At 70.9% G+C, this 113,642-nt stretch carries 100 protein-coding genes and 10 pseudogenes (1 of these 110 running past the window's edge); 71 read left to right on the top strand and 39 right to left on the bottom strand.

The genetic code is table 11. The annotated features are described in order from the left end of the window. From ACGFZN_RS34190 to ACGFZN_RS34175, 4 genes are all read right to left on the bottom strand, one after another. Nucleotides 1-181 carry the beginning of an MOSC domain-containing protein gene (locus ACGFZN_RS34190; protein WP_393862345.1) on the bottom strand. The gene continues 362 nt to the left of window position 1, outside the view, so only the first 181 of its 543 coding nucleotides appear in the window; its start codon is at nt 179-181; the stop codon falls past the left edge of the window. Between the two features lie 433 nt (nt 182-614). Continuing rightward, nucleotides 615-2,078: a catalase gene (locus ACGFZN_RS34185; RefSeq protein ID WP_393862344.1), complete on the bottom strand. Its 1,464-nt coding sequence runs from the start codon at nt 2,076-2,078 to the stop codon at nt 615-617. 202 nt (nt 2,079-2,280) lie between these two features. Next, nucleotides 2,281-3,171, bottom strand: coding sequence for a 2-hydroxy-3-oxopropionate reductase (locus ACGFZN_RS34180; RefSeq protein ID WP_393862343.1), 891 nt, complete (start codon nt 3,169-3,171; stop codon nt 2,281-2,283). A 67-nt stretch (nt 3,172-3,238) separates the two neighbouring features. Beyond that, entirely contained in the window at nt 3,239-4,078 is an 840-nt protein-coding gene (locus ACGFZN_RS34175) for a TIM barrel protein (RefSeq protein WP_393862342.1), read from the bottom strand. A 154-nt stretch (nt 4,079-4,232) separates the two neighbouring features. Here ACGFZN_RS34175 and ACGFZN_RS34170 point away from each other — a divergent pair, with 154 nt between their 5' ends. From ACGFZN_RS34170 to ACGFZN_RS34130, 9 genes are all read left to right on the top strand, one after another. Further along, a complete protein-coding gene (locus tag ACGFZN_RS34170; RefSeq protein WP_201813992.1) occupies nt 4,233-4,481 on the top strand; it encodes a hypothetical protein in 249 nt (82 codons plus the stop codon). Further along, nucleotides 4,478-4,846, top strand: coding sequence for a helix-turn-helix domain-containing protein (locus tag ACGFZN_RS34165; RefSeq protein ID WP_393862341.1), 369 nt, complete (start codon nt 4,478-4,480; stop codon nt 4,844-4,846). The genes ACGFZN_RS34170 and ACGFZN_RS34165 overlap by 4 nt, the downstream gene beginning before the upstream one ends. Before the next feature lie 200 nt (nt 4,847-5,046). Continuing rightward, nucleotides 5,047-5,556 (top strand): 2-oxo-4-hydroxy-4-carboxy-5-ureidoimidazoline decarboxylase, encoded by a 510-nt coding sequence (gene uraD, locus ACGFZN_RS34160; RefSeq protein WP_393862340.1) that lies wholly within the window; start codon nt 5,047-5,049, stop codon nt 5,554-5,556. 8 nt (nt 5,557-5,564) lie between these two features. Continuing rightward, nucleotides 5,565-5,966 carry a hydroxyisourate hydrolase gene (gene uraH / locus ACGFZN_RS34155; protein ID WP_393862339.1) on the top strand — a complete coding sequence of 134 codons (402 nt, stop codon included), beginning with the start codon at nt 5,565-5,567 and terminating at the stop codon, nt 5,964-5,966. A gap of 8 nt (nt 5,967-5,974) precedes the next feature. Continuing rightward, a complete protein-coding gene (pucL, locus tag ACGFZN_RS34150) occupies nt 5,975-6,910 on the top strand; it encodes a factor-independent urate hydroxylase (protein ID WP_393862338.1) in 936 nt (311 codons plus the stop codon). 59 nt (nt 6,911-6,969) lie between these two features. Next, complete coding sequence (locus tag ACGFZN_RS34145) at nt 6,970-8,382, top strand: nucleobase:cation symporter-2 family protein (protein WP_393862337.1); 1,413 nt, start codon at nt 6,970-6,972, stop codon at nt 8,380-8,382. A 136-nt stretch (nt 8,383-8,518) separates the two neighbouring features. After that, the gene (locus ACGFZN_RS34140) at nt 8,519-9,904 is read left to right on the top strand and encodes an 8-oxoguanine deaminase (protein WP_393862336.1); all 1,386 of its coding nucleotides are present in this window, start codon (nt 8,519-8,521) and stop codon (nt 9,902-9,904) included. A gap of 266 nt (nt 9,905-10,170) precedes the next feature. After that, complete coding sequence (locus ACGFZN_RS34135) at nt 10,171-11,538, top strand: nucleobase:cation symporter-2 family protein (RefSeq protein WP_393862335.1); 1,368 nt, start codon at nt 10,171-10,173, stop codon at nt 11,536-11,538. Nucleotides 11,539-11,621: 83 nt separating this feature from the next. Then, nucleotides 11,622-12,248 carry a TMEM175 family protein gene (locus tag ACGFZN_RS34130; protein ID WP_393862334.1) on the top strand — a complete coding sequence of 209 codons (627 nt, stop codon included), beginning with the start codon at nt 11,622-11,624 and terminating at the stop codon, nt 12,246-12,248. 65 nt (nt 12,249-12,313) lie between these two features. Here the strand turns inward: ACGFZN_RS34130 and ACGFZN_RS34125 are convergent, their stop codons facing one another. From ACGFZN_RS34125 to ACGFZN_RS34100, 6 genes are all read right to left on the bottom strand, one after another. Further along, on the bottom strand, nt 12,314-12,736 hold the full coding sequence (locus ACGFZN_RS34125; protein WP_393862333.1) for an acyl-CoA thioesterase: 423 nt from the start codon (nt 12,734-12,736) through the stop codon (nt 12,314-12,316). Nucleotides 12,737-12,788: 52 nt separating this feature from the next. After that, nucleotides 12,789-13,415 (bottom strand): hypothetical protein, encoded by a 627-nt coding sequence (locus ACGFZN_RS34120; protein WP_393862332.1) that lies wholly within the window; start codon nt 13,413-13,415, stop codon nt 12,789-12,791. 543 nt (nt 13,416-13,958) lie between these two features. Next, entirely contained in the window at nt 13,959-14,561 is a 603-nt protein-coding gene (locus ACGFZN_RS34115) for a histidine phosphatase family protein (RefSeq protein ID WP_393862331.1), read from the bottom strand. A 36-nt stretch (nt 14,562-14,597) separates the two neighbouring features. Then, nucleotides 14,598-15,758 (bottom strand): serine hydrolase domain-containing protein, encoded by a 1,161-nt coding sequence (locus ACGFZN_RS34110; protein WP_393862330.1) that lies wholly within the window; start codon nt 15,756-15,758, stop codon nt 14,598-14,600. A gap of 90 nt (nt 15,759-15,848) precedes the next feature. Beyond that, nucleotides 15,849-17,486: a trypsin-like serine peptidase gene (locus ACGFZN_RS34105; RefSeq protein ID WP_393862329.1), complete on the bottom strand. Its 1,638-nt coding sequence runs from the start codon at nt 17,484-17,486 to the stop codon at nt 15,849-15,851. A gap of 284 nt (nt 17,487-17,770) precedes the next feature. Next, complete coding sequence (locus ACGFZN_RS34100) at nt 17,771-18,979, bottom strand: pyridoxal phosphate-dependent aminotransferase (RefSeq protein WP_393862328.1); 1,209 nt, start codon at nt 18,977-18,979, stop codon at nt 17,771-17,773. 81 nt (nt 18,980-19,060) lie between these two features. Between ACGFZN_RS34100 and ACGFZN_RS34095 the strand changes: the two genes are divergently transcribed. Then, on the top strand, nt 19,061-19,687 hold the full coding sequence (locus ACGFZN_RS34095) for a winged helix-turn-helix transcriptional regulator (RefSeq protein WP_393862327.1): 627 nt from the start codon (nt 19,061-19,063) through the stop codon (nt 19,685-19,687). 127 nt (nt 19,688-19,814) lie between these two features. Here the strand turns inward: ACGFZN_RS34095 and ACGFZN_RS34090 are convergent, their stop codons facing one another. From ACGFZN_RS34090 to ACGFZN_RS34080, 3 genes are read right to left on the bottom strand one after another with little or no spacing between them, the layout of a single operon-like run. Then, nucleotides 19,815-20,618: a hypothetical protein gene (locus tag ACGFZN_RS34090; RefSeq protein WP_393862326.1), complete on the bottom strand. Its 804-nt coding sequence runs from the start codon at nt 20,616-20,618 to the stop codon at nt 19,815-19,817. Next, a complete protein-coding gene (locus tag ACGFZN_RS34085) occupies nt 20,618-21,880 on the bottom strand; it encodes a VWA domain-containing protein (RefSeq protein ID WP_393862325.1) in 1,263 nt (420 codons plus the stop codon). The genes ACGFZN_RS34090 and ACGFZN_RS34085 overlap by 1 nt, the downstream gene beginning before the upstream one ends. Before the next feature lie 9 nt (nt 21,881-21,889). Beyond that, a complete protein-coding gene (locus tag ACGFZN_RS34080) occupies nt 21,890-23,404 on the bottom strand; it encodes an IucA/IucC family protein (RefSeq protein WP_393862324.1) in 1,515 nt (504 codons plus the stop codon). Between the two features lie 84 nt (nt 23,405-23,488). Between ACGFZN_RS34080 and ACGFZN_RS34075 the strand changes: the two genes are divergently transcribed. Beyond that, complete coding sequence (locus ACGFZN_RS34075; RefSeq protein WP_393862323.1) at nt 23,489-25,003, top strand: IucA/IucC family protein; 1,515 nt, start codon at nt 23,489-23,491, stop codon at nt 25,001-25,003. A 7-nt stretch (nt 25,004-25,010) separates the two neighbouring features. Here ACGFZN_RS34075 and ACGFZN_RS34070 read toward each other — a convergent pair whose 3' ends face one another. Beyond that, on the bottom strand, nt 25,011-25,754 hold the full coding sequence (locus ACGFZN_RS34070) for a CAP domain-containing protein (protein ID WP_393862322.1): 744 nt from the start codon (nt 25,752-25,754) through the stop codon (nt 25,011-25,013). Between the two features lie 445 nt (nt 25,755-26,199). Here ACGFZN_RS34070 and ACGFZN_RS34065 point away from each other — a divergent pair, with 445 nt between their 5' ends. Next, entirely contained in the window at nt 26,200-26,400 is a 201-nt protein-coding gene (locus ACGFZN_RS34065) for a cold-shock protein (protein WP_393862321.1), read from the top strand. Nucleotides 26,401-26,486: 86 nt separating this feature from the next. Here the strand turns inward: ACGFZN_RS34065 and ACGFZN_RS34060 are convergent. Further along, nucleotides 26,487-26,864 (bottom strand): annotated as a pseudogene (locus tag ACGFZN_RS34060) (TCP-1/cpn60 chaperonin family protein); the annotation flags it as partial. Between the two features lie 8 nt (nt 26,865-26,872). After that, nucleotides 26,873-27,247, bottom strand: a complete 375-nt coding sequence (locus ACGFZN_RS34055) for a J domain-containing protein (protein WP_393862320.1) — start codon at nt 27,245-27,247, stop codon at nt 26,873-26,875. 186 nt (nt 27,248-27,433) lie between these two features. On the opposite strand from ACGFZN_RS34055, the gene ACGFZN_RS34050 reads away from it, so the two are divergent. From ACGFZN_RS34050 to ACGFZN_RS34020, 7 genes are all read left to right on the top strand, one after another. Continuing rightward, nucleotides 27,434-27,814, top strand: a complete 381-nt coding sequence (locus ACGFZN_RS34050) for a hypothetical protein (protein ID WP_393862319.1) — start codon at nt 27,434-27,436, stop codon at nt 27,812-27,814. A 170-nt stretch (nt 27,815-27,984) separates the two neighbouring features. Then, nucleotides 27,985-28,119, top strand: coding sequence for a hypothetical protein (locus tag ACGFZN_RS34045; protein ID WP_393862318.1), 135 nt, complete (start codon nt 27,985-27,987; stop codon nt 28,117-28,119). 238 nt (nt 28,120-28,357) lie between these two features. Beyond that, nucleotides 28,358-29,248, top strand: a complete 891-nt coding sequence (locus ACGFZN_RS34040) for a hypothetical protein (protein WP_393862317.1) — start codon at nt 28,358-28,360, stop codon at nt 29,246-29,248. Between the two features lie 107 nt (nt 29,249-29,355). Then, nucleotides 29,356-29,640, top strand: coding sequence for a hypothetical protein (locus tag ACGFZN_RS34035; protein WP_393862316.1), 285 nt, complete (start codon nt 29,356-29,358; stop codon nt 29,638-29,640). Nucleotides 29,641-29,791: 151 nt separating this feature from the next. After that, nucleotides 29,792-30,073 carry a hypothetical protein gene (locus tag ACGFZN_RS34030; protein WP_393862315.1) on the top strand — a complete coding sequence of 94 codons (282 nt, stop codon included), beginning with the start codon at nt 29,792-29,794 and terminating at the stop codon, nt 30,071-30,073. Nucleotides 30,074-30,445: 372 nt separating this feature from the next. Next, nucleotides 30,446-31,360, top strand: a complete 915-nt coding sequence (locus ACGFZN_RS34025; RefSeq protein WP_393862314.1) for a HipA family kinase — start codon at nt 30,446-30,448, stop codon at nt 31,358-31,360. 10 nt (nt 31,361-31,370) lie between these two features. Beyond that, the gene (locus ACGFZN_RS34020) at nt 31,371-31,646 is read left to right on the top strand and encodes a SelT/SelW/SelH family protein (protein WP_393862313.1); all 276 of its coding nucleotides are present in this window, start codon (nt 31,371-31,373) and stop codon (nt 31,644-31,646) included. A gap of 3 nt (nt 31,647-31,649) precedes the next feature. Here ACGFZN_RS34020 and aceB read toward each other — a convergent pair whose 3' ends face one another. Next, nucleotides 31,650-33,275 carry a malate synthase A gene (gene aceB, locus ACGFZN_RS34015; protein ID WP_393862312.1) on the bottom strand — a complete coding sequence of 542 codons (1,626 nt, stop codon included), beginning with the start codon at nt 33,273-33,275 and terminating at the stop codon, nt 31,650-31,652. 184 nt (nt 33,276-33,459) lie between these two features. Continuing rightward, nucleotides 33,460-34,062: an NTP transferase domain-containing protein gene (locus ACGFZN_RS34010; RefSeq protein WP_393862311.1), complete on the bottom strand. Its 603-nt coding sequence runs from the start codon at nt 34,060-34,062 to the stop codon at nt 33,460-33,462. 129 nt (nt 34,063-34,191) lie between these two features. On the opposite strand from ACGFZN_RS34010, the gene ACGFZN_RS34005 reads away from it, so the two are divergent. Next, nucleotides 34,192-34,509: a DUF5955 family protein gene (locus ACGFZN_RS34005; protein ID WP_393862310.1), complete on the top strand. Its 318-nt coding sequence runs from the start codon at nt 34,192-34,194 to the stop codon at nt 34,507-34,509. Between the two features lie 24 nt (nt 34,510-34,533). On the opposite strand, the gene ACGFZN_RS34000 is transcribed toward ACGFZN_RS34005, so the two are convergent. Then, nucleotides 34,534-35,328 carry an IclR family transcriptional regulator gene (locus ACGFZN_RS34000; protein WP_393862309.1) on the bottom strand — a complete coding sequence of 265 codons (795 nt, stop codon included), beginning with the start codon at nt 35,326-35,328 and terminating at the stop codon, nt 34,534-34,536. Nucleotides 35,329-35,601: 273 nt separating this feature from the next. On the opposite strand from ACGFZN_RS34000, the gene allB reads away from it, so the two are divergent. From allB to ACGFZN_RS33985, 3 genes are all read left to right on the top strand, one after another. Further along, nucleotides 35,602-36,942 carry an allantoinase AllB gene (allB, locus tag ACGFZN_RS33995; protein ID WP_393862308.1) on the top strand — a complete coding sequence of 447 codons (1,341 nt, stop codon included), beginning with the start codon at nt 35,602-35,604 and terminating at the stop codon, nt 36,940-36,942. A gap of 42 nt (nt 36,943-36,984) precedes the next feature. Further along, on the top strand, nt 36,985-38,124 hold the full coding sequence (alc, locus tag ACGFZN_RS33990) for an allantoicase (protein ID WP_393862374.1): 1,140 nt from the start codon (nt 36,985-36,987) through the stop codon (nt 38,122-38,124). A gap of 123 nt (nt 38,125-38,247) precedes the next feature. Beyond that, nucleotides 38,248-39,063 (top strand): AIM24 family protein, encoded by an 816-nt coding sequence (locus ACGFZN_RS33985; protein WP_393862307.1) that lies wholly within the window; start codon nt 38,248-38,250, stop codon nt 39,061-39,063. Between the two features lie 118 nt (nt 39,064-39,181). Here ACGFZN_RS33985 and ACGFZN_RS33980 read toward each other — a convergent pair whose 3' ends face one another. Continuing rightward, entirely contained in the window at nt 39,182-39,517 is a 336-nt protein-coding gene (locus ACGFZN_RS33980; RefSeq protein WP_393862306.1) for a cupin domain-containing protein, read from the bottom strand. Nucleotides 39,518-39,770: 253 nt separating this feature from the next. Between ACGFZN_RS33980 and ACGFZN_RS33975 the strand changes: the two genes are divergently transcribed. Then, a complete protein-coding gene (locus ACGFZN_RS33975) occupies nt 39,771-42,155 on the top strand; it encodes a phosphoketolase (protein WP_393862305.1) in 2,385 nt (794 codons plus the stop codon). 91 nt (nt 42,156-42,246) lie between these two features. Here ACGFZN_RS33975 and ACGFZN_RS33970 read toward each other — a convergent pair whose 3' ends face one another. Beyond that, nucleotides 42,247-42,633 carry a ribonuclease domain-containing protein gene (locus tag ACGFZN_RS33970; protein ID WP_393862304.1) on the bottom strand — a complete coding sequence of 129 codons (387 nt, stop codon included), beginning with the start codon at nt 42,631-42,633 and terminating at the stop codon, nt 42,247-42,249. Between the two features lie 227 nt (nt 42,634-42,860). Between ACGFZN_RS33970 and ACGFZN_RS33965 the strand changes: the two genes are divergently transcribed. Beyond that, nucleotides 42,861-44,045 (top strand): cytochrome P450, encoded by a 1,185-nt coding sequence (locus ACGFZN_RS33965; RefSeq protein ID WP_393862303.1) that lies wholly within the window; start codon nt 42,861-42,863, stop codon nt 44,043-44,045. A 63-nt stretch (nt 44,046-44,108) separates the two neighbouring features. Here ACGFZN_RS33965 and ACGFZN_RS33960 read toward each other — a convergent pair whose 3' ends face one another. Beyond that, nucleotides 44,109-45,131, bottom strand: a complete 1,023-nt coding sequence (locus ACGFZN_RS33960) for a Gfo/Idh/MocA family oxidoreductase (protein WP_393862302.1) — start codon at nt 45,129-45,131, stop codon at nt 44,109-44,111. Nucleotides 45,132-45,261: 130 nt separating this feature from the next. Here ACGFZN_RS33960 and ACGFZN_RS33955 point away from each other — a divergent pair, with 130 nt between their 5' ends. The 8 genes from ACGFZN_RS33955 (at nt 45,262) to ACGFZN_RS33920 (ending at nt 55,982) form a co-directional block, all read left to right on the top strand. Beyond that, the gene (locus ACGFZN_RS33955) at nt 45,262-45,999 is read left to right on the top strand and encodes a GntR family transcriptional regulator (protein WP_393862373.1); all 738 of its coding nucleotides are present in this window, start codon (nt 45,262-45,264) and stop codon (nt 45,997-45,999) included. A gap of 176 nt (nt 46,000-46,175) precedes the next feature. Continuing rightward, nucleotides 46,176-47,180 carry a sugar ABC transporter substrate-binding protein gene (locus ACGFZN_RS33950; protein WP_393862301.1) on the top strand — a complete coding sequence of 335 codons (1,005 nt, stop codon included), beginning with the start codon at nt 46,176-46,178 and terminating at the stop codon, nt 47,178-47,180. Further along, complete coding sequence (locus ACGFZN_RS33945; protein ID WP_393862300.1) at nt 47,177-48,238, top strand: ABC transporter permease; 1,062 nt, start codon at nt 47,177-47,179, stop codon at nt 48,236-48,238. Before ACGFZN_RS33950 ends, ACGFZN_RS33945 begins: the two co-directional genes overlap by 4 nt. Continuing rightward, the gene (locus tag ACGFZN_RS33940) at nt 48,235-49,005 is read left to right on the top strand and encodes an ATP-binding cassette domain-containing protein (RefSeq protein WP_393862299.1); all 771 of its coding nucleotides are present in this window, start codon (nt 48,235-48,237) and stop codon (nt 49,003-49,005) included. The genes ACGFZN_RS33945 and ACGFZN_RS33940 overlap by 4 nt, the downstream gene beginning before the upstream one ends. A 141-nt stretch (nt 49,006-49,146) precedes the next feature. Next, nucleotides 49,147-50,292 (top strand): ROK family glucokinase, encoded by a 1,146-nt coding sequence (locus ACGFZN_RS33935; RefSeq protein WP_360147270.1) that lies wholly within the window; start codon nt 49,147-49,149, stop codon nt 50,290-50,292. Next, nucleotides 50,289-50,870: a sugar kinase gene (locus ACGFZN_RS33930; protein WP_393862298.1), complete on the top strand. Its 582-nt coding sequence runs from the start codon at nt 50,289-50,291 to the stop codon at nt 50,868-50,870. The genes ACGFZN_RS33935 and ACGFZN_RS33930 overlap by 4 nt, the downstream gene beginning before the upstream one ends. Nucleotides 50,871-50,967: 97 nt before the next feature. Continuing rightward, nucleotides 50,968-53,811 (top strand): DEAD/DEAH box helicase, encoded by a 2,844-nt coding sequence (locus tag ACGFZN_RS33925; protein WP_393862297.1) that lies wholly within the window; start codon nt 50,968-50,970, stop codon nt 53,809-53,811. Then, on the top strand, nt 53,808-55,982 hold the full coding sequence (locus ACGFZN_RS33920; protein WP_393862296.1) for an SWIM zinc finger family protein: 2,175 nt from the start codon (nt 53,808-53,810) through the stop codon (nt 55,980-55,982). Before ACGFZN_RS33925 ends, ACGFZN_RS33920 begins: the two co-directional genes overlap by 4 nt. 78 nt (nt 55,983-56,060) lie before the next feature. On the opposite strand, the gene ACGFZN_RS33915 is transcribed toward ACGFZN_RS33920, so the two are convergent. Further along, entirely contained in the window at nt 56,061-56,576 is a 516-nt protein-coding gene (locus ACGFZN_RS33915; protein WP_393862295.1) for a transglycosylase SLT domain-containing protein, read from the bottom strand. A gap of 532 nt (nt 56,577-57,108) precedes the next feature. On the opposite strand from ACGFZN_RS33915, the gene ACGFZN_RS33910 reads away from it, so the two are divergent. The 3 genes from ACGFZN_RS33910 (at nt 57,109) to ACGFZN_RS33900 (ending at nt 61,475) form a co-directional block, all read left to right on the top strand. After that, nucleotides 57,109-59,763 carry a DHA2 family efflux MFS transporter permease subunit gene (locus ACGFZN_RS33910; protein WP_393862294.1) on the top strand — a complete coding sequence of 885 codons (2,655 nt, stop codon included), beginning with the start codon at nt 57,109-57,111 and terminating at the stop codon, nt 59,761-59,763. A gap of 285 nt (nt 59,764-60,048) precedes the next feature. Next, nucleotides 60,049-60,483 carry a hypothetical protein gene (locus tag ACGFZN_RS33905; protein WP_393862293.1) on the top strand — a complete coding sequence of 145 codons (435 nt, stop codon included), beginning with the start codon at nt 60,049-60,051 and terminating at the stop codon, nt 60,481-60,483. A gap of 308 nt (nt 60,484-60,791) precedes the next feature. Next, nucleotides 60,792-61,475 (top strand): hypothetical protein, encoded by a 684-nt coding sequence (locus ACGFZN_RS33900; RefSeq protein WP_393862292.1) that lies wholly within the window; start codon nt 60,792-60,794, stop codon nt 61,473-61,475. Between the two features lie 57 nt (nt 61,476-61,532). Here the strand turns inward: ACGFZN_RS33900 and ACGFZN_RS33895 are convergent, their stop codons facing one another. From ACGFZN_RS33895 to ACGFZN_RS33885, 3 genes are all read right to left on the bottom strand, one after another. Continuing rightward, nucleotides 61,533-62,867 (bottom strand): enolase C-terminal domain-like protein, encoded by a 1,335-nt coding sequence (locus ACGFZN_RS33895; protein ID WP_393862291.1) that lies wholly within the window; start codon nt 62,865-62,867, stop codon nt 61,533-61,535. 55 nt (nt 62,868-62,922) lie between these two features. After that, nucleotides 62,923-64,563, bottom strand: coding sequence for a gluconate:H+ symporter (locus tag ACGFZN_RS33890; protein WP_393862290.1), 1,641 nt, complete (start codon nt 64,561-64,563; stop codon nt 62,923-62,925). 151 nt (nt 64,564-64,714) lie between these two features. Further along, nucleotides 64,715-65,590: a LysR substrate-binding domain-containing protein gene (locus ACGFZN_RS33885; protein ID WP_393862289.1), complete on the bottom strand. Its 876-nt coding sequence runs from the start codon at nt 65,588-65,590 to the stop codon at nt 64,715-64,717. Between the two features lie 156 nt (nt 65,591-65,746). On the opposite strand from ACGFZN_RS33885, the gene ACGFZN_RS33880 reads away from it, so the two are divergent. The 4 genes and pseudogenes from ACGFZN_RS33880 to ACGFZN_RS33865 all read left to right on the top strand — a co-directional run. Further along, on the top strand, nt 65,747-66,934 hold the full coding sequence (locus ACGFZN_RS33880; protein WP_393862288.1) for a mandelate racemase/muconate lactonizing enzyme family protein: 1,188 nt from the start codon (nt 65,747-65,749) through the stop codon (nt 66,932-66,934). Between the two features lie 154 nt (nt 66,935-67,088). Further along, the gene (gene kdgD / locus ACGFZN_RS33875) at nt 67,089-68,009 is read left to right on the top strand and encodes a 5-dehydro-4-deoxyglucarate dehydratase (protein WP_393862287.1); all 921 of its coding nucleotides are present in this window, start codon (nt 67,089-67,091) and stop codon (nt 68,007-68,009) included. 53 nt (nt 68,010-68,062) lie between these two features. Further along, nucleotides 68,063-68,203, top strand: a complete 141-nt coding sequence (locus ACGFZN_RS33870) for a hypothetical protein (RefSeq protein ID WP_393862286.1) — start codon at nt 68,063-68,065, stop codon at nt 68,201-68,203. 25 nt (nt 68,204-68,228) lie between these two features. Continuing rightward, nucleotides 68,229-68,405: pseudogene (locus ACGFZN_RS33865) on the top strand ((2Fe-2S) ferredoxin domain-containing protein); the annotation flags it as partial. A gap of 129 nt (nt 68,406-68,534) precedes the next feature. On the opposite strand, the gene ACGFZN_RS33860 reads toward ACGFZN_RS33865, so the two are convergent. Next, nucleotides 68,535-69,113, bottom strand: coding sequence for a TetR/AcrR family transcriptional regulator (locus ACGFZN_RS33860; protein ID WP_393862285.1), 579 nt, complete (start codon nt 69,111-69,113; stop codon nt 68,535-68,537). 126 nt (nt 69,114-69,239) lie between these two features. Between ACGFZN_RS33860 and ACGFZN_RS33855 the strand changes: the two genes are divergently transcribed. The 4 genes from ACGFZN_RS33855 (at nt 69,240) to ACGFZN_RS33840 (ending at nt 72,992) form a co-directional block, all read left to right on the top strand. After that, nucleotides 69,240-69,863: a class I SAM-dependent methyltransferase gene (locus ACGFZN_RS33855; protein ID WP_393862284.1), complete on the top strand. Its 624-nt coding sequence runs from the start codon at nt 69,240-69,242 to the stop codon at nt 69,861-69,863. 90 nt (nt 69,864-69,953) lie between these two features. Next, nucleotides 69,954-70,631, top strand: coding sequence for a DUF2218 domain-containing protein (locus ACGFZN_RS33850; protein ID WP_393862283.1), 678 nt, complete (start codon nt 69,954-69,956; stop codon nt 70,629-70,631). A 496-nt stretch (nt 70,632-71,127) separates the two neighbouring features. Continuing rightward, a complete protein-coding gene (locus ACGFZN_RS33845) occupies nt 71,128-72,543 on the top strand; it encodes a DEAD/DEAH box helicase (protein WP_393862282.1) in 1,416 nt (471 codons plus the stop codon). Between the two features lie 206 nt (nt 72,544-72,749). Beyond that, entirely contained in the window at nt 72,750-72,992 is a 243-nt protein-coding gene (locus ACGFZN_RS33840; RefSeq protein ID WP_393862281.1) for a DUF5302 domain-containing protein, read from the top strand. A 210-nt stretch (nt 72,993-73,202) separates the two neighbouring features. Here ACGFZN_RS33840 and ACGFZN_RS33835 read toward each other — a convergent pair whose 3' ends face one another. Together ACGFZN_RS33835 and ACGFZN_RS33830 are read right to left on the bottom strand one after the other, a co-directional pair. After that, the gene (locus ACGFZN_RS33835; RefSeq protein ID WP_393862280.1) at nt 73,203-74,084 is read right to left on the bottom strand and encodes an NADP-dependent oxidoreductase; all 882 of its coding nucleotides are present in this window, start codon (nt 74,082-74,084) and stop codon (nt 73,203-73,205) included. 148 nt (nt 74,085-74,232) lie between these two features. Further along, nucleotides 74,233-74,628 carry a MerR family transcriptional regulator gene (locus ACGFZN_RS33830; RefSeq protein WP_393862279.1) on the bottom strand — a complete coding sequence of 132 codons (396 nt, stop codon included), beginning with the start codon at nt 74,626-74,628 and terminating at the stop codon, nt 74,233-74,235. A gap of 374 nt (nt 74,629-75,002) precedes the next feature. Here ACGFZN_RS33830 and ACGFZN_RS33825 point away from each other — a divergent pair, with 374 nt between their 5' ends. From ACGFZN_RS33825 to ACGFZN_RS33815, 3 genes and pseudogenes are all read left to right on the top strand, one after another. Beyond that, nucleotides 75,003-75,206 (top strand): cold-shock protein, encoded by a 204-nt coding sequence (locus ACGFZN_RS33825; protein ID WP_266963435.1) that lies wholly within the window; start codon nt 75,003-75,005, stop codon nt 75,204-75,206. Nucleotides 75,207-75,386: 180 nt separating this feature from the next. Beyond that, nucleotides 75,387-75,656: pseudogene (locus tag ACGFZN_RS33820) on the top strand (transposase); the annotation flags it as partial. A 903-nt stretch (nt 75,657-76,559) separates the two neighbouring features. Then, entirely contained in the window at nt 76,560-76,931 is a 372-nt protein-coding gene (locus ACGFZN_RS33815) for a TetR family transcriptional regulator C-terminal domain-containing protein (RefSeq protein WP_393862278.1), read from the top strand. Between the two features lie 120 nt (nt 76,932-77,051). Here ACGFZN_RS33815 and ACGFZN_RS33810 read toward each other — a convergent pair whose 3' ends face one another. After that, entirely contained in the window at nt 77,052-79,403 is a 2,352-nt protein-coding gene (locus ACGFZN_RS33810; protein WP_393862277.1) for a SpoIIE family protein phosphatase, read from the bottom strand. 397 nt (nt 79,404-79,800) lie between these two features. On the opposite strand from ACGFZN_RS33810, the gene ACGFZN_RS33805 reads away from it, so the two are divergent. Further along, nucleotides 79,801-80,520 (top strand): hypothetical protein, encoded by a 720-nt coding sequence (locus tag ACGFZN_RS33805; protein ID WP_393862276.1) that lies wholly within the window; start codon nt 79,801-79,803, stop codon nt 80,518-80,520. A 103-nt stretch (nt 80,521-80,623) separates the two neighbouring features. Next, nucleotides 80,624-81,550 carry an AIPR family protein gene (locus tag ACGFZN_RS33800; RefSeq protein ID WP_393862275.1) on the top strand — a complete coding sequence of 309 codons (927 nt, stop codon included), beginning with the start codon at nt 80,624-80,626 and terminating at the stop codon, nt 81,548-81,550. A gap of 432 nt (nt 81,551-81,982) precedes the next feature. Here ACGFZN_RS33800 and ACGFZN_RS33795 read toward each other — a convergent pair whose 3' ends face one another. Then, entirely contained in the window at nt 81,983-82,606 is a 624-nt protein-coding gene (locus tag ACGFZN_RS33795) for a DJ-1/PfpI family protein (protein WP_393862274.1), read from the bottom strand. Between the two features lie 89 nt (nt 82,607-82,695). On the opposite strand from ACGFZN_RS33795, the gene ACGFZN_RS33790 reads away from it, so the two are divergent. After that, complete coding sequence (locus tag ACGFZN_RS33790; RefSeq protein WP_393862273.1) at nt 82,696-84,033, top strand: PLP-dependent aminotransferase family protein; 1,338 nt, start codon at nt 82,696-82,698, stop codon at nt 84,031-84,033. Between the two features lie 275 nt (nt 84,034-84,308). Here ACGFZN_RS33790 and ACGFZN_RS33785 read toward each other — a convergent pair whose 3' ends face one another. Continuing rightward, the gene (locus ACGFZN_RS33785; RefSeq protein WP_393862377.1) at nt 84,309-84,458 is read right to left on the bottom strand and encodes a hypothetical protein; all 150 of its coding nucleotides are present in this window, start codon (nt 84,456-84,458) and stop codon (nt 84,309-84,311) included. Here ACGFZN_RS33785 and ACGFZN_RS33780 point away from each other — a divergent pair. The 15 genes and pseudogenes from ACGFZN_RS33780 to ACGFZN_RS33710 all read left to right on the top strand — a co-directional run. Continuing rightward, nucleotides 84,420-84,536 (top strand): annotated as a pseudogene (locus ACGFZN_RS33780) (AMP-binding protein); the annotation flags it as partial. The gene ACGFZN_RS33785 and the pseudogene ACGFZN_RS33780 overlap by 39 nt on opposite strands. A 97-nt stretch (nt 84,537-84,633) precedes the next feature. After that, complete coding sequence (locus tag ACGFZN_RS33775) at nt 84,634-85,191, top strand: AMP-binding protein (protein ID WP_393862372.1); 558 nt, start codon at nt 84,634-84,636, stop codon at nt 85,189-85,191. Between the two features lies 1 nt (nt 85,192). Then, nucleotides 85,193-85,309, top strand: a complete 117-nt coding sequence (locus tag ACGFZN_RS33770; RefSeq protein WP_393862272.1) for a hypothetical protein — start codon at nt 85,193-85,195, stop codon at nt 85,307-85,309. A 49-nt stretch (nt 85,310-85,358) separates the two neighbouring features. Beyond that, a pseudogene (locus ACGFZN_RS33765) lies at nt 85,359-85,505 on the top strand (hypothetical protein); the annotation flags it as partial. A 578-nt stretch (nt 85,506-86,083) separates the two neighbouring features. Next, nucleotides 86,084-87,310: an acyl-CoA dehydrogenase family protein gene (locus ACGFZN_RS33760; RefSeq protein WP_393862271.1), complete on the top strand. Its 1,227-nt coding sequence runs from the start codon at nt 86,084-86,086 to the stop codon at nt 87,308-87,310. A gap of 5 nt (nt 87,311-87,315) precedes the next feature. Beyond that, entirely contained in the window at nt 87,316-88,545 is a 1,230-nt protein-coding gene (locus ACGFZN_RS33755) for a CaiB/BaiF CoA transferase family protein (protein WP_393862270.1), read from the top strand. Next, nucleotides 88,545-89,327 (top strand): crotonase/enoyl-CoA hydratase family protein, encoded by a 783-nt coding sequence (locus ACGFZN_RS33750; protein WP_393862269.1) that lies wholly within the window; start codon nt 88,545-88,547, stop codon nt 89,325-89,327. The genes ACGFZN_RS33755 and ACGFZN_RS33750 overlap by 1 nt, the downstream gene beginning before the upstream one ends. A 65-nt stretch (nt 89,328-89,392) precedes the next feature. Further along, nucleotides 89,393-90,382, top strand: coding sequence for a 3-hydroxyacyl-CoA dehydrogenase NAD-binding domain-containing protein (locus ACGFZN_RS33745; RefSeq protein WP_393862268.1), 990 nt, complete (start codon nt 89,393-89,395; stop codon nt 90,380-90,382). Beyond that, on the top strand, nt 90,379-91,296 hold the full coding sequence (locus ACGFZN_RS33740; RefSeq protein ID WP_393862267.1) for a 3-hydroxyacyl-CoA dehydrogenase: 918 nt from the start codon (nt 90,379-90,381) through the stop codon (nt 91,294-91,296). The genes ACGFZN_RS33745 and ACGFZN_RS33740 overlap by 4 nt, the downstream gene beginning before the upstream one ends. A 480-nt stretch (nt 91,297-91,776) precedes the next feature. After that, a pseudogene (locus ACGFZN_RS33735) lies at nt 91,777-92,061 on the top strand (TetR/AcrR family transcriptional regulator); the annotation flags it as partial. Between the two features lie 198 nt (nt 92,062-92,259). Beyond that, nucleotides 92,260-92,931, top strand: a complete 672-nt coding sequence (locus tag ACGFZN_RS33730) for an enoyl-CoA hydratase-related protein (protein WP_393862371.1) — start codon at nt 92,260-92,262, stop codon at nt 92,929-92,931. 692 nt (nt 92,932-93,623) lie between these two features. Then, nucleotides 93,624-94,685, top strand: a complete 1,062-nt coding sequence (locus ACGFZN_RS33725) for a hypothetical protein (protein WP_393862266.1) — start codon at nt 93,624-93,626, stop codon at nt 94,683-94,685. Nucleotides 94,686-94,820: 135 nt separating this feature from the next. Continuing rightward, nucleotides 94,821-95,129: pseudogene (locus tag ACGFZN_RS33720) on the top strand (transposase); the annotation flags it as partial. A 495-nt stretch (nt 95,130-95,624) separates the two neighbouring features. Continuing rightward, a pseudogene (locus ACGFZN_RS33715) lies at nt 95,625-95,979 on the top strand (winged helix-turn-helix domain-containing protein). A 322-nt stretch (nt 95,980-96,301) separates the two neighbouring features. Further along, nucleotides 96,302-97,096: an IS5 family transposase gene (locus tag ACGFZN_RS33710; protein WP_393862265.1), complete on the top strand. Its 795-nt coding sequence runs from the start codon at nt 96,302-96,304 to the stop codon at nt 97,094-97,096. Here ACGFZN_RS33710 and ACGFZN_RS33705 read toward each other — a convergent pair. After that, a complete protein-coding gene (locus tag ACGFZN_RS33705; RefSeq protein ID WP_393862264.1) occupies nt 97,044-97,571 on the bottom strand; it encodes a hypothetical protein in 528 nt (175 codons plus the stop codon). The two genes, ACGFZN_RS33710 and ACGFZN_RS33705, sit on opposite strands and share 53 nt — an antisense overlap. A gap of 932 nt (nt 97,572-98,503) precedes the next feature. Between ACGFZN_RS33705 and ACGFZN_RS33700 the strand changes: the two genes are divergently transcribed. Beyond that, a complete protein-coding gene (locus ACGFZN_RS33700; protein ID WP_393862263.1) occupies nt 98,504-100,621 on the top strand; it encodes an FUSC family protein in 2,118 nt (705 codons plus the stop codon). A gap of 154 nt (nt 100,622-100,775) precedes the next feature. Here the strand turns inward: ACGFZN_RS33700 and ACGFZN_RS33695 are convergent, their stop codons facing one another. After that, nucleotides 100,776-102,734: a glycoside hydrolase family 15 protein gene (locus tag ACGFZN_RS33695; protein ID WP_393862262.1), complete on the bottom strand. Its 1,959-nt coding sequence runs from the start codon at nt 102,732-102,734 to the stop codon at nt 100,776-100,778. Between the two features lie 402 nt (nt 102,735-103,136). Between ACGFZN_RS33695 and ACGFZN_RS33690 the strand changes: the two genes are divergently transcribed. The 4 genes from ACGFZN_RS33690 (at nt 103,137) to ACGFZN_RS33675 (ending at nt 107,441) form a co-directional block, all read left to right on the top strand. After that, nucleotides 103,137-103,364, top strand: coding sequence for a ferredoxin (locus tag ACGFZN_RS33690; RefSeq protein WP_393862261.1), 228 nt, complete (start codon nt 103,137-103,139; stop codon nt 103,362-103,364). After that, nucleotides 103,354-104,748 (top strand): NAD(P)/FAD-dependent oxidoreductase, encoded by a 1,395-nt coding sequence (locus ACGFZN_RS33685; RefSeq protein ID WP_393862260.1) that lies wholly within the window; start codon nt 103,354-103,356, stop codon nt 104,746-104,748. The genes ACGFZN_RS33690 and ACGFZN_RS33685 overlap by 11 nt, the downstream gene beginning before the upstream one ends. Before the next feature lie 35 nt (nt 104,749-104,783). After that, on the top strand, nt 104,784-106,010 hold the full coding sequence (locus ACGFZN_RS33680; protein WP_393862259.1) for a cytochrome P450: 1,227 nt from the start codon (nt 104,784-104,786) through the stop codon (nt 106,008-106,010). 603 nt (nt 106,011-106,613) lie between these two features. Next, nucleotides 106,614-107,441, top strand: coding sequence for an alpha/beta fold hydrolase (locus ACGFZN_RS33675; protein WP_393862258.1), 828 nt, complete (start codon nt 106,614-106,616; stop codon nt 107,439-107,441). A 302-nt stretch (nt 107,442-107,743) separates the two neighbouring features. Here ACGFZN_RS33675 and ACGFZN_RS33670 read toward each other — a convergent pair whose 3' ends face one another. Together ACGFZN_RS33670 and ACGFZN_RS33665 are read right to left on the bottom strand one after the other, a co-directional pair. Then, a complete protein-coding gene (locus ACGFZN_RS33670) occupies nt 107,744-108,892 on the bottom strand; it encodes a serine hydrolase domain-containing protein (RefSeq protein ID WP_393862257.1) in 1,149 nt (382 codons plus the stop codon). A 97-nt stretch (nt 108,893-108,989) separates the two neighbouring features. After that, nucleotides 108,990-109,103 (bottom strand): annotated as a pseudogene (locus tag ACGFZN_RS33665) (IS5/IS1182 family transposase); the annotation flags it as partial. Between the two features lie 505 nt (nt 109,104-109,608). Between ACGFZN_RS33665 and ACGFZN_RS33660 the strand changes: the two are divergent. Next, nucleotides 109,609-110,706 carry an IS110 family transposase gene (locus tag ACGFZN_RS33660; protein ID WP_393862256.1) on the top strand — a complete coding sequence of 366 codons (1,098 nt, stop codon included), beginning with the start codon at nt 109,609-109,611 and terminating at the stop codon, nt 110,704-110,706. A 1,013-nt stretch (nt 110,707-111,719) separates the two neighbouring features. Here ACGFZN_RS33660 and ACGFZN_RS33655 read toward each other — a convergent pair. The 3 genes and pseudogenes from ACGFZN_RS33655 to ACGFZN_RS33645 all read right to left on the bottom strand — a co-directional run bounded on the left by ACGFZN_RS33655 (nt 111,720) and on the right by ACGFZN_RS33645 (nt 113,469). Beyond that, nucleotides 111,720-112,517 carry a hypothetical protein gene (locus ACGFZN_RS33655; protein ID WP_393862255.1) on the bottom strand — a complete coding sequence of 266 codons (798 nt, stop codon included), beginning with the start codon at nt 112,515-112,517 and terminating at the stop codon, nt 111,720-111,722. 375 nt (nt 112,518-112,892) lie between these two features. After that, nucleotides 112,893-113,303: pseudogene (locus ACGFZN_RS33650) on the bottom strand (transposase family protein); the annotation flags it as partial. A 61-nt stretch (nt 113,304-113,364) separates the two neighbouring features. Continuing rightward, the gene (locus ACGFZN_RS33645) at nt 113,365-113,469 is read right to left on the bottom strand and encodes a hypothetical protein (RefSeq protein ID WP_393862254.1); all 105 of its coding nucleotides are present in this window, start codon (nt 113,467-113,469) and stop codon (nt 113,365-113,367) included. Nucleotides 113,470-113,642: the final 173 nt, after the last annotated feature.

The raw sequence follows: 113,642 nt of genomic DNA, 5'->3' as shown, positions 1-113,642 counted from the left end.
GGACCTGGCGCAGGTTCGGCTGGGTGGGGTCCTGGGCGACGCGCGAGCGGTGCTTGACCGTCACACCGGCGTGCACGTCCCCCTCCACGCCGAGCCCGGCGAGCAGGGTGATGCTGTCCCGGTTCGGCTTGGTGAACGAGTACTCCCCGTTGCTGCTGACCGCCGTCACCGTCCCGCTCATACCGCGGAGCCCCCCTCTGTCCGTCGTCATGACCAGCCACGATCCTAGCCGGGAACCGCCCGGCAACGCCGAACGCTCCCTCGCCGGCGGGATAGAACCGGCGAGGGAGCGTTCGGCGTGGTGACCGTCCGACGGCGCGAGGCTGGGCGCGACAGGTCGTTCGCGCCGCCGGACGGAGCGGGTGGCCCCCTCCTCGAAGGGGGCTGGGTGGGACCGCGGTGGCTGCGACGGAGCCGGGGTGCCCCTTCCCTCTGGTCGAGAAGGGGGCCCGGTCCTTCACCACCGCACTGGCTCGCAGGCCACCGCGGTCCTCGCCCTGCCCGCGCCCGCCGCCGTACGACCACCCCTCATCCGGGCCGTACGGCGGACCGCGCGGGCCGCGTAGCGGAGCCGTGACCTCCCGTCAGGTTCCGTACGCCGCTTGCGGGTCGGGTCAGTCCTCGCGCAGGGCGCGGACCGCCTCCGCCACGCGCTCGCCGTACTCGGGGTCGGCGGCGTGGAAGTGCGCCAGGTTCTTCTCGATCACGTCGTTGCGGGAGACCTGCGACAGACCGCCGGCGATGTTCGCGACCAGGCGGGACCTCTCCTCCTGCGACATCAGCCGGTACAGCTCGCCGGCCTGGACGAAGTCGTCGTCCTTGGTGTGCAGCGGGGCCGCGTGGTTGCCGGTGTACCCGGACACCGGCAGCGGCGCCGACAGCGGGCGGCCGGTCTCGGCCGGGCCGTCGTAGGAGTTCGGCTCGTAGTTCTTGGCGTGGCGGCCCTGCGGGTTGAGCGCCATGAAGCCGTCGCGGCCGTAGTTGTCGGCACCGCCCGGGACCGCCTTCGGCGCGTTGACCGGCAGCAGGGTGTGGTTGACGCCCAGGCGGTAGCGGTGGGCGTCCGCGTAGGCGAACAGCCGGCCCTGGAGCATCTTGTCCGGGGACGGGCCGATGCCGGGGACGAAGTTGTTCGGGGAGAACGCGGCCTGCTCGACCTCGGCGAAGACGTTGTCCGGGTTGCGGTCGAGCACCAGGCGGCCCACGCGCTTGAGCGGGTAGTCCCGGTGCGGCCACACCTTGGTCAGGTCGAACGGGTTGAAGCGGTAGTTCGCCGCCTCGGCCGCCGGCATGAGCTGGACGTACAGCGTCCAGGACGGGTGCACCCCGCGCTCGATGGCCTGCAGCAGGTCCGTCTGGTGGGAGTTGGGGTCGCTGCCCGCGATCTGCGCGGCCTGCTCGCTGGTCAGGCAGCGGATGCCCTGGTCCGTCTTGAAGTGGTACTTGACGAAGAAGGCCTCGCCCGCCTCGTTCGTCCACTGGTAGGTGTGCGAGCCGAAACCGTCCATGTGGCGGTACGACGCCGGGATGCCGCGGTCGCCCATCAGCCAGGTGATCTGGTGCGTGGCCTCGGGGGAGTGCGCCCAGAAGTCCCAGACGTTGTCCGGCTCCTGACGGCCCGTGAACGGGTCCCGCTTCTGGGAGTGGATGAAGTCGGGGAACTTGATCGGGTCCTTGATGAAGAACACCGGGGTGTTGTTGCCGACGAGGTCGTAGTTGCCCTCCTCGGTGTAGAACTTCACGGCGAAGCCGCGCGGGTCGCGGACGGCGTCCGCGCCGCCGAGCGAGTCGGCGACCGTGGAGAAGCGCACGAACACCTCGGTGCGCCTGCCGATCTCGCCGAGGAAGTGGGCGTGGGTGAAGCCGGTGACGTCGTCGGTCACCTCGAAGCGGCCGTAGGCGCCGGAGCCGCGGGCGTGCACCACACGCTCCGGGATGCGCTCGCGGTTGAAGCGCGCGAGCTTCTCCAGGAGCTGCTGGTCCTGGATCAGGAGCGGCCCGCCGACGCCGGCGGAGGCGGAGTTCTGGTTGTCGGCGACGGGGGCGCCGGACTCGGTGGTGAGCACGCGCTGCGACATCGTGGACCTTCCGTGCGGTGGCAGCGGAAAACTGTTTCCGCTTTGTGGAGCCTAGAAGTCTTCGTGGAGCCTAGAAGTGTGCAATCCGTACGTCAACATTTTGTTGAAGCTGATTGCAGGGGTGATTCCGGGCGGCGCCGCCGCCTGGGCGCGACAGGACAGGTGTCAGCGGCGGCGCCGCCCGGAAGTCCGGGGGCCCGGGTCAGACCTGGGCGCCGGAGAGGCGCTCCACGGCCCGCAGCAGGGCGGAGTGGTCCAGGCCGCCGTCGCCCTGGGCGCGCAGCGAGGCGACCAGCTGGGCGACCACGGCGCCGACCGGCAGGGCCGCGCCGACGTTGCGGGCGGCGTCGGTGACGATGCCCATGTCCTTGTGGTGCAGGTCGATGCGGAAGCCGGGCTTGAAGTCGCGGTTCAGGAAGTTGTCCTTCTTCCGCGTCAGCACGGTCGAGCCGGCCAGGCCGCCGTTGAGGACGTCGAGCGCGGCCTTCAGGTCCACGCCGGACTTCTCCAGGAACACCACGGCCTCGGCGCACGCCTGGATGTTCACGGCGACGATCAGCTGGTTGGCGGCCTTCACGGTCTGGCCGGAGCCGTGCGGGCCGCACAGCACGATGGTCTTGCCGAGCGCCTCGAAGATCGGCTTGGCCTCGTCGAAGTCGGCCTGCTCGCCGCCGACCATGATCGACAGTACGGCCTCGACGGCGCCGGCCTCGCCGCCGGAGACCGGGGCGTCCAGCACGCGGATGCCCTTGTCCTGGGCGGCCTTGGCCAGGTCCACGGAGGTCTGCGGGGTGATCGAGGACATGTCGATCAGCAGCGCGCCGGACCTGGCGTTCTCCAGGATGCCGTCGGGGCCGTAGGCGATGGCCTCGACCTGCGGGGAGGCGGGCACCATCGTGATGACCACGTCGGCGTCGCGCACGGCCTCGGCGATCGAGCCGGCCGCGGTGCCGCCGGCGGCGGCCAGGCGGTCGAGCTTCTCCCGCTCGAGGGTGAAGCCGGTGACCTGGTAACCGGCCTTGATCAGGTTCTCGGACATGGGGGAGCCCATGATGCCGAGGCCGATCCAGGCGATCTTGGGAAGGTTGCTCATGACGGGGGTGCCTCTCTCACTGCTGTTCTGCGTCTGCGGGGTGGCGCCGGCCGGCGGCGCCCGGGGTTCAGCGGACGGCGCGGGCCTCACGGGGCAGCCACGCGAAGGCCTCGGCGCTGGGCTTGCCGCCCGGCTTGTACTCCAGGCCGACCCAGCCGTCGTAACCGGCCTTCCGCAGCTGGTCGAGGAGGTCCTCGAGCGGCAGCGAGCCGGTGCCGGGGGCGCCGCGGCCCGGGTTGTCGGCGATCTGCACGTGGCCGGTCTTCGCCGCGTACTGCTCGATGACGGACGGCAGGTCCTCGCCGTTCATGGACAGGTGGTACAGGTCCATGAGGAACTTGGCGTTGCCGAGGCCGGTCGCCTCGTTCACCTTGTCGACGATCTCGATCGCCTTGGGCGCGCTCACGATGGGGCACTTCGGCGACTCGGGCCGGTTGAGGGCCTCGATCAGGATCGTCCCGCCGACCCGGCCGACGGCCTGGGCCGCCAGCGTCAGGTTCTCCAGGGCGAGCGCGTCCTGCTCGGCCGGGTCCACGCCGTCGACGCGGTTGCCGTACAGGGCGTTGAACGTCGTGCAGCCCAGGGACTGCGCGAAGGCGATCGCCACGTCGATGTTGGCGCGGAACCTCTCCGACTCCGCGCCCGGGACCGACAAGGCGCCGCGGTCCGGGCCGGGCAGCTGCCCGGCGTAGAAGTTCAGGCCCGTGAGCTGCACGCCCGCGTCCTCGATCGCCTTCTTCAGGGCGTCGAGCTCGGACTGCTCGGGGGTGGGGGTCTCGATCCAGGGCCACCACAGCTCGACCGCCGTGAAGCCGGCCGCGGCGGCGGCCGCGGGACGCTCCAGGAGCGGGAGTTCCGTGAAGAGGATCGACAGGTTGACGTTGAAGCGCTGGTCTGCGAATCCCATCGGGGGCCGCGCTCCCTTCCGTGGTCGAGCGAGTTTCCGTATGACGGAAGTTCGTTTCTGCGTAATGGAAGATTGCCGTCGTGTGTCGGTGCTTGTCAAGAGGGGCCCAACCGGTGAACGCCCCAAAACGCCTGCCGGGCGTTAGGTTGTGCGCGTGCGATTGAGAGTGGAGTTCACGACCGAGCCCTTCGACCTCGACGAGGCGCCGCCGCACGCCGTGGTCGCCCGCGAGGTCGTCGAGGCGGCCGAACTGGACGCCGTAGACGTCGGGCCGTTCGGCAACACGGCCGAGGGCGGTGCCGACGCCGTGCTCACCGCGGTCGACGCGCTGCTGCGCAAGTCGCTCGCGGCGGGAGCCACCCGGATCTCGCTCCAGGTGAACGTGATCGGGGAGGGCGAGTGACCGGCACCGGGGACGAGCCCTTCATCGCGGCCGTGAAGCCGCTGGTCGACGCGATCGGCGGCGAGATGGTGCCGCCGGACGAGGCCCGTCCCGACGACGTGGTCCTGGCCTGGCAGGGCCAGGACGTCGTCGCCGTACGGCTGCCACAGCTGGCCGACTCCCTCGACCACATCCTCGCCGCGATGGAGCGCCGCAAGGGCATGCCCCTGGCCGACCTGGACCGCAAGGCGAAACAGGAGATCGTGCGCATACTGGAAGCGCGCGGCGCCTTCTCGGTCCGCCACGGGGTGGAGACGGTCGCCGGCGCCCTCGGCGTCAGCCGCTTCACCGTCTACAACTACCTCAACCGGCAGAAAGAGGCCTGATCGCAGGCCTTGGCCGGGGTGCCACGAGCCGTCGTCCGGGGGACCGGGCGGCGGCTCGCGCCGTTCACGGCGGCCCCGCCGGGAACGCTCTCGCGGGCCCTCGTATTTGTTACCCCGAATTTTCAACAAACTGTTGACGCGATGTTTCGGAGGGCGTTAGCTATCGGCAGCCCGTTCAGCACAAGGCCACGGAGGCACCCGTGACTTCGACTTCCACGCCGCCGGGCCTGGCCCGCTTCAACGCCCTGGAGGAGGACGCGGCACTCGCCGCGCTCCACGAGGCGTGCAGCTCCACGGCATGGGCCCGGCGGCTGCTCGCCGCCCGCCCCTACGCCGGACCCGAGGACCTCTACGCAGCCAGCGACGCCGCCATGGCGGAGCTGACCGCCGAGGACCTCGAGGAGGCCATGGCCGGGCACCCGCCGATCGGCCGCCCCAAGCCGGGGGATCCCACCTCGGCGCGGGAACAGCGTGGCATGGCCGGCGCCTCCGAGGAGCTCAGGGCGGAGATGCTCGAACTCAACCTGGCGTACCAGGAGAAGTTCGGCCATGTCTTTCTGATCTGCGCCACCGGCCGGACCGGTGAGCAGATGCGGGACGCCGTCAAGGAGCGGATTGGCAACTCGCCGGAGCAGGAGCAGGAGATCGTCCGCACCGAGCTGGGCAAGATAAACCGCATCCGACTGGCACGACTCGTCGAAGAGGACTGACAGCAGCCATGAGCACCAGCACCACCGCCTCGGTGTCCACGCACATCCTGGACACCTCCGCAGGCCGGCCCGCCGAGGCCGTCGCCGTCCGCCTCTCGGCCCGCTCCGGGCCCGACGCGGACTGGCGGCCGCTCGGCGGCTCGGCCACCGACGCGGACGGGCGGTGCAAGGACCTCCCGGCCCTGCCGGAGGGGACCACCCACGTACGCCTCGACTTCGACACCGAGACGTACTTCGCCAAGAAACAAGCCGCGGCCCAGCAGGACGCCCCCGCGCTCCGGGACAGCGAGAACGGCCGGCCCGTGTTCTTCCCCGAGGTCACCATCGCCTTCGCGGTGGTGCCCGGCGAGCACTACCACGTTCCGCTGCTGCTCAACCCGTTCGGCTACTCCGTTTACCGAGGGAGCTGACCGACACCATGACCCGATTCGTCCTGGGACAGAACCAGTACGGCAAGGCAGAGAACCGCGTCGTAAAGATCACGCGTGACGGCGACACGCACCACATCAAGGACCTGAACGTCTCCGTCGCCCTCTCCGGCGACATGGAGGAGGTCCACCGCAGCGGTTCCAACGCCAACGTCCTGCCGACCGACACCACCAAGAACACGGTGTTCGCCTTCGCCAAGGAGCACGGGATCGAGAGCGCCGAGGACTTCGGCGTCAAGCTCGCCCGCCACTTCGTGGACGACACCGAGCCGATCCACCGGGCCCGCATCCGCATCGAGGAGTACGCCTGGGAGCGGATCGAGACCTCGAAGGGCGGCGCCCGCTTCGTCGGCGCCGACGAGATCGCCCACTCCTTCGTCCGCAAGGGCCAGGAGACCCGCGTCGCGCAGATCACCTACGACGGCCACGGCATCCAGGTGCTCTCCGGGTTCAAGGACCTGACCGTCCTGAACACGACCAACTCCGAGTTCTGGGGCTTCCTGAAGGACAAGTACACCACCCTCCAGGAGGATTACGACCGCATCCTCGCCACCACCGTCTCCACCTGGTGGCGGCACAACTGGGACGGCATCGACTCCCACGCCCCCGACTGGGACCGCTCCTACAACGGGGTGCGCAAGCACGCGCTGCAGGCGTTCGCCGAGACCTACTCGTACTCGCTCCAGCAGACCCTCTTCGAGATGGGCGTGCGGGTGCTGAACTCGCGTGACGAGGTCGACGAGATCCGCTTCTCCATGCCGAACAAGCACCACTTCCGCTCGGACCTGTCGCCCTTCGGGATCGACAACGAGGCCAAGGACGGCGCCGTGTACTACGCCGCCGACCGCCCGTACGGCCTGATCGAGGCGACCATCCTGCGGGACGGCGCCGAGCAGCTCATCCCGGTCGACATGACCAACCTCTGACGCGGGACGCGTGTCCCCGGCCCCGCCGGCCGGGGACACGCCACACCGGAGGGAACACCATGGCACAGCCTGCAAAGGGGCCGGCGAAAGCCCCCTGTTCCACCCCGCCGGCGCACACCGAGGACACCGTCACGTCCGTGCACCCGGTGGACGAAAAGCTCCGCCCGTCGCGGCTCGTCCCCGCCGCGCTCCAGCACATCGCCGCCATGTACGCAGGCGTCGTAACACCTCCGCTCATCATCGGCCAGGCCTGCGGACTCGACATCGCGGCCCGCACCCGGCTGATCGCCGCGTCCCTGCTCATCGCCGGCGTCGCGACCATCCTGCAGACCATCGGCGTCAAGGGCTTCGCCGGCAACCGGCTGCCTTTCGTCAACGCCGCCTCCTCCGCCGGCATCGCGCCCATCCTCGCGATCGCCGAGACCAACGGCAAAGGACACCAGCTCCCCGCGATCTACGGCGCGGTGATGTGCGCCGGCGTCTTCTGCCTCGCCGTCGGGCCGTTCTTCGGGCGCCTGCTGCGCTTCTTCCCGCCGCTGGTCACCGGCGTCGTCATCACCCTGATCGGCGTCACGCTGATGCCGGTCCCGGTGGGCTGGGCCCAGGGCGGCGACAAGACCGCCGCCGACTTCGGCTCCATGAAGCACCTCGCGCTCGCCGGGTTCACCCTCGCCGTGATCCTTCTGATCCAGCGCTTCGGCCGCGGCTTCGTCAAGCAGGTGGCCCTGCTGTTCGGGCTGCTCATCGGCACCCTGGCCGCCGTACCGTTCGGCATGGCCGATTTCACGGCCCTGAAGTCCGCGCCCGTCGCGGCGCTGCCCGCGCCCTTCGCCTTCGGCCCGCCCGCCTTCCAGCCCGCGGCGATCCTGTCGCTGTGCATCGTGATGCTGGTCCTGATGACCGAGTCCAGCGCCGGCATGCTCGCCCTCGGCGAGATCTGCGACCGCCGCACCGACGCGCGCACCATCACCCGAGGCCTGCGCACCGACGGCATCGCCACCCTGCTCGGCCCCGTCTTCGGCGGCTTCCCCACCTCCGCCTTCGCCCAGAACGTAGGCGTCGTCTCCCTCACCCGGGTACGCAGCCGCTACGTCGTCGCCCTCGCCGGAGGCGCCCTGCTCGTCCTCGGCGCCTTCCCGGTCCTCGGCGCGGTGGTCTCCCTGGTCCCCATGCCGGTCCTCGGCGGCGCGGGCATCGTCCTGTTCGGCTCCATCGCCGTCAGCGGCATCCGCACGCTGTCCGAGGCGGGCCTGGACGACAGCTCCAACATCATCCTGGTCGCCGTGGCCCTCGGCGCCGGCATCATCCCGCTGGCCGCCCCCACCTTCTACGCCGGCTTCCCGGCCTGGGCGCAGACCGTGCTCGGCTCCGGCATCAGCGCCGGAGCGCTCGTCGCCGTCCTGCTCAACCTGTTCTTCCACCATCTCGGCGCCCGGCGCGGCAGCCCGGCTCCGGCCCTCGAATCCTCCTAGGGCCCCGCCACCCCGCACCGCGGACCCCAGCCCACCGACGCCACCGAGCTCCGCGGACCACGCCCCGCCCCGGACCGCCACCGAGGTCCGCGGCCCACGCCCGCACCCGGACCGCCCCCGAAAGACGAGGAAGCACATGGCACCACCGGCAGCCCAGCGCATCGTCATCGAGAACTGCGCGATCGCCACCGTGGACGCGACCGACACCGAGTACGCCCGCGGCCACCTCGTCCTCGCCGGAAACCGCATCGAGTCGGTCGGCGCGGGCCCGGCGCCCGAAGGCCTCGAGAACGTGACGCGCCGGATCGACGGGAGCGGCCACCTGGCCACGCCCGGCCTGGTCAACACCCACCACCACTTCTACCAGTGGCTCACCCGGGGCCTGGCCACCGACCACAACCTGTTCGACTGGCTCGTCGCGCTGTACCCGACCTGGGCGCGCATCGACGAGCGGATGACCTACACGGCCGCGCAGGGCTCCCTCGCGATGATGGCCCGCGGCGGTGTCACCACCGCCATGGACCACCACTACGTCCACCCGCGAGGAGCCGGCGACCTGTCCGGCGCGATCATCCGGGCCGCGGCCGAGACGGGCGTCCGCTTCACGCTGGCCCGCGGCTCCATGGACCGCAGCGAGAAGGACGGCGGCCTGCCGCCCGACTTCGCCGTCGAGACGCTGGACGGCGCGCTCGCCGCCACCGAGGAGACCGTCAGGCAGCACCACGACGCCTCCTTCGACGCCATGACCCAGGTGGCCGTGGCCCCCTGCTCCCCGTTCTCCGTCTCGACCGAACTCATGCGGGAGGGCGCCGAGCTGGCCCGACGTCTCGGCGTACGGCTGCACACCCACGGCTCGGAGACCGTGGAGGAGGAGAAGTTCTGCCACGAGCAGTTCGGCATGGGCCCGACCGACTACTTCGAGTCCACGGGCTGGCTCGGCGAGGACGTGTGGATGGCGCACTGCGTCCACATGAACGACTCCGACATCGCCGCGTTCGCCCGCACCGGGACCGGCGTCGCCCACTGCCCGTCCTCCAACGCCCGGCTGGCGGCCGGCATCGCGCGGGTCCCCGACCTGCTGGCGGCCGGCGTCCCCGTCGGCCTCGGCGTCGACGGCACCGCCTCCAACGAGTCCGGCGAACTCCACACCGAGCTGCGCAACGCCCTGCTGATCAACCGGCTCGGGGCCCACCGCGAAGCCGCGCTGACGACCCGTCAGGCGCTCAGGCTCGGCACCCACGGCGGCGCCCGGGTGCTCGGCCGGGCCGACCAGATCGGCTCGCTGGAGCCGGGCAAGCTGGCCGACGTGGTGCTGTGGAGGATGGACACCCTGGCCCACGCCTCCGTCGCCGACCCGGTCGCCGCGCTGGTCCTCGGCGCGGCGGCCCCGGTCACCGCGTCCTTCGTGGGCGGCCGGCAGATCGTGGAGAACGGCCGGCTGCTCACCGTCGACGAGGACGCCGTCGCCCGCGCCACCCGCGAGGAGGCCCGGCGCCTCGCCAGGATCACGGCCGAGGCCTGATCCCCCGCACACCTCGGTGGACGGCGCCGCCTCACGGCCGCCCACCGGATGAGACTCCGGCCGGGAGGGACGGCTCCCGGCCGGGGCCCGTGGACCCGAGCGGGGTCCACGGCAGCCGTCCGGGGCGCGCGTACGACACACGCGCCCCGGACGGTCAACCGCTCCAACCGCTCGCGCACCCCCGTCCCCGGTCCCGCACGACCACACGCCCCACCTCCATGAAACCCACGTCGACGACGACGTGTTAACCGCCCGGAGGACCCGCCGTGGCCGCCCATCCTGTTGACGAGAAACTCCCCGCCCTCAAAATGGCGACCAGCGGCCTGCAGCACGTGGCCGCCATGTACGCCGGAGTGGTCGCCCCGCCCCTGATCGTCGGAGCGGCCGTGGGCCTGTCCGGCAAAGACCTCACCTTCCTCACCGGAGCCTGTCTGTTCACCGCCGGGCTCGCCACCTTCCTGCAGACCCTCGGTTTCTGGAAGATCGGCGCCCGGCTGCCCTTCGTGAACGGCGTGACCTTCGCCGGCGTCGCCCCCATGACGGCGATCGTCGCCTCCGCGAAGGACAAGTCCGACGCCCTGCCGATGATCTTCGGCGCGGTGATCGTCGCCGGTCTCCTCGGCTTCCTCGCCGCGCCCTTCTTCAGCAAGGCGATCCGCTTCTTCCCGCCCGTCGTCACCGGCTCGGTCATCACCCTGATCGGCGTCTCCCTGCTGCCCGTCGCCTTCGGCTGGGCCCAGGGACCGAACCCCGCCGCGCACGACTACGGCTCGACGACCTACCTCACGCTGGCCGGCATCACCCTCGTGATCGTGCTGCTGCTGCGCCGCTTCACCCGCGGCTTCGTCAAGCAGATCGCGGTCCTGCTCGGCCTGATCATCGGCACGCTCGTCGCGATACCCTTCGGCGTCACCGACTTCGGCCCCGTCGCGCACTCCGCCGTCGTCGGCTTCCCCGCCCCGTTCCACTTCGGCGCCCCGACGTTCCACATCGCCGCGATCCTGTCCATGTGCGTGGTGATGGTCGTCTCCATGACGGAGTCCACCGCCGACATGCTGGCGCTCGGCGAGATCGTCGAACGCCCCGCGGACGAGAGGACCATCGCGGCCGGCCTGCGCGCCGACACCCTCGGCTCCGCGCTGAGCCCGCTGTTCAACGGCTTCATGTGCAGCGCGTTCGCCCAGAACATCGGCCTGGTCGCCATGACCCGGATCCGCAGCCGCTTCGTCGTCGCCGTCGGCGGCGGCTTCCTGGTCCTGATGGGCCTGTGCCCGATGGCCGCCTCGCTCATCGCGGTCGTCCCCCGCCCCGTCCTCGGCGGCGCCGGCGTCGTCCTGTTCGGCTCGGTCGCGGCCAGCGGCATCCAGACCCTGGTGCGGGCCGGACTGGAGAAGGACAACAACGTCCTGATCGTGGCCGTGTCCCTCGCGGTCGGCATCGTGCCGATCACCGCGCCGGACTTCTACCACGCCTTCCCCGAGACCGCGAAGATCGTCCTGGACTCGGGCATCTCCACCGGCTGCGTCACCGCCGTCCTGCTCAACCTGGTCTTCAACCACATCGGCAGGGGCAAGGAGGCGGAGGACGTCACACACCCGATGGAGTCGGGGCAGGAACTGACGGCAGCCCACTGACGGCAGCCCGAACTCCCGCGCGGGGCACGGCGATCCACGGCGATCACCGTGCCCCGCGCCCGCGCGTACGGCAGTCTTGGCGCATGCCCATGAACGAGTCCGGCCGCGTCGAGGCCTTCAGCGACGGGGTGTTCGCCATCGCCATCACCCTGCTCGTGCTGGACATCAAGGTGCCCGGCACGGGGGACCACGGCGGCCTGTGGCACGCGATCGGCGAGCAGTGGCCGTCGTACGCCGCCTACGGGGTGAGCTTCCTGGTGATCGGCATCATGTGGGTCAACCACCACCAGCTGTTCAGCTACGTCACCCGGGTCGACCGGCCGCTGATGTTCCTGAACCTGCTGGTGCTGATGGTCGTGGCCGTGGTGCCCTGGCCGACCGCCATGCTCGCCGCGTACCTGTGCGAGGACGCCGCCTCGCACGCGGCGGCCGCGGTCTACAGCCTGGTCATGGTCGCCATGGCGCTCACCTTCCAGGCCCTGTGGTGGCACCTGACCCGAACCGGCCACCTCTTCGACGAACGCGTCGACACCGCCGCCGCCCGCGCCACCCGCGCCCGGTTCGCCCTCGGCTCCCTCGGCTATCCCCTCACGGTGGGCCTCGCCTTCGTCTCCGCGCCTCTCACGCTGGCCGCGCACGGCCTGCTCGCCCTCTACTACGGCTTCAACCAGGTGCCGGTGCCGCTGCGCCGGGACCCGGCCACGCCCTGAGGCGGAGCGCGCGGCCATGGCGCCGGGCACCGGTCCGAGCCGCCCGGCGGGCAGGCCGCCGCCGGCTACAGGCCGAACAGGGTGAGGTCCGTCGTCAGCTCCTTGAAGACCTCCCGGGGATCGGCGACCAGCCGGCGCTCCTTCAGGTCCATCAGGCCGCCGACCGCGTCGACCTCGGCCGCCAGGGTGCCGTCGGTTTTGCGTATCTCCTGCACGATCCGGAACGTCTTGCCGCCGCCCCACTCGAACGCGCAGGTCACGTCGACCTCGTCACCGGCGAGCAGTTCGCGCCGGAAGCGGAGCGTGGTCTCCAGCGCCACCGGACCCACGCCCCGGCCCACCAGCCGGGCCTGGCTGATCCCGGCCGCCTGGAGCAGCGACCAGCGGGCGTGCTCCGCGTAGTTGAGGTACACGGACTGGTTGAGGTGCCCCTGGGTGTCGGTCTCGTAGCCCCGTACGGTCACCCGGACGGAAAACGGTTCGGCCACTGCTAGCCCTTCTCGCGTTCGATTCTCCGGTCGGTCGATCCTGGCACGCCGCTCAGACCCGCCGCGGCGAGGCCAGCAGATAGCGCACCCGCGTGCGCGGCTCGGTGTACTCGCCGGGCTGCCAGCCCGCCCGCTCCAGCGTGGCCGCGCAGGCCGCCAGGCTCTCCGCGTCCGGCGCGTACACCGCGACCGCCTCCGGCTGCGCGGTGGCCCGCACCCGGTAGCCGTCGGCGTCCCCGCTCGCGGGACGGTGCCCGGCCGCCTCCAGGGCCAGCGCGGCGGCCCGCACGAGATGCGTGCGCTCCCAGCCGCAGGGCCGGTCCGCCGCGCCGTCCGGGTTGGTCATCCGGCGCAGCTCCAGCAGCCCCTGCCAGGCGCCGCGCACCTCGCGCAGCCGCGCCGCACCGTCCCCGGGCGGCTCCTCCTCGCCTCCGGCCCGCGCCGCGAACACTCCCGCGTCCGACGCGCTCTCCCCGGCCGTCGGCTCCGAGGGCGCCGCCTCGCGTATCCGGTGGCCCGCCGGCGTCAGGAAGTGGTCGTGCGGCGGCCTCGGATGCCGGAAGGCCAGGCCCCGCTTCACCAGCGTCGCCAGCTGCGCCGGCGTGCCGCGCAGCCGCCCGGTCACCGGATCGGCGGCCTCGATCAGCCGCCGCTGCGCGGCGGTCGGCGGTCGGCTCACGGCGCACCCCTTCCCCTCCCGTGCCCTGCCACGGGCAGCCCGTCGGACGGCCCCTCCGCAGAGTACGGCGCGGCTCTGACAACGAAGACGGCCGGAGACGACCGCCCGCTGCCGGTCTCGTTGCTTCCGCGGTCGGCGTCCCTTGCTGCCGCTGCCGGTCTGGTTGCTTCCGCAGCGGGCGTCCCTGCTGCCGCTGCCGGTCTGGTTGCTTCCGCAGCGGGCGTCCCTGCTGCCGCTGCCGGTCTCGTTTCGTGCGCGGCTGGCGTCTCCTGCTGCCGCTGCCGGTCTCGTTCCTTCCGCGGTCGGCGTCCCTGCTGCCGCTGCCGCCCTCATCCCTCCCGCGGTCGGCGTCCCTTGCTGCCGCTGCCGGTCTCGTTGCTTCCGCAGCGGGCGTCCCTGCTGCCGCTGCCGGTCTGGTTGCTTCCGCGGTCGGCGTGCCCTGCTGCCGCTGCCGGTCTCGTTGCTTCCGTGGTCGGCGTGCCCTGCTGCCGCTGCCGGTCTCGTTGCTTCCGTGGTCGGCGTCCCTTGCTGCCGCTGCCGCCCTCATCCCTCCCGTGGCCGGATGTTCCAGCCCGCCACCACCGGTCGCCCGTGCTCGGTGCCGAGCCGGCCCAGTGCCCCCGTGCCCAGCAGGAACAGGGCGCCGTGCCGGGCCGGCAGGCCGAGGCGGCGGGCGGTGAGGACGCGCAGGAAGTGGCCGTGGGCGACGAGGACGACGGCGCCGTCCGTGCCCTCGAGGGCGGCGTCGGCCTTGGCCAGCATCCGGTCGGCGCGCTCGCCGACCTGCTCCGGGGTCTCGCCCGGACGGTCCGGCGGGCCCGGCGCGACCCCGTCCGTGAACAGGAACCAGCCGGGCCGGCTCCGCTGGATCTCCGCGGTGGTCACGCCCTCGTACCCGCCGTAGTCCCATTCCTGCAGGTCGGCGTCGACCAGGGCGTCCGGGAGGCCGAGGAGTCCGGCGGTCTCCCGGGCCCGCTGCAGGGGACTGACGAACGCGGCGCCGATGCGGTGGGAGCGGATCAGCGGCGCGAGCCGGCGCGCCTGCTCCCGCCCGTGCTCGGTGAGGGGCACGTCGGTCCGCCCCGTGTGCCGCCCGGACCGCGACCACTCGGTCTCACCGTGCCGGACGAGAAAGAGGTCGCCCACGTCCGCGTCCTTCCCGCTCGTGTCGTCAGTACCGTGTCACAGGGCACCGGCCGCCTGCAGGACGGACTCGGCCAGACGGCCGTTCTCCAGGGCGGCGCCCACCCCGGAGGGGAAGGAGAACCGGCGCCGGGTGTAGGCGTAGGCGATGCCGTGCGCCGGGTCGGCGAAGCCGAGCGAGCCGGTCGCGCCGCTGTGCCCGAAGGTCCCGGCGTCCAGGAACGGGTAGAGCCCCGGGGTGTGCTCGAAGCCGCGCGCGAAGTGGTTCTCGCTGCCGACGACCAGGTCGGGCCCGCCCGGGGTGCGCAGCTCGGCGAACAGGGCCGCGGTCTCGGGGGTGAGCAGCGGCGGCCTGCCGTCGACGGTGCTGATGGCGGCCGCGAACATCCCGGCGACCCCGCGCGCGTTGCCGACGCCGCCCGAGGACGTCGGCCCGAGCGCCTTCACCCGGGGGTGGTTGCCGAAGGCCACCATGTCGATCGGCTCGGGTCCGTGCGCGCCGAACGCGATGCCCCGGATGCTGTCCGGAGCCGCCGCCCGTTCCTTCAGCAGCGCGGCCTCCTCCGGGGTCGGCACCAGCGGCTGCACGTCCACCCAGCGCGGCTCCGCCTCCTTCGGCAGACCCAGGTAGTAGTCGAGGCCGTACGGCGCCCGGATCCGCTCCTCGTACAGCTCCTGGATCGACCGGCCGGTCACCCGCCGCACCACCTCGCCGGTGAGGGCGCCGATGACGAAGGCGTGGTAGCCCCAGGCGGTCCCCGGCTCCCACAGCGGCGCGCGTCCCGCCAGCCGGGCCGCGATCAGCCGGTCGTCGGCCAGCTCCTCGATCGTGAAGGCCTGTTCCGCGTCACCGACCAGACCCGCCCGGTGCTCCAGCAGCTCGCCCAGCGTCAGCCGGTCCTTGCCGTGGGTGCCGAACTCCGGCCAGTAGGAGGCTACTTCGCGGTCGAGGTCGAGCACCCCGTCCTGCACCAGCAGCGCGACGACGAGATGGGCGGCGCCCTTGGCGATGGAGTACAGGGTCGTCAGCGAGTCCCCGTCGATACCGTCGCCGCCGCACAGGTCCACCACGCGCCGCCCGTGCCGGTACACCACCAGCTGGGCGCCCGGATCGTCCCGCTCCCCGGCGAGCACGGCCGCGAACTCCTCGCGCACGCCCTCGAATCCGTCCGCCACCGTCCCGTGCACGTCGATCGTCATGTGCCGTTCCCCCCTGTCCGTCCGTTCGCCGGCAACGGGGATCGTCAACACGCTGGTACGGCCGGGCATTCCCGTGAGCCGTGCCGCCGCTCAGGTGCCCGGCGGGACCAGGGTGTTCTCGGTGCCGAGGGCCTTGGCGCCGGTGTCGGCGTACAGCGAGGTCTCGCCGTCGGACCAGCGCACCACCAGGTCGTTGCGGACGTGGTCGGCGGTGAGGTCGCCGGTGGTCATGACCTGGGCGTGCTGCCAGGTGCCGTTCGGGCCGCGCAGCTGCGACCGGGTGCCGGGCCCGGAGGCCGAGACGCCGGTGCGGGTGTCGAGCGAGCCGTCGGCCCAGCGCACGAGCAGGTCCGCGCCGGCCGTGCCCTTGAGGGCGCCGCCGCTGAGCAGCGCGGCCTTGGTCCAGGTGCCGTTCGGCCCGAGGAGCCGCCTGCCGGTGCCGAAGGAGCCGGAGCGGATCTGTGTGTAGAGCACCAGGCCGCCGTCGGTGCGGCGCGCGAGCAGGTCGGTCGTGCCCCTGGCCCCGTGGAACTGCCCGGCGGTGAGCTGGACGACGTTCTTCCAGTCGGAGCCCGGCTTCGCCATCTGCACCTCCCGGCCCACCCCGGAGGGGCCGGGGGCCGGGTAGAGGGTGACCTCGCCGTCGGACCAGCGCACCAGCAGGCCGGGCCGGCCGCCGCCGAAGGTGCCGCCGGCCACGCTGCGGGCGTGTGTCCAGGTGGAGTTGGCCTTCAGCAGCCGCTGCTCGGCCCCGAACCCGCCCCGCCCGTCCCCGGGGTGCAGGGTGACCCCGCCGTCCGACCAGACGACGAGCAGGTCGTCGAGGCCGTCCCCGGTGTAGTCGGCGCAGGCCATCAGCGCGGCGTTCTTCCAGCGGCGCGCGCCGCCGGGCAACTGCAGCCCCTGGTAAGGCGGCAGGCCGGTGGGCGGGTCCTGCCCGGCCACCGCGTCCGCGAGCAGGTTCGCGGCGTCGGCGCCGAACGCGGGGGCGTAGCTGATGTAGTCGACGTTCGCGTCGTTGCCGCCGCCGTTGTAGCCGCCGAGGTTCCCTATGACGTGCCCGGTGCGGGCGCCGTCCTGGTAGTCGGTGATCCAGGGGCTGCCGGACGTGCCGCCGTAGTAGCCGCCGCAGGTCATGGACATCTGCCGGTAGCCGGGCAACTGCGCGGTCGGCACGGTGCACTTGACGGCCTGTCCGGCGCTGTTGTGCGCGTAGGAGGGGTAGCCGACGACGGTGACGCTCTGCGCGTAGGCGCCGGGCCGGGTGAAGGTCAGGCCGCCGCCCACCGCGTCCTGGAGGCTCTGCCCGCTCTGGTTGGGCGCGACCCGGGCGAACGCCGTGTCCAGGTCGGACGAGGGTCCCTTGGTGGTCGACGCGCCCTGGTCGGGCGTGTAGCGCGGGTCGGTGTAGACGTGCTGGACGGGGAAGATGCCGTACGGCTGCTGGTCGGGCCCCGCGCCCCGCGCGAACTGCGGGACGAAGACGTAGTCGCCCTTCATGTTCAGCGCGCAGTGGGCGGCGGTGAGGACGACGTCGCGTACGGCGGTGTCGATGACGCTGCCCGTGCAGTGCCAGGTGGTGCCGCTCGGCCCGTCGGACCCGAAGAACGTCCCCACCAGCGGCGTCCCGTTGAACAGGGTGCCCTGCGGCCGCCCGGACCCCGCGACCCCCGGCCCGCTCCCGCCCGGCGCGGCCCGCATGCCGTCCAGCGGCCCGGCCTGCGCCATTCTCCGCGCGGTCCAGAACCGCGCTGCCTCCCGGGCCTGCCGTCCCGCGGCCGGCCCCGGTCCAGGCGACGGGGACGCCGTCGCCCGCCCGCCCGGCACCGCGAGCCCGGCAGCCGCCCCGCACACCATGGCCACGGCCACGGCGGTCCCACGTATTCGGTACGACAGCAACACCCGTTCCCCCTGGTCCGGTCCCTGATCATGAGGGGCGATCCTCGCACAGGCGCCGCCGGGGTGCTCACCGGGGTCGCGGCAGGCCGGGATCCGCGCACCCCGGCCGGACGTCACTGCCGGTATCCGCCGAGGAACCGCCCGATGCGGCCGATCGCCGCCTCCAGGTCCTCCGCGTGCGGGAGGGTGAGGATGCGGAAGTGGTCGGGGGAGGGCCAGTTGAAGCCGGTGCCCTGCACCACCTGGATCTTCTCGCGGAGCAGGAGGTCCAGCACGAACTTCTCGTCGTCCTGGATCCGGTGCACCTGGGGGTCCAGGCGCGGGAACGCGTACAGGGCGCCCTTGGGCTTCACGCAGGACACGCCGGGGATCTCGTTCAGCTTCTCCCAGGCCACGTTGCGCTGCTCGTACAGCCGGCCGCCGGGGCGGGTGAGTTCGCGGACGGACTGGCGGCCGCCGAGCGCGGCCTGGATGGCGTACTGGGCGGGCGCGTTGGCACACAGGCGCATGGAGGCCAGCATGGTCAGGCCCTCCAGATAGTCCTTCGCGTGCTGCCTGGGGCCGGTGACCACCAGCCACCCGGAGCGGAAGCCCGCCACCCGGTAGGTCTTCGACAGGCCGCAGAAGGTGAGGACGACCAGGTCGGGGGCGAGGGCGGCGGCCGAGTGGTGCACGGCGTCGTCGTAGAGGATCTGGTCGTAGATCTCGTCGGCGAACACCATCAGGCCGTGCCGGCGGGCCAGGTCGAGGATGCCCTCCACGACCTCCTTCGGGTAGACGGCGCCCGTCGGGTTGTTGGGGTTGATGATGACCACGGCCTTCGTCCGGTCCGTGATCTTCGACGCCATGTCGGCCAGGTCGGGGTTCCAGTCGGCCTGTTCGTCGCACAGGTAGTGGACGGCCTTGCCGCCGGCGAGGGTGGTGGCGGCCGTCCACAGCGGGAAGTCCGGGGCTGGGATGAGGATTTCGTCGCCGTCCTCGACCAGGGCGGTGACGGCCATGGAGACCAGCTCGGAGACGCCGTTGCCGAGGAAGACGTCGTCCACGCCGACGTCCAGGCCCAGGGTCTGGTAGCGCTGGGCGACCGCCCGGCGGGCCGAGAGGATGCCGCGCGAGTCGGTGTAGCCGTGCGCCTGCGGCAGCATGCGGATCATGTCCTGGAGGATCTCCTCCGGCGCCTCGAACCCGAAGGCCGCGGGGTTGCCGGTGTTCAGGCGCAGCACGCTGTGGCCCGCCTCCTCCAGCGCGTTGGCGTGCTCGATCACCGGGCCGCGGATCTCGTAACAGACCTCGCTGAGCTTGTTCGACTGCCGGAACTCCATGCGCCCCTCCGGAAACTCGTGTCGCTTGGTTTTACCAAGTACGCGCTTGGAAAGTCCAACGCATTGTCTAGACTGCGTCGCATGTCACCTCGCCGAAGCTACGACCAGTACTGCTCCGCCGCCCGCGCCCTCGACCTCGTCGGCGACCGTTGGACTCTGCTGATCGTCCGGGAGTTGCTGGCCGGCCCCCGCCGCTACACGGACCTGCACGCGGACCTGCCCGGCGTGAGCACGGACGTACTCGCCTCCCGGCTGAAGGACATGGAGCGCGACGGCCTGGCCACCCGCCGCCGGCTGCCCCCGCCCGGCGCGGCCTCCGTGTACGAACTCACCGGCCGGGGGCGCGCGTTGCTGCCGGTGCTCCAGGCCCTCGGCCGGTGGGGCGAGGCAGAGCTGGGGGAGCGGCGCCCGACGGACGCGGTCCGCGCGCACTGGTTCGCCCTGCCGCTGCTGCGGGGACTCAAGGGCGAGGGGCTGGTCGAAGTCCGGCTGGAGGAGGGGGACTTCCATCTGCGCGTCGGCGCCGAGGAGGGCCCGGTGTACGGCGACGGACCCGCGCCGGCCGAGCCCGACGCCCGCCTCACCCTGGACGCGGTCACGTGCGAGGCGGTCGCCCGGGGCGAGCTGGACCTGACCGACGCGGTGCGGGACGGCCGGGTGACGGTGACGGGGGACGGCGCCGTGGCCAAGGCGCTGCGCGAGGCCTGACACCCGCCGAAGCCCGCGCGGTCGCAGAGGACTCGCAAGTAAGTACGGGGCATCACAAGCACAGATGGCTGGCGAGAGGCCCCGCAAGCAAGAAGGCCCGCCTCGGGGAGGCGGGCCTTCAGGCGGGTCACGCGCCGGGTGGTATGCGGGACGGCCGTCCCGATCCCCGCGTCAGCGCGTAGCCGCCGATGCCGGCGAGAGCCGCGAGGACGCCGCCGATCGCGGTCCACACCCATCGGTCGGTCCACCAGCCGGAGGACCAGCCGTCGTCGGAGCCGAAGCTCGACAGCACGGCCGTCTTGGAACCGCCGTCAGTCGCCTCGGAGTTGACGGCGATTCCGGGAACCAGCGGCTTGCCCAGCGAGCCGTCCACCGCCGCCGCGCCCCCGATGTCCTTGGAGTCGGCGCGGACGTCGGCGCTCACCGGCTTGCCGAGGTCGGCGGCGCCGAGGTCCACCGCGGTCAGCCGGATGTAGTACGTGCCCGGCAGCGGGTCGTCGGCCCACGGCTCCGACCAGCCGCGCACGGTCCGCAGCACACAGGCCAGGTCCACGGAGGACGCCCCCGGCTGCGCCGTACGGCTCGCCGCCCCGTACTGGCAGGCCTGGCGGCGCCGCAGCCCGTCGTACACATCGATCTGCCAGGTCTCGGCCCCGTGCGCGGCGGGCAGTCTCACCGTCGCCTTCACGGTGGGGCGCTGCCCGGTGTCCGCCGGGAACGACCAGTAGAGGTAGTCGCCGGTGGAGCCTGACGCGGTGGCCTGCTGCCCCTGCCGGATCTCCGTCGCCGTACGGAAGGAGGTGCCCGCCTGGGTGGGCGCACCGCCGTCGCCGGAGGCGCTCGGGGACGGGCTGGGGGAGTCGGCCGCGGCCGGTCCGGCCGCGATCCCCAGTGCCAGCAGCGCGGCACCCAACAGCCGTGTGATCCGCATCAGTTCGTCCTCCAGACCGCGACCCGCCAGCGAGACAGCCAGCCCCACACCAGACCCGCGAGGAAGCCGGCCAGCACCAGCGCCCCCAGCAGCCACCAGCCGCGTCCGAGGCCGAAGGAGGCCACGTCGTGGTGGCCGGACGGCCCGTCCACGACGTCGACCGTCAGCTCCAGCGGCAGACCCGGCGTCGTCTTCACGCCCGGCGCGGCCGAGAAGGAGTGGGCGACCTCCAGGCACACCGTCTCCGCCGTCGCCGTGTCGTCGTCGCTCGCGGGCTTCGGATAGCGAAGTCCCGTGGAGACGGCGTCCGTCCGGCCCGTGCCTGCGGCCTCGCCGCGCACGATCTCCCGCCCGTGCACGGTCACCGCCCGCAGCAGCACCCCGTAGTCGGGGTTCACGGCACGGTCGTCGGCCACGCTCACCGAGGCGCGCAGCTCCTTGCCGGGGTCGACGTCGACCTTGTACCAGCGCTGCTGCCCGAACTCCGCGCGGTCCGTGTAGAGCCCGGACTTCAGCGTCGGCGCCGTCGCGCACTGCGCGGCGCCCTGCGTGGCCACAGGCGTCACCACCGGATCGGCCGCCCGGTCCACCAACTGTCCGACCCGGCCGGACAGTTGCTCCTTGTGCCGTACGTCGGTGTAGGTGCCGCCGGTGGCGTCCGCGATGCAGCTGAGCTGGTCGCGGGTCTTGGCGTCCGGCACCAGGCCGAGGGTGTCGATGGTCAGGCCGATGCCCTTGGCCGCTATCTCGCGGGCCACCTCGCACGGGTCGAGCGGCTGGCAGGTGTCCTCGCCGTCGCTGATCAGGACGATGCGGCGGGTGCCGTCACCGCCGTTGAGGTCGTCCGCCGCCTTCAGCAGCGCGGGCCCGATCGGCGTCCAGCCGGTCGGCTGGAGCGTGGCGACCGCCGTCTTCGCGTCGGTCCGGTTCAGCGGGCCGACCGGGTAGAGCTGCGCGGTGTCCTTGCAGCCCTCCTTGCGGTCGTCGCCACGGTAGTCGGCGCCCAGGGTGCGGATGCCGAGCTGCACCTCCTGCGGGGTGGCGTCCAGCACCTCGTCGAACGCCTGCTTGGCGGCGGCCATCCGCGAGCCGCCGTCGATGTCCCGCGTCCTCATCGAACCGCTGACGTCCAGCACGAGTTCGACCTTGGGGGCGGCCGCCCGCGTCTCGTCGGCGACGGCCCCGCCGGGGAAGGCGATCCCGGCCGCCAGGGCGGCGAGCAGAGCACAGACGCCCGCCGCCAGCCGTTGTCTTGTGATCATCGCCGGATCTTATTGATCAGACCGGCATGCCTCCAAAACGAGCGGGTTCGGCAGCGACGTCCACTGGTCGCCGGGGGTCCGCGGCGACAGCCGCATCAGCGTCAGCGCCTTGGCGGGCAGCGGCCCGTGCAGCAGTGCGCGCAGGCCGGGAGTGCCGGGCAGGTCCGGTACGGCGGCCGACAGCGCCGCTCCCAGCGCCGGTCCCGAACCCGCCGTGGCCGCCAGGGCGCCCGCCACCAGGGAGCCGAACAGCTTGCGGCACAGGGCCGGTTCGTCGTCGGTGACCAGGCGGCCGGTGAGCGCGGGCGGCGCGATGCCGTGCCGGGCCAGCCGGGCCGGACTGATCCGGATGTCGGCCAGGTCGCGGTAGACCAGCCGCAGCGGGGTGCCGTCGGCCGCCAGGACCACCAGCAGGTTCTGGCCGTGCGCCTCCAGGGCCACCCCGAGGTCGAGCAGGTGCAGGCCCACCGTCAGCGCCAGCCGGGCGAACGCCGCCAGCCAGCCGGGGGACTCGGGCAGCGCGGTGGTGGCCAGCGCGGCCACCGGCACGACGCGTTCCCCCGGCGCCGCGTACACCTCGGGCGACTCCCGCAGCAGGGCGGCCAGATCGGGGGAGCCGGCCGAGACCGCGCCGAGCGTGCGGGTGACGTGCAGCAGGCCGTCGGTGCGGGCGGCCAGCTCCTCGCCGAGCGCGGACAGGGGGGCCGCGGCCTCGACGGAGTACGGGGAGATGTCCCGCACCGACGACGTCAGCCGGGCACTGAGCGCGGTCTTCACATGCGGTCCGTCCGGCAGCGCGAGGGTGCGCAGGGACAGCAGCGGACGCGCCGGGCGCCAGGGGTCGTACGACCGTTTCAGCACGCGATCGGCCTGCCACGGGTGCACCGGCAGCAGCAGCCGTTTGCCGTCCCGCAGCTCGGCCGGCCAGTCCCCGGCCACCAGGCACCCGTCCGCCGGCACCGGCACCGTCCCCAGCTTCACCACGGGCCCGTGCTCGGGGCCGTACGCCAGCTGGTCCGCCACCGAGAAACCGGGCCGGGACCGGCAGTTCGGGTGGTACGGATGCCCGTCGGTCACCCGCCGCTCCCATTCCCAGTCGTGCTCCGGCCACTCCCGCGGGTGACCGGCGGCGGCCCGTGACAGCGCCAACGAGGCGACGCTGTCGGCCAGTTCGGCGGCGAAGCAGGCACCGTCCGGCACGCCGAGGGCGGTCATCAGCGCGGCCGGATCCACCTCGCGCGCCCGGTCCAGGCGGACTTCGGTGACGTACGCGCTCGTGGCGTACGGGTCGGCGTGCGGGCCGTACAGCGTGCGGCCGTCGGCGAGCCGCAGCGCCAGGCTGTGCGCGCCGCGCACCCGGCCGGTGATCCACGGCAGCGGCTCATGGGCGAACGCCCGCCACAGCCGGGTCAGCACCGCGGCACGCGCGCCGGGCAGCTCCGCGGTGAACCGCGGCAGCAGCGCGGGCCGGACGGCGGCCAGTTCCTCGGCCATCCGGGCCTCGGCGGTGGGGGGACGGTGCACGGTCGGCTCCTCGGGTACGCGGGCGCGCAGGACGATTGTCGGCGACGACAGACATACTGATCGTGACCACTCCGGACGAAACGAATGGATCGCGTGGATTCCTCACCCCCCATCGGAGCACCCCGGACCGGAGCCGCCCGCGGCAGTGCCGACGCCTACGCGGTCGCGCCCCTGCTCAACTGCCTGCTGCGCGAGGTGGCCGTACCGCTCGACGGCCCCGGTGACCGCCGGGTCCACCGGCTGCCCAGCGGGCGGCTGCTGCGGGTGCGCGGCGGCCGGCGCCCCGCCGACCCCGAGGTGCGCGCGGCCGGCACCTGGCGCCGCGTCGGCCACACCGAACTGGTCAAACTGGTCGCCGAGGAACTGCGCCGGCACACCGGGCTGCCCGGCGGCGACCTGCCCGCCGAGATGATCGACAGCCGGGACGCGGTCGCCGCCCTGCTCGCCGCCCGGGCCCGGGCGACGCCGCCCGCCGACCCCTACCTGCGCTCCGAGCAGTCCCTGATCACCGGCCACCCCTACCACCCGGCGCCCAAGGCGCGCGGCGGCGGCCCGGTCGCCTCCTGGCTGCCGTACGCCCCCGAGGCGCACGCCCGTTTCCCGCTCACGCTCCTCGGCGTCCGCGAGGACCAGGTGGCCGAGGAGGGCGACACCCGGGCCCTGGACGCGCTCGGCACGGCCCCGCCCGGCTACCGGCTGCTGCCGGCCCACCCCTGGCAGCTGGAGCTGGTCGGCCGCGACCTCGCCCCGGCCTTCGCCGACGGCCGCCTGCTCCGCCTCGGCGCCACGGACTTCGCCGCCTGGCCGACGGCGGCGGTCCGCACGGTGTACGAGCCGGGACGCGACCTGTTCCTGAAGTTCAGCCTGGACGTCCGCATCACCAACGACATCCGCCGCCTGTGGCGCCACGACCTGCGCGCACTGCGCCGCACGGACGCGGCGGCCCGGCACGCCTTCGCGGCGCTGGGGCCGCCCGCGGCCTGGCTCGGCGACCGCGGCTATCGCACGGCCGCCTTCGCCTTCGAGGAGCTGGCCGTCCTCGTCAGGGACGGCCTGCGCGGCCATCTGCTGCCCGGCGCCACGCCCCTGCTCGCCGCCGGCCTCGCCGAGGGTTTCGACGGCAGCCCGCTGGCCGCCGCGGCCGACCCGGCGGCCTGGTGGGAGGCCTATCTGCGCCAGGTCGTGCCGCCCGCGCTCGCCGCGTTCGACGACCACGGGGTCGTCCTCGAGGCCCATCTGCAGAACACCCTCGTCGCCGTGGACGGCTCCGGGACGCCCGTGCAGGCCCTGTTCCGGGACGCCGAGGGCGCCAGGCTGCTGCCCGACGTGACCCGGGCGGCGGGCTGGGAGCGGCTGGTGTACTGCCTGGTCGTCAACCACCTCGCCGAGATCGCCGCCGCCCTGGCCGACCACCACCCGGGATTCGACCCCTGGCCCGCGGCGCGCCGGGAACTGGCCCGGCACGCCGTGCCCGAGATCCCCGCCCTGCTCGCTTCGCCCACCCTGCCGGGCAAGACCAACCTGCTGCTGCGCTGGACGGGAGCGGACGGCGCGGACGCCCGCTATCTGCCCCTGCCGAACCCGCTGGCGGGCCGCTGACCCCCGGTCACCGGGACGTGCCGAAGTCCTGCGTCCAGTAGCTGCCCGGCTGGGCGAGGCCGACGCCGATCTCCTTGAACGAGCAGTTGAGGATGTTCGCCCGGTGGCCGGGGCTGTTCATCCAGCCCGTCATGACCTGTTCCGGAGTGGCGTAGCCGTAGGCGACGTTCTCGCCGTAGGCGCTCCAGGTGTAGCCGGCCCTGGTGATGCGGTCGCCGGGGTCGGACCCGTCGGAGCCGGTGTGCGACATGTTCCGGTGCTCCGCCATGTCGGCGCTGTGCGCCTGCGCGGCCTGGGTCAGCTTCGCGTTCACGGTCAGCGGGTGGCAGCCGACCTTGGCGCGCTCGGCGTTGACCAGCTGGACGACGCGCGCGGTGGCCGAGGACGCGGTGGCGGAGGCCGAGGGCGTGGGCTTGGGGGTGGCCGGGGCGGCCGTGGTCGCCCGCGGCGCGGGCGCCGTGGTCCTGGCGGCGGTGCTCGGGTGGGTCGTGGGCCGCTGCGTGGGGGACGCGGAGGGCCGCTGCGTGGGGGACGCGGAGGACGGCGCGGGCGCGGCGTTGCGGTGGTGATGGTGCCGGTGGCCGTGGTGGTGCGGCCGGGCAGTGGTCGTCGCGGCGGCCTCGGGCCGGTCCGTGCCGCCGTACGGCCAGTCGGTGCAGGCCAGGGCGACGGACGGCACGCCCACGGCTCCGATGGCGACGGCGGCGACGACTATGCGCCGGTAGGGCTTCGTCTTGCGGTGCTGGGCCATTCGTCAACCTCGTTCGGTGATCGCGGGGCGCTCATTTTCGGGAGGGCTTCACAAGGAGCGCAAAGGGGCGTCACTACGAGGGGAGGTAGTAGGGCAGGACGCCTCTTGTCAGGCGGCCACAGAGGTGCCGGGTTCGCGTCCGCGATGTTTGCACCTGCATGACGGGCCGTCAGGACGGGGCCGCCGGTGGCGGATACGGGAACGAGCCGGGCGGAGGCGGTTTCCCGGCCCGGCGGACGGCCGGCGGCGACGGCAAGCCGGACAAGTCCCCTATGTCGGCGGAGCCGCGCCTACTAAGCCGGACACCTAGGTGCCGAGCGCGCTGTGAGGGATGTCACCCTGTCCAGGGCTCGGCGTGCGTCCGGCCAGGCGTGTCGCCCGCCGTCCGGGAGGAATCCGGCGAGAATGTCGCCGCTGACACCGGTACGACACAGCAGGAGTGACCGTGGCGCAGGGCACCGTCAAGTGGTTCAACGCCGAGAAGGGCTTCGGTTTCATCGAGCAGGACAGCGGTCCCGACCTCTTCGTGCACTACTCCGAGATCCAGGCCGCCGGCTTCCGGAGCCTGGAGGAGGGCCAGCGGGTCGAGTACGAGGTCACCCAGGGCAACAAGGGCCCCCAGGCCACTGCCGTCACCGTCCTCTGACCCGATCCGCGCCGCGGGGCGGGCGTCCGCGGTGCTGTGCCGAGACCGCCGGACACCCGCCCCGGGCCGTCACCGGACCGCGACGGTCACAGATCGGCGCCGGCGCCTGCGGCGGCCGTCTCCTTCCCCTCGGGCTCGTCGGCGATGACGGCCTCGGTGGTCAGGAACAGCGCGGCGATGGACGCGGCGTTCCGCAGCGCCGAACTGGTCACCTTCGCCGGGTCGACGATGCCGGCCGCCGGCATGTGCACGTACGCGCCGGTCGCGGCGTTCGGACCGTGGCCGACGGGCAGCGCACGGACCTTCTCCGCCACGACACCGCCCTCCGGGCCGGCGCTGCGGGCGATCTGCCGCAACGGGACGGTCAGCGCGCGGCGGACCATCTCCACACCGGCTTCGTCAGCACTCCGGGATGCCCGGCGGCAAGGGAACCCGGCCCGCGCCACGCCGCGCGGTACGGCGGCGGTGTGGGTCAGCGCGGCGGTTCCCACCGGACGGGGCCCGCGCGCAGGGGCGGCTCGGGGCGGACGGTCCCGAGCACCACGAGGTACGGCCGCGCGTCCCGGGGCGGCCGCGTGGCGCCGGGACCGCGTCCGGGGGCCGGCCCAGGCTGCCCGGCCGTTCGCTCGTACGTCTGGTCGTAGGCCGCGCGCAGGACCGGATCGCGGAGCGTGTCGTACGCCGCCCGGACCTCGCCGAACCGTTCGGCGGTGGCCGGGTCGACGCGGGTGTCCGGGCGCAGCTCCCGTACCCGGGCGCGGAAGGCGGAGGTGATCACCTCGGACGTCGCCGAGGGCTCCACCCCCAGCACCGCGTACAGGTCCGCTCCCTGATCCCGCGCCTGCATCCCGGCCACCTCCTTGCCTACCGCGAGCTGCGGTTTCGCCCTTGGTTGCCTATAGCCAGGAAATAAACCTGAGCCGGTTCTTGTCAAGATCCGGGCCGGGGAGGTATAGGGATTGCCAGAGGGTCCGAGGGGCTGTTCGTACGCCTCGGAGACCGCACTCGCCGACCGGACAGGAGGTGCCGGGCCGTGATCACCGAACTTGCCGTCGAACGTGTCGAGTTCACCTGTGGCTCGTGCTGGCACCGCTGGAGCGTCGACTACGACGTGCAGCGCTACCGGGACGCCCTCGACGCCGAGTGGGAGGTCTTCTACCGCGACAACGCGGCCGTCGCCTCCCCGTACACCCCGCAGGGCGCGCCGCCGTGCGAACACTGCGGCCGGCGCTGGGTCGGCCGCCTCGTGGCCCGCCGCCCCGTGCCCCTGCCCGGCGACGCCGCCACGCCCCGCAGCCGCGTCCCGGCCGAGGGCGCCGACCGTCCGGAGCGGCACGCCGCACCGATGCTGCACGCCGCAGGCCACCCCCAGCCGCAGGCCCGAGCCGGACAGCCGTCCACGCACCGGTCCTGAGCGACCCGCCCTTCCGCCTCCGCGCGGCGCGCACCGCACGGGGGCGGGGCGTCATGGTCGCATGTGCGAAGTATGTGAGCTGCGGCATTGCCGGGGGCGGCGGCGAGCCCGCACGATGAGGCGGACCGCTCGCCTCGACGAAAGCAGCTCTCATGGGTGATCATGTGCATGTGCGACTCAGCCAGGGGCTGAGCGTGTCGGAGGACGGCGAACTGGTCGAGCACTCGCGCTGCCGTTGCGGCGCCACCTTCACCAAGGTGTTCGACGCCGACGGCGGGGAGCGGGAGCGCCCGAGCCGGTCCTGAAACTCCCCGAGCAGCCCCCTCACCCGGATGGCCGAACGCGGCAGTCCGTTTCCGGGGACCGTGAGGACGCGGCGCGGGCCGGGCACCCGCAGGTCATCGTCCCCGGTCGAGGGTGCTCCCGACGGGTGATCTTGGCGCGGGACGCGCAGGATGATGCCGGCTGCCCAGCCGCAGGGGGACGGCCGGCCGGGCGGCCGCTGAACGACGCCCGATCCCCGCACGCAGGGAGCAGCCCGCCATGGCGATGACCTTGATACCGGCGCTCGAGGATGCCCACCATGCCCATGCCGCAGCGCGTGACCGGCTGCGGCAGGACGCGGCCTTCGCGCCGCCCGGCCCGCACCGGCAGCTGCTCGAACGCCGCGCCGACGACATGCAGGAGAACGCGCACCGCATCGACCGCCACGTCCGCGGACTGCGGCCGCGCGGACTGCTCGGCGGCGCGACCGACGTGACGCGGTTCGCCGCGCGGCTCACCTGGAGAACGGCCACGCTGCCGCTGACCCTCGGACAGAAGACGGTGACCGTGGTGATGCGCGGGCGCGGGCCGGCCGACGAGCGGCAGGTGCTGAAGAACACCGAGGACGAGTACGCCGCCGCGGCGCGGGCCCTGGCCGCAGCCCGGGTCGGGGAGGTCCTCGCCGGTCAGGCCCAGGACCGCGTCGCCCTCGACCTGCTGCGGGAGATAAGCCACCAGGACGAGGAACTGCTGGCCGCGCTCGAGGACAGCCTCGACCGGCAGGCCCGCACCGTGGCCGCCGCGGGCGACGGCTTCCGCGTGGAACAGCCGGCGGACGGCGGCCTCGCCCACACGGCCACCCGCCCGCTGCGGGCCGTCGCCGAGCGGCTGCGCCGGATGACCCACCCCGGACGGCATCCCGGTGCCGACGAGGAGCGGCTGACGGAGACCGAGGTGGGCGCCGCGGCCGAGCAGATCCAGGGAGCGGTCAGCACCGAGGACAGCCTGCCGATCATCGGCTTCAGCCAGCTCAGCGTCGAGGAGATCCAACGGCGCCTTCCCGGGCTGTCCGAGTCCGACCTGCACGTCCTCGAGGGCTACGAGCGCACCCACGCCCACCGCAAGGGCGTCCTGGAGGCCATCGAACGGCTCAGCTCCGGCCCGCGCTGACCGGCCGCTCCCGATCCTTGCCGCGTCGTACACGAGAGAGCGTCCACCGGCGCACACCCACTCCAGCCGAACCATCCGACACCCCGATCCGGGAAGGGCAACCTGTCGTGATATCCGCTGTCGTGGTCCCCCTGGTCCTGCTCCTCGCCGTCCTCGCGCCCGGCGTGTACCGCGAGTGGAGGGCGTATCTCCGGCAGACCCGTCTGCCGCTGCCGCCGTCCCGGAGCAGGCTGGTCACCGGCCGGCTGAGAGCTGGGACGGCGCTGCTGCGGCGTCGCGTGATGCGCCACGCCCGCTCCGGCGGAGCGCCGGGCACCCGGCCTTCGCATGCCGGGCACGGCGTGGACAGGCCCGCTGCGCGGACCGCGGTGTTCACCTCACGCGGCGAATAGGTGTGCCGACGGGACCTTGGCCTGTTCGGGTGGTGTTGCGCATCGTGCGCGCGGGCGGCTCGTTGGCGGGTTGTCGCGGTAGAGCCGCCCTCGACTCGGCGCCACGGGCGCCGGTTGCGATGTCGCCGGGCCACTGCAGAAGGCATCAGCTATGGACATCCAGCAGATCCGCACCCTCAAGAGCAGCGGACAGAGCTTCGCCGCGGCGCTGACCGCCGCGGTTCTGGCCTCCTGCGGCGCCGCCGGGACGGAGGACCCGGACGCCGCCCCGGGCACACCCGCACCGGATCCGGTGCCGGACGGGCAGACCGCGGAGCCGGCCCCGCCGGTGCCGGCTACCGGTCCTGTCACGCCGGGCCCTCGCCCCCAGGGCCACACCGACGGCCTCGCCCTCCTCCTGCTCCACACCGTGGACACGCCCGCCAGGCAGTGACCGGACCCGGCACCGCACGGTGCTGCCCGGCTGCCTTGTGCGCCCGGCACCGCGGCAGACGCGCCCCCGCCGGACGTGCCGGCCGGGGCGCGCGGGCGTCAACTCACGCGGCTCTCCCTCGACGCCTCCGCGGCCGGTACGCCCCCCCGGCTCAGGAACGTCACCGCCGCCGTCCGGGCCGGCGACCGCCTCGTGCTGCTCAGCGAGGGCGAGACCGCGGCGGCGGCCTGCCGCCTCACCCCGCCCCAGCCTCCACCCCCCAGGGCGCTCCACCACCAGCAGCGGCTCTCACGCCTGGTTACTATGCTCCGATTGCAGCCCCTGGGAGGTGGCCGTGGAATGCACGGGCAATGAGCGGTGGAGCCTTCGAACATGCTGAGGGAGGTCACCGCGACCCGCTATGTCGCACCCCTGCGTTCCGGCGGCTCCGTACCCGGAGTCGTGGAGGCCGACGACCTCGGCACGTACGTCGTGAAGTTCACCGGATCGGCGCAGGGCCACAAGGCGCTGGTCGCCGAGGTGATCGTCGGTGAGCTGGCCCGCGCGCTCGGCCTGCGCTTCCCCGAGCTGGTCCTCGTCCACTTCGACCCCGCCATCGCCGCGGGCGAGCCGCACCAGGAGGTGCGCGAGCTGCACGGCGCGAGTGCCGGCGTCAATCTCGGCATGGACTTTCTGCCGGGCGCGCGGGACTTCACCCCGGAGATCGCCACGGTGTTCCCCGTGGACCCGCTGGAGGCCGGCCGGATCGTCTGGCTGGACGCGCTGACCGTGAACGTGGACCGCACGGTGCACAGCTCCAACCTCATGGTCTGGCCCACCCTCGGCACCGCACCGCCGCGCCTGTGGCTCATCGACCACGGCGCCGCCCTCGTCTTCCACCACCGCTGGGACACCACGGACCCGGGCAAGAGGTACGACTTCCGGCACCACGCCCTCGGCCAGTACGGCCCCGACGTCCGTGCCGCCGACGCCGAACTCGCCCCGAAGGTGACGCGGGAACTGCTGCGCGGGCTGCTCGCCGAGGTCCCGGACGCCTGGCTCGCCGAGGACGCCGGCTTCGCCGCCCCGGACGACGTCCGCGCCGCCTACGTCGACTACCTCCTGGCCCGTGTGCGCCTGTCGCACGAGTGGCTGCCCACCGACTTCCCGAGCCGCGATCAGCTCGCGGCGGAGGAGGCCGCCCGCGCGGCGAGGACGCAGGCGGGCCGCCCGGACTGGCTCAAGCGCGTCCCCGACCTGCACGGCAAGCCGGCGGCGGAACAGGACTGGTCGGCACACCTGGGATGAGGGACACCCGATGACCCATGTCGTACAGATCGAGTACTGCACCCAGTGCCGCTGGCTGCCCCGCGCGGCCTGGCTGGCACAGGAGCTGCTCACCACGTTCGAGGGCGAGCTGACCGAGCTGGCGCTGAGGCCGGGCACAGGAGGCGTCTTCGTGGTCCGCGTCGACGGCGAGGTGGTGTGGGACCGCAAGGAGCAGGGCTTCCCGGAGCCCACCGCGGTCAAGCGCCTCGTACGCGACCGAGTGGCCCCGGGCAGGGCCCTGGGCCACTCGGACCGCACGTCGTGAGGCTCAGCTCCCCAGCTGCTCGTACGCCGGCAGGGTGAGGAAGTCGGCGTAGTCCTCGTCCAGGGAGACCCGCAGCAGCAGGTCGTGGGCCTCCTGCCAGCGGCCGGCGGCGAAGGCATCCTCACCGATCTCCTGGCGGATGGCGGACAGTTCCTCTGCGGCGACCTTCCGGGCCAGCTCGGGCGTGGCCTTGTCGCCGTTCTCGAACTCGACGCCCGCGTTGATCCACTGCCAGATCTGGGAGCGGGAGATCTCGGCGGTGGCCGCGTCCTCCATCAGGTTGAAGATGGCGACCGCGCCGAGCCCGCGCAGCCAGGCCTCGATGTAACGGATGCCGACCTGCACGGCGTTGACGAGACCCGCGTACGTCGGCTTCGCGTCCAGCGAGTCGATCGCGATCAGGTCGGCCGCCGCCACGTGCACGTCCTCGCGCAGCCGGTCCTTCTGGTTCGGCTTGTCGCCGAGCACCTTGTCGAAGGACTCCATGGCGATCGGGACCAGGTCGGGGTGGGCGACCCAGGAGCCGTCGAAGCCGTCGTTCGCCTCGCGGTCCTTGTCGGCGCGGACCTTCTCGAAGGCCACCTTGTTGACCTCGGGGTCCTTGCGGGACGGGATGAACGCGGCCATGCCGCCGATCGCGTGCGCGCCGCGCTTGTGGCAGGTGCGGACCAGCAGTTCGGTGTACGCCCGCATGAACGGGGCCGTCATCGTCACCGCGTTGCGGTCCGGCAGGACGAACTTCGCACCGCCGTCACGGAAGTTCTTGACGATGGAGAACAGGTAGTCCCAGCGGCCGGCGTTCAGCCCCGAGGCGTGGTCGCGCAGTTCGTAGAGGATCTCCTCCATCTCGTAGGCGGCCGTGATCGTCTCGATGAGGACGGTGGCGCGGATCGTGCCCTGCGGGATGCCGACGTAGTCCTGCGCGAAGACGAACACGTCGTTCCACAGGCGGGCCTCGAGGTGCGACTCGGTCTTCGGCAGGTAGAAGTACGGGCCCTTGCCGAGGTCCAGCAGCCGCTGGGCGTTGTGGAAGAAGTACAGGCCGAAGTCGACGAAGGCGCCGGGGACCTGGCGGCCGTCGGCGTCGACGAGGTGACGCTCGTTCAGGTGCCAGCCGCGCGGGCGCATGACGACGGTCGCCAGCTCCCCGGCGGGGCGCAGGGCGTACGACTTGCCGGTGCGCTCGTCGGTGAAGTCGATGTTCCGGGTGTAGGCGTCGATCAGGTTGAGCTGGCCCAGGACGACGTTCTCCCAGGTGGGCGCGGAGGCGTCCTCGAAGTCGGCGAGCCAGACCTTCGCGCCGGAGTTGAGCGCGTTGATGGTCATCTTGCGGTCGGTGGGGCCGGTGATCTCGACGCGCCGGTCGTTCAGCGCGCCCGGGGCCGGGGCGACCTTCCAGGAGTCGTCCGCGCGGATCGCGGCGGTCTCGGGCAGGAAGTCGAGCGTGGAGGTGCGGGCGATCTCGGCGCGGCGCTCGGCCCGGCGGGCGAGGAGTTCGTCACGGCGCGGGGTGAACCGCCGGTGCAGCTCCGCCACGAAGGCGAGCGCCGCGTCCGTGAGGACCTCTTCCTGCCGGGGCAGGGGCTCGGCGTCGACGATGGCCAGCGGGGACGGCGCTGGTGCGGACATGAGCTGTCACTTCCTTCAGCGGTGGCACCGGGTGCCTAGTGGCACGTATAGGGCAAAGAGCGCCGGCTGTGCGGACAGGCGCTTCTGAACAGTGGATAGTAGTTTCCTCATCGTGGAACTTCAATGGTTTGTTGATGTCGAGATTCTCTGGGTCGAGGCAAGGTGGCGCGCAGTGCCACCCCGTTCACTCAAGGTGGCGCAGGTCGGCCTCGGTGTCGATGTCGTACGGCTCGGCCACGTCGGCGCACTCCACGAGGCGGATCCGCGCCGCGTGTTCCCGCAGATAGGCGCGTGCTCCCTGGTCCCCGGTGGCGGTGGCGGCGATGCCCGGCCAGTGGGCCGAGCCGAACAGCACCGGATGTCCGCGCACGCCGTCGTAGGCGGCCGAGACCAGCGACGTCTCGTCCACGTAGGCGTCCAGTACGCGCGCCACGGCCGCCGTCCCGATGCCCGGCTGGTCGACGAGGCTCACCAGGGCCGCCCGCGCTCCCGTGCCGGCGAGCGAGGCGAGCCCGGCCCGCAGCGAGGAGCCCATGCCCTCGGCCCAGCCGGGGTTGTCCACGAGTACGCAGCCCGCCAGGTCGGTGCGCTCCCGTACGTCCGCGGCGCGGGCGCCCAGCACGACGTGCACCCGCGCGCACCCGGCGGCGCGCAGCACTCGCGCCGCGTGCTCCACCAGTGGCCGGCCCCGGTGCTCCAGCAGCGCCTTGGGCCGCCCGCCGAGCCGCCGGCCCCCGCCGGCGGCGAGCAGCAGCCCGGCGACCTCCCCGTCAGGGTTCCGCGTCATGGCTCCTGCATACCCGACGGAGCGGGAAGGGGCCGCTTTCCTTGGGCTGAATTTCGGTCCGCGCTGTGGCGTTCCCGGACGCGGTGGCGTTTACTGGCCCGCGCACGACGGAGTGTGAGGGGGAGGGCTGTGTTGCGGAGCTTGGGGCAGAGGCCAGTGACCGGCAGCGGCGAGGACCCGAGAGTGGCGGAACTGCGGACCGCGGTGGCCCGCCTGCGCCGTGAACTCGCCGCGCTGCCGGCCGACTTCCCCGACCGCGCCATCGCCGAGGACGAACTCGCGGCGCTCGCCGCCATGGCCACCGGCGGCGCACCGGAGATTCCCCGCCTGCGCAGCTCCCTGTTGCTGATCGCGGGGGCCATCGGCTCGGTCAGCGCCCTGGCCGGAGGGCTCAGGGAGGTCCGGCAGGCGGTGGAGCTGTTCGGGGAGCCGACGCAGCGGGGCTGACCGCGCTCCCCGGGAGGCGGACGGTCAGGCGCCCGAACTGGCCAGCGCCTGGGACAGTTCGAGGGCGATCTGCTGCAGCACCGGCACGATCTTCTCGGTCGCCTCTTCGGTGACCCGCCCGGCCGGCCCCGAGATGGAGATCGCCGCGGCCGTCGGGGAGTCCGGCACGGACACCGCCAGGCAGCGGACCCCTATCTCCTGCTCGTTGTCGTCGACGGCGTACCCCAGCTGCCGCACTTCCTCCAGCGCCGCCAGAAAGCCGTCCGGCGTGGTGATCGTCTTCTCCGTCGCGGCCGGCATCCCGGTACGGGCCAGCAGCGCCCGCACCTCCTCGTCCGGCACCCCGGCCAGCAGTGCCTTGCCCACACCGGTCGAGTGCGGCAGCACCCGGCGCCCGACCTCGGTGAACATGCGCATCGAGTGCTTCGACGGCACCTGGGCGACGTACACGATCTCGTCGCCGTCCAGCAGCGCCATGTTCGCGGTCTCGCCGGTCTCCTCGACCAGCCGGGCGAGATACGGCCGCGCCCAGGTGCCCAGCAGCCGGGATGCCGACTCGCCGAGCCGGATCAGCCGCGGGCCGAGCGCGTACCGCCGGTTCGGCTGCTGGCGGACATACCCGCAGGCGACCAGGGTGCGCATCAGCCGGTGGATGGTCGGCAGCGGCAGCCCGCTGGTCGCGGACAGCTCGCTCAGGCCGACCTCGCCGCCCGCGTCCGCCATCCGCTCGAGCAGGTCGAAGGCGCGCTCGAGGGACTGGACCCCGCCCGCGGCGGCGGGCTTGGCGGAGTCGGTGGTGCTGGCGCTGGACGTCGGCACGGCGCGTTCCTTTCGGGACTGGCGGGAGGTGAGAAGCCTACCCGGCGGCCGGTTGACTCCCTGCTTGTACATAGCTACGTTCTGCTTGCTGGAATTCTAATTCCGCTTTGTGGAAACGTCCAGACTGACACCGACGGGCGCCCCGTCCAGCAGTGTGCCCCTTGACGGTGGACGGGCGGGAGTGAAGACTCCTTCAACAGAACGTTGAAATCCGTTACGTGGGTGTACATCCCGTTTCCTGGGCGTAAAACGGCAGTACAGAGAGGGGTTCGGGTGTCCGACGCTGAACTGGTCCTGCGCTCGACGCGCGTCATCACTCCGGAAGGGACGCGGGCCGCCACGGTCACCGTGTCCGCCGGCACGATCACGGCCGTCCTGCCGTACGACGCACCGGTCCCGGCCGGCGCCCGGCTGGAGGACCTCGGCGACCACGTCCTGCTGCCCGGCCTGGTCGACACCCACGTGCACGTCAACGACCCGGGCCGCACCGAGTGGGAGGGCTTCTGGACCGCCACCCGCGCGGCGGCGGCCGGCGGCATCACCACCCTGATCGACATGCCGCTCAACTCCCTCCCGCCGACCACGACCGTCGAGAACCTGCGGGTCAAGCAGGACGTCGCCCGCGACAAGGCGCACATCGACGTCGGCTTCTGGGGCGGCGCCCTGCCCGGCAACGTCAAGGACCTGCGCCCGCTGCACGACGCCGGCGTCTTCGGGTTCAAGGCGTTCCTGTCGCCGTCCGGCGTGGAGGAGTTCCCGCACCTCGACCAGGACCAGCTGGCCCAGTCCATGGCGGAGATCGCCGGCTTCGACGGCCTGCTGATCGTGCACGCCGAGGACCCGCACCACCTCGCCGCCGCCCCCCAGCACGGCGGCCCGAAGTACGCCGACTACCTCGCCTCCCGGCCGCGCGACGCCGAGGACACCGCCATCGCGAACCTCATCGCGCAGGCCCGCCGCCTGAACGCGCGCGTGCACGTGCTGCACCTGTCCTCCAGCGACGCGCTGCCGCTGATCCGCGCCGCCCGCGCCGAGGGCGTGCGTGTCACGGTCGAGACCTGCCCGCACTACCTCACCCTCACCGCCGAGGAAGTCCCGGACGGCGCCAGCGAGTTCAAGTGCTGCCCGCCCATCCGCGAGGCCGCCAACCAGGACCTGCTCTGGGAGGCGCTGGCCGACGGCACCATCGACTGCGTCGTCACCGACCACTCGCCCTCCACCGCCGACCTGAAGACCGACGACTTCGCCACCGCCTGGGGCGGCATCTCCGGCCTCCAGCTGAGCCTGTCCGCCGTCTGGACCGAGGCACGCGTGCGCGGGTACGGCCTGGAGGACGTCGTGCGCTGGATGTCCGCGAAGACCGCCGCCCTGGCCGGCCTCGGCGCCCGCAAGGGCGCCATCGCCCCCGGCCGCGACGCCGACTTCGCCGTCCTCGCGCCCGACGAGACCTTCACCGTCGACCCGGCCGGCCTCCAGCACCGCAACCGGGTCACCGCCTACGCCGGCAAGACCCTGTTCGGCGTCGTGAAGTCCACCTGGCTGCGCGGCGAACGCATCGTCGACGGCGGCGAGTTCACCGAGCCGAAGGGCACCCTGCTCACCCGCCCACAGTAAGCCACCCCGCCCCCGCAACCGGCCGACTCCCGAAAGGACCCCCTGATCACCGTGACGGCGCTGGATCACTCTTCTTTGGCTCGTTTCACCGGCGACGCGAACCCCTACGGAGGCGGCGACCCGTACGCGGACTACCGCATCGCCGACTTCCCCTTCACCCAGTACGCCAACCTCGCCGACCGGCAGCTCGGCGCCGGTGTCGTCGCCGCCAACGACGAGTTCTTCGCCCAGCGCGAGAACCTGCTGGTGCCCGAGCGGGCCGAGTTCGACCCCGAGCACTTCGGGCACAAGGGCAAGATCATGGACGGCTGGGAGACCCGTCGCCGGCGCGGAGCCTCCGCCGAGCACCCCTGGCCGACCGCCGAGGACCACGACTGGGCGCTGGTCCGGCTCGGCGCGCCCGGCGTGATCCGGGGGATCGTCGTCGACACCGCCCACTTCCGCGGCAACTACCCGCAGGCGGTCTCGGTCGAGGCGACGTCCGTACCCGGCGCACCGTCCCCGGAGGAGCTGCTCGGCGACGACGTCAAGTGGACGACGATCGTCCCGCGCACCGCCGTCGGCGGCCACGCGGCCAACGGCTTCGAGGTCGGCGTCGAACAGCGCTTCACGCACCTGCGCGTCAACCAGCACCCCGACGGGGGCATCGCACGCCTGCGCGTGTACGGCGAGGTCGTCCCGGACCCCGCGTGGCTTTCGGTGCTCGGCACCTTCGACGTGGTCGCCCTCGAGAACGGCGGCCGGGTCGAGGACGCCTCCAACCTCTTCTACTCCCCGGCCACCAACACCATCCAGCCGGGCCGCTCCCGCAAGATGGACGACGGCTGGGAGACCCGCCGCCGCCGCGACCAGGGCAACGACTGGATCCGCTACCAGCTGGTCGCCCAGTCCCAGATCCGCGCCATCGAGATCGACACGGCCTACCTGAAGGGCAACAGCGCCGGCTGGGCGTCGGTGTCCGTGAAGGACGGCGAGAACGGCGAGTGGAGCGAGATCCTTCCCCGCACCCGCCTCCAGCCCGACACCAACCACCGCTTCGTGCTCCCCGAACCCGCCGTCGGCACGCACGCGCGGATCGACATCTTCCCCGACGGCGGCATCTCCCGCCTGCGCCTGTACGGCTCCCTGACCGAGCAGGGGGCGGCCCACCTCGCCGCCCGCCACCAGGAACTGGGCGGCTGACCCACCCCCGACGCGCGCGGGGCGTCCCGGCCCGGACAGCACCGGGGCGCCCCGCGTGTCACCCACACGGACCCGTTTCCGGATGCCTGGAACTTACGGGTCCGTCTCTCGCGTTCCTATCGCGTGACCCTTCAGCAAGAGATCGTCGGCAACGCCATGCAGATGGCGGTCGTCAACCTGCAGCCCGGCCAGACCGTGTACTGCGAGGCCGGAAAGTTCCTGTTCAAGACCACGAACGTCACCATGGAGACCCGGCTGTCCGGCCCGTCGGGCAACGGCGGACAGCAGCAGGGCGGCTCCGGCGGCGGCATGGGCGGCCTGCTGCGCCAGGCCATGGGCACGGCCATGCAGGTCGGCCAGCGCATGCTCGCGGGCGAGTCGCTGGCGTTCCAGTACTTCACCTCCCAGGGCGGTGAGGGCACGGTCGGCTTCGCCGGCGTCCTCCCGGGCGAGATGCGCGCCCTGGAGCTCGACGGCAGGCGCGCGTGGTTCGCCGAGAAGGACGCCTTCGTGGCCGCCGAGTCCACCGTCGACTTCGGCATCGCCTTCGCCGGCGGCCGCACCGGCATGAGCGGCGGCGAGGGATTCATCCTGGAGAAGTTCACCGGATACGGCACGGTGATCATCGCCGGCGCGGGCAACTTCATCGACCTCAACCCGGCCGACTTCGGCGGCCGCATCGAGGTGGACACCGGCTGTGTGGTCGCCTTCGAGGAGGGCATCCAGTACGGCGTCCAGCGCGTCGGCGGCCTCAACCGCCAGGGGATCATGAACGCCGTGTTCGGCGGCGAGGGCCTGTCCCTGGCCACCCTGGAGGGCAACGGCCGGGTGATCCTGCAGTCCCTCACCATCGAGAGCCTCGCCAACGCGCTGAAGAAGGCCCAGGGCGGCGACAAGCAGGGCCCGACCGGCGGACTGTTCTCCACCCACGCCGGCTGAGCCGATGCGTCACGGCCGGGCGCGGGGTCCGAGGCGGTGACTGCGGACCCCGCACCCGGACGAAGGCGCCCGCCGGCCGGCCCGGAGGATCCCGCGGGCTGACGGGCGTCCGGGCAGGTCAGCGCGGCTTGGCGACCGTCAGCAGGACGGCGGAGTCCTCCAGGGCCTCCAAGCTGTGCCGCGCGGGCGGCACGAGGAGCAGGTCGCCGGCCATGCCCTCCCACTTCTCGTCGCCGCTGCGCAGCCGTACCCGGCCGCGCAGCACCTGCACCGTGGCCTCGCCGGGGTTCTCGTGTTCCGACAGGTCGGTGCCGGCGCGCAGCGCGATGAGGGTCTGCCGCAGCACGTGCTCGTGGCCGCCGTAGACGGTCTCGGCGCTGCGGCCGGGTGAGGACGCGGCGGCGGCCCGTTCCAGGTGCTCGCGGACGAGGGCGTCGAGGGAGAACTTCTGCATGGGACGAGTGTGCCCCTTCTGCGTCCCCAGCCCCGCGCGCCGCCGCGCCGGAGCCGCACGGCACCCCGGAGACCGCCGGCCCGGCGCCGGAGCCGCGCGGCCGGGCACCCGATCCGGACCGGACGGCACCGGACGCCGTCGGCGGGTGTGACCCGAACGGCCCTGTCGGGCACCCGGCGCCGCGGCGGAGGGTGGAGACCGCAGCCCCGTCGCACGACACCCGACCGCTGCCCCGACACGGAAAGGAACCCCGATGTCCGTCGACACGCAGCAGGTGCCCGCACGGCTGGAGGAGGACGAGCTGAGGGCGCTGGACGCCCACTGGCGCGCGGCGAACTACCTGTCCGTCGGCCAGATCTACCTGATGGCCAACCCCTTGCTGACCGAGCCGCTGCGGCCCGAGCACGTCAAGCCGCGTCTGCTGGGTCACTGGGGCACCTCTCCGGGCCTGAACCTCGTGCACACCCACCTCAACCGGGTGATCAAGGCCCGCGGCCTGGACGCGCTGTGCGTGTGGGGACCCGGCCACGGAGGCCCGGCCGTGCTGGCCAACTCCTGGCTGGAGGGCTCGTACACCGAGACGTACCCCGACATCACCCGCGACGCCGTCGGCATGGCCCGGCTCTTCAAGCAGTTCTCGTTCCCCGGCGGGGTGCCCAGCCATGTCGCACCGGAGACGCCGGGCTCGATCCACGAGGGCGGCGAGCTGGGCTACGCGCTCTCCCACGCGTACGGCGCCGCCCTGGACAACCCCGGCCTGCTGGTGGCCTGCGTGATCGGCGACGGGGAGGCCGAGACCGGTCCGCTGGCCGCCTCCTGGCACTCGAACAAGTTCCTCGACCCGGTCCGCGACGGCGCGGTGCTGCCGATCCTGCACCTGAACGGCTACAAGATCGCCAACCCCACCGTGCTGGCCCGGATCCCGCAGAGCGAGCTCGACGAACTGCTGCGCGGTTACGGCCACGACCCGCTCCACGTCACCGGCGACGACCCCGCGGCCGTGCACCGGGCGATGGCGGAGGCGATGGACACCGCGCTGGACCGCATCGCGGCGATCCAGCGCAGCGCCCGCGAGGACGGCGCGACCGAGCGGCCGCGCTGGCCGGTGATCGTGCTGCGCACCCCGAAGGGCTGGACCGGACCCGCGGAGGTCGACGGCCTGCCCGTGGAGGGCACCTGGCGCGCCCACCAGGTCCCGCTGGCCGCCGTCCGCGACAACCCCGAGCACCTGCGGCAGCTGGAGCGGTGGCTGCGCTCGTACCGGCCCGAGGAGCTGTTCGACGAGCACGGCGCCCCCCGCCCGGAGGTGCTGGCCTGCGTTCCCGGGGGCAGGAGCCGGCTCGGCGCCACACCGCACGCCAACGGCGGCCTGCTGCTGCGTGAACTGCCCCTGCCGCCGCTGGAGAAGTACGCCGTCGAGGTCGACAAGCCCGGCGCCGCCCTGCACGAACCGACCCGCGTCCTCGGCGACATGCTCCAGGACGTCATGGCCGCCACCGCCGACCGGCGCGACTTCCGGCTCGTCGGCCCGGACGAGACGGCCTCCAACCGGCTCCAGGCCGTCTACGCGGCCAGCGGCAAGGCCTGGCAGGCGGGCACGCTGGACGTGGACGAGCACCTCGACCGGCACGGCCGGGTGATGGAGATCCTGTCCGAACACACCTGCCAGGGCTGGCTGGAGGGCTACCTCCTCACCGGCCGGCACGGGCTGTTCTCCTGCTACGAGGCGTTCGTGCACATCGTCGACTCGATGGTCAACCAGCACATCAAGTGGCTGCGCACCACCCGGCGGCTGCCCTGGCGCGCCCCCGTCGCCTCGCTCAACTACCTGCTGACCTCGCACGTGTGGCGCCAGGACCACAACGGCTTCTCCCACCAGGACCCCGGCTTCGTCGACCACATCCTCAACAAGAGCCCCGAGGCCGTGCGGGTCTACTTCCCGCCGGACGCCAACACCCTGCTGTCCGTGGCCGACCACGCCCTGCGCAGCAGGGACTACGTCAACGTGATCGTCGCCGGCAAGCAGCCCTGCTTCGACTGGCTGTCCATGGAGGAGGCGAAGGTCCACTGCGCGCGCGGGGCGGGCATCTGGGAGTGGGCCGGCACCGAGGACGGCACCCGGGAACCGGACGCCGTCCTGGCCTGCGCGGGCGACGTGCCCACCCAGGAGGTGCTGGCCGCCGCCCAGCTGCTGCGCCGGCACCTGCCCGAGCTGGTGGTGCGCGTGGTGAACGTCGTCGACATCGCCCGGCTGCTGCCCGGTGAGGAACACCCGCACGGGATGAGCGACTTCGAGTACGACGGCCTGTTCACCGCCGACAGGCCCGTGATCTTCGCCTACCACGGCTACCCGTGGCTGATCCACCGCCTGGCCTACCGCCGCAGCGGCCACAGGCACCTGCACGTGCGCGGCTACAAGGAGATCGGCACCACGACCACGCCGTTCGACATGGTGGTCCGCAACGACCTCGACCGCTACCGCCTGGTCATGGACGTCATCGACCGCGTCCCCGGCCTCCAGGTCCGCGCCGCCGCCGTGCGCCAGCGGATGGAGGACGCCCGCCAGCGGCACCACGTCTGGATCCGCGAGCACGGCATGGACCTGCCCGAGGTCGCCGACTGGACCTGGGACGGCTGAGCGCCGGAGAACCGGCCGGCCGCCCGAACGCCGTGTGCGCGTGCCCTGCCGGGGCACGCGCACACGGGGCCGTCCTTCGGGATGCCCGGCCTCAGCAACCGAAGTCGATGAGATCGAACGTGGCGTAGTGGTCGGAGGTGTAGTAGTCCTCCTGGTACTGCTCACCGGTGACGATACGGCGCGCGCCGCGGGTGGAGGAGCCGGGCGTGATCACCGTGTACTCGTGGTAGTACCCGCTGGGCTCGCTGGGCAGGACGCCTTCGCGGTTGGAGAAGACGGTGCCGTCCTGCGAGTAGGGGAAGGGGCCGCCCTGGTCGATCAGGTCCAGGGTGTCGTACGCCTGCGAGGGCAGGTCGCTGTAGCAGATGCTGCCGACCGCGGCGGACGCCGGGGTGGCGCTGACGGTGCCGCCGACGAGGAGGGCGGACAGGACGGCGGCTGCGGCGCCGATGCGCGTGAGGTGTGGGGGAAATCTCATGACCCCATGATGACGCGCGTAGAAGGTGGCATGTCAATGACAAACATGTGGAGTTCTCCGGCAAGTCCCGGGAGTTCCCGGGGAGTTAACCGGGCACACGCCGTCTGCACGTTCGTGAGCGTGGACCGCGTTTCCCGCCCGCGGCGGGCACCAAGCCCGGGCGCCGTCCGTTGAGCCGGTACCGGGAGGAGCCCGGTGGGCCTCGGGGGGCGTCCGGAAGGGGAGCGATGGACGGGCAACACGTGGTCGGACTGGGGGAGTTCGAGGAGGCGCTGCGCGAGGATCCGCATCCGGTGTACGCCCGGCTCCGCGAGCGGGGTCCCGTGCACCGGGTCCGGCTGCCGGGCTGGGAGGACGCGTCCTGGCTGATCGTGGGGTACGCGGAGGCGCGGGCGGCCCTCGCCGACACCCGGCTGGCCAAGGACGCGAGCAAGATCGGCGTGACCGTGCCGGACCAGGAGATGATCGGCCGGCATCTGCTGGCCACCGATCCGCCCCAGCACACCCGGCTGCGGGCTCTGGTCGCGCGGGCGTTCACAATGCGCCGGGTGGAGCGACTGCGCCCGCGCGTCCAGCAGATCACCGACGAACTGCTGGACGAGATGCTCCCGGCCGGCCGCGCCGACCTCATCGCCTCCCTCGCCTACCCGCTGCCCATCACCGTCATCTGCGAACTCCTCGGCGTCCCCGGCATGGACCGCGAGGAGTTCCGCAGGACCTCCACGGAGGTGGTCGCCCCGACCACCGGGCAGACGGGGTACGAGGCGGTCGTCCGCCTCGGCGCGTACCTCACCGAACTGATCGAGGACAAGCGCGCCTCCGGCCCCACCGACGACCTGCTCAGCGATCTGATCCGCACCACCGCCGAGGACGGCGACCGGCTCTCCGCGCAGGAGCTGCGCGGCATGGCCTTCCTGCTGCTGATCGCGGGCCACGAGACCACCGTCAACCTCATCGGCAACGGCGTCCGCGCCCTGCTGACCCACCCCGGTCAACTCGCCGCGCTGTGCGCCGACATGAGCCTCCTGGACGGCGCCGTCGAGGAGATGCTGCGCTACGAGGGCCCGGTGCACAGCGCCACCTACCGGTTCGCCGTGGAGCCGCTGGAGATCGGCGGCGCGGAGATCGCGCGGGGCGACCATGTGGTGATCGGCCTCGCCGCCGCCGGTCGCGACGGCGCGCGCTACGCCGAACCCGACCGCTTCGACATCCGCCGCGACACCCGCGGCCATCTCGGCTTCGGCCACGGCATCCACTACTGCCTGGGCGCACCCCTGGCCCGCCTGGAGGGCCGCACGGCCATCGGCAGCCTCCTGCACCGCGCCCCCGCCCTCGCCCTGGACGGCCCACCCGGCGAGTGGCTCCCCGGCCTGCTGATGAGAGGCGTCCGCACCCTGCCGGTGCGCTGGTAGACCGAGGACCCGGGCGCCCGGTGCCGGCGTACCGCCTGGTCAGCCCTGGGGCGCCCCACTGCGTCAGCCGCCGGCCGTCCGTGTCCCGTCCGGGATCTCCGCCAGGGCCACCGGCCGCCGCTCGCGGCGGGAGAGCTCGCAGGCCTCCGCCACCCGGAGCGCCTGGAGGGCCTCGTGGCCGTCGCACGGGTTGGGGCGCTCGCCGCGGATCACGTCCACGAAGGCGTTCAGTTCGGCCTCGTACGCGGGGCCGAACCGCTCCAGGAAGCCCGGCCACGGCTTGTCCGCGGGCGGTGGCCCGGTCGGCTCGGTGGACGCCAGCGGCGTACGGTCGTCCAGGCCCACCACGACCGTGTCCCGCTCCCCGGCCAGCTCCATGCGCACGTCGTACCCGGCGCCGTTCAGCCGGGTCGCGGTGGCCGTGGCGAGCGCGCCGTCGTCCAGCGTGAGCAGTGCCGCGCCCGTGCCGACGTCCCCGGCCTCGCGGAACATCGCGGGCCCGGAGTCCGACCCGGTGGCGTACACGTCGGTCACCTCGCGGCCCGTCACCCAGCGCAGCACGTCGAAGTCGTGGATCAGCGTGTCCCGGAACAGCCCGCCGGACAGCGGCAGCCACTCGGGCGGGGGAGGGGACTGGTCGCAGGTCAGCGCGCGCACGGTGTGCAGCCGGCCCAGCCGGCCGGAGCGGACGGCCTCGCGGGCGCCGGCGTATCCCGCGTCGAAACGCCGCTGGAACCCCATCTGCAGGATCGTTCCCGCCGCCTCGACCTCGGCGATCGCCTGCAGCGTGCCCGGCAGGTCGAGCGCGATCGGCTTCTCGCAGAACACCGGCAGGCCCGAGCGCGCCGCCCGGCCGATGAGTTCCGCGTGGGCCGGCGTCGCCGTCGTGATGACCACGGCGTCCACGCCCCAGGTGAAGATCTCGTCCACTCCCGGCGCCGCCGTCTCGCCCAGCCGGTGCGCCAGGCCCTGCGCCCGTGCGGGATCCGCGTCCGTCAGGATCAGCGATCCCACGTCGCGGTGCCGGCTGAGCGTTCTCGCGTGAAGGGTGCCGATGCGGCCCGTACCGATGACCCCGATGCGCATGGGAACAAAGTGCGGTCGGACCCCGTACCCTGTCAACGCGTATGTCCGGACAATCGGACTTCACAACTTCCCGTCAACCGGCCACGGGGCTACGCTCGGGCCCGTGCCGAAACCAGATGTGGACCCCACCGTGTCGCTCGACCTCCATGTCGACCGCAGCTCCCCGGTGCCGTTGTACTTCCAGCTCTCCCAGCAGCTGGAGGCGGCCATCGAGCACGGCAGCCTCACCCCGGGCAGTCTGCTCGGCAACGAGATCGAGCTGGCCGCGCGGCTCGGCCTGTCCCGGCCGACCGTCCGCCAGGCCATCCAGTCCCTGGTCGACAAGGGTCTCCTGGTGCGCCGCCGGGGCGTGGGCACGCAGGTGGTGCACAGCCAGGTCAAGCGCCCGCTGGAGCTGAGCAGCCTCTACGACGACCTGGAGGCGGCCGGCCAGCGCCCCGCGACCAAGGTGCTGGTCAACACCCTGGTGCCGGCCTCCGCCGCGGTCGCCGCCGCGCTCGGCGTGCCCGAGGGCGGCGAGGTGCACCGTGTCGAGCGGCTGCGCCTCGCGCACGGCGAGCCCATGGCGTACCTGATCAACCATCTCCCGACCGGCCTGCTCGACCTGGAGACCGACCAGCTGGAGGCCACCGGCCTGTACCGGCTGATGCGCTCCGCCGGGATCACCCTGCACAGCGCGCGCCAGTCCATCGGCGCCCGGGGCGCCACCGCCGCCGAGGCCGAGCGGCTCGCCGAGGCCGAGGGCGCCCCGCTGCTCACCATGCAGCGCACCACCTTCGACGACACCGGCCGGGCCGTCGAGTTCGGCGACCACGTCTACCGCCCCACGCGCTACTCCTTCGAGTTCCAGCTGCTCGTACGGTCCTGATCGCGGCCCCGCGTTCGTCGCAATGTCCGGACATTCGAACGGGCGACCGCTCCCCGCCGTGTCATGAGTGTTACCGGTGTTCGATACTGAAGCATTTGGGGCCGCCGAGCTGATCGCCGGCCCTTGCGCACGTACGTACACGGCAAGACGGACACAGCAAGAAGGGGCATCGCCTCGTGGCACGGTTTCGGACCTGGGCAGTCATCGCGCTGACCGGGGCACTTTCGCTGTCTCTGGCAGCGTGCAGCAGCACCGGGGGCAAGCGGGCCGAGGACGCCCGCAAGGCCGCTGCGGCCCAGGGAAGGGCGGCGGTGAACACCCCGCGCTGGACCTTCGCGATGATCACCCACTCGGGAGACGGCGACACCTTCTGGGACATCGTGCAGAACGGCGCCCGGCAGGCCGCCGTGAAGGACAACATCGACTTCCTGTACTCGCACGACGACCAGGCCCAGCAGCAGGCCCAGCTGGTGGACGCGGCGGTGGACAAGAAGGTCGACGGCATCATCGTCACCCTGGCCAAGCCCGACGCCATGAAGGCCGCCGTGGCCCGTGCCGAGAAGGCCGGCATCCCGGTCGTCACGGTGAACTCCGGCTCCGAGGAGTCCAAGGCCTTCGGCGCCCTCACCCACATCGGGCAGGACGAGACGATCGCCGGAGAGGCCGTCGGCGAGGAGCTGAACAAGCGCGGGAGGAAGAAGGCCCTGTGCGTGCTGCACGAGCAGGGCAACGTCGGTCACGAGCAGCGCTGCGACGGCGTCGCCAAGACCTTCCACGGCACGCTCCAGAAGCTCTACGTCAACGGCACGAACATGCCCGACGTCCAGTCCGCCGTCGAGGCCAAGCTCCAGGCCGACCACTCCGTCGACGCCGTCGTCACCCTCGGCGCTCCCTATGCCGACACCGCCGTGAAGGCGAAGGACGACGCGGACAGCAAGGCCGAGATCGACACCTTCGACCTCAACGCCCAGGTCGCCGCCGAGCTGAAGAACGGCACCCTCGGCTTCGCCGTGGACCAGCAGCCGTACCTCCAGGGCTACGAGGCGGTCGACCTGCTGTGGGCCTACAAGTACAACGGGGACGTCCTCGGCGGCGGCAAGCCGGTGCTGACCGGCCCGCAGATCGTCACCAAGGACCAGGCCGCCGCGCTGGCCGCGTACACCGAGCGGGGCACCCGATGAGCGCGACCGCCGAGAAGACGTCCGCGGAACCCCCGAAGACCGCTGACGAAAGGATTCTGCAGAGTTCGCCGCTGAAGAAGCTGCTCTCCCGGCCCGAACTGGGCTCGGTCGTCGGCGCGCTCGCCGTCTTCCTCTTCTTCGCCTGTGCCGCCGACGGCTTCCTCAACGCCTCCAGCCTCAGCACGGTCCTGTACGCCTCCTCGACCATCGGCATCATGGCCGTACCGGTGGCGCTGCTGATGATCGGCGGCGAGTTCGACCTGTCGGCGGGCGTCCTGGTGACCTGCTCCGCGCTGGTCTCCTCGATGTTCAGCTACCAGATGACGGCGAACACCTGGGTCGGCGTGGGCGTCTCGCTCCTGGTCACCCTGGCCGTCGGCGCCTTCAACGGCTTCATGCTGACCCGCACGGGGCTGCCCAGCTTCATCATCACGCTCGGCACCTTCCTGATGCTGACCGGCATGAACCTCGGCTTCACCAAGCTGATCGACGGCACGGTGTCCACGAAGACCATCGGCGACATGGAGGGCTTCCCCTCCGCCCACGCCGTCTTCGCCTCGACGCTCACCGTCGGCGGCGTCGACGTCAAGGTCACCATCCTGTGGTGGCTGGGCCTGGTCGCCCTCGCCTCCTGGATCCTGCTGCGCACCCGCGCCGGCAACTGGATCTTCGCCGTCGGCGGCAACCAGGACGCGGCCCGCGCGGTCGGCGTCCCGGTGGCCAAGACCAAGATCGGCCTCTACATGGGCGTGGCCTTCGGCGCCTGGGTGTCCGGGCAGCACCTGCTGTTCTCCTTCGACGCCGTCCAGTCCGGCGAGGGCGTCGGCAACGAGCTGATCTACATCATCGCCGCCGTCATCGGCGGCTGCCTGATCACCGGCGGCTACGGCAGCGCCATCGGCTCCGCCGTGGGCGCCCTCCTCTTCGGCATGACGAGCAAGGGCATCGTCTTCGCCGAGTGGAACCCCGACTGGTTCAAGTTCTTCCTCGGAGCGATGCTGCTCCTCGCGACCCTGCTCAACGCATGGGTCAAGAAGCGCGCGGAGGCCGACGCATGACGCTCGTCCAGCTGACCGACGTCAGCAAGCACTACGGCACCGTCCGCGCCCTGGAGGGCGTCTCGCTGGAGGTCCACGCGGGCCAGATCACCTGCGTCCTCGGTGACAACGGAGCCGGCAAGTCCACCCTGATCAAGATCGTCGCGGGCCTGCACCGGCACGACGGCGGAACCCTGCGCATCGAGGGGGAGGAGACCACCCTCACCTCCCCGCGCGACGCCCTGGACCGCGGCATCGCCACGGTCTACCAGGACCTGGCCGTGGTCCCCCTCATGCCGGTCTGGCGCAACTTCTTCCTCGGCTCCGAGCCCCGCAAGGGCGCCGGCCCCTTCAAGCGCCTCGACACCGACCTCATGCGCCGTACGACCCGCGAGGCGCTGCTGCGCATGGGCATCGACCTCCGCGACGTCGACCAGCCCATCGGAACCCTCTCCGGCGGCGAACGCCAGTGCGTGGCGATCGCCCGCGCGGTCCACTTCGGCGCGAAGGTCCTGGTCCTGGACGAACCGACGGCGGCACTGGGCGTGAAGCAGTCCGGTGTGGTCCTGAAATATGTGGCCGCGGCACGGGACGAGGGCCTGGGCGTCGTGTTGATCACCCACAACCCGCACCACGCGTGGCTGGTCGGGGACAGGTTCGTGCTGTTGCGCAGGGGCACGATGGTGGGGAATCACACACGGGACGAGATCACGCTGGACGAGCTGACCAGGCAGATGGCGGGTGGAGCCGACCTCGAGGCCCTACGCCACGAACTGCAGCGAAGCTGACGGGCGCGGGGCCGCGTCGGTCAGCCGCCGCGCCGCGGGGCGCGACAGGCCACGACGCACCCGCACCCGGCAACGATCGTGCAGCCCGTCCCCCCTGCCCGTACCTCACCCATACCAGCGGTGAGGCACAATCGACCAACGATGAGCACCTACCGCGACCTCACCGCCCCCATCGGCTCCCGCCGCGCCCCGGTCCTGCGCACCGTCGGCACACGCGAGCGCCGCTCCCACCTGACCGCGCCCCGCGTGCCGACGGTGGGGATCGACATCGGCGGCACCAAGGTCATGGCGGGCGTCGTGGACGCCGACGGCAACATCCTGGAGAAGCTCCGCACGGAGACCCCGGACAAGTCCAAGAGCCCCAAGGTCGTCGAGGACACCATCGTCGAACTGGTCCTGGACCTGTCCGACCGGCACGACGTGCACGCCGTCGGCATCGGCGCGGCCGGCTGGGTCGACGCCGACCGCAACCGCGTCCTGTTCGCACCCCACCTGTCCTGGCGCAACGAACCGCTGCGCGACCGCATCGCCGGCCGCCTCGCGGTCCCGGTGCTGGTCGACAACGACGCCAACACCGCCGCCTGGGCGGAGTGGCGCTTCGGCGCGGGCCGCGGCGAGGACCACCTCGTCATGATCACGCTCGGCACCGGCATCGGCGGCGCCATCCTGGAGGACGGCCAGGTCAAGCGGGGCAAGTACGGCGTCGCGGGCGAGTTCGGGCACATGCAGGTCGTGCCCGGCGGGCACCGCTGCCCGTGCGGCAACCGCGGCTGCTGGGAGCAGTACAGCTCCGGCAACGCGCTCGTCCGCGAGGCCAAGGAGCTGGCCGCCGCCGACTCGCCGGTGGCCTACGGGATCATCGAGCACGTCAAGGGCAACATCCACGAGATCACCGGCCCGATGATCACCGAACTGGCCCGCGAGGGCGACGCCATGTGCGTCGAACTGCTGCAGGACATCGGCCAGTGGCTCGGCGTCGGCATCGCCAACCTCGCCGCCGCCCTCGACCCGTCCTGCTTCGTCATCGGCGGCGGGGTCTCGGCCGCCGACGACCTGCTCATCGGCCCGGCCCGGGACGCCTTCAAGCGCCACCTCACCGGCCGCGGCTACCGCCCCGAGGCCCGCATCACCCGCGCCCAGCTCGGCCCCGAGGCCGGCATGGTCGGCGCCGCCGACCTCGCCCGGCTGGTCGCCCGCCGGTTCCGCCGGGCCAAGCGCCGCCGGGTGGAGCGCTACGAACGCTACGAGCGGTACGCCCAGGCGCGCCGCGACCGGGACACCGCATGACCGCCTCCCTGCCCCGCCAGGCCGCCGCGCCGGAAGAACCGCGCCGCCCCGCCGAGAACCCCGGGCACAAGGCCAGACGCCGCGCGCTCACCCTGCTGATCATCGTCCTGCTGATCGGCGTCCCGGCCGGCTACCTGGTGATCTCCGCGAACCAGAGCCGCAACAGCGGCAAGGACAAGGAGGCCAAGTACTCGGCGACCGGCCTGACCGCGGGCTGGCCGTCGAAGGTGCAGCGCCGCCTCTACCAGGTGAACGTCCCGCACCCGGCCGACTACATCGCCTACTACGAGACCAACAACTGGAAGACCAGCCGCCTGTACGTGCAGTTCCGCACCAACGACGCCGGCCTGGACGCCTTCCTGCAGACCATCGGCACGCGCCGGGAGCAGCTGAGGAAGGGCGACATCGCCATCGGCGCCCGCGACCAGAAGGTCAGCGGCTGGCGCTTCACCGGCACCGGCCCCTGGTGGGGCCTGACCCACGCGCAGAAGAACCCGGCGCCCACCCAGGACGTGGTCGTGAACATGTCCGACCCGAACTACCCGATGGTCTACGTCGTCTCCCGCACGGTCCCGTGACGGGCGGGCCCCGGCCGCTGCCGGGACCGATTGTCAGACCCCGCCCGTAGAGTCGAAGACGTCTGATCCGGCACAGGGGCGGGAGGTGGCAGGACGTATGAGCACAGGCGGCACGGCGGCGCCGGCCGAGCGCACGGCGGGCTCCGGGCGGACCGGGGATCCGGTCCCGGCGCGCCTCGCGTCCGTCTACCTCCCTGCGCCCCTCCCGCGCGAGGGCCGCATCGCCTTCTGGGACCCCGGCGCAGGGCCCGTCGAGGGCGCCACCGACGAGATCACGGTCGTACGGCGGCACGGCGCCGGAGTGCGCCGCCGGCAGGTGCCCGCGCTGACCCTGCCGCTCGCCGAGGCCCTGCCCCTGCTGGTCCGGGCCCGCCGCGACCCGGCCGCCCATCCGGCCACGGCCTGCTGGGGCGCCGCCGCGCTGCACGCGCTGCGGCTGGCCGCCCGCGGCCGCCTGCTGCCGGGCCTCACCCCGGCCGGCCACGACGCCTGGCGGGCCGGCCCACTGGAGCCGGAGGACATCGCCCACCTGCGCGCGATCGCCGCGGCCCTGCCCCCGGAGGGCCACGCCGTGCCGCTCACGGCCCCCGGACCGCTCCGGCTGCCCGAGCCGGAGGCCCTGATCCGCTCCTTCCTCGACGCGGTCGCCGACACCCTGCCCCGCACCCCGGCCGCCCCGCACACCGCCGGCCGCCCGTTCGCCGCCCGGGAGCCCGTCGCCCTGCCGCAGGCCCACGACTGGGCGGCCGAGGTCGCCGCCGGCATGGACGCGGGCGTGCGGATCTCCCTGCGCCTCGACCTGTCCGCGTACGACGTCTTCGACGCGGGCGCGAGCGACGGCGCCCGGGCCGCCGGAGCCGCGATCGTGCAGGTGCACAGCCTCGCCGACCCCACCCTGGTGACCGACGCGGCCGCCCTGTGGGCGGGCGAGGCCGACACGGCGTTCGGGCCCCGCGCCCGTGTGGACGCCGCCCTCGCGGTGCGGCGCGCGGCCCGGGTGTGGCCGCCCCTGGAGCGGCTCGCCGAACAGGACGTGCCGGACGTCCTCGCCCTGTCCGAGGAGGAGCTGGGGGAACTGCTCGGCGCAGGCGCCGCCCGCCTGGCCGCCGCCGGCGTCGCCGTGCACTGGCCACGTGACCTCGCCCGGGACCTCACGGCCGCCGCCGTGGTCCGTCCGGCGCCCGGCTCGGCGACCGACGGCACCGGCTTCTTCGAGAGCGAGGACCTGCTCCAGTTCCGCTGGCAGCTGGCGCTCGGCGGCGACCCCCTCGGCGAAACCGAGATGGACGCCCTCGCCGAGGCCCACCGCCCGGTCGTACGGCTCCGCGACCGCTGGGTGCTGGTCGACCCGGCCCTCGTCCGCAAGGCCCGCAAACGGGAACTGGGCCTGCTCGACCCGGTCGACGCGCTGTCCGTCGCGCTCACCGGCACCGCCGAGGTCGACGGCGAGAGAGTCGAGGCCGTCCCCGTCGGCGCCCTGGCCGCCCTCCGCGACCGGCTCACCGCGGGACTGCGCCCGGCGGACCCGCCCCCGGGCCTGCACGCCACCCTCCGCGACTACCAGCTGCGCGGTCTGGCCTGGCTGGACCTCATGACCTCTCTCGGCCTCGGCGGCTGTCTCGCCGACGACATGGGCCTCGGCAAGACCGTCACCCTCATCGCCCTGCACCTCAAGCGCGCCCGCACCGAGCCGACCCTCGTGGTCTGCCCGGCCTCCCTGCTCGGCAACTGGCAGCGGGAGATCACCCGGTTCGCCCCCGGCGTCCCCGTCCGCCGCTTCCACGGCCCGGACCGCACCCTGGAGGGCGTCGACGGCGGCTTCGTCCTCACCACCTACGGCACCATGCGGTCGGCGGCCGCCCAGCTCGCCGACCGCCCCTGGGGCATGGTCGTCGCCGACGAGGCCCAGCACGTGAAGAACCCGTACTCCGCCACGGCCAAGGCGCTGCGCACCATTCCCGCCCCCGCGCGCGTGGCGCTCACCGGCACCCCGGTGGAGAACAACCTCTCCGAACTGTGGGCCCTGCTCGACTGGACCACCCCCGGGCTCCTCGGCCCCCTCAAGTCCTTCCGCGCCCGGCACGCGCGAGCGGTGGAGAACGGCGAGGACACGGAGGCGGTCGAGCGCCTGGCCCGCCTGGTCCGTCCCTTCCTGCTGCGCCGCAAGAAGTCCGACCCCGGCATCGTCCCCGAGCTGCCCCCGAAGACCGAGACGGACCACCCCGTCCCCCTCACCCGCGAGCAGGCCGCGCTGTACGAGGCGGTGGTGCGCGAGTCGATGCTGGCCATCGAGACCGCCGAGGGCATGGCGCGGCGCGGCCTGGTCCTGAAGCTGCTGGGCGCGCTGAAGCAGATCTGCGACCATCCCGCGCTGTATCTGAAGGAGGACGCGCACCCGGACCGCCTGGTCCACCGCTCCGGCAAACTCGCCCTGCTCGACGAGCTGCTGGACACCCTGCTCGCCGAGGACGGCTCGGCGCTCGTCTTCACCCAGTACGTCGGCATGGCCCGGCTCATCACCGCCCACCTGTCCGCCCGCGCGGTCCCGGTCGACCTGCTGCACGGCGGCACACCGGTGCCGGAGCGCGAGCGCATGGTCGACCGCTTCCAGAGCGGTGAGACCCCGGTCCTCGTCCTCTCCCTCAAGGCGGCGGGCACCGGCCTGAACCTCACCCGCGCGGGCCATGTCGTCCACTTCGACCGCTGGTGGAACCCGGCGGTGGAGGAGCAGGCCACCGACCGGGCGTACCGCATCGGCCAGACCCAGCCCGTCCAGGTCCACCGCCTGGTCACCGAGGGCACGGTGGAGGACCGCATCGCCGAGATGCTCACCGCCAAGCGCGCCCTGGCCGACGCCGTCCTCGGCTCCGGCGAGGCGGCCCTCACCGAACTCACCGACCGCGAGCTGTCCGACCTCGTCTCACTCAGGAGGCCGTCGTGACCCCCGAGGACGAAAGCCCCGCGGCCGCCGCCCGCCGCGCCTTGCGCGCCGCCCGAGAACGGACCCGGGCCGAGCGGGAGGGCGCGGAGGGAGCGCCGGCCGAGCGCGCGGAGGGGGAGCGAGGGGAAGGCGCGGCGGTTGTCCGTCCGGCCGCCCCCGGCGCGAACGGCACCTTCGAGAAGGACACACCCCGGACCGGCCCGGCGGAGGAGCAGGACGCAGCGGAGAAGGACGCAGCGCAGAAGGAGGGGGCCGAGACCGGTGCAGTGGGGGCGGGCGGCACACCCGGGACCCGCGCAGCCGGGACGGGGACGCCCGGGACCGGAGCGGCGAGGCCGCAGGCCCGGCCTGCCGACGTCGCCCGGGAAGCGCTGCGTGCGGCCCGGCGGCAGGCGGCGAGCGCTGGGGGAGAGGACGCCGCTCGTGAGCGGACGGGGGCGGCGGAGCCGCGCGCACGGCGCGGGCCGGGCTCCGAACCGGGCTCCGCGCGTGCCGCCCGGCTCAAGGCGATCCAGGACATGCGGCGCTACCTGGAGACCGCCTTCCGGATGCCGGCATGGTCCGACACGGAGGAGGAACAGCACCCGGAGACCGCTGGCACCACCGACACCGCCGACACCCGCGACCCCGTACCTGCGGAGGCGTCCCCCCAGACCCCCCAGACCCCCCAGACCCCCCAGACCCCCCAGACCCCCCAGACCCCCCGTACCGTCTCCGCCCGGCCCGACCGCACACCCGTCGAACGGACGTCCCCGCGCACCGATCCGGACCCCACCACCTCGCACACCACGAACCCGGACTCGGCCTCGGCGCCCCGTCCAGAGCCGGCCCCCCACCCCGCCACCCCCCTCCACAACCCGGCCCCCGCCCCCGCCGCATCATCCCCGCACCTGCCCACCACCATGGCCACTCCGCACCGTGACGGGGAACTGCGCCGTACCTTCCCGGAGTTCGGGCCGCGGGAGGCCACCGCCGAGGGTGCGCCGTTCGCGGCGACGTGGTGGGGGAACGCCTGGGTGGACGCGTTGGAGCAGGGGGCGCTGGATCCCAAGAGGCTGGCGCGGGGCCGGGGTTACGCCGACCAGGGGCACGTCGACGCGATCACGGTGACTCCGGGGCTCGTGCTGGCGTACGTCCGCGGGAGCCGTCCGCGCCCCTACCGCGTACAGGTGCGGGTCCGCACGCTGGACGACGAGGACTGGGCGCGCTTCCTGGACGCGGCCGCCGACCGGCCGGGCCACATCGCCGCGCTGCTCGACAAGGAGCTGCCCCAGTCCCTCGCCGAGTGCGGTGTGCCGCTGCTGCCGGGCCCCGGCGATCTCGTACCGCGGTGCAGCTGCCCCGACTCCGGGCACCCCTGCAAGCACGCGGCCGCGCTCTGCTACCAGACGGCGCGGCTGCTCGACGCCGACCCGTTCGTGCTCCTCCTGCTGCGCGGCCGGGGTGAGCGGAGCCTGCTCGACGCGCTGTCCCGGCGCAGCGCCGCCCGCGCGGCCCGCGCCGCCCGGGACCGGCAGCCGGAGACGCTGCCCGGCGTACGCGCCACCGACGCCCTCGGCCCGCGTGAACGGCCGCCGCTGCCGCCGCCGTTGCCGGTGCCGCCGCACCCCGAGCAGCCGCCGGTGTATCCGGCGGCGCCCGGCGGCCCGGACCCCTTCGCGCTGGACCAGCTGGCGACCGACGCCGCCGCCCGCGCCCACGCGCTGCTCACCACCGGACGGGACCCGGTGGGGGAGCTGACCCTGTGGCAGGACGCGGTGCGCCTGGCCGCGGCCCGCCCCGGCTCCGGGCTCACCGCCGCCACCCGCGCGCTCTACGCCGCGCTGGCCGCGGCCGTCGGCCGTACTCCGGCGGACCTCGCGCGGGCCGTCGCGGCCTGGCGGCAGGGCGGCCCCGACGGGCTGGCCGTCCTGGAGGAGCCGTGGGATCCGCCGGCCGGCCGCTTCGACCGGGCGCGCCCGCTGCTGCTCGCCGCCGACCTCCCGGCGTTCCGCCCCTGGCGCAACCGCCTGACCCATCCGCGCGGCCACGTCCAGCTCCGCCTGGGCCGTGACGGCCTGTGGTACGCCTACGAGTCGGAGCCCGGCCGGGACGACTGGTGGCCCCGCGGCACCCCGGACCTGGACCCGGTGGGCGCGCTCACCGGCCTCGGCACGCCGGACGACGTGTGACGGCCCGTGGCACGACAAGGCCGGTGCCGGCAGCGGTGGTCGCTGCCGGCACCGGCTTGCGGTGCTGGGATGCCCGGCTCAGTAGGCGGAGTTGACGTTGTCGATGGAGCCGTAGCGGTGGGCGGCGTAGTTGGCCGCGGCGGTGATGTTGGCCACCGGGTCGGTGATGCTGTTGGCGGTGCCGGCCACGTGGTAGGTGTGGAAGGTCGGGTCGATGACCTGCAGCAGGCCCTTGGAGGGGGTGCCCTGCTTGGCGTTGACGTCCCAGTTGTTCTGGGCGCCGGGGTTGCCGCCGGACTCGCGCATGATGTTGCGCTTCAGGCCCTCGTAGCTGCCGGGGATGCCCTTGGCCTTCATGATGCTCAGCGACTGCTTGATCCAGCTGTCGAGGCTGCCGGCGCTGCGCGAGGTGCTCTTCGCGGTGGTGCCGGCGTCGCGCGAGGAGGCCGTGACCACCGTGTGGGCGGGCACCTTGGTCGCTTCGGCGGCCTGTGCGGTGGCGGGCATCAGGGTCAGGGCGGCGGCCGCCGCGCCGGTGGTGGTGATGCCGGTCAGAGCGAGGCGGGCGATGCGGGTGCGGGTGGTCTTGGCCATGCGGAAGTAACCCTCCAGGGGGAGACATCAGGGTGGTTGCCGTCGTGAGCGGGGCGGATCCGGCGGAGTGCCGTTCGGTCCGGTCCCTCGCTCCCGGCGACGAGAGCAATAGTTAGCGGCGGGTCGGCCGCCGCGCAATGATGTGACGTACTACGCAATTACGGAGTAATGTCCGAAATAAGAGGTTATACAGCTATCTGCGCAGCTCAGCACAGTGCCCCTGCTACGACCCTCCTTAGGATGTGATCCGCCTCCTATGGGTGGCATCACACGCACACCCCCGTTTTCCGGGGTTCCGCACCGCCTGACGCGGGGAGAACGGCGGCTTTCTGTTCGACCGGCGTGGGCAGGGCGCGGGCGGCCCGTTCCGGCATCTACACTCAGTTGGTAGCCGCAAGCAACGGAACCTGAGTGATGACCGTCCCACTCGTCCGCTGAAGCACCTCGACGGCGACCTGGTCGCCCGCACGTACACCAGCCTCGGAGCCGGGCCGCGCCCGGCCGGCGAGGCGAGGCAAGGAGATCCGCACGCATGACCACGTCCGCATCCCCGGCCCGTGGGGGAACCGAAGCGATATCCGCACCGGCGCCGGCCGGGAGACTGACGCATCGTCAGATCATGACGATTCTCAGCGGCCTGATGCTGGGCATGTTCCTCGCCGCGCTCGACCAGACCATCGTCAGCACCTCGATCCGGACCATCGCCGACGATCTGCACGGCCTCAGCTCCCAGGCGTGGGTCACCACCGCCTACCTGATCACCTCGACGATCAGCACGCCGCTGTACGGCAAGCTCTCCGACCTCTACGGCCGCAAGCCCTTCTTCCTGGCGGCCATCACGATCTTCATCGCGGGCTCGGCGGCCTGTTCGTTCGCCACCTCGATGACGGAGCTGTCCGCCTTCCGGGCCTTCCAGGGCATCGGCGCGGGCGGCCTGATGTCACTGGCGCTGGCGATCATCGGTGACATCGTGCCGCCCCGCGAGCGCGCCCGGTACCAGGGCTACATGCTGGCGATGTTCGGCTCCTCCAGCGTGCTCGGCCCGCTGATCGGCGGTTTCCTCGCGGGCCGCAGCAGCATCCTGACCATCGCCGGCTGGCGCTGGGTGTTCCTGGTCAACGTGCCGGTCGGCATCATCGCGCTCTTCGTCGTCGCCAAGGTGCTGAACCTCCCGCACACCCGGCGCGAGCACCGCATCGACTGGTGGGGCGCGCTCACCATCGCCGTCGGCGTGGTGCCGCTGCTGCTCGTGGCCGAGCAGGGCCAGGACTGGGGCTGGACCTCCACCAGGGCCTACGTCTGCTACGGCGTCGGCGTGCTCGGCCTGCTGGTGTGGGTCCTCGTCGAGCGGGCGATGGGCGAGGAGGCCCTGATCCCGATGCGGCTGTTCCGCAGCGCGGTGTTCAGCAAGATGAGCCTGCTGTCCGTCCTCATCGGCATGGGCATGTTCGGCGGGATGATGATGGTCCCGCTGTACCTGCAGATCGTGAAGGGCGTCAGCCCCACCAAGTCCGGCCTGCTGATGCTGCCGCTCATGGTCGGCATGATCGCCGGCACCATCGTGGTCGGCCGGATCATCCAGAAGACCGGCAAGTACAAGGTCTTCCCGGTCATCGGCACCCTGCTGATCATCGCCGCCATGCTGCTGTTCCACTACCGCGTGCAGTGGGACACCGCCCTTCCGGAGACCATGGCCTACATGGCGCTCTTCGGCGTCGGCCTGAGCGGATGCATGCAGATCCTCACCCTGGCCGTGCAGAACGCCGTCGAGCCCAAGGACATGGGCGTGGCGACCGCGTCGGCCACCTTCTTCCGGCAGATGGGCGGCACCGCCGGTACGGCCGTCTTCCTCTCCGTGCTGTTCAGCACCGTCGGCGACAAGATCGGCTCGGCGTTCCGGGCCGCGTACCGGACGCCCGCGTTCCAGGCCGCGCTGCACGACCCGGCCGTACGGGCCAACCCGGCGAACAAGCCGGTGCTGGAGATGTTCCAGCACCCCGGCGCGGGCGGCGGCAGCGGCTCGGGCGTGCTCGACGACTCCTCGTTCATCCAGCGGCTCGACCCGCGCCTGGCCGAGCCGTTCAAGGTCGGCTTCACCGACTCCATGCAGCTGGTGTTCATCATCGCGGCGGCCGTGATGGCGCTGGGCTTCCTGGTCGCCGTGTGGACCAAGGAGGTGCCGCTGCGCAAGGTCTCCGGACTGGAGGCGCGCGCCGCGGAGGAGGAGTCCACCGGCCCGGCCCCCGAGCCGACCGCGACCACTCCCGCCGCACCCGCCGCGACCACGCCCGACGAGCCTGCCGCGACCACGCTCGCCGAGCCCGCCGCCGCGGACCGCACCGCCGACGGCCCGGCCGCCGGTGACGCCCGGCCCGCCGAGCCGGCCGGCGACCGCTTCGCGCCCGTCCGGGGCCCCGGGCGCCACCGCGTCCACGGCCGCGTGCTGGACGGCACCGGCGCCCCCGTGCCGCAGGCCGTGATCACGCTGATCGACGTCGGTGGACGGCAGCTCGGCCGCGCGGTCAGCGGCGCGGACGGGGCCTACGCCCTGGACGCCACCGCACCGGGCACCTATGTACTGATCGGCGCCGCGGGCTCCCGTCAGCCGCAGGCCGTGACGGTCCTCGTCGGCGACGAGCCGGTCGCGTGCGACCTCGCGCTGAGCGGCACCGTCGCCCTCACCGGCACGGTCCGCGACGCCGCCGAGGGGCGCCCGCTGGCCGGCGCCCTGCTGGTCGCCACCGACGTGCGCGGCGAGGTGGTGTCCTCCGGCACCTCGGCCGCCGACGGCGCCTTCGTCCTGGCCGACCTGGTCCCCGGCGGCTACACCCTCGTGGTGAACGCGCCCGGACACCGCCCGGCCGCCCTCCCGGTCGAGGTCACCCCGGGAGCCACGGACCCGTACGAGGTCCGTCTGGAGCCCGGCGCCCGCATCAACGGCGTCGTCAGCACCCCCGCCGGCGGGCCCCTCCACGACGCCAAGGTCACCCTGCTGGACTCGGCGGGCAACGTGGTCGGCTCCACCGTCACCGGCCCCGACGGCGCGTACGGGTTCACCGACCTGGACAACGGCGAGTACACCGTCATCGCCGGCGGCTACGCCCCGGTCGCCGCGTCGCTGCACCTGGACGGCAGCGCGGTCACCGACTTCGACCTGGAGCTGTCCCACGAGGAGCAGTCCCGCTAGGGGCGACCGCGCCCCCAGCCCCGCCGGAACCTCCCGGCGGGGCTTTCCCATGCGGACGGCCAGGACGCGTGCCGGGAGGCTCACCCGGCACGCCCCGCAGCGACACGGCCGCCGCCCCGGCCGGCGCCGCGATGCCCTCCGTGCTCCCGGCGCCCCTGCTCGCGGCGAGCCCGTCACCCGAACAGCCGAGTCCTCCTGGCCGCCGCGCCGTACGACCCGGATGGTCGAAAGAGGTCATGCGGACGACACCCACACCGCCCGCCCCGCAAGAAACGGAGCGCGACCATGACGGCACAGCCTCACTCCGGGACGTCCTCGCGCGGCTACGGCACCGGCAACAGCCCCTGGGCCACCGGTGGCGCCACCTTCGCCGGCGTTCTGCTGCTCCTCAACGGCGTCCTGGCCGTCTTCCAGGGCATCTCCGCGATCGCCAGGGACGACGTTTACGCCCGCCTCGGCGACTACGTCTACAAGATCAACCTCACCGGCTGGGGGTGGATCCTGCTCGTCCTCGGCGTCATCGCCGCCTTCGCCGGCTGGGGCATCCTCTCCGGCGCCGCGTGGGCGCGGGTGGTCGGTATCGCGCTGGCGTCCCTGAGCCTCATCGCCCAGTTCCTGTTCCTGCCGTACGCGCCGGTGTGGTCGGTGATCATGATGGCCATCGACGTGTTCGTGATCTGGTCCCTCGCCGCCTACCAGCCGGAGCCCGCGCGACGATGACGCGCCGGCCGCGCCGGTCCGCCACGCCCGCTCCTCTCCGTCGCCGCACTCGTCACCGGGTGCGGCGACGGTGCGCGCGCGAAGGGGACTGCGGCAATGGGGCGGCGCGAGCGATCCCTCCGACGGCAGCACCGCCGTCCTCGGCACCCCCGGTGCGACCTGCGCCTGCTGATCGTGTGATCCCGGCCGCTACCCTGCACGCTGCACGCTGCTCCGGCCGGACACCGCCGCCCGGATCCGCGACGCCCTGCCCGTGCCGGGCAGCCCTGCCGGCCTCGCCGCCGAAGCGCATCCGAACAGGAGCCGGAGTGAGTGACAGCATCGAGTGGCTCGGCGGCCACTGCTTCGAGAAACCGATGGGTGGTCCCGGTATGCGTGGCGGGGTGTCGCTGACCGCCGTGCGTGGTCTTCCGGCGGAGGACCTCCTGCGGCGCCTGGGTGCCGGGGACGACCGGATCGGCGTACGTGCGCACTACCGCGATTTCGATCCGCTGTCCGTGGACGACCCGTGGACCCCCTGCATGTACGGCACGTCCGGTGAGTGGTCGTACGTCCTGGAGGATTCCGGGGTGTGCGCCTGGTATCAGCACTGGGCCGACGGCAACGGTTCCGTGCTCCCGCGTGACGGCGAGGAGTTCGTGTGCCTGTACGCGAACGCCGCGGTGCAGCCGTCGTGGTTGTTCTACGCGCCCGGTGACGGCGGCCTGCTGCACACGGAGTTCCGGCACAGCCTGGCGGGTCCTGCTCCGGCTGGTGACTCCGACAGGACTCGCCGGCTCGACAGCCGGATGCGGAGCAACGGCGCCGTATGGCCGGACCCGGGCGAGTTCCCCTCGCGTGAGGCCTGGCGCGCTTTTGTGGAGCAGAGCTCCGCCGGGCTGCACGCGGCCGTATGGAGGTCGGCCGGCGAGCACACCGGCCTGACGATTCCCAGAGACGCGGTCGAGACGGGCGGTCTTCCCGTGGCCCTGCTGGTGGATCCGTTCATGTGACAGGCGATGACCACGCGGCCCGGATCTTCGCCCGGCAATGACCGCCGCCGTCACGCACTACCGGACCAGGCAGGGCCGCTTGGGGTCGAACTTCCAGTCGTCCACCAGGTACTGCATGCCGAGCGCGTCGTCCCGGGCGCCCAGCCCCTTCTCCTTGTACAGCTCGTGGGCGGCGAGGAGGCGGTCCAGGTCGAGTTGGACACCGAGGCCGGGGGCATCGGGTACCGCGATCTCGCCGTCGACGATGCGGGGCGGGGCCACGGTGAGCTGCTCCAGGCCCTCCTGCCAGATCCAGTGCGTGTCAAGGGCGTTGTACGCGCCGGGCGCGGCGGCTCCGCAGTGCGTGACCATGGCCAGGGAGATGTCGAAGTGGTTGTTGGAGTGACAGCCCCAGGTCAGGCCCATGGCGTTGCAGAGCTGGGCCACCCGTACCGAGCCCTGCATGGTCCAGAAGTGCGGGTCGGCCAGCGGGATGGAGACCGACTGGAGGGCGAGGGCATGGGTGAGCTGCCGCCAGTCGGTGGCGATCATGTTGGTCGCGGTGGGCAGCCCTGTCGCGCGGCGGAACTCGGCGAGAACCTCACGGCCGGAGTAGCCGTCTTCGGCACCGCAGGGGTCCTCGGCGTAGGCGAGGGTCCCGACGAGAGGCGCGCAGAGTTCGACGGCCTCGCGCAGCGACCACGCCCCGTTGGGGTCGAGGGTGATCCGCGCCTCGGGGAAGCGTTCCTTGAGCGCGCGTACCGCCTTGACCTCCTCGGTGCCTTCGAGGACACCGCCCTTCAGTTTGAAGTCGCGGAAGCCGTACAGGTCGTGGGTGGCCTCGGCCTGGCGGACGATCGCCTCGGGGGTCAGGGCTTCCTCGTGGCGGATGCGGTACCAGTCGACCTCCGCGTCGGGGGCGCGGACGTAGTCCAGGTCGGTACGGCCGGGGTCGCCGACGTAGAAGAGGTAGCCCAGGACCCGTACGCTGTCGCGCTGTTGACCGTCTCCCAGGAGAGCCGCGACCGGCACGTCGAGGTGCTGGCCCAGAAGGTCCAGGAGCGCCGACTCCACCGCGGTGACGGCGTGCACGGTGGTGCGCAGGTCGAAGGTCTGGGCGCCGCGGCCGCCGGCGTCGCGGTCGGCGAAGCGGTGCCGGATCTCGCGCAGGACGCGCTGGTAGTCGCCGATCCTCGCCCCGACCACGAGGGACTCGGCATCGCGCAGGGTCCGGGTGATCTTCTCTCCGCCGGGCACCTCTCCGAGGCCCGTACGGCCCTCGGAGTCGGTCAGGACGACGACGTTGCGGGTGAAGTAGGGGCCGTGGGCGCCGGACAGGTTGAGCTCCATGCAGTCGCGGCCCGCTACGGGGTAGACGGCGAACGCGGTGATGGTCGGCTGCTTCGTGCTCATGCTCGTAGCGACTTCCTTGTGAGGGAGCGGGGCGGGTGGCGGTGAGGTCCCGGTGTCAGAGGCCGAGGGTGCTGATGGTCCACTGGCCGGCCAGTACACCGCCGAGACCGAGGACGGCCAGCACCGTGGTGTACGACGTACGGACCTTGATCGCCTGGACGACGGAGAGGTTGAAGTACTCCTTGAACAGCCAGAAGCCGGGGTCGTTGACGTGCGAGAAGGCGATCGACCCGCAGGAGACGGCGAGCACCATCATCTCGGGGCTCACGCCGCTTCCGGCGAGCAGCGGCAGGACCACCCCGGAGGCCGTGACGACGGCGACGGTCGCCGAGCCGAGCGCCACCCGGAGGATGACGGCGATCAGCCAGGCGAGGACGAGCGGGGATATGGACCAGGAGTGGGTGACGTCCTTGATGTAGTCGGAGATGCCGCCCTCGACGAGGACGTTCTTGAAGGCGCCGCCCGCACCGATCACCAGCAGGATCATCGCCATCGCCTGGGCCGCGGAGGTGCACGAGGCGCTGACGTCGGACATGCTGCGGCCGATCCTCGGTCCGAACGCCCAGATCGCCAGGATCAGGGTCAGCAGCAGCGCGATGGGCGCCGAGCCGATGAACGCGACGGTGTGCAGGAGGGGGCTCTCACCGGAGACGGCCATGTCGGTGACCGAGGCACCGGCGATGAGGACGACGGGGAAGAGCGCCACGGACAGTGACCAGCCGAGGCCCGGCATCTCCTCGTCGGTGAACTCGCGTTCGCTGACGAGGCCGCTGGGGATGGCGGGATTCATCGCCTTGACGAACGGCAGGCGGGGCCAGAGCAGTGCGATGAGGGCACCGACCGGCACCGCGATGAACAGGCCGTAGAAGAGGGTCAGTCCGACGGAGGCGTGGAAGGTGGCCGCGACGGCGGTGGGACCGGGGTGGGGCGGCAGGAAGCTGTGCATCGTGGACAGGGCGATCGACATCGGCAGCCCGACCCACAGCAGCTTCGCGCCGGTCACCCTGACCAGGGTGAACGCGATGGGCACGATGATGATGAAGGCCACCTCGTAGAACATGGTCACACCGATGAGCATGGAGGTGACCACCATGGCGACCTGCACCCAGCGCGGCCCGAACGCGTCGAGGAGCCTGGAGGCGATCCGCTGGGCGGCGCCGGAGTCCCCCATGACGCGGCCGACCATGGCACCGAGCCCGATGGTGAGCATCGTGTCACCGATCTGCCCGCCGATGCCGTCCGAGAGGACGTTCGGGATGTCCTTCACCGGGATGCCCTGCACCAGGGCGACACCGACCGCCACCAGCAACAGGGCCGCGAAGCCGTTCAGTTTCAGTCTGGTCATGAGCAGCAGCAGGACCAGAACACTGATCGCGACTACGACGAGCGGCATGTCAGCTCCCCTTTGAACTGTGGAGTGGAGCAGCCGGACCTCACGGGCACTCGGGCGCGGTACGGCTGGGAGGCACTGCTGCGATGCGGATGCGGCAGTACTCGGCGGCGTTCTTGCGGTGTTCCGGGACGTTCCGCGGCGTGGGGGGGGGGGGGGGGGGGGGGGGCGGCGCCCGGCCCGGCGGCTCACGGCTCGGCGGCCGGCGACACCATCGGGTTGCCCGAGCGGCGCGGCTCGTCCTGCCGGACGGGAGCAGGCATGGTCGATCTCCTGGGCCTGGGGATTCCGGCAGCGATGCCGCATGCGGTCCGAGCCACGGAACCGGTGGCTGAGTTGACCGTAGAGAGGGTTTGGATCGGCGTCTAAGTCGAATTTTGTTGGCTGCCATACCTTGGCTGTATGGCAGCCGCCGCCAGTGATGTCCCGGCCGGGCGGGGGCGGGGCCGCCGCGGTGTCACAGGTGCCGCAGAAGTGCCTCGAGCGCCGGGTTGTCGTTGCTCTCGCGCCACACGTAGTCCAGTTCCACCGGCTGCGGCTCCGGCAGGTCCACCGGCCGGAAGACGATGCCGCCGTAGCGCATCCGGACCGCGCCCTCGGGTACGAGGGCGATGCCCCAGCCTCCGTTCACCAGGGCCAGCATGCTGTGCACCTGGGTGAGGTACTGGGTGAACACCGGCTGTGCTCCCGCCGAACGGAAGACGCTGACCAGCAGCTCATGGAAGTAGCGGGCCTCGATGGGCGAGTACATGAGGAAGTCCTCGCCGGTGAGGTCCTCGACGTGCAGGGGTTCCGTGCCGGCCGCCAGCCGGTGCCCGGCGGGCAGGGCCGCCACCAGGCCCTCCCGCACGGCAGGCCGGGAAACGAGGTCCGGACCCGTGGCCGACGGGCGGGCCAGCCCGAGGTCGAGCGAGCCTTCGCCGAGAGCCTTGAGCTGGTCGCGGGTGACGAGCTCCTGCAGGAGGATCTCGACCCCGGGCAGCGCCGCCTGGGCGGTCTCCAGCAGGCCGCCGAGCGCGGAGTAGGCGCTGGCCGCCGTGAAGCCGACGGCGATCGCCCCCGCCTCTCCGGTGGAGACGCGGCGCACGGCGAGCGTGGCGTGCTCGGACTGGTGCAGGATGCGACGAGCCTCGGTCAGGAAGGTCCGGCCGGCCGGGGTGAGCCTGACCGTGCGGTTGGTCCGGTCGAGCAGCTGGACGCCGAGGTCGTTCTCCAGCAACTGGATCTGCCGGCTCAGCGGTGGCTGTGTCATGTTCAGGCGCTCCGCGGCACGCGTGAAATGCAGTTCCTCCGCGACCGCCACGAAGCTCGTCAGCTGGGCCAGCGTGAACATTGATGCTCTCCAGGTATTGCAGGATCCAAAACCGGTGTTGGACGTGAATCATTGACGACCGTAGCGTCACGTTCAGAGGGACGCGGGGGCCGCCCCCTGCGAGACGGCCGCGAGGTGTCAGAGCGAGCCGCTCCCTCGCAAACCTCCAGGATCGAAGTGGTGAGCACGATGAACACGACGCAGGACGGCCGGCCCACGCAGCGTGCGGGAGAGGCGACGACCGACCGGATCGCATGGCTTCGGCTGTCCTCGGTTGCCCTCCCGCTGGCCGCGCCGATCAGTGACGCGAAGGTGTTCACCGGCCGGCAGAAACCGATGACGGAGGTGGCGGTCCTCTTCGTGGAGATCGTCACCGAACAGGGCCACGAAGGACTGGGGTTCAGCTACTCGAAGCGAGCCGGGGGCCCCGGCCAGTTCGCCCACGCCAGGGAGATCGCCGAGGAGGTGATCGGTGAGGACCCCAGTGACATCGCCAGGATCTGGACCAAGCTGGTGTGGGCGGGAGCGTCGGTGGGCCGCAGCGGCCTGGCCACGCAGGCGATCGCCGCGTTCGACGTGGCGCTGTGGGACCTGAAGGCCAAGCGGGCCGGACTGCCGCTGGCGAAACTCCTGGGCGCGCACCGGGACTCCGTCCGCTGCTACAACACCTCGGGAGGCTTCCTGCACGTCCCGACCGAGCAGGTCCTGGACAACGCGGCCGCTTCCCTGGCCGACGGCATCGGCGGTATCAAGATCAAGGTCGGACACCCCGACAGCCGGTACGACCTCGCCCGCCTGACCGCCGTACGCGAGCGTGTCGGTGACGACACCCCTCTCATGGTCGATGCCAACCAGCAGTGGGACCGGGCCACGGCGCAGCGCATGGGCCGTGCCCTGGAGGAGTTCGGCCTGGTCTGGATCGAAGAGCCCCTCGACGCCTACGACGTCCAGGGCCACGCCGCGCTGGCCGCCTCCCTGGACACCTTCGTGGCCACCGGCGAGATGCTGTCCAGCGTCGCCGAACACGCCGAGCTGATCCGTCACCGGGCCGCCGACGTCATCCAGCCGGACGCTCCTCGCATCGGCGGCATCACCCAGTTCCTCAAGCTCGCCGTGCTGGCCGAACAGCACCACCTCCAGCTCGCGCCGCACTTCGCCATGGAGATCCACCTCCACCTCGCCGCCGCCTACCCGATCGAGCCCTGGGTGGAGCACTTCGACTGGCTGGAGCCGCTCTTCAACGAGCGCGTCACCATCCGCGACGGCCGCATGCACATCTCCGCCCGCCCCGGGCTCGGCGTCACGCTGACCGACAAGGCCCGCGCCTGGACCGTCGCCACCTTCGAAGCGGGCGCCCGCCCCTGACGCCGGGAGCCGGCGCGGGCGGCGCCGGAACGGACAGCCGGGCCGCCCGCGCCGCACACCCCCTGCCCCCGGCGAACGGCCGTCGACGGCGGGCACCGGCACGACACCGCACCGCACCCCGCCCCCCTCACGCACGACCTTCAGGAGCACTCCCATGACGTCCTTCACCCCCGCAGAGCTCGGCCGGCGCATCGGCTCCGGGCTGCTGTCCTTCCCGGTGACGCACTTCCGTGACGACCTGTCCTTCGACGAGGCGGCCTACCGCGAGCACGTCGTAAGGCTGTCCAAGTACGACGTCGGCGGGCTGTTCGCCGCCGGCGGCACGGGTGAGTTCTTCTCCCTCACCCCCAGCGAGGTCGAGAGCGTGGTCGCCGCGGCGGCCGACAGCGCCCCGGACGGCACCCCGATCCTGGCCCCCGCCGGGTACGGCACCGCCACCGCCATCGAGTTCGCCGCCGCGGCCGAACGGGCCGGCGCCGACGGCATTCTGCTCTTCCCGCCCTACCTCACCGAAGCCGGTCAGGAGGGCCTGGCCCGGCACGTCGAGGCGGTCTGCCGTGCCACGTCTCTCGGCGTGGTCGTCTACAGCCGTGCCAACGCGGTCTACTCCGCCGACACCGTCGCCCGCCTGGCGGACACCTGCCCCAACCTCGTCGGGTACAAGGACGGCGTGGGCGACATCGACACGGTCACCCGGATCCACGCACGGCTGGGTGACCGCCTCACGTACATCGGCGGCCTGCCCACCGCGGAGACCTTCGCCCTGCCCTACCTCCAGCTGGGGGTGACGACCTACTCGTCGGCCATCTTCAACTTCCTTCCGGAATTCGCCCTCGCCTTCTACGCCGCCGTACGGGAGCAGCGGCAGGCCGACGTCACCAGGATGCTCTCGGCCTTCGTCCTGCCGTACACCGAGATCCGCAACCGCCAGGCCGGGTACGCGGTCAGCATCGTGAAAGCCGGCATGGCGGCGACCGGCCGGAGCGCCGGACCGGTCCGGCCTCCGCTGACCGACCTGACTCCGCAGGAGCACGACTCCCTGTCGGCCCTGATCGCCCGAGTGCCCACCGCCTGATCCACGCCTCCACCGCGTGAACTGTGCCCCTGCCCGGGAATCAGGCTTCGCCCATGAGCAGCGCCCCCGCCCCTTCGCCCCATTCGCCGGCGACCGATCTGACGGCGGCCATGTTCATCGCCGGTGAACGAATCACCGGTGCGGGCGCCGAGGTCCGTCGGCTTGCCGCGCTGAAGTCCGAGTCGGCGTCCTAGCCCAGGTGCGGGTCGTGAACTGTCTGGAGGAGTGGAAGGCGGGCGGCCTGTCTGGCTCGGGCTGGTCAACGACGCGGAAGCAGCCATCGACATCGCTGCGTGGGTGGGGGCAGGCGGGCCGGGACTTGCCGAACCGCCAGACATCCTGGACCTGTACGAGTTCACCCCGGCGCGTCGCGTACGACGCGCCGTTGAGGAATGAGTGGGCTCTTGGCAGCCGCCATGAAGCGCCGTCCGTAGACGGTTCTTGCGGTTACGACGTATCACCGCGCCACATGGCTGGGTGTCCTGGCCGCCGCGATCGCGGCGCCAAGTCGACCGGCGCCTCGATTCAGCCCTCGGGGCGCAACCCTGCCAGGGTGACGGCGACGAGCCGGTGGACGGCGGCCTCGGAGGGCAGGCCGCCTGCGGCGGTGAGGGCGTGCAGGCAGTAGCCCGACAGTTCCTCCGGGGCGATGTCGTCGCGGAGCTCGCCGGCCTGGGCGGCCTCGGTCAGCAGGTCCTGGAACAGCTCGACGAGTTGCCGTTGCGCGGGGGCGATGTGCTCGGGGCGGTGTACGAGGGCCGCCAGCTCCTGGTTGCCATGCCGCCCGCGGTGGTGGCAGATGAGCGCGTACTGCTCCAGCACCGCCGCCAGTCGCTCGCCCGCGCCGCCCGGCCGGTTGCGGAGGTCGGTGAGCCGGCGCAGGTGATCGGTGACGTGCCGGTCGTGGTGGGCGACCAGGATCGCCTCGACGTCCGGGAAGTACTTGTAGAGCGTCGCCCGCCCGATGCCGGTCTTCTCCGCGATCTGCGACATCGTCACCGACAGCAGCCCGCGCTCCGCCACCAGCTCCCAGGTGGCGTCCAGGATCGCCTCACGCACCGTACGGCGATGCTCTTCGATCGTCTCGTTCCACAACTTCGGCACCCTGCAAAGATACGTGATGCCGATGGCATGACACTCTGGATTGACAGAGACAGTCTGTATCGATAAAGCTCGGTGGCGGAGCCCGAGCCGCCGAGCGGGCCGATCAACCTGCCAGGAGGGCCCCTCATGCCCGACACGCCCCCTTACCATCACCCCGGCGCCGGGAATCCATGGCGCAGGCCCGATGACCTGTACGCAGGCAGGCCGCCGTGGGACATCGGCCGCCCGCAGCCGGCCTTCCTCGCCCTCGCCGAAGCCGGGGCCATCCAGGGCCGGGTGTTGGACGTGGGCTGTGGCACCGGCGAGCACGTTCTGATGGCCGCCGGTCTCGGCCTCGACGCCACCGGTGTGGACCTCGCGTCCCGGGCAATCGACGCGGCCGAGAAGAAGGCGGGCGAGCGCGGCCTCACCGCGCGCTTCCTGCTCCACGACGCCCGCCGTCTCGCCGGTCTCGGGGAGTACTTCGACACGGTGCTGGACTGCGGACTGTTCCACATCTTCGACGACACCGGCCGATCCGCCTTCGTCAGCAGCCTCCGCTCCGTGGTGAGGCAGGGCGGCCACTACTGCATGCTGTGCTTCAGCGACCGGCAGCCCGGCGAGCAGGGACCGCGGCGAGTGACCCGGGGCGAGATCGAGACCGCGTTCGCCGAGGGGTGGCGGATCGACTCCGTCGAACCCGCCACGATCGACATCACCACCGACCCGGACGGCATCCGGGCCTGGCTCGTGGCCGTCACCAGGATCTGAACCTCTCCCGGGCCGGCCCCTGCGCCGGCGGAGGAGCTCGTCTCGGCGCCCGTGTCGAGCGCCGTGCCCCGCGGTCCAGAAAGGAATCCCATGCCGACCGCCGAAGCCCTCGTCCCGACCGATCGGGCGAGTCGCTACCTCGTACAACTCTGCCGTCACCTCAGCCGGATGAGCGGGATGCGCCACCGGCCGCCTGTCGCTCACGGTGGCGGCCAGATGCCGCCCGAGGTGCGGCACGTCGACTACTCCGAGACCCACGGGACCATCCGCTTCGCCCAGGGCCTGTGCACGCTGCAGGCAGCTCCGGACGCGCTCACGCTACGCATCGAAGCCGATGACGCCGACACCATGCAGCGACTCCGGAACGGCATCGCCGGACGCATCGAGAAGATCGGCCGCCGCGACCAGTTGACGGTGACCTGGAGTCCGCTCCAGGCGCCGGAAGGCGCACCCGCTGAGCCTGTCGGCACCACAGCCGTGCCTGCCACAGGAGTCGTCAAGCGCCGGGGGATCGGCAAGGCGATAGGACTGGGCGCGGTCGGCGTCGCGGTCGTCGCCCTGCACCTGGGGCTGGGTGGAGCCGTACTGGCTGCCTCGTCGTGGACCAGCTGGGGCGTCAACGCCATCCTGGCGATCGTCCTCCTGAAGCTTCTCTTCATGGGCGGCCATGTGGTCCTGGGCCGCGTCGGCATACGTGCCGTCAACCGCAGGCGACGGCACACCCTTCCCCACCGTCCGGCCCCGACGGACGCACCTTCCGGACGATGAGTCCGGCCGAACCACCGATGGACCTGCTCGCGAAGTCGATCTCGGAACGAAGGGCGTACTCCAACGCACGTGCCAGCCACAGCAGTTCGGTCCGGTCGACGCCATCGGGGACGTACTCGTCCTGGAGGAGCATCCGGCCGGTGGTCACGGTGCCGGTCTTGTCGAGGATCACGGTGTCGACTCGGCGGGTCGACTCCAGGACCTCGGGGCCCTTGTCGAGGGCTGAGTGCTCCGGCGATCCCCGCGCTTCCCTGACCGGGCTCAGCCCGGCCTGCTCAGCCGACTGCGGGACCGAAACTCCGACACGAACGTCTACTCTGCGCTGTGGGCGTTGTACCTGCACCGGTATCAGCGGCGCGAGGTTATGCCGTGTGTTAGCCTTATGCGTTTGCGTGGTCGTCGCGGTGGGCGATTCTGTCTGTTCCGTTCGGCTTGTGCGTGGGCCGTTCAAACCTGCCGGGCCTTCCTCGGTAAGTTCCCTTGCGGAAGGCTGTTCATGAAGCATCCCAATGACTCCGGCATCGCTCACGGCAGTCCCGCCCAGCCTGGGGCGACGACCCCGGCGCTGCTCCCGGCCGTCACCTTCGCCGGTCTGGAACTGCCGACGCAGGTTCTGCGGACACTGAGCGAACTCGGGGTGCGCGAACCCTTTCCGATCCAGGCCGCCACATTGCCCGATGCCCTTCAGGGGCGCGACATCCTGGGACGCGGGCGCACCGGATCAGGCAAGACGCTCGCTTTCGGCCTGCCGCTGCTCGCACGCACGGCCGGGCGGCGCGCGGAACCGAAGCAGCCCCTTGCTCTGATCCTGGTGCCTACCCGGGAGCTGGCCCAACAGGTCACCCAGGCGCTGGCGCCGTACGCCGAGGCACTGCGGTTGCGGATCGCCACGGTCGTCGGCGGAACGTCGATCGGCCGGCAGGTCGCCGCGCTGCGTCAGGGAGCCGAGGTGGTCGTAGCCACCCCCGGACGCCTGCACGACCTGATCGAGCGCAAGGCCTGCCGCCTGGGACGGGTGAGAATCACCGTGCTGGACGAGGCCGACCAGATGTCCGACCTGGGCTTCCTGCCGCAGGTGGTCGACGTGCTCGACCAGGTGCAGCCCGACGGTCAGCGGATGCTGTTCTCGGCCACTCTCGATCGCGACGTCGATCAGCTGGTCCGCCGCTACCTCCACGACCCCATCGTCCACTCCGTCGACCCGGCCGCGGGCACGGTCACGACGATGGAGCACCACGTTCTGGTCGTCCACGGCCCTGACCGCTACGCCGTCATCACGGAAATCGCCGCCCGCGACGGCCGCGTACTGCTGTTCCTCGACACGAAGCACGCCGTGGACCAGCTCACCCGGCATCTGCGGGCCAGCGGGGTGCACGCCGGGGCCCTGCACAGCGGCAAGTCCCAGCCACAGCGCACACGGACCCTGGCGCAGTTCAAGAACGGCCAGATCACCGTTCTGGTGGCGACCAATGTCGCGGCCCGTGGCCTGCACGTCGACGACCTCGATCTCGTGGTGAACGTCGACCCGCCCACCGATGCCAAGGACTATGTGCACCGGGCGGGCCGTACCGCCCGCGCCGGTGAGTCCGGCAGCGTGGTCACGCTCGTGCTGGCGGGCCAGCGCCGTGAGACGAGCCGCATGATGGCCGGGGCCGGCGTCGAGCCGACTGTCACCAAGGTGCGCTCGGGCGAGGCGGAGCTGAGCCGGATCACCGGCGCCAGGACTCCCTCCGGGATCCCGCTCGACGGCGAGCCCGCCGTCCCCCGGCCCAAGAACACCAACGCCCCCTTCCGCGGCCTCGGCACCAGCAAGGGCACTTCCCGCGGCACCGGCGGCAAGTCCCGAAAGGCGGGCGAGGCCCGCAAGCTCGCCGAGGCCCGCAGGGCCGCCCTCGTGCGTCGCAACGGCTGAGAGCCTTTGCCCTGGCAGCCTGGCCACGGGATCGACAACCCTCGGCCCGGCCCGAAGCCGTCCTGTGTGCCTCACCCACGGAGTCAACGCCTTTGACCGCGAGAGGGATGCCGCCGAAACGGAGCAGGATGATGTCGCGGGCGCCTCGCACTGCGCCCGGCATGACAAGCTGTGCTTGCCCATCCCCCCGAACCCAGGAGGTCACCATGACCGCAGAGCCCGTATCTACGGAAGGTTCGGAGCCGGCTGCCGCCGAGACGTCCCCTCTGGAGCCGGACAGCGACGGCAACTACGACCTCAAGCGCAAGTTCCGCGAAGCCCTGGCGCGCAAGCGCGGTGCGCAGGCGGATGCCGCTGATGTTGCCGCCAAGTCCGACGCATCGAAGGTGCGTTCGGCGCACGGCCCGGCTGCGAGCCAGCGGTCGTTCCGGCGCAAGAGCGGCGGCTGAGTCGATGAGTCCCGCGATGTGACCGCTTCACCGGCACTCGCGCTGTCCACTCGCGCGTCCGGTGCAGTGGCCCGCGACGCGCGCATGCCCGTGCGCGCGTCGCGGGCGGGGCGTAGCCGGGGGACTCGCCTGGCAGTTGACGATGCGCTGACCACGGGTTCCCGTCAGTCCGCAAGGGACCGCCGACAGCGTCGGGCGGCCGGGCGCTCCTCATGCCACCTTGATGACAACCTTGCCCGAGGTGTGGCCGTTCTCGACGGTGGCGAGGGCGGCCGGGGCGTCGGAGAGCGGATGGACCGCGGTGATCACGGGTGCGAGGACTCCGTCGAGGGCCAGCCGGGCAGACCGCTCCAGGTTCTCGCGGTCGACGCGACGCTCGACGAAACGCCCACCGAGATCGGGCACAGACATATCACCCACAGCGATGACGTTACGGGGATCCTGGGCCAGCGGAGCGACCGTCCGCAGCGAGGCGCCTCCGACCAGGTCGACGATCCCGTCGAAGCCGTCCGGAACCAGCTCGCGTGCCGCGGAGACCACGTCCCCGGCCGTGTAATCGATGAACCGCACCCCGATGGCCTCGGCGTGCTCGCGTTTGGCGGTACTCCCGGTGCCGATCACACGCAGCTCGCGCCCGATAGCCAGCCGGGCGACGGCGAGGCCGACCCCGCCCCCGACTCCGTTGACCAGGACCGCGGCACAGGCCGGGAGGCCGAGCTGGTCGAGCACGTCCACCGCGGTCGTCCCGGCCACTGGCAGCGTCGCCGCCACGGTCGCGGACAGACCCGCCGGGATGCGCGCGGTGTTCGGCGCGGACAGCACCGTCGTCTCGGCGTAGGTGCCGCCACCGGTGAGTGCGAAGCCGAAGACCGCGTCGCCCACCTCGAGCCCGTCGACGTCCTCGCCCCGCGCGAGAACCGTTCCTGCTGCCTCCATGCCCAGCACGCGGGGAAACGGACGCCCGCCGTCGAGCCCGTCGACCAGACCCGAGCGCAGAAGGTGGTCGAGGGGATTCACGCCGGCGACCTCGACCCGGATCAGCACCTCGCCGCGACCGGGGACGGGATCGGGACGATCGAAGAACTCCTGCACCTCAGGCCCGCCATACCTGCCGAAACCCCACGCCTGCCCCATCTTCCGCCGCCTCTCGTACAACCGACCCGGGGATTCCGGGCGTTGTCGCCATCCTCACCTCTGACATAGATGTGAGGGGCAACCGGCTGAGATGCAGATCACCGCATCAGGCCGACTGCGCCACCGGTTCCGGGGCCGTGGAAAGCTCCGCCCGGTGCCGTCTGTTGGCCCTGATCAGCACGTCGAGTGCATCCCGGGTCTCGATCAGGTGCGCGATGTCGGCGTCTATCCGGTCGCGCTCGCGCATCATCGCCGTGAAGGTCTCCTCGGCGACGCCCAGGTCACCCGGGACGTCCACGCACGGCAGCACAGTCGCGATCACCCGGCTGGACATACCCGCGTCGAACAGCTGTCGGATGAGCGACACGCGCCGGACCGCGGCATCGGAATAGTGACGCTGCCCCGCGTCGGAGCGTGAGCTGGTCAGCAGGCCCTGCTCTTCGTAGTACCGCAGTGAGCGCGGACTCGCGCCCGTGCGCTTGGACAACTCGCCTATCCGCATCCCTGAGAGCCTACGCCCGCGTGCTCCAGGTTCGGACCGCCGACGAGTCATGGACGGCCGCAAGGTCGTCGTCCCGGTCCCGCGGCTGAGCACGTCGTTTATATATGCCTGAGTACTAATCACCTTGAGCGCGAAGGCGTCGACGTGGACCAGGGAGGCCATGCACCCTTCGTTCCGGACCGGATGCCGGCGCGTTTCCGCTAGCGGCTTCCATCATGCCGTTATAGCGTTGTGATCAGCAGTCGTGGTTCCGAAGTTCCGTTCGCCCGTGATCGCCATCACGGGCGTTCTTGCTGTTCAGCGCCTCTCCGGACCAGGGCGATCACCTCCCGGTCGCGCAGGGTGCGTGCCCGGTTTCCCTCAAGGAGACAGTCATGGCCAAGGGCACAGTGAAGTGGTTCAACAGCGAGAAGGGCTTCGGGTTCATCGAGCAGGAGGGCGGCGGCCCCGACGTCTTCGCCCACTACTCCAACATCGCCAGCCAGGGCTACCGCGAGCTGCAGGAGGGCCAGAAGGTCGAGTTCGACATCACACAGGGGCAGAAGGGCCCGCAGGCGGAGAACATCCGGCCCGCCTGATCGGGCGCCTCGGTAAGGGCCCGGCATCCCGGCTTCGGGACGCCGGGCCCTTACCGTCTGCCGCAGTGGTCAGCGGACCAGAGCCGATCGGTGTCTCGCGTGTCCCCACGAGCCATTGGCAGAACAGTGCGCGCGGAACTGCCGGTACGCGGTGGCCCAGGCCACCACCTGGCGTTGCGCATGCTCGCCGAGCGGATCGAGCAGCTCACCGCTCAGATCGACGAGCTGAACCAACGCCCGACCCGGCTCGTCGAACGCCACACCCCACAGCTGCTCGAACGCGTGGGCATCGGCCCGGACAGCGCCGTCACTCTCCTGATCACCATGGGAGACAACCCCGAGCGACTGAACACCGAGGCGTCCTTTGCTGCCCTTTGCGGAGTCAGCCCCACCGAGTACTCCTCTGTCCGTCGGAGCACGCGCCGGCTCGACCACGGCGGCGACCGCCAGGCGAACGCGGCCCTGCACCGGATCGTCCTCACCCGCCTGCCCCACGACCCGCGCACCCGGGTCCCGCACCCCCGCGCTACAGCGGCGTCCGCGGCACGTGAGAGGGTCTGGGGCGTGAGCGAGACACCCCCGAACACCCTGCAATACCGCTTTGACGGGCCAGAAGACGCTCCGGTCCTGATCTTGGGTCCCTCACTGGGTACCACATGGCACAGGTTGTAGGGACCGTCCGTGGGCGTCCAGGCCAGTCCAAGATGAACGCGTAATGGCAGGTCAGGGCATTCTCGTCCGGGGGAGTCAACGCAGTTGGTGCGAGGAGTGTGAGAGAGGCGTTCGACGGCAAGCCCCTGCAGGCGCGGCCGGCGGGGGCTTCCGAGCGGGTGTGCTGCCGTGGCCGGCGTCGGCACGGTTGCCCTCGTGTTCTCCTCCACCGAGCACTCGACGCGAGGGCGCAGGGATGACACACGTCTCACGGTAGAAGCGGCCCGGGGCTCTTTGCGACCAACAGATCATATCCTTCGCCCCTGCAAAGACGAACGCCTTTGTGCGTGAGCTGGGGCTTTGACCAGCTGCAACACGTCACGGCGCAGAGCGCTCCTCGGGTACCGGAAGCGGCTCTCGGCAACGGCGTGGACGTGTCAGAGCCTCGACGCTGCCTGGACAGCGGCCGAGCCGCCGTTCCGGCTTCAGCGCGGCTATGCACCGAGTCAGCACAGGTCCTGCCGCAACCGCGCAAGTTCAGCCTTCTGACCCTTCAGGTCCGTCCTCAGGCCCCGGAGCTGGTCCCCCGACATTTTAGAGCACACGGTTCCAGGGCCTTTCGCCTGGCGGGCAAACGTGCTGGTCAGAAGCCTCATCGAAGCGAAGCGGCCCTGGACTGTCCAGGGGAGCTTGCGGTTCGACATGCTCGACACCCCGGGACGCTCTGCGCTGGAGCGGCTTCGCGCGCACTTCGAGTTCCTGGGCCTGGACACGGTCGACAGCGGCTTCGCTCGCGGATGCCTGGTGGGCAACCTCGGCGCCGAGGTGGCGGACCACTCCGAGGAGATCCGCTCCGCCGTCCAGGGCGGCTTCCAGCGGTGGGCGGCGCACATCCGGCAGGTGCTCACCGAAGCCCAGGAAGCTGGTGAGCTGGACGCCGCTCTCGACGTCGAGGAGGCCGCGCTGTTCATCCTCAGCGCCTGGGAAGGCACGTTGATCGCGGCCCGAGTCGATAAGTCCTCCGCTCCCTTCGACGCCTTCTTCCGCATGGTCTTCGGCGTCCTCCTGCGCTGATCACGGCCGGCCGCTGAAGACGTGTAGGCGTCGCCACCCGCACCAGGTGCTCCGCCGACCTGCTGAGACAGGCGCAGGAAACCAGAGCGCCTCCGTGCACGGCTCCTCGCCTCAGGGGTGCTATGGGCGCTGTGAGGGGAGGGCCTGCTCGGTCCAGACCGTCTTCCCGTCGTTGGTGTAGCGGATACCCCAGTTCTGCGCGAGCTGGGCGCAGATGAACAGGCCGCGGCCGCCTTCGTCGACCGTTCGTGCGTGGCGCAGCCGCGGGGCGGAGGTGCCGGCGTCGTGGACCTCGCAGGTGAGCTTCCGGTCGTTGATGAGGCGCAGGTGTACGGGCGGCGCGCCGTACCGCAGGGCGTTGGTGACAAGCTCGCTGACGACTTCCTGCGTGTCGTAGGCGGTGTCCTCGTCCACGCCCCAGTCGGCGAGTTGGCGCCGGGCGTGGCGCCGCGCGACGGCGGGGGCGGTGGGCTCATCGTCCAGCGTCCAGGTGGCTACGCGGTCGGCGGGGAAGGAGTGGGTTCGGGCGAGGAGAAGGATGGCGTCGCCGGGAAGGGCATCGATCCGGAGTCGGTAGAGGATGTCGTCGCACAGGTCCTGCAGGGGTCGGTCGGTGTGGGCGAGCAAGCGTTGGAGCGGCTGCGTGCCGCTTGTGCCGTGCTCGGGCCGTGCCGCAAAGAGAAGCGAGGTCGTGTAGAGGGCGAGGACCTCTCCTTCGGCCAGGGTGACGGCGGTGGTGGCGTATGGGGGCCCTCCGCCGCCGCCGAGGGCACCACCGGCGGCCAGCTCGACCACTCGGGTGCCGGAACCGGGGTCGGCGACGACGGGCGGCGGGTGTCCGGCGGAGGCGATGGTGCACGTATGAGCGAACGGGTCGTAGAGCACGCACAGGCACGTCGCGCTGAGGGGCTCGTCGCGCAGGGGGTCGCCGAGTGGCAGCACCCTTCGCTCGCGCGCGAGACGTGTCATGGTGTCGTCGAGCCGGGCGAGGAACTCGTCGGGTTCCAGGTCCAGTGCGGCGAGCGACTGCATGGCGGTGCGCAGCTGCCCCATGGTGACGGCGGTGTGGATGCCATGGCCGGCGACTTCCCCGACGACCAGGGCCGTACGGGCGCCGGGCAGGGCGCAGGCGTTGGACCAGCCACCCGCGCCCCGGTCGTCGGCCACGTACAGGTCGGCGGTCTCGATCGCGGTCTGCGAGGGAGGAGCCGGGGGCAGCAGATGGCGCTGCAATGTCGCTGCGATGGTGTGCTCGCGCGTGTAGCGGCGGGCGTTGTCGATGCTCAGGGCGGTGTGCGTGGCCAGTTCCAGGGTGAGGGCGAGTTCCTTCTCGTCGAAACCGCCGGATCGCTGCGTGCGGTAGAGACTCAGCAGCCCGAGCACCTTTCCGCGCAGCGTCAACGGTGTGACGAGCAGGAAACGTGCGCCGGATGCGCGAATCGCTTCGGCCCGCGCCGGATCGGCCGCCAGCCAGGGCGTGTCGGGGCCGAGGGCGATGGTGCGGGGCTTGAGGTCGGCCAGCGCCTGCGCGTACGGGGTCGGGAACGGCAGCGCGCGGACATCTCCCACCGGGTGCGCCTGGGCCTGCTGGTCTCCGCCGCTGTTCCCGAAGGCGGCCCGGCGCAGTGGCACATCCCGTCCTAGAGGGCTCAGCGGTGGTTCCTCTCCACGCACCACGGGCTCCACCACTTCCACCACGGCGATATCGGCGAATCCGGGGACCAGCGCGTGGACCAACTCCTGGCAGGTGGCCACCACCTCCAGGGTTTCTCCCACCCGCTCCCGGACGGCATATAGGGCCTGGACTCCGCGGCGTGCCTTCTCCTGATCCGTCACGTCGTGGGCCACGACCACCGCCCCCGCTACATCCTGCAGGGGAAGCACCGCGACCGTATACGCGTGCGGGGGATCGACGTTCGGGTCCGTCCACATCACGTGGTCCCTCGTCGACGTACCGTCCGTCATGGCCTGGCGCAGCATGTTCTCCAGTTCGCCGGGGGAGGCAAGAGGCCACGCATCGGTGAGGGGGCGTCCTCGGATCTGCGGTGCGCTCGCGCCGGACAGCGCCTGAGCCGCCGCATTGGCCGACACGACGTGCAACTCCTCGTCCACCACGAACAGAGCCCCTGCCATGTGGGCGGACAGCGCATCGAGTACCGCGCTCTCGATGCCGGGCACCATCCCGTCCGCAGGTGGGAGAAAGATCCCCCACGCCACCGAACCGTCGTCCCGCAGCACCGGCCGCACACGCAGGCCACCGCCGGCCGCGCCCACTGCAACATCACGCAGGCCGTCATCCCCGCAGCGCTCCAGGTCACCACCACCTGGCGCGGGGACAGGGCTGACCAGGTCGGTTGCCGGCCGCCCGACCACCTCGCCCGCCGGACGCCCCCACAACTCCTCCGCCTGGTGGCTCCACTGCACGACCACGCCCCCGCTGTCCACGACCATCAGCGGCGTATCACCGGCCATGGAAACCACCTCCGCCTTCCAGCTTGCCCGGCTGCCAGACGCTGCGCCGCCGCAGATCGGCACCCAGCCACGGCTCGGCGCGAAGCGCGGTACGAGAAACCCCCTGTGACCTCCGCTGGCGGACCCCAACGAACCCCGCGCGCCAAGCCCGAGGACGCCGGGTCGACCGGCGGATACTCGCCGTCCCCGTCGGTTCCGACCGGGGCCTACAGGGTCCCCAGGAGCAGCGCCCAGGTGCGCGATGCCGACGAACCAGTGAACGATGAGAGGGGCGCCGGACTGATCAGGGCCACCGATCGCCTGGCCGGGGCAGCGGCTGTGTCGTCGGCATCGGACCGCCGTCGCGGACTCTCCCGGCGATGGCCCCGTCACCGGCACGACCGAGCAGGAGACCGACATGAACACGTTGCTTGCCGAGGTCCTCGATGCCCATGGTGGCCTCGCCCGCTGGAACGCACTCACCGCAGTCCGCGCCACCATCGTCAGCGGTGGTGACATGTTCGTCATCAAGGGGATGCCGCAGGATCCCACCCCCCGGGAGATGACTGTCTGGCTGCACGAGCAGCACGCCTCCGTGATGCCGTTCGGCGCCGCTGACCAGAAGACCGACTTCACGGCCGACCGAGTCAGCATCGAGAAGGTCGACGGCCGCGTCGTGGCCGAACGCAACGAACCGCGGAAGTCCTTCACCGGCCACAAGCTCGACACGCCCTGGGACCCGCTGGACCGCGCCTACTTCAACGGATACGCGCTGTGGACGTATCTCACCACGCCCTTCCTGCTGGCGATGCCCGGCTTCAGCGTCACCGAAATCGAACCGTGGCGGGAAGGCGACGAGCTCTGGCGCGGGCTGCGCGCCGCCTTTCCGCCCGACATCGCCAGCCACAGCACGCGACAGGACTTCTACTTCGGCCCCGACCATCTCCTGCGTCGGCATGACTATCACGTCGACATCGCAGGCGGGTTCGCCGCAGCACAGTACGTCTACGACACCGTGGAAGCGGACGGGATCCGCCTGCCCACCAAACGCCGGGCCTACCGAAGCGATGCGGACAACCGCCCGATCCTGAGTCAGACCATGGTGTCCATCGACGTCAGCAACGCCCGGTTCACCTGACGACGGGTGTTCATGCCCCGAGGTTGGCCAGCCAGCGCAAGGCGCTGAGGCTCGGCAGGAAGAAGTACTCGCCGCCGCGCGTGGTGACGAAGCGCTCGACGCCGTGCAGGTCAACAATGCCATCGGTGAGACCCTGAAGTCCGGTACCCGCGAGGACTTCTGGTGGTTCAACAACGGTGTCACCGTCGTCGCGGACGCCGCCCAGATTGCTGGCAAAAAGATCGTGGTCAGGGAGCCTCAGATCGTCAACGGGCTACAGACCATCCACGAGATCTACAGCTACTTCCAGAACGGCGGCCAGCACCGTGACCGGTCCCTCCTGGTGAAGATCGTGGTCGCGCCTGAGAACGGCACGGCTCGCGACCGCATCATCCGGGCGACCAACAGCCAGACTCAGCTGCCAGCCAGCGCATTGCGCGCCACAGAGTCCATCCAGAAGGACATCGAAGAGAGCCTCGGGCACGCTGGTGGCTACTACTACGAGCGCTGGGCCAGCTACTACCGGAATCTGGGGTTCCCGCTCGACCGGGTCGTCAGCATGGCCCGGCTCGCCCGCGAGTTCACCGCCTTCGTGCTGCGCGAACCGCACACCGCACTGCGGCACTCCGACCCGCTGCTGCTCGACGACCAGCACTATGCCCAGATCTTCTCCCCACGGCAAGATCTGGACATCTATCGTCTATGTCTCGACGTGCACACCCGGCTGCGTGTGTTCCTCACTCGGTACGCCGAAGACCGTCCCCTACTGGGGGACTCCCTCGAGAACTGGCTGTACCCGCTGGCGACCATGTCCGCCTACACCCTCACACGGCTACGGCAGCCATCGCCGCGGGACCTCCTCAACATCGACCTCGGGCACCTCAGCGACGACTTGATGTTCCGAATGACAGGAATGCTGGAACAGAACTTCAAGAGCGTCCTGCGCCGCAGCAAGGCAGGTGGTGTGGACCGGATCGCCCGTACCGCCGAGTTCACCACCAAGATCCGCCAAGCTGTTGTGTCCCAGAGCCGCTATCAAATCGAGGGCTGAGAGGTCCGGCGATACCACTTGACATGTCGACGGCTGATCCCCGCTGGGCGGCCAGCAGATCAGCCGCGTCGGTCTCAATCTGCGCCGGGAGGTTGCTGCGGATCGGTTCGTAGTCCAGCCGGCTTGCTGAAGTGCATCACCAGACCGTGACGTGCCGTGCGGTGCCGGTGATCGCGGAGAACGGACGGATACCCATCAGAGGCCCATGACTTCGCCGAACCGTGGTTTGGCGAGGTGCCGGGACAGAGTCATGTCTGTGGAGGCGTACCTGCCTGCCTCGAGGACGGGCTGCCCGGGCCAGGACGAGTGGTGCGGGCCTGCTCAGAGTCCTGCGCGGGAGTGCTCCAGACTATGTGTTGCTGGAGTTCGGGCTGCGCAGCCAGGATGCCGGGCCACGACTTCCTGGCCGGTCACTGCGTGCGACTGGTCGTTTCAGACAAGCACCGGTGCGGGAGCGGGCAGGTAGGGGGTGATGTTGCGCCAGGCGCGCTCGATGTATTCCTCCTTCTCGCCGACCGGGGCGACATAGTGCAGTGCGCTTTCGGCGGCGTCGTTGCCCGCTAGGCGGGCGATGATCCAGGTGGCGAGGTAGTGCGAGGCGAGGCAGCCGCCGGCGGTGGCGATGTTGGTCTCGGCGTAGAAGGGCTGGTTGAGCACCTCGACGCCTGCGGCGACGACCCAGGGCTTGGTGGTCAGGTCGGTGCAGGCGGGGATGTCGTCGAGCAGGCCGAGCCTGGCGAGCACGAGCGCTCCGGAGCACTGCGCGGCGATGAGTTGGCGCGAGGGGTCCAGGCCGCGCAGGATGTTCATGATCGCCGGGTCTTCGACGACTTCGCGGGTGGCGATGCCACTGCCGACGATGACGGCGTCAGCGGCGCACGCCTCCTCAAGCGTGGACATCTGTTCGATGACCACCCCGTTCCTTGACGTCACCTTGGGGCCGGGCGTGGCGATGGTGACGCGCCAGTCGTCGGTCTTGATGCGGTTGAGCACGCCGAGCGCGATCAGGGAGTCGAGCTCGTTGTAGCCCTCGAAGGTGAGGATGGCGATGTGCATGGCGGCCGTCCTTTCCGGATGAGTGGGGCTTGACGGTAAGAACACGCGAGCAAGACAGTCAAAGAATTGTCATGGATACAATTCGGTGTATGGCAGCCTCGCGGTACAAGACGCTGGTCGACGCGCTCGCATCCGACATCCGGACAGGCCGGCTCCCCGCAGGCGTGCGGCTGCCGACACACCGCGAGCTCGCCGCCCGCGAGGGCATCGCCGTGGTGACCGCGACCCGGGTGTACGCCGAGCTGGAAGCGATGGGCCTGGTGAGCCGGGAACAGGGCCGCGGCACGTTCGTGCGAGACATCGCGGTTCCCGCCGGTCACGGCATCGATCAGCAATTCGTCGCCACGGATGCGGTCGACCTCAACTTCAACTATCCGTCGCTGCCCGGCCAAGCCGATCTCCTACGGCAGACTCTGCGAGAGGTGGCCACGTCCGGTGAACTCGACTCGCTGCTGCGCTACCAACCCCATCGAGGACGTCCCCAGGACAGAGCCTCGATCGCACGGCACCTGAGGCGTCGAGGAATCACTCCTGACGCGGATCAGATCCTCATCGTCAACGGTGCGCAGCACGGCCTGGCCATCACCGTCATGGCCGCGCTCAACGCCGGCGACGTCGTCGCGGTCGACGCACTCACCTACCCGGGTTTCAAGGTGCTCGCGCATGCCTTTCATCTCGACCTGGAGCCCATACCCACAACCACCGACGGGCCGGATCTCGATGCCCTCGAGAAGCTGTGCGCGACCCGCCCTGTGCGCGCCGTCTACACCATGCCCACCTTGCACAACCCTCTGGGGTGGGTCATGCCGGCAACAGAACGGACCCGTCTCATCGAGATCGCTCGGCAGCACGGTCCGCTCATCATCGAAGACGCCGCATACGCCTACCTGGTCGAGGACCCTCCACCGCCTCTGGCCGCAAGTGCAGCGGACATCACCGTCTACGTCTCGGGACTGTCCAAGAGCGTCGCCACCGGCCTCCGGGTCGGCTTCGTCGTCGCCCCGCCGTCCAGGGTGCCGTCGCTCGAACGCGCGATTCGTGCGACCACCTGGAACACCCCGGCCCTCACCACCGCGATCGCCTGCCGCTGGATCGAGGACGGCACGGTGGATCAGTTGGAAGCGCAGAAACGAGAGGACGCCAAGGCCCGCCAAGCACTCGCCGGACGAGAACTGGCCGGCCTCCCCCTCATCGGCCACCCCTCGTCCTACTTCACATGGCTGACCCTGCCCGACGACGCACGCGCCGATCGCCTGACCGCCACCCTCGCGCGCCAACACATCTCGGTCAGCACAGCGGAGCCCTTCACCACCACGAAGCACACGCCACAGGCGCTCCGCCTCGCTCTCGGCTCGACCGATATGGACAGTCTCCAGTCGACGCTGCGCACAGTGCGACGAGTCGCTCTCGAGGACGCCTACGCCTGAACCTCACTCGACGGGCGGACTCCCGCGGCCCGGCCTGCGGACGGGAAGCCGTCGGCGCTGGTGTGGGGCCGGTCGGCCTGGGATCCGAGTGCCGGCGTCGGAAAAGGCCACCCGTGCGCAGTTGAACGTTCATGAATCGCCCTCCAGGGTGTGACGTGAAACTTCAAGTGAGGGGCCGGCCTGTCGCCGGCCGGTGAGCGTCGACCGCTTCGTGCACGCACACCCGACGAGACCGTCGGCCGCCGACGTGGGCGAGCCGTGTCTCCCGCACGCTCTCAGTCACCCTGTTCGCCTGGCACGCCTTCGCCGACGAGGCACGGACCGGTGCGCAGCAGGCCGAGGCCGAGGCGGTCGTCGTCAGTCCCGGCGCGTTCGACGAGCTGCTGGTGTCTGCCCCACCGGTCGAGGACCTGGCCGACCGGCACGAGGACGACACAGCGGTGATCCCCTACACGTCGGGGACGACCGGTCAGCCGAAGGGCGCCGAACTGACTCACGCCAACCTCACCCGCAACTGCGACATCGCTGCCACCGACCTGCTGCTCACCGCCGGCGACGTGATCTTCGGGGGCTGCGACTGTTCCACGCGTTCGGACAGACCTGCCCTCTCAACGCCGCCGTCGCCTCCGGGCGTGCCTCACGCTGCTGCCGCGCTTCGACGCCGGGAAGGCGCTGGGAACCCTCGGCGAGCACGGAGTGACCGTCTTCGCCGGGGTACCCACGGTGTTCAGCAGGCTGTTGCGGCAGCCCGACCGAGACGCCTACGACGTCTCCCGGCTGCGCGTGTCCCTCTCGGGCGGCGCAGCGATGCCGGTCCAGGTGCTGCACGACTTCCAGGCCGCGTTCGACTGCGTTGTGCTCGAAGGGTATGGGATGTCGGAGACCTCGCCCGTCGCCTCGTTCAACCCCCTGCAGGCCGGACCCAAGCCCGGTTCGGTCGGCATCCCGATCCGCGGCGTCGAGATGCGGGTGGTCGACAACGGCGCGGAGGTACCGCAGGGGGACACCGGCGAGATCGCGATCCGCGGGCACAACGTGATCAAAGGGTATTGGCAACGAGGAGACCGCCACCGCGATCCGGGACGGTTGGTTCTACACCGGGGACCTCGGCCGGGTCGACCAGGACGGATACTTCTGGATCGTCGGACGGACGAATGACATGATCATTCGGGGCGGATACAGCGTGTACCCCCGCGAGGTCGAAGATGTGCTGTACGAGCATCCGGCGGTCGCCGACGCCGCGGTCATAGGGCCTCCCCAACCCCGATCTCGGTGAAGAGGTCGGGGCGGCGGTCGTTCTCAAGCCGGGCGCCCGAACGACAGCCGAGGAACTGCGTGAGTACGTCAAGCGTCAGGTTGCCGCCTACAAGTATCCGCGGAGGTTATGGATCGCGGACGCGCTGCCAAAGGGATCGACCGGCAAGATCCTCAAGCGGGAGATCGTCCCGCCGCCCGAGCCGGGCAGGCAATGAGGCGACTGGGCTGGGACGGGTCTGCGATCTGTCCGACGCCGGAGCTGCGCCACCCGTGTTTCTGTGGTGCTCCAGCAGCGGCTGACCCATTGAGGTGCGCAGGCACTCATGCGCTGGGGTCTCATCGTGCGCTGGGGTCTCATCGGCGACGATGGGGCGCACACGAGTTCCCGCGATCGCTCAGGCCACGGCGGCAGCAATGGCTCATCAGCGCCCACAGTTCGTCGTCCACGATCCACGGCCTACTCCCCGCTCCATCCGGCCGCCCCGACTTGAAACGCTCCGTGGACCAGACCGGAGGCCGCCCCGGCTTCTCGCCCACCGGCAGCAGCGGCTGCAGCGCACCACCACCGACATGACGTTCCGACTGTCCCGCAGTCCTGCCTCACCTCTCCCGCACCGGCGGCGACGGGCCACTCGGGTGGTCCGCGGCGACACGGCACCCCTGGGCGGCGCGGGTCCGGGGGACCGGTCCCGGATCCGCGTTTAATCGCGCCTGAGAACCAAACGCCGGGCGCCGAGAGGCTGACGGGCGCGAATCTCCGGGCCACGCCCCACAGCGCTTGAGGGAGATTGCCATGAGCGGCACAACGACCCTGCCGACACCGTCCGGTCCCTACCTGGACAAAGGGCTGATGCCCGCCGACTTCTACGCCTACGAGGAGCTGCTGTCGGACAGCGAGCGGGAGAAGATCGATTCCGTCCGCGAGTTCCTCCGCACGCAGGTCGACCCGATCGTCGACGACTACTGGGCCCGGGCCGAGTTCCCCTTCCAGCTGGTCGAGGGCTTCGGGGGGCTCGGTCTTATGAACTGGGCCGATCCGGACTCGCCGGAATCCAGGCCGAGCAACCTCTTCGCAGGTTTCATGGCGCTGGAGCTCGCGCATGCCGACGCGTCGCTCGCGACGTTCTTCGGCGTGCACACGGGCCTGGCCATGGGCACCATCCTCACCTGCGGCTCCGAGGAACAGCAGGGGCGATGGCTGCCGCCGATGAGCCGCTTCGAGAAGATCGGCGCCTTCGGGTTGACCGAGCCGCACGGCGGCTCCGACGTGGCCGGCGGCCTCCAGACGACCGCGCGCCGCGACGGCGACGCATGGATCCTTGACGGCGCGAAGCGGTGGATCGGCAACGCGACGTTCGCCGACCTGGTCGTCATCTGGGCCCGCGATGTCGAGACCCGTCATGTGCTGGGCTTCGTCGTGGAAAAGGACACCCCCGGGTTCACCGCGACGAAGATCGAGAAGAAGATGGCGCTGCGGATCGTGCAGAACGCCGACATCGTGCTCGACGGCTGCCGTGTTCCGGAGGCCAACCGGCTGCAGAACGCGAACTCGTTCAAGGACACGGCCAAGATCCTGCGCCAGACACGCAGCGGCGTGGCGTGGCAGGCGGTGGGCGTGATGTTCGCCGCCTACGAGATCGCCCTGCGGTACGCCAAGGAGCGGGAACAGTTCGGGCGCCCGATCGGGGGCTTCCAGCTCGTGCAGGACCTGCTGGTGAGGATGCTCGGCAACGCCACGGCATCGTGCGGAATGGTGACGCGCCTGGCCCAGCTGCAGGACGCCGGGGTGTACCGCGACGAACAGTCCGCCCTGGCGAAGGGCTACTGCACGGCGCGGATGCGCGAGACCGTGGGATGGGCGCGCGAACTGCTGGGCGGCAACGGCATTCTCCTCGACCACAACATCGGCCGCTTCGTCGCCGACGCCGAGGCCATCTACTCGTATGAGGGCACGCGGGAGATCCAGACCCTCATCGTCGGACGCGCCGTCACCGACGGCCTGAGCGCCTTCGTGAGGTGAAGAAGATGACCGCCGAATCCGTCTTCACCGGCCTGAAGGTCCTCGACGCGTCGAGCTTCATCGCCGCACCGGCCGCAGCTACCATTCTCTCCGACTTCGGAGCGGACGTCATCAAGATCGAGCCGCCGGGGAAGGGTGACCCCCAGCGGCGGCTGAGCTCCGTGCCGCCCAGCCCCCGGGCGCAGGCCAACTACAGTTGGCACCTTGCCAACCGCAACAAACGCGGCATGGTGATCGACCTGAAGTCCCCGGCGGCCGCCGAAGTCCTCAAGCGGCTCGTCGAGTGGGCCGACGTGGTGATCACCAACTTCCCGCACGGCACACGCGAGAAGCTGCACCTCGGCTACGAAGAGGTCGCGGGCTGGAACCCGAGGGTCGTCTACGCCGACATCACCGGCTTCGGAGATACCGGCCCCGACGCCGGGCAGCCGGGCTTCGACCTGACCGCCGCCTGGTCACGCAGCGGGCTGCTGGCCTCCACCCGGGACGCGGGAGCGCCGCCGACGGTGCCGGTCTGGGGCAGCGGCGACTACATGTCGGCGATCGCCATCTACGCGGCGATCGTGACCGCCCTGTACCGCCGTGAGCGGACCGGACAAGGAGCCAGTGTCGGGACTTCGCTGCTCGCCATGGGCGTCTGGGCCACGGGAACGCTCGTCGCCGGCGCGCTTGCCGCCGGCACGCCGTTCGAGCTGCACGACCGCAGCGCGCCAGCGAACCCGCTGATCAACCCCTACCGGACCGCGGACGACGAGTGGTTCATGCTGGTCGCCTCACCCACACACTGGCCGGGACTGACGCGGGCCATCGGGCACCCCGAACTGCTCGAGGATCCCCGCTTCGCGGACCCCGAGAGCTTCGTCGCGAACTCCGCAGCGCTGGCCGAGCTGCTCGACGCCGAGTTCCGCTCGCGGCCCTTCGCCGACTGGAAGGACGCCCTGACCCGGGAACGCGTCGTCTACAGCCTCATTCAGACGCCGGAGGAGGCCGCGCAGGACCCGCAGCTGCGCGTGAACGACATCGTCGTACCGCTGGAAGGAGTCACCGGGCTGGAGGAAACCATCAGCAGCCCGGTCAACCTCCGAGGGGTGCCGAAGGTGCCGGCGAAGCGAGCGCCCGATCTGGGCGAGCACAACGACGAAATCCTCGCCGAGCTGGGATTCGGCCTCACCGAGATCGCCGAGCTGCGCTCCGAGGGAGCGATCCCCGGCGCGACGGAAGCGGAGGCGCCGTGATGAGCACGGCGTCCGAAGCGTCCGACATGGTGCTCCACGAGCGCCGTGGCGGCGTGCTGACCATCACCATCAACCGCCCCGCCCAGAAGAACGCCGTAGACCACGAGGCCGCGGTACAACTCGCCGCGGCCGTGGATCTGCTCGACGCGGACCCGGAGCTGTCCGTCGGCGTACTCACGGGCGCGGGCGGGGTGTTCAGCGCCGGCATGGACCTGAAGGCATTCGCCAAGGGCGAGCTGCCGGTGCTCCCCGGCCGGGGATTCGGCGGGCTCACCGGCACGGCGGTGCGCAAGCCGTTGATCGCCGCGGTGGAGGGCTGGGCACTCGGCGGCGGCTTCGAGATGGTGCTCGCCTGCGACCTGATCGTCGCCGCGGAAGACGCCCGGTTCGGGCTTCCCGAGGTCACGCGCGGTCTCGTCGCGGCGGCGGGCGGAGTGGTAAGGCTGCCGCGCCGCCTTCCGTACCACGTCGCCGCGCGCGTACTGCTCACGGGCGAGCCGCTGACCGCCGCCGAAGGCAAGGAGTACGGCCTCGTCAATGAGCTGACCCCACCGGGCGCCGCGGTCGACGTGGCCCGGGAGCTGGCGGGACGCGTCGCGCGAAACGCACCGCTGGCGCTGGCGGCCGTCAAGGAGGTTCTGCGCGAAACGCAGGGTCTGAACGAAAGCGATGCCTTCACACGCCAGGACGAGATCACGAGCGGGCTGTTCTCCAGCGAGGACGCGCGGGAAGGCGCGCGGGCGTTCGCCGAGAAGCGCGCCCCCGTCTGGCACGGCCGCTGATACCGGCCACTCAGTCGCCTCAGTCCCCTGCAGCCCGCGTCCGACCTCAGGAGCAGTGACGAGCCATGAAACCGCACCAACCCGTCCACCGTGTGGCGATCGTCGGCACCGGCACCATCGGTGCGAGCTGGGCGACGCACTATCTCGCCCGAGGCTTCGACGTCACGGCCACCGACCCCGCCCCCACCGCGGAGGCGGCCCTGCGCTCGTACGTGGAGGCGGCATGGGACGCGGCCGCTGCGATCGGGCTCGCGCCCGATGCCTCACCCGATCGCCTGAGCTTCACCGCGGACCTGCGTCAGGCCGTCGCGGACGCCGACTTCGTACAGGAGAACGCGCCGGAGCGACCCGAGCTCAAGGTCCGGCTGTTCGCCGACATCGACGACGCCACGCCGCCGGACGCGGTCATCGCGTCCAGTTCGTCGGGCATCACGATGAGCGCCATCCAGGCCGAGTGCCGGCGTCCGGAGCGGACCATCATCGGTCATCCCTTCAACCCCCCGCACGTCATCCCGCTGGTCGAGGTCGTCGGCGGGACGAGGACCGCCCCGGAGACGATCCGGGACGCCATGTCGTTCTACGCCGCGATCGGCAAGAAGCCCATTCACCTCAAGAAGGAGCTGCCCGGGCACGTCGCCAACCGTATCCAGGCCGCGCTGTACCGCGAGGTCGTGTATCTGGTCCAGGAGGGAGTGCTCGACGTGGCGGACTCCGACGACGCGGTGTCCTGGGGGCCGGGGCTCAGATGGGGTGTCATAGGCCCGCATCTGCTGTGGCATCTCGGCGGAGGAGCAGGCGGCATCCAGCACTTCATGGACACCCTCATGCCGCGGATGGTGGCGTCCTGGCAGCAACTGGGCACCCCTGAGTTCACGCCCGAGCTCAAGGAGAAGATCGTCACCGGCGTCCTGGAGGAGGCGGACGGCCACTCGGTCGACGAACTGGCCGCCCGGCGCGACGCGATGCTCTCGGCCCTGCTGGCCGTGCGCGCCCAGCACGACCCGTCCGGCCCGCCGAGCGCCGCAGTCGGCCACCCGGCGAAGGAGGGACCGTGACGCGGCGCCAGCAAAGACTCTTCGTCCTCGAGGCCAGCAGCGGCGGTCGGCTGTTCTCCGTGAACCCCGACGGCTCCGACAAGACCGTCATCGTCACCGGGTGCGGGATCCCCGACGGGATCGCCGTCGACGTCGTGGCCGGGCACATCTACTGGACCAACATGGGCTCTCCCCCGGAGAACGACGGCTCGATCGAACGCGTGGACCTGGACGGAGGCAACCGCACGACCATCATCCCCAGCGGCGTCACGCACACGCCGAAGCAGCTGTATCTCGAGGCCGCCGTCCGGAAGCTGTACTGGGGTGATCGGGAGGGCATGCGCGTGATGCGCTGCGACCTCGACGGCTCGAACGTCGAGACCCTCGTGCAGACGGGACAGGGAGAGGACGACCGCCGCGACGAGAGCAGGTGGTGCGTGGGAGTCGCCGTCGACCCTGTCGGCGGACACCTCTACTGGACACAGAAGGGCCCCAGTGACGCGGGGCTCGGGAAGATCCTACGGGCCGGGATCGACCTGTCCGCCGGGGAGGGCGCGGCCACACGCGGCGACATCGAGGTCCTGTTCGAGGGGCTGCCGGAGCCGATCGACCTGGAGCTCGACCTCGCGGAGCGCATGCTGTACTGGACCGATCGCGGGGACCCGCCCCGGGGCAACACCGTGAACCGCTCGCCGATGCACCCGCCCGCCGGGCAGCCGCCGCCCGAGATCCTCCTGACCCACCTCATGGAAGGCATCGGCATCGCCCTCGATCCGGACGGCGGCCGCATGTACGTGACCGACCTGGCCGGGAACGTCTACGCGGCCGATCTCGACGGATCGAACAGCAGGGAGATCCTCGTCCTGCAGGGCAACCTCACCGGCATCGCCCGTGCCGTGCTGTCGACCGGGCCGAGGGTCCAACTCGATCTTTGACTCCACCGCATCCGCAGGAGCTGTCTCGTCCTCCCCGGAACGGGGTGAACCGCCCGCCGTGTGGATAGCACGACCCGTCACGGCTCGCGGTATCAGCCGAGCGAGTGTGGCGGCGAGGCGCGTGCGATCACCTCTTGCATGGTCTATGTCATACGCCCTAAGCTACCGCTTAGTAGTTAACAGGGTCTCCGCACCAAGTCGGAGAAGAAGTTGCGGGCATGGCCGAGCGTTCGATCACGTCTGTTCCGGTCACCGCCGGTCGGTATTCGGCGAGGAGGATGGCGCGTGAGAGTGCGTAAGAGTGACAGTCGCGAGCGGATGATCCTCAGTGCGGCCGCGCTGCTGCGCGAGTACGGCGCCAGTGCCACTAGTATCGACCGGGCGCTCGCCCACAACGGGGCACCGCGCGGCTCGGTCTACCACCACTTTCCTCACAGCTGATCGACGAGGCGGTGGGCGGTGGCGCAGGCGGGCGATTCCATGGCGGGTCGGATCGACGCCTGGGCGCAGTCCGACGATCCGGTGGGGGCGATCGACGCCTTCTTCCGGCTGTCGCGCCACCGGTTCGTCGACAGCGAATTCCGGGCGGGGTGCCCGATTGCGGCGGTGGCGGTGGCGGCCAACGACAACGCGGCCCAGCTGGCCCGCTCCGCCGCTGCCGTCTTCGCCCGCCGGCAGGAGGCGTTCGCGGCCCTGTTCCTCCGGCACGGCCCGACCGAGGGGCAGAGCCGGAGCCTCGCCGCCTTGGTCATCGCCGCGGTCGAGGGCGCGGTGATCATGTGCCGGGCCGAGCGGAGCACCGCCCCGATCGAGGCGGCCGCCGCCGAGATCCACGACCTGCTGGTCCACGCCCTGCGCGGCCGGGCCCGACCCGGGGCACCCGCCGTGGCCGTGATCCCCGCGGCAGCCCCGCTGCCCGATCCCGCCCTTCCCCCACGCCTCACAACCCTTCCAGGAGCGCACATGCCTACCCTTGACCGCCAGGACAACGTCTTCGTGCTCGATCTCGGAGACGGTGAGAACCGCTTCCACCCCGACTGGATCGCTTCCGTCGCCGCCGCCCTGGAAGAGGTGGAGAAGTCGGAAGGGCCGCGTGCCCTGGTGACCGCCGCGACGGGCAAGATCTACTCCAACGGTCTGGACCTGGAGTGGCTGTCCGCCCACCCCGACCAGCATCGGGGCTACGTCATCTCCGTTCACGAGCTCTTCGCCCGCATGCTGTCCCTGCCGGTGGTCACCGTGGCCGCCCTGCAGGGGCACACTTTCGCCGCCGGCGCGATGTTCTCCCTTGCGCACGACTTCCGTGTCATGCGCGCCGACCGCGGCTACTGGTGCCTGCCCGAGGCCGACATCAATATCCCCTTCACGCCCGGCATGTCCGCCTTGATCCAGTCGCGGCTGGCGCCGCATACCGCGCACGAGGCCATGGTCACCGCCCGCCGCTACGGTGGGTCGGATGCTGCGGCCGTCGGCATCGTCGACCGGGCGGTCGCCGAGGACGCCGTGCGTTCCCAGGCCGTGGAGATCGCCCAGGCACAGCTCAGCAAGGCCGGCGGCACCCTCGGCACCATCAAGGCGCGCATGTACGGCTCGGCCCTGGCGACCCTGCGCGACACGGCCCACCCGCTCGGCTGACGCCGCCGGCAAGCGACGGAGGGTGCCGGGCCCGTACTGCTGCGGGTGCCCGGCCCTCCGGACGGGGCTATCTAGGCGCGCAGAGCCTGAGTTCTGTGCAGTGCTGGTGCCAGACGCGTGCCAGATCGGTCGGGGAATCACGGGGATCACCGGAGCTGGCGCAGCGCGGCCGTCCCGACGGCCAGGGGGCTCGTGCAGCCGGTCGCTGCACGCGACGAGACAGACCGGCGGCGGACATCGTTCTGGCCGGCTCCTCCCCGTAACGGCCTTTCCTGAAGTCGTCGGGCGGCGGTCGGCCTCGGCCATCGGGGCGGAGGCGATGAAGGCTCGCCTCGTCCAGCCCGCGGGGGGGCAGGGAACGTCCTGGTCGCCAAGGCGGAGCGCCAGCAGTTCGCGGACGTGAGCGGTCACGAGGAGGTCGGTGAGGAGTCGGTGCTGCAGGCCACTCGGAACAGATCCGGGACGTAGAGACTCGTCTTGCCCGGCTCGTGGAGTGCCATGCCCCGCAGCTGCTCGACGTGGTGGGGATCGGCCCGGACACGGCGGTCACGTTGCTGATCACGGTGGGGGTGGCTCTGTTCACGAGAACCGACAGCAAATGTTCACCGGTTTCGACAGCACGGAGCGGTCCGGAATCTTCGAACAACGGTGGCCTGATGACACCTGTCAGGCCTCGGGCCTAAGGTGTGTCGGTGATCTTCAGAAGGAAGCAGAAGACCGCGGACCTGACCGCTGTCATGTCAGAGCTGGAGCAGGCGGTGGCCGCTCGCGACGGTGGCCGCACCGAGCGTGCGTTCCACGCGGCGATGAGTGGTCTGCAGTCGGCGACGGGCACCGAATGTGTGCCGGTGGGACCCCGGTTGGCCGCGCTACTACCCGTCTTTCCGCCCACCGGTCCGCGCCCGATGCTGGCGACGATGGCCGGCTTCTGCGTGGAACGCGGTGCTGATCCGGCGGCGTGTGCGGAGCCGATCCTCGACGGCACCCACCGGGACCTGCTCGATGCCCTGGAGTTCGCCCGCCGCTGGGTCGCCGCCGGCGGTGCCGGGGGCGAACTGCCGAAGGCCGACGAGAAGATCATCGACGACGCGCTGATGGCCCGGCTGGGTGGCGAGGCGCACGAAGCGTTGCGGCTGGCGCTGGCCTGGTGCTCGGTCGAGCAGTGGCAGCCCCCCGCGCTGGCCGTGCTGTGCCGCAGCACCGAGGTGCGCCGTCGGCACGCATCGGCGCTCCTCCCTGCCTGCCGCGACCTGGCGGCCCTGTCGCGGCACGACCTCAAATGCCTGGCCTACGCGCTGGCGATTCTGGACGACGAGCCCCTGGTGGTGTTGCACCGGCCCACCGGGACCGGGTTCGAAGTGCGCATCGGCGGCATCGGGGACAACTTCCAGCTGCACACACTGCTCGCCCACGTGCTCGTCGGCGGCGGCCACGTGCCCGGCACCGCACCGTCGGCGGAGAGCGTCCGCCTGGCCACGGACCCCGAGCCCGCCCAGGGGCGCACCGGGGCCGTCGCGACCGGGGCCTTCGAACTCCTCGCCCCGGACGGGGAGCGGATCTGGAACGAGGGGCTGCCCGACGACATCCCCGTTGTGGAAGGACGCCGCCTACTCGTGCTGGACGAGCCGATGTACCCGCGCAGTTGGAACGCCGACCGGTTCTTCCCGATGCTCCCGGGGACGGCCGAGCTGACTCGTGTGCTGTCCGCCGACGAGGTCCAGACCTGGCTCACCTACACCTGCTGGACGTCCTGACCCGGTCGCCCGGCGTCGCTGCTGCCGCGGCCCGAAGTCGGGGCTCGGGCCTGGCCTCTATCGAACAAGAAGCGCACCGGGGTGCTGTCGAAATTACTGAACATCTGCTGTCGATTTTCGTGAGCAGAACCAGTGGGGGACAACCCGGAACGCCTGGACAGTGGAGCGTCCTTCGCTGTGCTGTGCGGGGTCAGTCCTGTCGAGCGCTCCTCCGGACGTCGGCAGTTCCGCCGCCTCAACCGCGGCGGCGACCGGCAGGCCAATGCCGCGCTGCATCGCATCGTGTTCAGCCGCCTGCGGGTCGACCCGCGTACCCAGGACTATTACGAGCGCCGTATCAAGGAGGGCAAGGCCCGGCGCGAAATCGTCCGATGCCTCAAACGCTATGCGGCCCGGGAGGTCTTTCACCTGGTCAGACAGCTACAGTCAGGAACCCGCTCATAGGGGCTTGTGAGAGCGCCGGTGATATGGCGCGGCCCTGCCGAGGTCCCTCCCGATGGGACTCCGAGCGGAGCTGTGAGACGCGACGCCGCATCGGAGCGCTCCTCTGCGGCTTCGCAGTGAGTCCGACTGGGCTCGCAAAGCGTGACGCGTTCGGCTCCTCTTGCGCATGCAGGTCGTGCTCCTGCAACGCTCTCAGGGGGGCCAGATTTGCGATCACACATTCTCGTAGGGTCGTGGGACGACGCGGTACCGTCGGCGAGCTGGGTGGGCCTCTGCCTTGTGGTGGATTGATGTTACGAGCAGTGGTTGTCCCGCTTACTGACTTCAGCTCGTCAGGGTGAACTCGTTGGAAGTCCCGGATACGCCTGGCGCGATGGCCGTATCCCGCGGTGTGTGAGGTATGGGGATGGGGGCGGGCTGTCTGCTGCGGGACGGCGGCGCCGGGAGGCGGTACGGATGCAGGCGGCCGAGCTGTTCGAGTAGAAGACCAAGCCGATAGAGGTCGCACGGCGACTGCGGGTGAGCCGGAAGTCGGCCTATCAGTGGCACCAGCTGTGGCGGGGACGATGGTGCGCAGGCACTGGCCTCCCGTGGCCCGAGCGGACCACGATGCCGTCTGTCCCTTCGGTGCCTGGAGAAGCTGGCCGCGTATCTCGAGCAGGGCCCGGCCGCGCACGGCTGGGTGGAGGATCAGGTGTGGACCGCGGCGCGGGTGGCCACGCTGATCGGCAGGAAGTTCCACGTCTCGGGGACCACGAGGTTGATGCACCGGCTGGGCTTCAGTCCGCAGATCCCCGCGCGGCCAGTGGCCCGTCACCGTCTGGAAGTGTCGGCGACGGCTGAAAAGTGATCCAGAACCACGATTCACGCGTCGCCGACATGGAAGAATGCGACCTGGGCTGAGAAGCCGTATCTCAACCGATCTTGGAACGTGCGGGTCGAACAGGTTTCCCGCCGGGGTGATCTTCCGGCGGTACGCGCATGAAGGCAGGGCCTCTCGGTAGCTCGGGGATGCGAATCTAACCGAGCAATGCCGGGAGGCCCTGGTGTCGTTGTTGTACGCGTCCGAGCCCGGTCAGTTCAACTCGGCTGCTCCATCGTGTGATTGCCTCGCGCACGTGTACGGCAACGCGGCCGACCATCCCGATCGGGTGCGTCGGTATCCGTCGGACATGACGGACGCGGAGTGGGCGGCCATCCGGCCGTTGCTGCCGGTGCCGGCCTGGCTTCAGGGGCGGGGCGGGCAGCCCGAGAGCTACTGCCACCGCCAACTGCTGGACACGATCCGCTACCTGGTCGCGGGCGGAATCTCCTGGCGGGCGATGCCCGCGGACTTCCCCGACTGGGGCCGGGTCTACGCCTTCTTCCGCCGCTGGCGCGAGCACGGGCTGATCACCGAGTTCCACGACCGGCTACGCGGGAAGGTCCGTGAGCGCGAAGGCCGTGAGGCCGAGCCCACAGCGGGAATCATCGACGCGCAGTCGGTACGGGCCGCCGCGACGGTGCCGGCCGCCTCACGCGGCTACGACGGCGGGAAGAAAGTGCCGGGGCGTAAGCGGCACATCGTGACCGACACACTCGGTCTGCTCTTGGTCGTCGCGGTCACCGCCGCGAACATCGGCGACCGGGACGCCGCCGTGGGCCTGCTGCAGCGGCTGCGCCGCCTGCACCGCGACATCGCCCTCGTCTGGGCCGACGGCGGCTACACCGGCTCCCTCGTCGACTGGTGCCGTCAGAAACTCGCGCTGACCTTGGAGATCGTCAAACGCACCGACGACATGGCAGGGTTCGTGGTGCTGCCCAGGCGCTGGGTGGCAGAGCGCACGTTCGCATGGCTGATGCATTCGCGCCGGCTGGCCCGGGACTACGAGACGCTGCCGGCCAGCAGCGAGGCGATGATCCGGTGGTCGATGGTCACGCGGATGAGCCGGCGTCTGGCACGGCCACGGGCCGCCGGCCGACGCTGAATGCCCCCGACGTCTCCTGCAGGAGCCACCCGCGCTCCGCCAGACGCCGGGCCTTCGAGCGCACCCCCTCGACCTTCGCCGACGTTGTCTCCAAGCGCAGCTGAACCGTGATCTCCCTGGCCTTCAACGGCCCTTGGCCCGCGGGCTGCCGCTCATCGAACACGCCCAGAATCCGCTGGTAGTCCGGCGCCAGCACCGTCACCGGCAGCCCTTCGCGCCAAGGCGGCACGATCGAGCCCGGCACCGGCGCGGGCGAGGACACGGTGTGCGCCTCCGCCTCGGTCACTGCGGTGGTCTCGGCAGCCGAGGCCGCCAGGGCCTCGACCAGCTCCTCCCGCGCGATCACCCGCCGGTCCAGCTCGATCTCCGCCGCCTCCAACACCCCAGCCAGCCGCGCGACTTTCTCGCGCAGCCCTTCCACCCGCACTCGGGCCACTGTCTCCCGCTCCTCCAGCATTCCCAGCACCGACGCCATCGCGCACCCCTCGATCACGGAGCCGAAACAAGACGCCGCATGCCTCCCTCACCCCGAGCGAGACCATGCCTGACCAGCGGAAAGCAAGCGATCATGTCCGGTTGAGATACGGCTTCTGAGGTAAAAGAGCCCGGCAGACGTTTGATACACCCTGGGTATCGCACCCGGCTCGCTCCCGACCGTGGGGCACGCCCCGCAGGTCGTGCGGAACCCGCTTGGCTTCTTCCGCAACCTTCCCGGCCACGGTGCCCTCGTCCGTCTCCGGCTCGGTTCGATACCCGCGGGGTGTGCCACCACGAGCTTGGGCACCGGATGCTCCGAGATCCCCCTACCTATGACAAGGGTGGAAAGATCCAAAAGATGGCCCGCCGGCTGCTGGCTACCGGCGTGATCATCACTGCGTATGCAGGGCAACGTGAGCAGCGGCGGATGATGCAGCCGGCATTTCATCAGGCCCGGCTGCCGGGTACGTCGAGGCTATGACCAACTGCAGCCGGGAGGTCGTCACCAACTGGAAGCCTGGTCAGATCATCGACGTGAACAACGAGATGCTCGCGTCCGCGTGCCCTCAGGCCCGGGCCGCCCGTCTGAAGGACCGCCCACTATGGGCCCGCGCTAACCAGCAGCGCGGGCCCATGCTCGTCCATGAACGCCGTGGTGTGCCCGGGAAGCAAGGAGATCGACGCTGGCTCCGGCGGCCGACCGGTGTATTGCAGGATCTCGCATGCCCGGCTGCCGGCGATTGCCGGTGAAGCGGGCCACGAGGCTGTCCGCCACGCCAGTCACGAGTGGGCGAGAGGTCAACTCCATCTCAGCCAGCCCAGACCAGGTTGAGCACCGGTTCGGTCCAGGTGTAGCGAGTGGCAGCCAGGCCGGGGCTGGCAGAGGATGAGAGCGTGGGTGCGGGGCCGTGCCGTCGAGGAGGCCCGGACATGCGCTGGTGGTCGTCACTGATCACGATCGGGCGGGACGGACTGCGTATTCAACGCGCGTTCGCGGCCCCGTCGGCGATCGTGCGGGCCGTTTTGGCGGTGCTGCTCGCCACCGTCCTCGGGCTGCTGCTGAACGACCCGCTGGCCGGGGCCATGGCCAGCGTCGGTGCGTTCATCTGCGGCATCGGTACGCTGCTGAGCCCGTTGCGGCACCCGGTGGTGAACGCGGTCGGGATGGCTGCGGCCTTCAGCGCCATGGCGGTGCTGGGGGCGCTGGTGCACGCCAGCACCTGGTTGTTCCTACTGCTGCTCGCGGTCGCGGCGTTCGCCATCGGGCTGTGGCGCACGGTGGGTGTCGCGCCCGGCATCCGGGGCTGCCTCGCGGTCATCGGGCTGATGATCACGGCTGATCTCGCTCCGGACGTGCACGGCGGCCTGGTGATAGCCGGGTGGATCGCGGTCGGGACCGGACTCGTCGTCGTGGTGTGGTTGCTCCCGCCGTACGGTCCGCGGTTCGCTTCCCAGCGCCGTGCGCTTGCCGCCCTGTACCAGTCGCTCGCTGAGGCATCGGTCAAGGCCGGGTCCGACGTCGTGAGCGAGGCGGCTCCGTTCACGGCGGCCCGGCACGCCCTGGACCTGCTGCCGCAGTTCAGCCGGCCGGCCGCGGCGGCCATGTTCGGACTGCTGGGCGAGGCTGAGCGCATCCGCCGCGTGCTGCATACCGTACGGGTCACGGCATCCGGGGCGGCAGCAGCGGGGAACCAGAAGGCCCTGGTCGGCGCAGCTCAGGTGCTGGGGAACATCTCCCGTACTGTGGCCTCCGGCCGCGAGCACTGCGCCCCGGAGGAGGTCTGGGCGGTCCTGGAATCGGCGGCGGACGACTCGCCCGTGCGCGGCCCGCGGGATCTGGCTGCACGGCTGCGGCTGGCCGAGCAGCTGGCCCGGCGCTCGACGGAGGGCCGCGTCGGCGATGTGCTGGAGCCCCACACCGAGGTGCCGGGCCTGTACGCGGGCACGCCCTCCGTGGCACGCGCCGCCCGGCGGATCCGGGCGCAGCTGCATCTCCAGTCGCCGATCTTCCGCCATGCGGTGCGAATCGCCGTGGGCGTGGTGCTCGCCGAGGTCATCGGCCGGTCGATCGGCGGCTGGGGCGGGCTGGGCATCTCCGCGCACGGCTTTTGGGTGGCCCTGACCACCCTGCTGGTGCTGTTCCCCGAGTACGGGCACACCATGGCCCGCGGCTGGGGACGGGCGGCCGGGGCCGTGCTGGGCGGCCTCTTGGCCTGGGTGCTCTCCCTGCCGCACTGGTCACCCGCCGGCCTCGCGGTCGCGTCGGTGGTGCTGGCAGCGGCGTCGTTCGCGACCCTGCGGACCGGGCAGCTGATGCTCAACCTGTGGCTGACCACCTGGATCGTCTTCCTGATCCACCACGTCGGCGGGCTGCCCGGGCCCACTGCGTGGGCCCGGGCAGCCGACACGGTGGTCGGCGCGGTGCTGGCGATCGTTATCTTCCTGGTCTGGCCGACGTGGTCCACCCGGCGGCTGCCGGGCCTGCTCGCGGAGTGGCTGCGGGTGCAGGACCGGCTGCTGCCCGAGCTGCTGACCGGCTACGCCGACGTCGGGGCGGCCGACCTGGCAGCCGTCGACGCGCTGCGGGCGCGGTCACGGCAGGTCCGGGAGCATATGGAAGTTGCGGTGGAGCAGTCGCACGCCGAGCCCGCCGAGCACCGCGGGCCCTGGTCGAGTACGCAGATGGAGCGGATCAGGGCTCAGGTCTCCATGGTCGCCGGATGTGCCACCCTGCTGGGCGAACACCTGCCGCGCACATCGCAGGAGACCGTGCCTGAGCTGACCGAACTGGCCGATCCGATGCACGAACACCTCACCGCCCTGGCCCGCGCCGCCGTTGGTGCCGAGACCGTGGCCCCGGGGGCGTTGCGGTCGGTGTACGACTCCTTCACCGCCCGCTCCGGCCTGCCGGCCGAGAGGTCGGACGGCTCCGGAAGCGCCGCGACCGGCCGGGCTGTCGCCCTGAGCGCCGCGACCGTCGACGCCGTCGAGGACCTGACCGCCACCATCGCCTCCCGCCACCGCCCCGGTCGTCACACGGCAGCGTGAGATGTACCCGGGCTCGTCGCCCGCCTCGACCATTGCTCTCCGCGCCGGCAGGCCGTCTGTGCGCCTGGCCGCACGGTCAGATGTCCGGCGTCTCCGGTGCGAGGCGACACCCGATGCTCGTGATGCCGATGCCGTTGTGGACAGGTCGGTGCGCTCACCTGCGGATGATGTGGTCCGACGGATACGGGGTGGCCGGCGTGACCGGCGGACCTCCGGCCTCCGCCGTCATCGGTTGCGCATAGAGATAGGGAACCGGGACCGGTGAGGTGGGAGGGAAACCTGGCACGGCGGCGTCGAGATGGGCATCCAGGCTCAGCGCGGCGGAGATGAGGGCGAGGTGGGTCAACGCTTGCGGAAAGTTGCCGAGTTGCTCGCCGGTCAGTCCGATTTCCTCGGAGTACAGACCGAGATGATTGGCGTAGGTGAGCATCTTCTCGAAGACGAATCGCCCCTCACGCAGATGGCCGGCGCGGGCCAGGGCCTCGACGTACCAGAACGTGCATGCCGAGAAGGTGCCTTCGGACCCGCGCAGCCCGTCCGGAGAGGCGGAGGGATCGTACCGGTACACGAGTCCGTCGGACACGAGATCCTTCTTGATCGCGTCCAGGGTCGAGAGCCACCGCGGGTCCTGCGGGGGGATGAACCCCACCGCGGGCATCCGCAGCAGCGCGGAGTCCAGGACCTCGCTGCCCAGGTACTGGGTGAACGCGGCACGCTCCTCACTCCAGCCTCGCTGCATGATCTGCCAGTAGATGGCGTCGCGTTGCCTGGTCCAGCGCTGTGTCTCACCGGGGCGGCCGCTCCGGGCGGCCATACGGACGGCCCGGTCCAACGCGATCCAGCTCATGAGCCGCCCATAGGTGAAGTCCTTGTCACCGCCCCGTGTTTCCCAGATACCGGCTTCGGGACGGTCCCAGTTCTCGCACACCCAGTCCACCGTGTTGATCAGTGCCTCCCAGATGCGGCAGGTCGTCGGCAGACCGCGCAGGTCTGCGAAATGGAGGCACTCCAGCGCCGATCCGTAGATGTCGAGCTGCAACTGGTCAGCGGCACCGTTGCCGACCCGGACCGGAGCTGAGGACCGGTAGCCTGCCCAGTGCCCGAGGGTCTGCTCCGCCAGGTCGGCGGAGCCGTCGACGCGGTACATGACCTTCAGAGGGTGCTCGCCCGATCCGGCGACTTCCTGAACGCGGTCGCCCAGCCACTCGGTGAACGCCATGGCCTCGTCGGTGAATCCCAGTCCGAGCAGCGCGTGCAGGGACAGGGAGGCATCACGCACCCAGGCGTAGCGATAGTCCCAGTTTCGCTCGCCTCCGGCCTGTTCCGGCAGGCTGGTGGTCGGGGCCGCGACCATGGCTCCGGACGGGGCATATGTCATCAGTTTGAGCGTCATGGCAGAGCGGTTGATCGTCTCCCGCCACCGTCCTGTGTAGCGTGAATGCGCCAGCCAGCTGTGCCAGAAGGCGATGGTGTCCTCCAGAAGACGCTCGCATTCCTCTGGCGGGACGATGCGGGGCGGACCGTCGGCGAACGTCTCCAGCATGAGGCCGCGGGTCATACCGGCTCGCAGCCTTATGGACATGAGCGCTTTTCCTGCCCGAATTCTCCGGTCGTCCAGGCGCTCGTCGTCGAGTGTGTCCACTACGTGGATGGTCAAGTCCGCGTCCCGGCCGGCGAAATGCCAGCCACCCATGGACGACGTGACCTCATGTGATTGCCGCGCGTAGTCGAACCGCGGGGCGATCTCGATGTCGAACGAGATCTCGCCGCGTGTGCAGCGCAGCATGCGGACCAGCCGGTGATTGTTCGTCGGACTGCGTGGCGAGGCAGGAGGCATGAAATCCACGACCGAGCCGACGCCTTGCTCGGTCATGAATCTGGTGAGCAGCACACAGGTGTCCGGGTAGTAGAGCTGCTTGGTCGCGTACGTCGGCGCCTGGGGAGCGATCGTCCAGTGACCTCCGGTGTCACCGTCGAGCAGTGCTGCGAAGATGCTCGGCGAGTCGAATCGCGGGCTGCAGAACCAGTCGATCGTTCCCTCGGTGGACACCAGCGCGGCCGTGTGCAGGTCACCGATGAGTCCGTGGTCTTCGATCAGCGGATGTTCGTTCATGGGGCCTCTTCCCGACGTGCCTGGCGTCTGCGGTGACGTCGCCGCTCCCCACCATGCGAAGCTGAGGACGTGCCATGCGCCCCTCCTCCAGACTGCCCGGCGTGCGCAGGCTTCGCATTACTCCTGGAAGCGGAGCAGCTGCGCGCCCTGGTATCTGCGCTGACGATGTCCTACGCGGATGGCGGTCACGGAGTGCTCGGCAGGGCGGACACCGCAGACATGTGGGCGGTGTTCGTCCGCCAGCTGCTCACGTTCCCGCTGAATCCCCGCTGCTCTCGCGTTGCGTGGCCCTCCCGCCGAGCTGATGCTGTATATGAGGCATGCCGACCATTCGAGTGAACCGAACGCACAGGGCTGCGTGACCTGCTGACTTCGCGGCCCGAGTGAGGAGCGGGGTTCCAGATGAGGCTTGTCGTCGATCTCAACCGGTGCCAGGGATTCGCGCAGTGCGCCTTCCTCGCCCCGGACGTCTTCACTCTGCACGGCGAGGAGGCGCTGCTCTACACCTCCCGCTTCGACGAGGCCCTGCGTGACCAGGTGGAACAAGCCGTGGCCGCCTGCCCGGTCCAGGCCATTCTCGCCGACTTCTCCGACGAACCGACGAAGGTGGTGGAGGGCCGTGTCGGCTGACACCGGTGCCGCGGCCCTCCGGCGGGAGGGACGCATCGTCGTCGTAGGTGCCTCGCTGGCCGGACTGCGTGGGGCGGAGGTCCTGCGCGACCGGGGCTTCACCGGGTCGCTCACCCTGATCGGCGACGAGCCGTACGAGCCGTACGACCGGCCGCCGCTGTCCAAGCAGGTGCTGCTGGGGCTGGAGGATGCCGAGGCGACCGCGCTGCCGCGCAGGCGTGACATCGACGCCGAATGGCGTCTGGGCGTGGCCGCCGCGGGCCTGGACCGAACCGCCAAGCAGGTGATCCTCGCCGACGGAGACACCGTGCCCTACGACCGCCTGCTCATCACCACCGGTACCAAGGCCCGGCCCTGGTTCCACCCGGAACAGGCGGCGCTGGACGGGGTTTTCGTGCTGCGTACCCTTGACGACTCCGCACGGCTGTGCCGGAAACTCGCCACCGGCCCACGTCGGACGCTGGTGATCGGCGCCGGTTTCACGGGCTCCGAGATCGCCTCCGTCTGCCGGGAGCGCGGCCTGGAGGTGACGGTCGTCGAACGCGGCCCGGCACCCTTGGTCGGCGCCCTCGGCGGGGTCCTCGCTGCGGTGGCGGCCCGGCTACAGCATGATCATGGCGTGGACCTTCGTTGCGGAGTCAGTATCACCGCGCTGGAGGGCGACCAGGCCGGACGGCTCCGGCGCGCCCACCTGTCCGACGGATCGGCGATCGACGTCGACGTGGCGGTGGTCTGCCTCGGCGCCGTCCGGAACACCGAATGGCTCGCCGGCTCCGGAGTGGCCGCCGGCCCCAGGGGGATCGCCTGCGACGCGGGATGCCGGGTGTTCGACGTCAACGGAATCGTCACCGACGACATCTATGCCGCCGGCGACGTCGCCCGCAGCCCGCACCCGCTGTTCGGATACCAGTTCCTGTCGCTGGAGCACTGGGGCAACGCGGTCGAACAGGCCCGGATCGCCGCCCACAACATGATCAGCGCAGGTCCCGAGCGCCGCCCGCACCTGTGGGTGCCGATGTTCTGGTCGGTCCAGTTCGGCGTCAACATCAAGTCGGTGGGTGTGCCGACTATGGGCGATCAACTGGTCGTAGCGCAGGGGGCACTCGCCGAGGAGCGGTTCGTCGCGGTGTACGGGTATCGCGGACGGGTCATCGCCGCGGCATCCTTCGACGCGGGCAAGTGGCTGGGGCACTACCAGCAGCAGATCGAGACCGGAGCGTCGTTCCCGCCGGACTACCCAGTGGTGGACGGCCGTGCCGACGCCGTGCAGCCGATCGATCCGGCGTTCCCGGACCCCCACCTGCCCACCCACGAACCCACCGTCACCCTGACCGGCCACTCACCGACCGAGCGGCGTGTCCATTTCGTCCCGGCGCGCGCCTGACCCTCTTTCCGGACCGTCGGCCCTCAGGAGACACCATGACTCTCGGCACCCTGTTCGCCCAGATCACCGACTACGCGAGTCGCGCCGATCCGTACCCGCTCTACGCGGCACTGCGCGCCTCGCCGGTCAGCCGTCAGGACGATGGGTCGTACCTGGTCAGCACGTATTACGAGGTGCGGAGCCTGGCCAACGACCCGCGGCTGAGCAACGACCTGCGCAACCGCACTCCCGGCGCCGACGGCCCAGCCATGTCCGAGGAGGACACGAATCTGCCGCCGAGCTTCCTGTTTCAGGACCCGCCCGGACACGACCGGCTGCGCAATGCGGCGATGCGGCCGTTCGGGCCCCCGCACAGCCCCAGGTTCCTCCACAACCTGCGTGGAGAGCTGGCCAGGGTCGTGGCCGAGCTGTTCGACGGGCTCGAAGGCAAGGACGAGATCGACGTGGTCGACGACTTCGCCTATCCTCTGCCCGTCACGGCCATCTGCAAGGTCCTGGGCGTGCCGCGCGAGGACGAACAACGCTTCCACGGCTGGGCCGATACCGTCGCGTCGGGGCTCGATCCCAGTGGCGGGCCAAGAGGCGCGGAAAAGGCCCAGCAGGCACGCCGCGAGCTGGGCGTCTACCTCTCCGGCCTGATCGACACCAAGCGCCGCCGCAACGGCAGCGGGATCCTCGGTCCCCTCGCCCGCGAAACGGGCCCCGGCGGCACCATGTCGACCACGGAGCTGGTGTCCACCGCGATTCTTCTCCTGATCGCGGGCCACGAGACCACCGTCAACCTGATCAGCAACGCGACGCTCACGCTGCTGCGCCACCCCGAGGTCCTCGAGCGGTTCCGGAAGGAACCAGAGCTGGTCGTCCCGCTCGTCGAGGAGGTGCTGCGGTACGAGCCGCCGGTCCAGTTCATACCGTTCACCACCGCCCTGGCCGACATCGACGTCGCCGGGACCACCATTCCTAAGGGCGCGCCTGTCCGGCTGATGCTGGCCTCGGCCAACCGCGACCCGAAACGCTTCGAGGATCCCGACCGGTTCGATCCCGACCGCGCGGACAACCAGCACTTGGGGTTCTACACCGGCATCCACTACTGCTTCGGCGCCCCGCTGGCCCGGATGGAGGCGCAGCTCGCCCTGCCGGAGCTCTTCCGCCGGATCAAGAACCCACGGCTGCTGGCGGACCCACCGCCGTACCGCGCCAACCCCGTCCTGCGCGGCCCCCGCCACCTTCCCGTGGCGATCGACGGCCTCACCGCACCATGACGCAGGAGCCGTCCAGCGGGGACCCTTTTCAGAACCCGTTCCGGTACTGCCCCGTCCACACCGGCGTCGCGGTCTTCCTCCCCGACTCCCTCCCCGTCATCCGGGCCATGGCCGAACGAAGCGCCAACATCGTGTGTTGGACCGAGTTCGACCGCGGCGGCCTCAAACGTTGAAAACGATCAGACAGGCAGGACGTTCCGTCGCGGCCTGGACGGCGCTGCACCTCACCGAATGCAGCCACCCCTCGTGCGGTAAGACAGCTCACCGTCGAGCACGAGGGCCTCGCACAGCTAGGCGGCCGCGGCGGCGATGCCAGAATCACCACGAGTCCGGGACGCGCGAGGGACGGCCCGGAAACCGTCCACCTTCTGCTCCGTGATCCTGTACACGCGGCAGAGCCTCATCCTCAGGCAGCGATCGTCGTGCCTCGGCGAGCATCGGCTCGGTAGGAGGGTCAGCACCACACCGTCACGTAGGCCATCTGGCGGTCGACGCTTGCGCCCGGTGCGGGCGTGCGTTCCGCTGGCAAGCGGATGCCAGAGCATCCCTCTCTTCCCGCCCGGCCTGCCCCCGTACGGCCGGAGCTGCGCCGACGGAGGCCACATGCCCATCTGCACCACCCGCGACGGTGTCGAGATCTTCTACAAGGACTGGGGCCACGGGCGTCCCGTAGTGTTCATCCACGGCTGGCCGCTCAATGGCGACGCCTGGCAGGACCAGCTCAAGGCCGTCGTCGACGCCGGATACCGCGGAATCGCGCACGACCGTCGCGGACACGGACACTCCACGCCCGTCTGGGACGGCTACGACTTCGACACCTTCGCCGACGACCTCAACGACCTGCTCACCCACCTCGACCTGCGAGACGTCAGCCTGGTCGCGCACTCCATGGGTGGCGGCGAGCTCGCGCGCTACATCGGCCGACACGGCACCGGGCGGCTGCGCTCGGCGGTGCTGCTGTCCGCCATCCCGCCGGTGATGATCAAGTCTGACAAGAATCCCGAGGGCGTGCCGGACGAGGTGTTCGACGGGCTCAAGGACGGCGTCCTCACCGAGCGCTCCCAATTCTGGAAGGACACCGCGGAGGGTTTCTTCTCCGCCAACCGCCCCGGCAACAAAGTCACCCAGGGCAACAAGGACGCCTTCTGGTACATGGCAATGGCGCAGACCATCGAAGGCGGCGTGCGATGCGTGGACGCCTTCGGCTACACCGACTTCACCGAGGACCTGAAGAAGTTCGACATCCCCACCCTGGTGGTGCACGGCGACGACGACCAGGTTGTGCCCATCGACGCCACCGGCCGCAAGTCCGCCCAGATCATCCCGAACGCCGAGCTGAAGGTGTACGAGGGCGGCTCCCACGGCATCGCGATGGTGCCGGGCGACAAGGAGAGGTTCAACCGGGACCTGCTGGAATTCCTCACCAAGTAGAAGCCGACCCTGCCGGCCGCACGTTCTCGCTCGCCTTCGCCCAGGACGACGAAGGAACGGCTGCCCCCGCGGCCTCGGACTCGGGCCGGCCGCCATCGAGCCGTTCCTGCACAGCGGCCGGCCTCACCCTGCGCCGAGACAGCGCGGTGCCGAATCCTTTGCCGGTCGCGCTCGTCTCGTATCCCCGGCATCCCGACCATGGTCGATCACGATGCGCAGGATTGCGCCGTCGGCGGCTTCAGCATGGCTGACGACCACCTCGCTGGAGAGGTCCGTCCTCGTTGCCCCAGTGGGGGTCTGTGTCAGGCGTCCGCCGCGTACCGCCAGAAGTCCCTGATCATCGGTGCCGGTACGGGACCCATCGCTGCCACCTGAGTCAGCAGGATGGTGACCGCGCCCGTGGCCGGGATGACGTGCGCCGCTGTGCCCGTGCCGCCGACCCAGCCGTAACGGCCGGGCACATTCCACGGGTTGGACCGGTGGCTGTCAACCGAGCCGCCGAAGCCCCAGCCCTGGCCCTCCAGGAACAGTCGGCCGATGTCGCGCTGGACCGGATTCGTGTGGTCGGTGGTCATCATGCGTACGGAGTCGGCCGACAGCACCCGGCGGCCGTCGGCCGCGACCCCGCCGGCCAGCAACATCCGGCAGAAGGCCAGCCAGTCGTCGGCGGTCGAGGCCAGCCCGCCGTTGCCGAGCGGTAGCGCCGGCAGGCTCCTCCACTCGCCGTCCGGGCCGTCGGCGAGTTCCAGGCTGCCGTCATCGCCTGGCCTGTAGAAGCTGGTGAACCGGCCCCGCTTGGCGGCCGGCACCTCGAAACCGGTGTCCACCATGCCCAGCGGCCCGAAGATCCGCTCCGTCAGGAACTCCGGCAGCGGCTGTCCGGTGACCCGTGAAATCAATACTCCCTGCAGGACGGAGCAGGTGTCGTACAGCCAGGCAGCGCCCGGCTGGTACAGCAGCGGGATGCGGCCGAGCGCCGCCATCCACTCGTCGGCCGGCGGGAAGTTGCTCGGCACCCGGCCGTCCTTTTGCACCGTGAACAACTCCTGCACCGCCGGCAGGGTGAAGTCGGAGGGGAATCCGTACCCGGCCTGGGAGGCCAGCACGTCGAACACGGTGATGGGCCGGTCGGCCGGCACCACGTCGTCCACCGGGCTCGCCGGCGTGCGTACGACCACCGGCTTCCCCAGCTCCGGCAGCCACGTCCCGATCGGGACGTCCAGTGCGAGCGTGCCCTCCTCCACGAGGATCAGCAGTGCGGCGGCGGTGACGGACTTGGTGATCGAGGCGACCCGGAAGATGGAGTCCCTCGCCATCGGGACGCCGTCGCCGACGTCCTGTGTGCCGACGGCCGCCACCTCGACCTGGTCACCCCGGGCCACGAGGCCAACCGCTCCCGGCAGCGCACCGGCACCGACGTGGGCTTCGAGCAAGTCGTGCAGGGTCGTCACAAGGTCCGCCTTCCAGAAGATCGCTGTCGAAGGACAGACTCCCGCCCAGGCCGAAAATCATCGGCGTCGACAGGTCTGATGGCCAGAGCCTCGTCACGGGCAGATCCGACTCGCGCCAGACATGTGCGTCTGCCTTGTTGCCGGGTGCCGACCGGGCTGAGGCCACCACCAGGCGGGTGTCGGCATCCATGATGACCTGCACATTCGCCGAGATAGGCTCCGTTCCCCAGTGCGTCGAAACCCGTTCGCCGCTTCCGTGGGGCGATCACTGTGGCTGACTGCTTGTGGCAGGGGGTTCCAGCCCTTCGTGCCGTGGTCGACGAAGGACAGCCGGTAAGGCGGGCCATACGGCTGTCCGTCATCGTCGGTCACGAGTGGGCGGGGAGTCACCTCAGTGTCAGTCTGCTCCGACCAGGCTGCGCGCTGGTTCGGGCGAAGCCGTTTGACTGTGGTCGGTCATACCGGCGCACCGGGATCGATGGGACGGTTGCGCAGTGCCGTCCCGGGCGGGGGTCTGACTCTTGAGATCTTTGACCGAAGTGTCCAGTCACAGGCGTGTCGACTGTCGTTGCGGGATGGCGCCTTCCGGTACCGAGCCACAGGGCGTGTCCCAATAGGGGCCTTGCCAAGTTTCAGGCGTCATCACGGTTCAGACCGCCCGGGCGGGCCGGTGCCATCCGTCCAGCATCACGTCATCACGTGGGAGGCGAACCATCATGACGAGCCGACAGCGCAGCACCTCATCGAGCGCGGGTCCTCCCGTTCGGCGCGAGGTCGTCCTGGGCGTGGACACGCACGGCGAGGTGCATGTTGCCGCCGTGATCTCCCCGCTCGGGAAGATCCTCGGAACGGAGTCCTTTCCCGCGACGGCGGCCGGCTACCGGCAGCTGCTCATGTGGGCCCGCAAGCGGGGTACGGTGCGCCGGGCCGGTGTGGAGGGCACCGGCACCTTCGGCGCGGGCCTGTCCCGCTACCTGCTGGCCCAGCAGATTCAGGTGTTCGAAGTGAACCGGCCCGACCGCTCGGCCCGCCGACTGCTGGGGAAGTCGGACCCGCTCGACGCTCAGGCCGCCGCGCGGGCCGTGCTCAGCGGTCGTGCCCGGGCCCGGGCCAAGTCCGGCGACGGTCAGGTGCACAGCGCCCGGATCTTCAAGCTCGCCAAGGACTCCGCGGTCAAGGCCCGTACCCAGGCGATCAACCAGCTCAAGGCCGTCCTGGTCATTGCCGACCCCGTTCTGCGGGAACAGCTCTCCGGCCTGGGCAATGCCGAGTTGTTCCGCACCTGCGCGCGCCTCGGCCCGCACGACGCTGAGGGAGACGAGGACGCGGTGACTCAGGCCACCCACCTGACGTTGCGCATGCTCGCCGAGCGCGTCGAGCAGCTCACTGGGCAGATCAATGAGCTGAACCAGCGCCTGACCGGGCTCGTCGAACGCCACGCCCCACAGCTGCTCGAACCGGTGGGCATCGGTCCGGACAGCGCCGTCACTCTCCTGATCACCATGGGAGACAACCCCGAGCGACTGAACACCGAGGCATCCTTTGCTGCCCTTTGCGGAGTCAGCCCCATCGAGTACTCCTCGGGCCGGAGGAGCACGCGCCGGCTCAACCACGGCGGCGACCGCCAGGCGAACGCGGCCCTGCACCGCATCGTCTTCACCCGGCTGCGTCATGACCCGCGCACGCAGGCGTACTACGAACGCCGCACCCAGGAGGGCAAGACACGTCGTGAGATCATCCGATGCCTCAAGCGGTATGCCGCCCGAGAGGTGTTCAACCTGGTCAGGCCGGTTGCCCGCACCCCCACGTTATAGGGGCGTCCGTGAGACGTGAGAGGGTCTGGGGCGTGAGTGAGACACCCCCGAACACCCTGCAATACCGCTTTGACGGGCCAGAAGACGCTCCGGTCCTGATCTTGGGTCCCTCACTGGGTACCACATGGCACATGTCGTAGAAGCCGTCCAGGGCCGTCCATCCAGTCCTATGCAGACATGTATGTCCAGTTTCGGGATCCTGCGCCGGGAGGGTGTCCACGGAGTTGGTGATTCGCGCGTGACACCTGACTGCACGACGAAGCCGCGTCGGTCTGGTCCGGCGGGGCTTTGTCGTGTGGCTGGTCAGGCTGGGCGGGAGCCTGCGCGAGGGCTCCATTGCACTCAGATTCTCCTCTTTCGAACACCGAAGCAAGGAGGCGGTGACGACACGCGGCACACGGCCGATGTGCAGCATGCGGCAGCGGAACTCCTCGCGACCAACCAGGTCGTGGTCTACGCTCTTGCAAAGTCGAAGCCTTCTACGGGGAGGACAAGCACTGCTACCTGCAGCAGACCCTCTTACTGCCACCTGACTTGACTCAGAGGACTCAAACGCCACGTCGCCCGCGAGATCTACCCGCAGATCCAGCCGGCGACAGCCTCCGTCGCCGCATCTTCTGCCACTTGACGCAGCATAGGAGTATCCTCGGCACCCACGTGCGTGCCGAGAAGCGGGCCTTCAGCGATGGCCAGGACTGGCTGACCGTCTTCCAGCTACCCGCCTAGGCGCCCGAGCTCAACCCCGTCGAAGGCGTGTGGTCGTTGCTACGACGCGGCTACACCGCCAACGTGGCCTTCTCCAACGCAGACCACCTCATCCGCACAGTCCGCCAGGGCCTTCGCAAGATCCAGTATCGCCCGGCGCTCCTCGACGGATGCCGCACAGAAACCGGACTCGTCTTCCGACCCAGATAACTCACGGCGACACCACGAGTTCAAGCTCAGTAAAGGCTCCTTATCCGCGCCATTACCGATCCAGTCGCCTTTTATTGCTGGAAGTCGGAGGCTGACTTCTAGGATTCTATAGAGATGTCGTATGTCGCCTCGCACTTATTGGTGTAAGACTGATCAAATTTCGGATTTGTGTAGGTGCGGGTGATAAAGCTATCGGGTTCGTAGTCCTTGATGTCATTGAGGAAAGAGGGACCCATTAGTAGATGGTCCGTGAAGGTGCACACCTCGTTCCCGTCGAAAAAATTTTTGAACTCGAGGTTGACATCTATGTTCTCCCATGGGTGCACCCATAGCCTGATACTGCCGGGAACCACCGGGGTGCCCGATAGGGGGATTGCATCCCCAGTGGCGCCATTGCAGACTTCATCTCCGTTTGTCGAGTTGCACATGTTGAGGTCATTGTCGTTCCAAAACGATGGGCCATCCCAGCCTCTAAGTTCGTCTCCAGGATGTGTTATTCGGGCCATTGTGTGCTGGAATGAAAAAAGACCACCGTCCCCGCCTGGGCCAACTCCCATGTCGTACCAGGGTCCGTTATGTGAATTATAGGCTCTTCTTGGCGCGTACGCCGCATCTCCCGTGGTAAGCCATTTCCAGTCATAGGTCGAAGTGGTCTGAGGTCTGTCGTCTGCACCGAACCTGCCGTAGACGGCCGCATATGCCGATGAATAGGTACCGCATCCCCGAGGTGCCGGATATGCGCATGTACCCATCACGCTCTCGTCGGTGTAAAGATCCGTGATATCGACGTATCCCAGGTGCACATCAACCCAGCAGCCGCTTTGGCAAATGCTTGCGTCGTATGCTTGTGCAGTCCCTGCGGGAATAGTTGCTGCGAGAAGAGCGAGAATCGACACCCCGAAAAATGTTCTGCGTGTGGTGGCACGCTGACCGGAATGGCGACGTGTGATTTCCTCTCTCTTGGCCGAGGTAACCGTCTTTTAAATGCGCTTAACCCATGATTTCATCTCATTTTCCTTGCTTTCTAGATGTATTGAAACAGGCACCCTGCGATGGCCGCTCGCAGGTCCCGCTGAGGTCCCACGCAATGTTGCTGAAAGACTGCGAAAAGCTCTCGGGCCAGCGATCTCCGCGAGACAGTCGTCTATCAGGCGGGGCAGAACTTGGTCTTCTAAGGAAGTAACCCCTCTCGCAGCAAGGCTATAGGAATTCATGAGCGACCGTGTGAGTAGTGGGTACTCCACTTACTGGACCGTGAGTCCTTTCAAACCTCAACTTGACATCGACAGGTGAAGCGTGAGGACGGCCTTGACCGCGGGGGATGCGGATGGCAACGGAGCTTACGCAGCAGCCGCCGGGTCTTTAGGGTGGCCATCGCCTGCTCACAGAGGGTGCGGATCTTGGCGTGGGACAGGTTCACGGCCCGCTGGCCTGCGGACAGCTTCTCCCAGAGGCCCCGGTAGGGCACTCGCACCGTGCCGCCGGCACCCTGGTACCCCTTGTCCGCCCCAGCAGCGCACCCCGGCCTCGGCCAGGGCGTCGACGATGCCGTGGGTGCGTGCGGCCCTGATGTCGTGGACTGCGCTGGGCAGCGCGGGTGAGGCCCAGAGCAGCCGACCGAAAGGATCGGTGATGATCTGGACGTTCATCCCGTGCTTCTTATACTTCCCCGAGTAGAAGGGGCCCCGACGCCGTGGAGCCTGCGCCGGATTGGGGTCAGCCGTGGACCCAGCCGCGAGTGCGCTATCCAGGCGACGGCGACGACACATCGGAGGTCATCGCGCTGCGTAGTTTTCGGCGGTTGTCCACCCCGACCTTGCGGTAGATGCGGTAGAGGTGGTTGCTCACAGTACGCACGGACAACGTGAGGCGTTCGGCGATCTCCCTGTCACTGAGCCTCTTTCATCGTGAATAGTCGCAGGTCAGTAGTACGTGGATGGCTTGGACAGTGCGGCTGATGCGGCGGGTGGAAGAGCGTGTTCTGCGCATGATGCGCCAGGACTTGAGTCGGGCGAAGGCCC

Source organism: Streptomyces sp. NPDC048192, assembly GCF_043202415.1.
Taxonomy (GTDB): domain Bacteria; phylum Actinomycetota; class Actinomycetes; order Streptomycetales; family Streptomycetaceae; genus Streptomyces.
The sequence above is the reverse complement of the archived record's forward strand: the minus strand, read 5'-3'. Positions and strand labels throughout refer to the sequence as shown.

Bases quoted from the DNA above. Each gene is read 5' to 3' on its own strand.
- ACGFZN_RS34185 (WP_393862344.1), bottom strand. From the start codon at position 2,078: ATGTCGCAGCGCGTGCTCACCACCGAGTCCGGCGCCCCCGTCGCCGAC.
- ACGFZN_RS34180 (WP_393862343.1), bottom strand. From the start codon at position 3,171: ATGAGCAACCTTCCCAAGATCGCCTGGATCGGCCTCGGCATCATGGGC.
- ACGFZN_RS34175 (WP_393862342.1), bottom strand. From the start codon at position 4,078: ATGGGATTCGCAGACCAGCGCTTCAACGTCAACCTGTCGATCCTCTTC.
- uraH (WP_393862339.1), top strand. From the start codon at position 5,565: ATGAGCACCAGCACCACCGCCTCGGTGTCCACGCACATCCTGGACACC.
- pucL (WP_393862338.1), top strand. From the start codon at position 5,975: ATGACCCGATTCGTCCTGGGACAGAACCAGTACGGCAAGGCAGAGAAC.
- ACGFZN_RS34145 (WP_393862337.1), top strand. From the start codon at position 6,970: ATGGCACAGCCTGCAAAGGGGCCGGCGAAAGCCCCCTGTTCCACCCCG.
- ACGFZN_RS34140 (WP_393862336.1), top strand. From the start codon at position 8,519: ATGGCACCACCGGCAGCCCAGCGCATCGTCATCGAGAACTGCGCGATC.
- ACGFZN_RS34130 (WP_393862334.1), top strand. From the start codon at position 11,622: ATGCCCATGAACGAGTCCGGCCGCGTCGAGGCCTTCAGCGACGGGGTG.
- ACGFZN_RS34110 (WP_393862330.1), bottom strand. From the start codon at position 15,758: ATGACGATCGACGTGCACGGGACGGTGGCGGACGGATTCGAGGGCGTG.
- ACGFZN_RS34105 (WP_393862329.1), bottom strand. From the start codon at position 17,486: ATGGCGCAGGCCGGGCCGCTGGACGGCATGCGGGCCGCGCCGGGCGGG.
- ACGFZN_RS34100 (WP_393862328.1), bottom strand. From the start codon at position 18,979: ATGGAGTTCCGGCAGTCGAACAAGCTCAGCGAGGTCTGTTACGAGATC.
- ACGFZN_RS34095 (WP_393862327.1), top strand. From the start codon at position 19,061: ATGTCACCTCGCCGAAGCTACGACCAGTACTGCTCCGCCGCCCGCGCC.
- ACGFZN_RS34090 (WP_393862326.1), bottom strand. From the start codon at position 20,618: ATGCGGATCACACGGCTGTTGGGTGCCGCGCTGCTGGCACTGGGGATC.
- ACGFZN_RS34085 (WP_393862325.1), bottom strand. From the start codon at position 21,880: ATGATCACAAGACAACGGCTGGCGGCGGGCGTCTGTGCTCTGCTCGCC.
- ACGFZN_RS34075 (WP_393862323.1), top strand. From the start codon at position 23,489: ATGGATCGCGTGGATTCCTCACCCCCCATCGGAGCACCCCGGACCGGA.
- ACGFZN_RS34070 (WP_393862322.1), bottom strand. From the start codon at position 25,754: ATGGCCCAGCACCGCAAGACGAAGCCCTACCGGCGCATAGTCGTCGCC.
- ACGFZN_RS34055 (WP_393862320.1), bottom strand. From the start codon at position 27,247: ATGCAGGCGCGGGATCAGGGAGCGGACCTGTACGCGGTGCTGGGGGTG.
- ACGFZN_RS34040 (WP_393862317.1), top strand. From the start codon at position 28,358: ATGGCGATGACCTTGATACCGGCGCTCGAGGATGCCCACCATGCCCAT.
- ACGFZN_RS34030 (WP_393862315.1), top strand. From the start codon at position 29,792: ATGGACATCCAGCAGATCCGCACCCTCAAGAGCAGCGGACAGAGCTTC.
- ACGFZN_RS34025 (WP_393862314.1), top strand. From the start codon at position 30,446: ATGCTGAGGGAGGTCACCGCGACCCGCTATGTCGCACCCCTGCGTTCC.
- ACGFZN_RS34020 (WP_393862313.1), top strand. From the start codon at position 31,371: ATGACCCATGTCGTACAGATCGAGTACTGCACCCAGTGCCGCTGGCTG.
- aceB (WP_393862312.1), bottom strand. From the start codon at position 33,275: ATGTCCGCACCAGCGCCGTCCCCGCTGGCCATCGTCGACGCCGAGCCC.
- ACGFZN_RS34010 (WP_393862311.1), bottom strand. From the start codon at position 34,062: ATGACGCGGAACCCTGACGGGGAGGTCGCCGGGCTGCTGCTCGCCGCC.
- ACGFZN_RS33980 (WP_393862306.1), bottom strand. From the start codon at position 39,517: ATGCAGAAGTTCTCCCTCGACGCCCTCGTCCGCGAGCACCTGGAACGG.
- ACGFZN_RS33975 (WP_393862305.1), top strand. From the start codon at position 39,771: ATGTCCGTCGACACGCAGCAGGTGCCCGCACGGCTGGAGGAGGACGAG.
- ACGFZN_RS33970 (WP_393862304.1), bottom strand. From the start codon at position 42,633: ATGAGATTTCCCCCACACCTCACGCGCATCGGCGCCGCAGCCGCCGTC.
- ACGFZN_RS33965 (WP_393862303.1), top strand. From the start codon at position 42,861: ATGGACGGGCAACACGTGGTCGGACTGGGGGAGTTCGAGGAGGCGCTG.
- ACGFZN_RS33960 (WP_393862302.1), bottom strand. From the start codon at position 45,131: ATGCGCATCGGGGTCATCGGTACGGGCCGCATCGGCACCCTTCACGCG.
- ACGFZN_RS33945 (WP_393862300.1), top strand. From the start codon at position 47,177: ATGAGCGCGACCGCCGAGAAGACGTCCGCGGAACCCCCGAAGACCGCT.
- ACGFZN_RS33940 (WP_393862299.1), top strand. From the start codon at position 48,235: ATGACGCTCGTCCAGCTGACCGACGTCAGCAAGCACTACGGCACCGTC.
- ACGFZN_RS33935 (WP_360147270.1), top strand. From the start codon at position 49,147: ATGAGCACCTACCGCGACCTCACCGCCCCCATCGGCTCCCGCCGCGCC.
- ACGFZN_RS33930 (WP_393862298.1), top strand. From the start codon at position 50,289: ATGACCGCCTCCCTGCCCCGCCAGGCCGCCGCGCCGGAAGAACCGCGC.
- ACGFZN_RS33925 (WP_393862297.1), top strand. From the start codon at position 50,968: ATGAGCACAGGCGGCACGGCGGCGCCGGCCGAGCGCACGGCGGGCTCC.
- ACGFZN_RS33915 (WP_393862295.1), bottom strand. From the start codon at position 56,576: ATGGCCAAGACCACCCGCACCCGCATCGCCCGCCTCGCTCTGACCGGC.
- ACGFZN_RS33910 (WP_393862294.1), top strand. From the start codon at position 57,109: ATGACCACGTCCGCATCCCCGGCCCGTGGGGGAACCGAAGCGATATCC.
- ACGFZN_RS33905 (WP_393862293.1), top strand. From the start codon at position 60,049: ATGACGGCACAGCCTCACTCCGGGACGTCCTCGCGCGGCTACGGCACC.
- ACGFZN_RS33895 (WP_393862291.1), bottom strand. From the start codon at position 62,867: ATGAGCACGAAGCAGCCGACCATCACCGCGTTCGCCGTCTACCCCGTA.
- ACGFZN_RS33890 (WP_393862290.1), bottom strand. From the start codon at position 64,563: ATGCGGCATCGCTGCCGGAATCCCCAGGCCCAGGAGATCGACCATGCC.
- ACGFZN_RS33885 (WP_393862289.1), bottom strand. From the start codon at position 65,590: ATGTTCACGCTGGCCCAGCTGACGAGCTTCGTGGCGGTCGCGGAGGAA.
- kdgD (WP_393862287.1), top strand. From the start codon at position 67,089: ATGACGTCCTTCACCCCCGCAGAGCTCGGCCGGCGCATCGGCTCCGGG.
- ACGFZN_RS33870 (WP_393862286.1), top strand. From the start codon at position 68,063: ATGAGCAGCGCCCCCGCCCCTTCGCCCCATTCGCCGGCGACCGATCTG.
- ACGFZN_RS33855 (WP_393862284.1), top strand. From the start codon at position 69,240: ATGCCCGACACGCCCCCTTACCATCACCCCGGCGCCGGGAATCCATGG.
- ACGFZN_RS33850 (WP_393862283.1), top strand. From the start codon at position 69,954: ATGCCGACCGCCGAAGCCCTCGTCCCGACCGATCGGGCGAGTCGCTAC.
- ACGFZN_RS33845 (WP_393862282.1), top strand. From the start codon at position 71,128: ATGAAGCATCCCAATGACTCCGGCATCGCTCACGGCAGTCCCGCCCAG.
- ACGFZN_RS33840 (WP_393862281.1), top strand. From the start codon at position 72,750: ATGACCGCAGAGCCCGTATCTACGGAAGGTTCGGAGCCGGCTGCCGCC.
- ACGFZN_RS33830 (WP_393862279.1), bottom strand. From the start codon at position 74,628: ATGCGGATAGGCGAGTTGTCCAAGCGCACGGGCGCGAGTCCGCGCTCA.
- ACGFZN_RS33825 (WP_266963435.1), top strand. From the start codon at position 75,003: ATGGCCAAGGGCACAGTGAAGTGGTTCAACAGCGAGAAGGGCTTCGGG.
- ACGFZN_RS33815 (WP_393862278.1), top strand. From the start codon at position 76,560: ATGCTCGACACCCCGGGACGCTCTGCGCTGGAGCGGCTTCGCGCGCAC.
- ACGFZN_RS33810 (WP_393862277.1), bottom strand. From the start codon at position 79,403: ATGGCCGGTGATACGCCGCTGATGGTCGTGGACAGCGGGGGCGTGGTC.
- ACGFZN_RS33805 (WP_393862276.1), top strand. From the start codon at position 79,801: ATGAACACGTTGCTTGCCGAGGTCCTCGATGCCCATGGTGGCCTCGCC.
- ACGFZN_RS33795 (WP_393862274.1), bottom strand. From the start codon at position 82,606: ATGCACATCGCCATCCTCACCTTCGAGGGCTACAACGAGCTCGACTCC.
- ACGFZN_RS33790 (WP_393862273.1), top strand. From the start codon at position 82,696: ATGGCAGCCTCGCGGTACAAGACGCTGGTCGACGCGCTCGCATCCGAC.
- ACGFZN_RS33770 (WP_393862272.1), top strand. From the start codon at position 85,193: ATGATCATTCGGGGCGGATACAGCGTGTACCCCCGCGAGGTCGAAGAT.
- ACGFZN_RS33760 (WP_393862271.1), top strand. From the start codon at position 86,084: ATGAGCGGCACAACGACCCTGCCGACACCGTCCGGTCCCTACCTGGAC.
- ACGFZN_RS33755 (WP_393862270.1), top strand. From the start codon at position 87,316: ATGACCGCCGAATCCGTCTTCACCGGCCTGAAGGTCCTCGACGCGTCG.
- ACGFZN_RS33750 (WP_393862269.1), top strand. From the start codon at position 88,545: ATGAGCACGGCGTCCGAAGCGTCCGACATGGTGCTCCACGAGCGCCGT.
- ACGFZN_RS33745 (WP_393862268.1), top strand. From the start codon at position 89,393: ATGAAACCGCACCAACCCGTCCACCGTGTGGCGATCGTCGGCACCGGC.
- ACGFZN_RS33730 (WP_393862371.1), top strand. From the start codon at position 92,260: ATGCCTACCCTTGACCGCCAGGACAACGTCTTCGTGCTCGATCTCGGA.
- ACGFZN_RS33710 (WP_393862265.1), top strand. From the start codon at position 96,302: ATGACGGACGCGGAGTGGGCGGCCATCCGGCCGTTGCTGCCGGTGCCG.
- ACGFZN_RS33705 (WP_393862264.1), bottom strand. From the start codon at position 97,571: ATGGCGTCGGTGCTGGGAATGCTGGAGGAGCGGGAGACAGTGGCCCGA.
- ACGFZN_RS33700 (WP_393862263.1), top strand. From the start codon at position 98,504: ATGCGCTGGTGGTCGTCACTGATCACGATCGGGCGGGACGGACTGCGT.
- ACGFZN_RS33695 (WP_393862262.1), bottom strand. From the start codon at position 102,734: ATGAACGAACATCCGCTGATCGAAGACCACGGACTCATCGGTGACCTG.
- ACGFZN_RS33690 (WP_393862261.1), top strand. From the start codon at position 103,137: ATGAGGCTTGTCGTCGATCTCAACCGGTGCCAGGGATTCGCGCAGTGC.
- ACGFZN_RS33680 (WP_393862259.1), top strand. From the start codon at position 104,784: ATGACTCTCGGCACCCTGTTCGCCCAGATCACCGACTACGCGAGTCGC.
- ACGFZN_RS33675 (WP_393862258.1), top strand. From the start codon at position 106,614: ATGCCCATCTGCACCACCCGCGACGGTGTCGAGATCTTCTACAAGGAC.
- ACGFZN_RS33660 (WP_393862256.1), top strand. From the start codon at position 109,609: ATGACGAGCCGACAGCGCAGCACCTCATCGAGCGCGGGTCCTCCCGTT.